101 protein-coding genes and 1 tRNA gene (1 of these 102 running past the window's edge) are annotated in these 115,343 nt (G+C 64.6%); 47 read left to right on the top strand and 55 right to left on the bottom strand.

Annotated features, from left to right (window positions below; genetic code table 11):
- The 9 genes in view from R4P57_RS17400 to R4P57_RS17360 are tightly spaced (at most 11 nt apart) and all read right to left on the bottom strand, a layout consistent with a single transcriptional unit that may run on beyond the window.
- A protein-coding gene (locus tag R4P57_RS17400) for an MCE family protein (protein ID WP_317804058.1) crosses the window boundary here: on the bottom strand, positions 1-911 show its 5' portion. It extends 244 nt beyond the left edge of the window; only the first 911 of its 1,155 coding nucleotides appear in the window; it begins with the start codon at positions 909-911; its stop codon lies beyond the left edge, outside the window.
- Positions 908-2,041: an MCE family protein gene (locus R4P57_RS17395; RefSeq protein WP_317804057.1), complete on the bottom strand. Its 1,134-nt coding sequence runs from the start codon at positions 2,039-2,041 to the stop codon at positions 908-910. The genes R4P57_RS17400 and R4P57_RS17395 overlap by 4 nt, the downstream gene beginning before the upstream one ends.
- An 11-nt stretch (positions 2,042-2,052) precedes the next feature.
- Positions 2,053-3,153, bottom strand: coding sequence for an MCE family protein (locus R4P57_RS17390; protein ID WP_317804056.1), 1,101 nt, complete (start codon positions 3,151-3,153; stop codon positions 2,053-2,055).
- Positions 3,150-4,160: an MCE family protein gene (locus R4P57_RS17385; protein ID WP_317804055.1), complete on the bottom strand. Its 1,011-nt coding sequence runs from the start codon at positions 4,158-4,160 to the stop codon at positions 3,150-3,152. The genes R4P57_RS17390 and R4P57_RS17385 overlap by 4 nt, the downstream gene beginning before the upstream one ends.
- Positions 4,157-5,182, bottom strand: a complete 1,026-nt coding sequence (locus R4P57_RS17380; protein WP_317804054.1) for an MlaD family protein — start codon at positions 5,180-5,182, stop codon at positions 4,157-4,159. Before R4P57_RS17380 ends, R4P57_RS17385 begins: the two co-directional genes overlap by 4 nt.
- On the bottom strand, positions 5,179-6,456 hold the full coding sequence (locus R4P57_RS17375; protein ID WP_317804053.1) for an MCE family protein: 1,278 nt from the start codon (positions 6,454-6,456) through the stop codon (positions 5,179-5,181). Before R4P57_RS17375 ends, R4P57_RS17380 begins: the two co-directional genes overlap by 4 nt.
- 8 nt (positions 6,457-6,464) lie before the next feature.
- Positions 6,465-7,331: an ABC transporter permease gene (locus R4P57_RS17370; protein ID WP_317804052.1), complete on the bottom strand. Its 867-nt coding sequence runs from the start codon at positions 7,329-7,331 to the stop codon at positions 6,465-6,467.
- Between the two features lies 1 nt (position 7,332).
- Positions 7,333-8,154: an MlaE family ABC transporter permease gene (locus R4P57_RS17365; protein WP_411742387.1), complete on the bottom strand. Its 822-nt coding sequence runs from the start codon at positions 8,152-8,154 to the stop codon at positions 7,333-7,335.
- Positions 8,154-9,242 (bottom strand): ferredoxin--NADP reductase, encoded by a 1,089-nt coding sequence (locus tag R4P57_RS17360; RefSeq protein WP_317804241.1) that lies wholly within the window; start codon positions 9,240-9,242, stop codon positions 8,154-8,156. The genes R4P57_RS17365 and R4P57_RS17360 overlap by 1 nt, the downstream gene beginning before the upstream one ends.
- Positions 9,243-9,354: 112 nt before the next feature.
- On the opposite strand from R4P57_RS17360, the gene R4P57_RS17355 reads away from it, so the two are divergent.
- From R4P57_RS17355 to R4P57_RS17320, 8 genes are all read left to right on the top strand, one after another.
- On the top strand, positions 9,355-10,362 hold the full coding sequence (locus tag R4P57_RS17355; protein ID WP_317804051.1) for an alpha/beta hydrolase: 1,008 nt from the start codon (positions 9,355-9,357) through the stop codon (positions 10,360-10,362).
- A complete protein-coding gene (locus R4P57_RS17350) occupies positions 10,359-11,237 on the top strand; it encodes an SDR family NAD(P)-dependent oxidoreductase (protein WP_317804050.1) in 879 nt (292 codons plus the stop codon). Before R4P57_RS17355 ends, R4P57_RS17350 begins: the two co-directional genes overlap by 4 nt.
- Position 11,238: 1 nt before the next feature.
- On the top strand, positions 11,239-12,159 hold the full coding sequence (locus tag R4P57_RS17345) for a ferritin-like domain-containing protein (RefSeq protein ID WP_317804049.1): 921 nt from the start codon (positions 11,239-11,241) through the stop codon (positions 12,157-12,159).
- Complete coding sequence (locus R4P57_RS17340; protein WP_317804048.1) at positions 12,156-13,679, top strand: NAD(P)/FAD-dependent oxidoreductase; 1,524 nt, start codon at positions 12,156-12,158, stop codon at positions 13,677-13,679. The genes R4P57_RS17345 and R4P57_RS17340 overlap by 4 nt, the downstream gene beginning before the upstream one ends.
- A 19-nt stretch (positions 13,680-13,698) precedes the next feature.
- A complete protein-coding gene (locus R4P57_RS17335; RefSeq protein ID WP_317804047.1) occupies positions 13,699-13,935 on the top strand; it encodes a hypothetical protein in 237 nt (78 codons plus the stop codon).
- An 80-nt stretch (positions 13,936-14,015) separates the two neighbouring features.
- Positions 14,016-14,753, top strand: coding sequence for a MerR family transcriptional regulator (locus tag R4P57_RS17330; RefSeq protein WP_317804046.1), 738 nt, complete (start codon positions 14,016-14,018; stop codon positions 14,751-14,753).
- 76 nt (positions 14,754-14,829) lie between these two features.
- Positions 14,830-15,036: a hypothetical protein gene (locus R4P57_RS17325; RefSeq protein ID WP_317804045.1), complete on the top strand. Its 207-nt coding sequence runs from the start codon at positions 14,830-14,832 to the stop codon at positions 15,034-15,036.
- Positions 15,037-15,086: 50 nt separating this feature from the next.
- Positions 15,087-15,662, top strand: a complete 576-nt coding sequence (locus R4P57_RS17320; protein WP_317804044.1) for a YdcF family protein — start codon at positions 15,087-15,089, stop codon at positions 15,660-15,662.
- A 10-nt stretch (positions 15,663-15,672) separates the two neighbouring features.
- Here the strand turns inward: R4P57_RS17320 and R4P57_RS17315 are convergent, their stop codons facing one another.
- Positions 15,673-16,038, bottom strand: a complete 366-nt coding sequence (locus tag R4P57_RS17315; protein WP_317804043.1) for a CrcB family protein — start codon at positions 16,036-16,038, stop codon at positions 15,673-15,675.
- On the bottom strand, positions 16,035-16,433 hold the full coding sequence (locus R4P57_RS17310; protein WP_317804042.1) for a CrcB family protein: 399 nt from the start codon (positions 16,431-16,433) through the stop codon (positions 16,035-16,037). The genes R4P57_RS17315 and R4P57_RS17310 overlap by 4 nt, the downstream gene beginning before the upstream one ends.
- Positions 16,434-16,558: 125 nt before the next feature.
- Here R4P57_RS17310 and R4P57_RS17305 point away from each other — a divergent pair, with 125 nt between their 5' ends.
- The 3 genes from R4P57_RS17305 to R4P57_RS17295 are packed head-to-tail and all read left to right on the top strand — an operon-like array spanning position 16,559 to position 19,198.
- Complete coding sequence (locus R4P57_RS17305) at positions 16,559-16,894, top strand: STAS domain-containing protein (protein ID WP_411742389.1); 336 nt, start codon at positions 16,559-16,561, stop codon at positions 16,892-16,894.
- A 21-nt stretch (positions 16,895-16,915) separates the two neighbouring features.
- Positions 16,916-17,371, top strand: coding sequence for an ATP-binding protein (locus R4P57_RS17300; protein ID WP_317804041.1), 456 nt, complete (start codon positions 16,916-16,918; stop codon positions 17,369-17,371).
- Positions 17,372-17,410: 39 nt separating this feature from the next.
- Entirely contained in the window at positions 17,411-19,198 is a 1,788-nt protein-coding gene (locus R4P57_RS17295) for an ABC transporter ATP-binding protein (RefSeq protein ID WP_317804040.1), read from the top strand.
- Positions 19,199-19,215: 17 nt separating this feature from the next.
- On the opposite strand, the gene R4P57_RS17290 is transcribed toward R4P57_RS17295, so the two are convergent.
- Together R4P57_RS17290 and R4P57_RS17285 are read right to left on the bottom strand one after the other, a co-directional pair.
- Complete coding sequence (locus tag R4P57_RS17290) at positions 19,216-19,599, bottom strand: hypothetical protein (protein ID WP_317804039.1); 384 nt, start codon at positions 19,597-19,599, stop codon at positions 19,216-19,218.
- 90 nt (positions 19,600-19,689) lie between these two features.
- Positions 19,690-20,199 carry a low molecular weight phosphatase family protein gene (locus tag R4P57_RS17285; RefSeq protein ID WP_121872710.1) on the bottom strand — a complete coding sequence of 170 codons (510 nt, stop codon included), beginning with the start codon at positions 20,197-20,199 and terminating at the stop codon, positions 19,690-19,692.
- A gap of 144 nt (positions 20,200-20,343) precedes the next feature.
- On the opposite strand from R4P57_RS17285, the gene R4P57_RS17280 reads away from it, so the two are divergent.
- On the top strand, positions 20,344-21,702 hold the full coding sequence (locus tag R4P57_RS17280) for an Hsp70 family protein (protein ID WP_317804038.1): 1,359 nt from the start codon (positions 20,344-20,346) through the stop codon (positions 21,700-21,702).
- A 22-nt stretch (positions 21,703-21,724) separates the two neighbouring features.
- Here the strand turns inward: R4P57_RS17280 and R4P57_RS17275 are convergent, their stop codons facing one another.
- Positions 21,725-22,663, bottom strand: a complete 939-nt coding sequence (locus R4P57_RS17275; RefSeq protein WP_317804037.1) for an endonuclease/exonuclease/phosphatase family protein — start codon at positions 22,661-22,663, stop codon at positions 21,725-21,727.
- A 358-nt stretch (positions 22,664-23,021) separates the two neighbouring features.
- On the opposite strand from R4P57_RS17275, the gene R4P57_RS17270 reads away from it, so the two are divergent.
- Entirely contained in the window at positions 23,022-24,026 is a 1,005-nt protein-coding gene (locus R4P57_RS17270) for a DUF1839 family protein (protein WP_317804036.1), read from the top strand.
- Positions 24,023-26,473: a glycoside hydrolase family 2 protein gene (locus R4P57_RS17265; protein ID WP_317804035.1), complete on the top strand. Its 2,451-nt coding sequence runs from the start codon at positions 24,023-24,025 to the stop codon at positions 26,471-26,473. Before R4P57_RS17270 ends, R4P57_RS17265 begins: the two co-directional genes overlap by 4 nt.
- 27 nt (positions 26,474-26,500) lie before the next feature.
- Here R4P57_RS17265 and R4P57_RS17260 read toward each other — a convergent pair whose 3' ends face one another.
- From R4P57_RS17260 to R4P57_RS17205, 12 genes are all read right to left on the bottom strand, one after another.
- Positions 26,501-27,463, bottom strand: coding sequence for a glycosyltransferase family 2 protein (locus R4P57_RS17260; protein ID WP_317804034.1), 963 nt, complete (start codon positions 27,461-27,463; stop codon positions 26,501-26,503).
- Positions 27,460-28,317, bottom strand: a complete 858-nt coding sequence (locus R4P57_RS17255) for a glycosyltransferase family 2 protein (protein WP_094613278.1) — start codon at positions 28,315-28,317, stop codon at positions 27,460-27,462. The genes R4P57_RS17260 and R4P57_RS17255 overlap by 4 nt, the downstream gene beginning before the upstream one ends.
- 213 nt (positions 28,318-28,530) lie before the next feature.
- Positions 28,531-30,783 (bottom strand): hypothetical protein, encoded by a 2,253-nt coding sequence (locus tag R4P57_RS17250; RefSeq protein ID WP_317804033.1) that lies wholly within the window; start codon positions 30,781-30,783, stop codon positions 28,531-28,533.
- Positions 30,764-32,050: a glycosyltransferase family 2 protein gene (locus R4P57_RS17245; protein ID WP_317804032.1), complete on the bottom strand. Its 1,287-nt coding sequence runs from the start codon at positions 32,048-32,050 to the stop codon at positions 30,764-30,766. Before R4P57_RS17245 ends, R4P57_RS17250 begins: the two co-directional genes overlap by 20 nt.
- A 48-nt stretch (positions 32,051-32,098) precedes the next feature.
- Positions 32,099-33,085, bottom strand: a complete 987-nt coding sequence (locus tag R4P57_RS17240; RefSeq protein ID WP_317804031.1) for a glycoside hydrolase family 16 protein — start codon at positions 33,083-33,085, stop codon at positions 32,099-32,101.
- The gene (locus R4P57_RS17235) at positions 33,082-33,792 is read right to left on the bottom strand and encodes a DUF998 domain-containing protein (protein WP_317804030.1); all 711 of its coding nucleotides are present in this window, start codon (positions 33,790-33,792) and stop codon (positions 33,082-33,084) included. The genes R4P57_RS17240 and R4P57_RS17235 overlap by 4 nt, the downstream gene beginning before the upstream one ends.
- Complete coding sequence (locus tag R4P57_RS17230) at positions 33,789-35,069, bottom strand: hypothetical protein (RefSeq protein ID WP_317804029.1); 1,281 nt, start codon at positions 35,067-35,069, stop codon at positions 33,789-33,791. Before R4P57_RS17230 ends, R4P57_RS17235 begins: the two co-directional genes overlap by 4 nt.
- Positions 35,066-36,772 (bottom strand): lipopolysaccharide biosynthesis protein, encoded by a 1,707-nt coding sequence (locus tag R4P57_RS17225; RefSeq protein ID WP_317804028.1) that lies wholly within the window; start codon positions 36,770-36,772, stop codon positions 35,066-35,068. The genes R4P57_RS17230 and R4P57_RS17225 overlap by 4 nt, the downstream gene beginning before the upstream one ends.
- Positions 36,769-38,541, bottom strand: a complete 1,773-nt coding sequence (locus R4P57_RS17220) for an alpha/beta fold hydrolase (RefSeq protein WP_317804027.1) — start codon at positions 38,539-38,541, stop codon at positions 36,769-36,771. Before R4P57_RS17220 ends, R4P57_RS17225 begins: the two co-directional genes overlap by 4 nt.
- 43 nt (positions 38,542-38,584) lie before the next feature.
- Positions 38,585-39,532: an amino acid--[acyl-carrier-protein] ligase gene (locus R4P57_RS17215; RefSeq protein WP_317804026.1), complete on the bottom strand. Its 948-nt coding sequence runs from the start codon at positions 39,530-39,532 to the stop codon at positions 38,585-38,587.
- Complete coding sequence (locus tag R4P57_RS17210; RefSeq protein ID WP_317804025.1) at positions 39,532-40,686, bottom strand: acyl-CoA dehydrogenase family protein; 1,155 nt, start codon at positions 40,684-40,686, stop codon at positions 39,532-39,534. The genes R4P57_RS17215 and R4P57_RS17210 overlap by 1 nt, the downstream gene beginning before the upstream one ends.
- A gap of 4 nt (positions 40,687-40,690) precedes the next feature.
- Positions 40,691-40,948 carry an acyl carrier protein gene (locus tag R4P57_RS17205; RefSeq protein ID WP_317804024.1) on the bottom strand — a complete coding sequence of 86 codons (258 nt, stop codon included), beginning with the start codon at positions 40,946-40,948 and terminating at the stop codon, positions 40,691-40,693.
- A gap of 268 nt (positions 40,949-41,216) precedes the next feature.
- Here R4P57_RS17205 and R4P57_RS17200 point away from each other — a divergent pair, with 268 nt between their 5' ends.
- Both R4P57_RS17200 and R4P57_RS17195 read left to right on the top strand, forming a co-directional pair.
- Positions 41,217-42,608, top strand: a complete 1,392-nt coding sequence (locus R4P57_RS17200; protein ID WP_317804023.1) for a hypothetical protein — start codon at positions 41,217-41,219, stop codon at positions 42,606-42,608.
- Positions 42,609-42,783: 175 nt separating this feature from the next.
- Positions 42,784-44,724 (top strand): Hsp70 family protein, encoded by a 1,941-nt coding sequence (locus R4P57_RS17195; protein WP_317804022.1) that lies wholly within the window; start codon positions 42,784-42,786, stop codon positions 44,722-44,724.
- Positions 44,725-44,730: 6 nt separating this feature from the next.
- Here the strand turns inward: R4P57_RS17195 and R4P57_RS17190 are convergent, their stop codons facing one another.
- Entirely contained in the window at positions 44,731-45,255 is a 525-nt protein-coding gene (locus tag R4P57_RS17190; RefSeq protein ID WP_317804021.1) for an Lrp/AsnC family transcriptional regulator, read from the bottom strand.
- Between the two features lie 116 nt (positions 45,256-45,371).
- Between R4P57_RS17190 and ald the strand changes: the two genes are divergently transcribed.
- Positions 45,372-46,454 carry an alanine dehydrogenase gene (gene ald / locus R4P57_RS17185; RefSeq protein WP_317804020.1) on the top strand — a complete coding sequence of 361 codons (1,083 nt, stop codon included), beginning with the start codon at positions 45,372-45,374 and terminating at the stop codon, positions 46,452-46,454.
- Between the two features lie 140 nt (positions 46,455-46,594).
- Here ald and R4P57_RS17180 read toward each other — a convergent pair whose 3' ends face one another.
- Positions 46,595-47,944, bottom strand: a complete 1,350-nt coding sequence (locus R4P57_RS17180; RefSeq protein WP_317804019.1) for a YibE/F family protein — start codon at positions 47,942-47,944, stop codon at positions 46,595-46,597.
- A gap of 230 nt (positions 47,945-48,174) precedes the next feature.
- Positions 48,175-49,425 (bottom strand): pyridoxal phosphate-dependent aminotransferase, encoded by a 1,251-nt coding sequence (locus R4P57_RS17175; RefSeq protein ID WP_317804018.1) that lies wholly within the window; start codon positions 49,423-49,425, stop codon positions 48,175-48,177.
- 86 nt (positions 49,426-49,511) lie between these two features.
- Here R4P57_RS17175 and R4P57_RS17170 point away from each other — a divergent pair, with 86 nt between their 5' ends.
- Positions 49,512-50,249: an SOS response-associated peptidase gene (locus R4P57_RS17170; RefSeq protein WP_317804017.1), complete on the top strand. Its 738-nt coding sequence runs from the start codon at positions 49,512-49,514 to the stop codon at positions 50,247-50,249.
- Between the two features lie 7 nt (positions 50,250-50,256).
- Here R4P57_RS17170 and R4P57_RS17165 read toward each other — a convergent pair whose 3' ends face one another.
- A complete protein-coding gene (locus tag R4P57_RS17165; RefSeq protein ID WP_317804016.1) occupies positions 50,257-50,484 on the bottom strand; it encodes a DUF3263 domain-containing protein in 228 nt (75 codons plus the stop codon).
- 101 nt (positions 50,485-50,585) lie between these two features.
- Here R4P57_RS17165 and R4P57_RS17160 point away from each other — a divergent pair, with 101 nt between their 5' ends.
- A complete protein-coding gene (locus tag R4P57_RS17160) occupies positions 50,586-52,505 on the top strand; it encodes a prolyl oligopeptidase family serine peptidase (RefSeq protein WP_317804015.1) in 1,920 nt (639 codons plus the stop codon).
- Here the strand turns inward: R4P57_RS17160 and R4P57_RS17155 are convergent.
- The 3 genes from R4P57_RS17155 to R4P57_RS17145 form a co-directional block, all read right to left on the bottom strand.
- The gene (locus R4P57_RS17155; protein ID WP_317804014.1) at positions 52,498-52,767 is read right to left on the bottom strand and encodes a hypothetical protein; all 270 of its coding nucleotides are present in this window, start codon (positions 52,765-52,767) and stop codon (positions 52,498-52,500) included. The genes R4P57_RS17160 and R4P57_RS17155 overlap by 8 nt on opposite strands.
- Before the next feature lie 88 nt (positions 52,768-52,855).
- A complete protein-coding gene (locus tag R4P57_RS17150; protein ID WP_317804013.1) occupies positions 52,856-53,848 on the bottom strand; it encodes a hypothetical protein in 993 nt (330 codons plus the stop codon).
- A gap of 170 nt (positions 53,849-54,018) precedes the next feature.
- The gene (locus R4P57_RS17145) at positions 54,019-57,297 is read right to left on the bottom strand and encodes a heterodisulfide reductase-related iron-sulfur binding cluster (protein WP_317804012.1); all 3,279 of its coding nucleotides are present in this window, start codon (positions 57,295-57,297) and stop codon (positions 54,019-54,021) included.
- 591 nt (positions 57,298-57,888) lie between these two features.
- On the opposite strand from R4P57_RS17145, the gene R4P57_RS17140 reads away from it, so the two are divergent.
- Positions 57,889-58,545 (top strand): ammonium transporter, encoded by a 657-nt coding sequence (locus R4P57_RS17140; RefSeq protein WP_317804011.1) that lies wholly within the window; start codon positions 57,889-57,891, stop codon positions 58,543-58,545.
- A gap of 170 nt (positions 58,546-58,715) precedes the next feature.
- On the top strand, positions 58,716-59,834 hold the full coding sequence (locus tag R4P57_RS17135) for a GNAT family N-acetyltransferase (RefSeq protein ID WP_317804010.1): 1,119 nt from the start codon (positions 58,716-58,718) through the stop codon (positions 59,832-59,834).
- Here R4P57_RS17135 and R4P57_RS17130 read toward each other — a convergent pair.
- The 6 genes from R4P57_RS17130 to R4P57_RS17105 all read right to left on the bottom strand — a co-directional run bounded on the left by R4P57_RS17130 (position 59,831) and on the right by R4P57_RS17105 (position 69,532).
- Entirely contained in the window at positions 59,831-60,940 is a 1,110-nt protein-coding gene (locus R4P57_RS17130) for a S1 family peptidase (protein ID WP_317804009.1), read from the bottom strand. The two genes, R4P57_RS17135 and R4P57_RS17130, sit on opposite strands and share 4 nt — an antisense overlap.
- A gap of 81 nt (positions 60,941-61,021) precedes the next feature.
- Complete coding sequence (locus tag R4P57_RS17125) at positions 61,022-62,320, bottom strand: S1 family peptidase (RefSeq protein WP_317804008.1); 1,299 nt, start codon at positions 62,318-62,320, stop codon at positions 61,022-61,024.
- Between the two features lie 75 nt (positions 62,321-62,395).
- A complete protein-coding gene (locus tag R4P57_RS17120; protein WP_317804007.1) occupies positions 62,396-64,039 on the bottom strand; it encodes an Hsp70 family protein in 1,644 nt (547 codons plus the stop codon).
- On the bottom strand, positions 64,036-65,193 hold the full coding sequence (locus R4P57_RS17115; RefSeq protein ID WP_317804006.1) for a hypothetical protein: 1,158 nt from the start codon (positions 65,191-65,193) through the stop codon (positions 64,036-64,038). Before R4P57_RS17115 ends, R4P57_RS17120 begins: the two co-directional genes overlap by 4 nt.
- Positions 65,194-65,235: 42 nt before the next feature.
- Positions 65,236-67,761, bottom strand: a complete 2,526-nt coding sequence (locus R4P57_RS17110; protein WP_317804005.1) for a helix-turn-helix transcriptional regulator — start codon at positions 67,759-67,761, stop codon at positions 65,236-65,238.
- Between the two features lie 7 nt (positions 67,762-67,768).
- Entirely contained in the window at positions 67,769-69,532 is a 1,764-nt protein-coding gene (locus R4P57_RS17105) for an Hsp70 family protein (RefSeq protein ID WP_317804004.1), read from the bottom strand.
- A gap of 259 nt (positions 69,533-69,791) precedes the next feature.
- Between R4P57_RS17105 and R4P57_RS17100 the strand changes: the two genes are divergently transcribed.
- From R4P57_RS17100 to R4P57_RS17090, 3 genes are all read left to right on the top strand, one after another.
- Positions 69,792-72,323 carry an IniB N-terminal domain-containing protein gene (locus R4P57_RS17100; protein ID WP_317804003.1) on the top strand — a complete coding sequence of 844 codons (2,532 nt, stop codon included), beginning with the start codon at positions 69,792-69,794 and terminating at the stop codon, positions 72,321-72,323.
- 147 nt (positions 72,324-72,470) lie between these two features.
- Positions 72,471-74,279, top strand: a complete 1,809-nt coding sequence (locus R4P57_RS17095) for a dynamin family protein (protein ID WP_317804002.1) — start codon at positions 72,471-72,473, stop codon at positions 74,277-74,279.
- On the top strand, positions 74,276-75,736 hold the full coding sequence (locus R4P57_RS17090; RefSeq protein ID WP_317804001.1) for a dynamin family protein: 1,461 nt from the start codon (positions 74,276-74,278) through the stop codon (positions 75,734-75,736). The genes R4P57_RS17095 and R4P57_RS17090 overlap by 4 nt, the downstream gene beginning before the upstream one ends.
- A gap of 5 nt (positions 75,737-75,741) precedes the next feature.
- On the opposite strand, the gene R4P57_RS17085 is transcribed toward R4P57_RS17090, so the two are convergent.
- Together R4P57_RS17085 and R4P57_RS17080 are read right to left on the bottom strand one after the other, a co-directional pair.
- Positions 75,742-80,346, bottom strand: coding sequence for an EAL domain-containing protein (locus R4P57_RS17085; RefSeq protein ID WP_317804000.1), 4,605 nt, complete (start codon positions 80,344-80,346; stop codon positions 75,742-75,744).
- A gap of 74 nt (positions 80,347-80,420) precedes the next feature.
- On the bottom strand, positions 80,421-80,969 hold the full coding sequence (locus R4P57_RS17080; RefSeq protein WP_317803999.1) for a hypothetical protein: 549 nt from the start codon (positions 80,967-80,969) through the stop codon (positions 80,421-80,423).
- Positions 80,970-81,052: 83 nt separating this feature from the next.
- On the opposite strand from R4P57_RS17080, the gene R4P57_RS17075 reads away from it, so the two are divergent.
- Positions 81,053-81,448: a bleomycin resistance protein gene (locus R4P57_RS17075; protein WP_317803998.1), complete on the top strand. Its 396-nt coding sequence runs from the start codon at positions 81,053-81,055 to the stop codon at positions 81,446-81,448.
- A gap of 36 nt (positions 81,449-81,484) precedes the next feature.
- Here R4P57_RS17075 and treS read toward each other — a convergent pair whose 3' ends face one another.
- Positions 81,485-83,665: a maltose alpha-D-glucosyltransferase gene (gene treS, locus R4P57_RS17070; RefSeq protein ID WP_317803997.1), complete on the bottom strand. Its 2,181-nt coding sequence runs from the start codon at positions 83,663-83,665 to the stop codon at positions 81,485-81,487.
- Positions 83,666-83,962: 297 nt separating this feature from the next.
- On the opposite strand from treS, the gene R4P57_RS17065 reads away from it, so the two are divergent.
- The 6 genes from R4P57_RS17065 (at position 83,963) to R4P57_RS17040 (ending at position 89,683) form a co-directional block, all read left to right on the top strand.
- Positions 83,963-84,463 (top strand): Pro-kumamolisin, activation domain family protein, encoded by a 501-nt coding sequence (locus R4P57_RS17065; RefSeq protein WP_317803996.1) that lies wholly within the window; start codon positions 83,963-83,965, stop codon positions 84,461-84,463.
- 302 nt (positions 84,464-84,765) lie between these two features.
- The gene (gene dnaK, locus R4P57_RS17060; protein ID WP_317562748.1) at positions 84,766-86,610 is read left to right on the top strand and encodes a molecular chaperone DnaK; all 1,845 of its coding nucleotides are present in this window, start codon (positions 84,766-84,768) and stop codon (positions 86,608-86,610) included.
- Positions 86,607-87,239: a nucleotide exchange factor GrpE gene (grpE, locus tag R4P57_RS17055; protein ID WP_317803995.1), complete on the top strand. Its 633-nt coding sequence runs from the start codon at positions 86,607-86,609 to the stop codon at positions 87,237-87,239. Before dnaK ends, grpE begins: the two co-directional genes overlap by 4 nt.
- Positions 87,240-87,268: 29 nt before the next feature.
- A complete protein-coding gene (gene dnaJ / locus R4P57_RS17050) occupies positions 87,269-88,447 on the top strand; it encodes a molecular chaperone DnaJ (protein ID WP_317803994.1) in 1,179 nt (392 codons plus the stop codon).
- A complete protein-coding gene (locus R4P57_RS17045; protein ID WP_317803993.1) occupies positions 88,447-88,863 on the top strand; it encodes a heat shock protein transcriptional repressor HspR in 417 nt (138 codons plus the stop codon). The genes dnaJ and R4P57_RS17045 overlap by 1 nt, the downstream gene beginning before the upstream one ends.
- A 73-nt stretch (positions 88,864-88,936) precedes the next feature.
- Positions 88,937-89,683 (top strand): FAD-binding oxidoreductase, encoded by a 747-nt coding sequence (locus R4P57_RS17040; protein WP_317803992.1) that lies wholly within the window; start codon positions 88,937-88,939, stop codon positions 89,681-89,683.
- A gap of 32 nt (positions 89,684-89,715) precedes the next feature.
- Here the strand turns inward: R4P57_RS17040 and R4P57_RS17035 are convergent, their stop codons facing one another.
- Positions 89,716-90,114, bottom strand: coding sequence for a MarR family winged helix-turn-helix transcriptional regulator (locus R4P57_RS17035; protein ID WP_317803991.1), 399 nt, complete (start codon positions 90,112-90,114; stop codon positions 89,716-89,718).
- Entirely contained in the window at positions 90,111-91,526 is a 1,416-nt protein-coding gene (locus R4P57_RS17030) for an MFS transporter (protein WP_317804239.1), read from the bottom strand. Before R4P57_RS17030 ends, R4P57_RS17035 begins: the two co-directional genes overlap by 4 nt.
- A gap of 159 nt (positions 91,527-91,685) precedes the next feature.
- On the opposite strand from R4P57_RS17030, the gene R4P57_RS17025 reads away from it, so the two are divergent.
- Positions 91,686-91,916, top strand: a complete 231-nt coding sequence (locus R4P57_RS17025; protein ID WP_317803990.1) for a hypothetical protein — start codon at positions 91,686-91,688, stop codon at positions 91,914-91,916.
- 1 nt (position 91,917) lies between these two features.
- On the opposite strand, the gene rsgA is transcribed toward R4P57_RS17025, so the two are convergent.
- From rsgA to R4P57_RS17010, 3 genes are all read right to left on the bottom strand, one after another.
- The gene (gene rsgA / locus R4P57_RS17020) at positions 91,918-92,934 is read right to left on the bottom strand and encodes a ribosome small subunit-dependent GTPase A (protein ID WP_317803989.1); all 1,017 of its coding nucleotides are present in this window, start codon (positions 92,932-92,934) and stop codon (positions 91,918-91,920) included.
- A gap of 146 nt (positions 92,935-93,080) precedes the next feature.
- Positions 93,081-94,529 (bottom strand): trehalose-6-phosphate synthase, encoded by a 1,449-nt coding sequence (locus R4P57_RS17015; RefSeq protein WP_317803988.1) that lies wholly within the window; start codon positions 94,527-94,529, stop codon positions 93,081-93,083.
- 51 nt (positions 94,530-94,580) lie between these two features.
- The gene (locus tag R4P57_RS17010) at positions 94,581-94,760 is read right to left on the bottom strand and encodes a hypothetical protein (protein ID WP_068055931.1); all 180 of its coding nucleotides are present in this window, start codon (positions 94,758-94,760) and stop codon (positions 94,581-94,583) included.
- 105 nt (positions 94,761-94,865) lie between these two features.
- Between R4P57_RS17010 and R4P57_RS17005 the strand changes: the two genes are divergently transcribed.
- The 4 genes from R4P57_RS17005 (at position 94,866) to R4P57_RS16990 (ending at position 99,485) form a co-directional block, all read left to right on the top strand.
- The gene (locus tag R4P57_RS17005) at positions 94,866-96,614 is read left to right on the top strand and encodes an ABC transporter ATP-binding protein (RefSeq protein ID WP_317803987.1); all 1,749 of its coding nucleotides are present in this window, start codon (positions 94,866-94,868) and stop codon (positions 96,612-96,614) included.
- Positions 96,611-98,359 carry an ABC transporter ATP-binding protein gene (locus R4P57_RS17000; RefSeq protein WP_317803986.1) on the top strand — a complete coding sequence of 583 codons (1,749 nt, stop codon included), beginning with the start codon at positions 96,611-96,613 and terminating at the stop codon, positions 98,357-98,359. The genes R4P57_RS17005 and R4P57_RS17000 overlap by 4 nt, the downstream gene beginning before the upstream one ends.
- Positions 98,360-98,428: 69 nt before the next feature.
- A complete protein-coding gene (locus R4P57_RS16995; RefSeq protein WP_317803985.1) occupies positions 98,429-98,995 on the top strand; it encodes a TetR/AcrR family transcriptional regulator in 567 nt (188 codons plus the stop codon).
- 1 nt (position 98,996) lies between these two features.
- Positions 98,997-99,485 (top strand): FBP domain-containing protein, encoded by a 489-nt coding sequence (locus R4P57_RS16990; protein WP_317803984.1) that lies wholly within the window; start codon positions 98,997-98,999, stop codon positions 99,483-99,485.
- On the opposite strand, the gene R4P57_RS16985 is transcribed toward R4P57_RS16990, so the two are convergent.
- Positions 99,486-100,253 carry an NAD(P)H-dependent oxidoreductase gene (locus R4P57_RS16985; RefSeq protein WP_317803983.1) on the bottom strand — a complete coding sequence of 256 codons (768 nt, stop codon included), beginning with the start codon at positions 100,251-100,253 and terminating at the stop codon, positions 99,486-99,488.
- A gap of 71 nt (positions 100,254-100,324) precedes the next feature.
- Here R4P57_RS16985 and R4P57_RS16980 point away from each other — a divergent pair, with 71 nt between their 5' ends.
- Together R4P57_RS16980 and R4P57_RS16975 are read left to right on the top strand one after the other, a co-directional pair.
- Complete coding sequence (locus R4P57_RS16980; protein ID WP_317803982.1) at positions 100,325-101,269, top strand: GlxA family transcriptional regulator; 945 nt, start codon at positions 100,325-100,327, stop codon at positions 101,267-101,269.
- Positions 101,270-101,382: 113 nt separating this feature from the next.
- The gene (locus R4P57_RS16975) at positions 101,383-102,768 is read left to right on the top strand and encodes an HNH endonuclease signature motif containing protein (protein ID WP_317803981.1); all 1,386 of its coding nucleotides are present in this window, start codon (positions 101,383-101,385) and stop codon (positions 102,766-102,768) included.
- An 80-nt stretch (positions 102,769-102,848) separates the two neighbouring features.
- On the opposite strand, the gene R4P57_RS16970 is transcribed toward R4P57_RS16975, so the two are convergent.
- The gene (locus R4P57_RS16970; protein WP_317803980.1) at positions 102,849-103,502 is read right to left on the bottom strand and encodes a hypothetical protein; all 654 of its coding nucleotides are present in this window, start codon (positions 103,500-103,502) and stop codon (positions 102,849-102,851) included.
- Between the two features lie 30 nt (positions 103,503-103,532).
- On the bottom strand, positions 103,533-104,060 hold the full coding sequence (locus R4P57_RS16965; protein WP_317803979.1) for a general stress protein CsbD: 528 nt from the start codon (positions 104,058-104,060) through the stop codon (positions 103,533-103,535).
- Positions 104,061-104,151: 91 nt separating this feature from the next.
- Between R4P57_RS16965 and R4P57_RS16960 the strand changes: the two genes are divergently transcribed.
- Together R4P57_RS16960 and R4P57_RS16955 are read left to right on the top strand one after the other, a co-directional pair.
- A complete protein-coding gene (locus R4P57_RS16960) occupies positions 104,152-104,961 on the top strand; it encodes an alpha/beta hydrolase (protein WP_317803978.1) in 810 nt (269 codons plus the stop codon).
- Positions 104,962-105,051: 90 nt separating this feature from the next.
- Positions 105,052-105,312: an MbtH family protein gene (locus tag R4P57_RS16955; protein ID WP_008710007.1), complete on the top strand. Its 261-nt coding sequence runs from the start codon at positions 105,052-105,054 to the stop codon at positions 105,310-105,312.
- A gap of 10 nt (positions 105,313-105,322) precedes the next feature.
- Here the strand turns inward: R4P57_RS16955 and R4P57_RS16950 are convergent, their stop codons facing one another.
- Positions 105,323-106,786, bottom strand: a complete 1,464-nt coding sequence (locus R4P57_RS16950) for a threonine/serine exporter family protein (protein ID WP_317803977.1) — start codon at positions 106,784-106,786, stop codon at positions 105,323-105,325.
- Positions 106,787-106,878: 92 nt separating this feature from the next.
- Between R4P57_RS16950 and R4P57_RS16945 the strand changes: the two genes are divergently transcribed.
- A tRNA-Thr gene (locus R4P57_RS16945) sits at positions 106,879-106,953 on the top strand.
- Between the two features lie 164 nt (positions 106,954-107,117).
- On the opposite strand, the gene R4P57_RS16940 is transcribed toward R4P57_RS16945, so the two are convergent.
- Both R4P57_RS16940 and R4P57_RS16935 read right to left on the bottom strand, forming a co-directional pair.
- Positions 107,118-108,332, bottom strand: a complete 1,215-nt coding sequence (locus R4P57_RS16940) for a site-specific integrase (protein ID WP_317803976.1) — start codon at positions 108,330-108,332, stop codon at positions 107,118-107,120.
- On the bottom strand, positions 108,325-108,957 hold the full coding sequence (locus R4P57_RS16935; RefSeq protein WP_317803975.1) for a helix-turn-helix transcriptional regulator: 633 nt from the start codon (positions 108,955-108,957) through the stop codon (positions 108,325-108,327). Before R4P57_RS16935 ends, R4P57_RS16940 begins: the two co-directional genes overlap by 8 nt.
- 138 nt (positions 108,958-109,095) lie before the next feature.
- Between R4P57_RS16935 and R4P57_RS16930 the strand changes: the two genes are divergently transcribed.
- The 6 genes from R4P57_RS16930 to R4P57_RS16905 all read left to right on the top strand — a co-directional run bounded on the left by R4P57_RS16930 (position 109,096) and on the right by R4P57_RS16905 (position 113,270).
- A complete protein-coding gene (locus R4P57_RS16930; protein WP_317803974.1) occupies positions 109,096-109,293 on the top strand; it encodes an excisionase family DNA-binding protein in 198 nt (65 codons plus the stop codon).
- A 593-nt stretch (positions 109,294-109,886) separates the two neighbouring features.
- Positions 109,887-110,177 (top strand): hypothetical protein, encoded by a 291-nt coding sequence (locus R4P57_RS16925; RefSeq protein ID WP_317803973.1) that lies wholly within the window; start codon positions 109,887-109,889, stop codon positions 110,175-110,177.
- Positions 110,178-110,354: 177 nt separating this feature from the next.
- Positions 110,355-111,206 carry a ParA family protein gene (locus tag R4P57_RS16920; RefSeq protein WP_317803972.1) on the top strand — a complete coding sequence of 284 codons (852 nt, stop codon included), beginning with the start codon at positions 110,355-110,357 and terminating at the stop codon, positions 111,204-111,206.
- A gap of 128 nt (positions 111,207-111,334) precedes the next feature.
- The gene (locus tag R4P57_RS16915; protein WP_317803971.1) at positions 111,335-111,565 is read left to right on the top strand and encodes a hypothetical protein; all 231 of its coding nucleotides are present in this window, start codon (positions 111,335-111,337) and stop codon (positions 111,563-111,565) included.
- 116 nt (positions 111,566-111,681) lie between these two features.
- Positions 111,682-112,146, top strand: coding sequence for a hypothetical protein (locus tag R4P57_RS16910; RefSeq protein ID WP_317803970.1), 465 nt, complete (start codon positions 111,682-111,684; stop codon positions 112,144-112,146).
- A 422-nt stretch (positions 112,147-112,568) separates the two neighbouring features.
- Positions 112,569-113,270: a hypothetical protein gene (locus tag R4P57_RS16905; RefSeq protein WP_317803969.1), complete on the top strand. Its 702-nt coding sequence runs from the start codon at positions 112,569-112,571 to the stop codon at positions 113,268-113,270.
- On the opposite strand, the gene R4P57_RS16900 is transcribed toward R4P57_RS16905, so the two are convergent.
- Positions 113,267-114,436 carry a hypothetical protein gene (locus R4P57_RS16900; RefSeq protein WP_317803968.1) on the bottom strand — a complete coding sequence of 390 codons (1,170 nt, stop codon included), beginning with the start codon at positions 114,434-114,436 and terminating at the stop codon, positions 113,267-113,269. The genes R4P57_RS16905 and R4P57_RS16900 overlap by 4 nt on opposite strands.
- Positions 114,433-115,257 (bottom strand): serine/threonine-protein kinase, encoded by an 825-nt coding sequence (locus tag R4P57_RS16895; RefSeq protein ID WP_317804238.1) that lies wholly within the window; start codon positions 115,255-115,257, stop codon positions 114,433-114,435. The genes R4P57_RS16900 and R4P57_RS16895 overlap by 4 nt, the downstream gene beginning before the upstream one ends.
- Between the last annotated feature and the right edge of the window lie 86 nt (positions 115,258-115,343).

Here is a 115,343-nt window from a genome sequence, read left to right as displayed (position 1 = left end):
AGTCCGAACGCGCCTGCGCCGGCCGACATCGCCGGGAACAGGGCCTCGATCGCAGGTGTGTGCAGGCGAGCGGCCCTGGCGATGCGGGCGAGGTTCTTCAGAAGATCCCCGCCGGCATTGCGATTCTCCCCGATGACCGCCTTTGCGGAATCGAGTCGAGCAGGAGTGTCGTCGAGCAGAGCGCGTATCTCGGCGTCCGACGCAGACAACTGCTCCGCCAACGCCGTGCCGCCGATCGAGAGGCGGGTCAGATCGGGTTCGATGTCGCCGACGGTCTGCAGCAGCGTCCGACCGTTGCGAATCAGGGTGATCGTCTCGGGAAGAACGGAATCCAGACCGGTGAGCAGTGCGCCGCCGCCGTCGATGATCGCCTGCAGCTGCGCTGGGCCACCCGCCGTCGCCGCATCGAGTTGGTCGATGATCGACGTCAATTGCGCCGGGTCGATCTGGCTGACCAGGTCGGTGACACTCACGAGCATCGTGGCGAACGGGACCGGGGTGTCCGTTCGATCCCGTTCGACCACGTCGCCGTCGGCCAGATACGGAGCATCGTCGGAATCGGGACGGAAGTCTATGTACTGCTCGCCTGCAGCGGACAGCGCCGCCACCACGACGGTGCCGTCGGCCGGAACGAGGTGCCCGGCCGAGATGTCCAGTTGCGCTTCGACACCGTCGACGGTGATGTCGACAGCAGCTACTCGGCCGATTCTTTGCCCGCGCACGGACACATCTCCGTTCGCCTGCAACCCACCGGATCCGTCGAGCCGCACGGTGACGCGGTAGTCGTCCGAGAGTGGATCGATGCGCAGCGCTCCCATGGTCAGGTATGCCGCCCCCACGAGAAGGACGAGCACGAGCGCCGTGTTCGAGACGAGCACAGGATGTCGAGCCACCCAGCGGCGCAGTATCATCGGCCGGCTCCCGCATCGTTCGGGGATGGGGTTCCGGTGGGGGTCGGGAGCTCGACGGTGGGCGCGGGAGTGAGGCCCTGTCCGGTCACGCGACCGTACACGCGGTTCAACGTGTCGGTGAGACTGCCGACGAAGTCCTCGCCGTCCTCGGCTCCCGGCCAGTGGCTCGCCGGATCGTCCAGCGCGGCCAGGCTGAGCCAGGAAAGCCGAACGTAGATTGCTACGGAATTGCCCTTGGTGTTCGAGGCCAGTTTCGGTGCGAGCTGCTCGAGTTGCTTCATGGCCACGTCGAGGTCGTCGCCGATCGCAGCGACGGACGCGAACGTCTGCTCGGTGCCGACCAACAGATCACGCAGCGCCGGACCTGTTTCCTCGGTGAAGGTTGCGAGCTTGCCTGCCGCACCTCCCGCGGCGGCGATGACGTCGGTGATGCCTTTGCTGTTGTCGGCCAGGGTCTGGGTGAGTTGGGGTAGCTGCTGTGCAATCGCGTCGATCGCGTCGGTTCTGGCACCCAGAATCGAACTGAGCTCCTGCGTTCGGTCCAGCATCGAATCGATCTGCTCCGTGCGCTGATTCAAGTCCGTCACGGTGGCGGTGAGCTCGGTGAGTATGTTCGACGCGTCCGCACTGCGACCGGCCAGTGCTGTGTCCAACTCTCCGATGATGGTCTGCAGTCTGCTGACGCCGCCGCCGTTGACGACGAGCGACGCAGAGGCGAGCAGTTCCTCGACACTGGCACCCGCGGAGGTGGAGGTGATATCGATGGTCGAATCAGGTTGCAGCCGAGGGGTATCGGAGTCTGTGCTGGGCGACGACAGAGAGACGAAGACATCCCCGAGCGGCGTCGCCTGTCGGAGTTCGGCTCGCACGTCGACCGGAAGGTTCACCCCGGCGCGAATGGCCATCTGCACACGTGCGGTGTAGTTCTCGGCGTCGATCTCCTGGACCTGACCGATGTCGACCCCGCCGAGTTTGACCTTCGCCTGCTGAGGCAGGTTGAGTGCATCGGTGAAAACGGCGTCGATGCGGTACGAGTCGGCACCGACCCCGGGGCTCGGAAGCGGCAGGTCCTCGAGGGTGGTGCTGCAGCCGGCGAGAATCGTCGTCGCCGAGATCGCTGCGATCGGCATCGTCCAGTACTTCACGGCTGACTCAGCCCCAGCAGCGCGGCCGAGATTCCGAAGTCCGGTCCGAAGTCGTACACGCGGCCGCTACGGCAGCCCTCCGACTTCAGCTGGATGCGCTGGCAGAATTCGTTGACCAGTTCGGTGTCGAACAGAGTTCTGTCGGTGAGGAAGTGGACGCGCAGAGCTCTGGAGACCGGGTCGGTGGCGTTCTCGAGATTGCGGAACAGCGTCGGCGCCGTGTCGATCGTCTCCGAAAGTTCACGACTGTGGTCGGTCAGTCCCGCGACCGCCGTCTGCAAGTTGGCGAACAGCGCAGGGAAGGAGTCTCGGTTCGCGTCGATCAGGCCCGTCAGTTGACTCGTCAGCCGATTGATCTGTGCGACAGTATCTCCGAGCGCGGCCGACTGATCACCTGCTTCACCGATCACCTGTGCCATGTCTGTCGAGAAGCCGCGAATCTGCGCATCGTTCTCTGCGGCAACGCGGGTCAGCTCGCTGACGGAGGTGATCAGGCGCGTCAAGGAGTCCTTGTTGTCCACCCCGACCGCCAACGCTGCGGACAGGTCGTCGAGAGTGGACCGGATCTTGGCCCCGTTGCCCGTCAACCCCTCGTTCGTCACCGCCAACAGGTCTGCGATCGGCCGATTGCCGTCGCCGCTGTCCGCGAGAGTGGCCGACAGCTCGGTGACGGCGTCGAGCACCCTGTCGATCTCGACGGGTACGTGCGTTCGGGCGAGGGGCACATGCGCCCCGTCCTCGAGTACCGGCCCGTTTCCCGAATACGGTGGCGTCAACTCGACGTGCCGATCGGTCACCACCGACGTCGAGATGGTCGCCACGTCCAGATCGGCTGGTAGCTGCACCGATTCGTCGACCGTCATGCTGATGCGTACGTGCGAACCCTGCGCCTCGATGCTGTCGACTGTTCCTATCGACATGCCCAACACCGCAACCTCGTTTCCCTCGTAGAGTCCGGCAGCGTTCTCCAGATCGGCGGTGATGGTGATGGTCGAACCGGTGACGGCCGTCAACGATCGGGGCAGACCGCAGCCGACGCTCGACAACAGCACCGCCGACATGCCTGCAGCCACGGCGACGCGAATTCGGGCTCTCATCGGCACCCCTGTACGACTTGGGCGGAGCACAGCCAGTTGTCCGGCAGTAGCGACCACGGAGTGGCGATGTCGGCATAGGGCCCGTTGCCGAAGGCGTTCGTCATCTGCCGGACCGTTACCGGCAAACTTTCGTATACCCGCCGCAGCGTGTCGTCGTTGTTGGCCAGACCCTGACTCAGCGCAGCCAATTGTCCGATCAACGGGTCTATCGCAGCACGGTTCTCGGCGAACACGGCGTCGAGCTGGGCGGTGAGCGCATCGGTCGAGGCAAGCAAATTCGCCACCGCGCCCCGCTGCGCCACGATGGTGTCCGCGAGAGCGGCACCTTGGCCCAGCATCGACATCAGGGCGGCACTGTTGTCCGACAGTCGCGCCGTCACCTGATCTGCATCGTCGAGCAGCGCAGCTATCTGATCCTCTCGATCGGCGATCACCCTGGACAGGGCCGAGATGCTCTCCAGTGCCTGACCGGTCAGTTCGGGAGTGCCTTCGAGTTGATCGGCGACCGTGGTCAGTGACTCGCGCATCGTTCTCGCATCGATCTGCTCGATCACCGGTGTACCGGTCTGGATCGCTTTCTGCAGATCGAAGGGAACTGTGCTGTGCGACAGCTCGATCGGACTTTTCCCCAACGGGGTGTCCCCGTCCGGTGTGAGTGAGACGTAGCGCGACCCCAGAATGGTGGACAGTTTGATCTCGGCTTTCGTCTCGGAACCCAACTCGACGGAGTCGTCCACGTCGAGCACGACGTGGACGTGATCGCCTGCCAGCGCGAGCGAATCGACCTTCCCGGCGGAGACTCCGGCGATGCGGACGTCGTCACCGCTCCGCAGCCCGGCGGACTGAGCGAAGAGAACGTCGACGGTCCGATTGCCGATGCCGGCATGCTGATAGCCGAGCACCGCACCGAAGATCAGGACGATTGCCGCGCATCCGGCGATACCGCGCCAGAAGTCACGGGGCATCAACCGGATGGAGGCCCGAATGCGGGCCGGTAGCGATGTCATTCGAGGCAGACCTCCGACTGTGCGGTGCCGCCGACTCGACTGAAAACACCTGGTGGGAAAAGAAGTCCGGCGAAACTGACGTCCAGATTGCAGACGTACATGTTGATGAAGCTTCCGTTCTCGGTGATGCGCGAGAACGACGAGAGCACCGAGGGCAGCATCCCGATGGACGTGCTCAGTTGCGCGCCGTCGCGGTTGACGAGATCGGTGGTCGCACCGAGTCGGTCGATGGTCCCCGAGAGCGTCGGCCGAACGTCGTCCACCATCTCGGCGACGGGACCGGCGGAATCTCCGATCGTGCGCACCGCGTTGGCCAGAGGTTCTGCTTGCGCATTGAGATCGGTCATCAATCTCTGCGTGGATTCGATCAGAGCCGCCGTATCGTCACCGTGATCGGCCACCTCGGCCAGTACCTCACCCAGGTTGGCTACGATCAGACCGAGTATTTCGTCCTTCTCCGCGAATTCCGCTGCCAGCGAGGCGCTTTGCACTACCAGAGTGCTGATCGAGACGCCATCTCCCTGCAGGGTGGCAACGATGGACTCGGACAACGAGTTGACCTGCTGGGGGTCGAGCACGCTGAACAGCGGTTGGAAGCCGTTGAGGAGAGCGGAGACGTCGTACGACGGCTCGGTGCGCTCGGTCCCGATGGTCGCGCCAGGCAGGACCGTATCGGTGGATTGCCCGGTGGTGTCGAGGGCGAGGTAGCGCTGACCGATCAAATTCTGGTACTTGATCGAGATTGTCGTGTTCTCGTAGACGGTCTGGCCGCGCTCGAGGACGAATTGCGCTCGTGCGGTGTTTCCGTCGAGCGATACATCCTCCACTTTGCCCACGCGCACGCCGGCGATCCGAACGTCGTCGCCGCTCTGTAACCCTGATGCATCCTCGAAAAGCGCAGCGTAAGTCTCGGTTTCACCTGCCACCGAACGGCCGAGGGTGGTCCAGATCAGCGTGGTCACCGCGATGGCCAAGACCATGAAGATGCTGAATCCGATGAGGGGCCTACGAATCGATGTCATGGTGCACCGACCCGATCGGCGTTGTCGATCGCGATGGTCTGCCCGCGCAGCAGCGGTCCGAGGAGAATGACCGAGGTGGGATCGGCCGGCCGGCCGAGTACATCGCCGATCGCTGCCTTCTCTTCCTCGCTACCGACGGATCCGATGTTGCCCGGAGAGTACGAAATGCCCTCCGCCGAAACACCCGTGCCGCCCAGCGCGTCGTCGCCCGAGGCTCGAGACGGCGGTGCGGTGATGCAGCTGGCTCCGGCCATGTCGCCGTAGCGGGGGCAGTCTTCCCGGGTGTACGGAGTGAATGGGGTAGCGGTGATGTCGATCGACCAGATCAATCGCCCGTTGGGGCCGGTGAAGGCGCGGTTGAAGCCTTCCAACGTCCGGCCGAACTCTCGCACACCGGTGGGGAGATCGTTGCCGTTGACGGCCAGAGCGCCCATGACCGGGTCCAGGTCTCGAACCAACGAGATTGCACCGGGCAGGTTGTGGGCCAGCGCCGCGTCGAGACTCGACGTGGCACCGGCAGCGCTCGTCAGGAATTGAATCAGCTGATCGCGCTTCTCCGCGATGGTCGCCGCGGGAATCAGCGAACTTTCCAAGGTGTCCAGCAACAACGGTGCCGTTCTGCTCAGGCTACTGATCGAGGTGTCGAGCAGATCGATATCGGAAGTGAGATCCGGCATTTCGGCTCGGAGCGTGGTCAGGTAGTTACTGGCCCTCGAGATGGTGGAGCCGATCGATTCGCCGCGGCCGTCGAGGGCGTCGGCGAGCGTGTACAGCACCGAACTCGACTTCTCTGGGTCGATCGCGGTCAGCACGTTGCGCAGACTCGTCATTGCCGTCTGCAGTTCGAGTGTTTCCCGTGAGGTATCGCCCGCGATGGTTGCGCCTGCCTGGATGCTGCTTGCGCCGCCGGTGTCCACCAACTCGATCGAGGAAACGGCGAAGATGTTGCTGGGCACGACCCGCGCGGTGACGGTGTTCGGAATCGTCTCGGCGCGTGCGGGATTCAATCGAATCTCCACGGTGCTCATGCCTGCGGGATCGCTGTCCACCCCGGCAACCGCGCCGACCAGAACTCCGCGGAATTTGACGTCCGCATTCTGCGGCAGACCGTCGCCGAGCGTGGGCATCGACGCGACGACGTCGACGGTGTTGCGCCAGATACCCGTGTAGCGCGCCAGCAGAAGCCCCGCGATCGCGCTGAAGAGCAGGAACACGCACAGGCCCCGGATCACGAGCGTGGACATCGACGGTGCGCGCCCTCCCACATCGAACATTCGGGCCCCTATCCCGAGATCCTGATGCCGGGATCGGATCCCCACATCGCAAGGGTCATCAACGTATTGACGAAGATGACGACGATGATGCTGGTACGAATTGCCTTGCCCGCCGCCACCCCGACTCCCTCGGGACCGCCGGATGCGTAGTACCCGTAGTAGCACTGAATGACCGTCGTGAGAAGAACGAAGACAACAGCTTTGGTCACCGAGTACAGGACGTCCTGGACGGACAGGAACGAATGGAAGTAGTGCAGGTACGTGCCGGCGGATTGGCCGCTCTGCACCCCGACGACGATTTGAGCGGTGAGGTAGCTCGCGCTCAGTCCGAGAACGTACAGCGGCAGAATTGCGATGACGGCGGCCATCATTCGGGTGCTGACAAGATACGCCAAGGGGTCGATCGCGAGTGACTCGAGCGCGTCGATCTCCTCACCGATTCGCATCGAACCCAGTTGCGCGGTGAAGCGACAACCGGCCTGGGCGGCGAACCCGATGGCAGCGATCAGAGGTGCAAGTTCTCGGGTGGTGCCGAACGCGGACACTGCCCCGGTCAACGGGCCCATCCCCAGGAGATTCAGTGCGGTGTAGCCCTCGATGCCGACGGTGGCTCCGGCCAAGGCTCCGAGGAGAACGATCACTCCGATGGTGCCGCCGCCGACGACGATGGCACCGTTTCCCCAGCTCACGTCCGAGAGCAGACGCCACAGCTCGGGCCGGTACCGCCGCACCGTGTAGGGCATCGATCCCACGGATCGGCTCAGGAAGGTCGCCTGGTGGCCCAACGTGGCCAGGGCGCGCGTCGGGGCGGCGACGACGATGGTTGCCGTCGTGACGAGGGGTTTGAGCAGCGGCGGTGTGTAGCGAGTGGCCATGTCAGATCAACCGAGCCGGGAACGCGATGGTGTAGAGCTGGGTGAACAGGACGTTGACAGCAAAGAGCAGGATCACAGAACTGACCACCGCCGCGTTGACCGAGTTGGCCACCCCACCGGGTCCACCGCGAGTGGTCAATCCCTTGTCGCAGGCCACGATTGCCACGATCGCGCCGAAAACGACGGACTTGATCAAAGCGAGCACCAGATCTCCGATGGTGGCGAAGGCCGCGAAAGTGCCCAGATAGCTACCCGGTGTACCGGACTGAACGAAGACGTTGAACATGTAGCCGGTGATGAATCCGACGAAGCAGACGCTGCCGCAGAGCAACACACTGACCACCATCGCGGCGGCCAACCGTGGCACGACCAGTCGTTGCAGCGGCGAGATGGCCATGACTTTCATCGCGTCGATCTCGTCCCTGATCGTGCGAGAACCCAAGTCCGCGCACACCGCCGACCCGACCGCCCCGGCCATCAGCAGCGCGGTCACCAGCGGCGCGCCCTGACGGATGATGCCGAGGCCGTTCGCGGCACCGGCGAACGAGGTGGCACCGACCTGGCCGGCGATGGCACCGACCTGAACCGACACGATGACCCCGAACGGGATCGCGACCAGCAAGGTCGGGATGACCGATGTGGTTGCCATGAAGGCACATTGGCGGATGAATTCGGAGAAGCGGAACGTCCGGTGGACGATGTCCGAGGTCAGTGATCTCCCGGCCCTGACACCCATCCCCATCTGGCGGCCGAAAGTGGAGACCGCGACAACGGGGTGCTGCCGAAGGTAATTCGTGGCCATCCGGCCCATCGCGTTGGGCATCAGCGGTCGAACACCGCGCGAATCGGTTCGGCGGCAGGCACGGATTGGCACGCCAGCCGGACGCCCTGGTGAAGTTCGTGCTCGTCGAGCGTCTCGTTCGCGAGCATTGTCACGGTGCCGTCGGTGAGCGTGTAGGCGCATCCGCCGCAGGTTCCTTCGCGGCAGACGTAGGGCGCGTCGAGACCGAGTTCGAGGAGCCGATCGAGCAGCTTCGTGTCCGCGTTCCAGGCGAATTCGGTTGATATGCCTTCGATCTCGACCTGAGCGGTGACGGAGTTCGCATCCGGTTCGTGAGCAGCTGCGGTCGTGTCGTCCTGGAACGGGTTGGAATCGAAGGAGGAGAAGACCTCTCGATGTGTTCTGTGCGCCGTCGTGCCGGTGCGGGCGAGCCACTCCTCGGCGACGTTCATGTACTGCGGGGGACCGCACAGGAAGGCCTCGCAGTGGGCCGGAATTGCCGCGCCCATCGAGGCCAGTCCCGCAGCGGTGGGTAACCCCGAGTCCGAGGTGTACCAGTGGTGAACGTCGAGACGATCGGGAAAGCGAGACTGCAATTCGGTCAGTTGCTCCGCGAAGATCACCGAGCCGCGGTTCTGATTGGCATAGACGAGGGTGATTCGGTTGGTATGCCGCAACAGGGCGGTCTTGATGATCGACATCATCGGGGTGATGCCGCTGCCGGCGGCCATGAGTACGAAGTCGGCGTCCCAGTTCTCGGGACCGAACATGCCCGACGGCTTCAGCGCCTTGAGTCGCATCCCACGAACAGCGTTGTCGTGCAACCAGTGTGACGCGACTCCGTCCTGGATTCGCTTGATTGTCACCGTCGGGTACGGGTCACGTACCGGGGAGCTCGAGAACGAGTAACAGCGGGCAACCGAGCCGCCGTCGGTGCACGGAATCTCGAGGGTGAGAAATTGCCCGGGCTCGTACCGAAAGTGTGATTTCCGGTGCTCGGGAACCGCAAAGCAGAGGGAGATCGCATCCTCGGTTTCGTAGGTCACCTCGGCGATCTCCAACTCGAAGATTCTGTCCTCGTGACCGACGGCAGACGTATCGAGGTCTGCCGGTGCTGCGCTCCTGAACATCGTCACGTACTCCCTCCTTCTGGCTGTCTGTGTGTCGGTCGTCACTCTTGCACACTGGACCACTAATTAATAGGCCATTGACAAATGGCGAATAGCGGGCGAAGGTGACGAGGTGACTTCGACCACCAACCACAACTACCTGCCTCGCGGTGCCTTCGCGGCGGGTTCCCGGCGAACTCGGCTGGCTGCCTTGATGACTCGGCTGACTCTGCGTCCGATCACGAACCTGCTTCCGACGTCCCGCGGTGGCATAGAGTTCTCCCGACGCCTCGTCGCCACCTCGATGAACCTCTTCGGTCCCGTTCCGCAGGGAACGAGAGTGGACCTCGTTGCCGACGGCCCGGTGCGCGGGGAATGGGTACGAGCACCCGGCGTGGCACCGGGGCCACGCGTGATTCTCTACATCCACGGCAGTGCGTACGTCATCTGCTCGGCACGGACACATCGTGGCCTGACCGCGCGACTGTCCAGCTCGACCGGCCTGCCCGTGTTCACGGTCGACTACCGGCTGGCCCCGGAACACCCGTTTCCCGCCGCCGCCGACGACCTCGAAGCCGCCTACCGCTGGCTACTCGGCCAGGGGTACGACGCAGCGAACATCGTCATCGCCGGGGACTCCGCCGGTGGCCACCTCGCCGCCGACCTGCTCATCGAGAACGACCGGACCGGAACGCCGCAGCCCGGCGCGATGGTGTTGTTCTCGCCGCTGGTGGATCTCGACTTCGAGCTCTCGGCGCGGATGGAGCGCACTCGCAAGGATCCGATGATCTCGGCGAAGGGAGCGCGAGGACTCGTGGCGCTCTACACGGACGGTCACGACTCGAGCCTCCCGCGGTTACGGCTCGATCTCGCCCGCATGCGCGATCTGCCACCCACGCTGATCCAGGTGGGCGGAACCGAGATGCTGCGAGGCGATGCGCGGCACCTGCACGCGATGATCGAGGCGGCAGGCGGACGAAGCGAACTCGAGATCTGGCCCGATCAGATGCACGTGTTCCAAGCTCTCCCGCGGCTGATCCCCGAGGCCGCTCACGCGCTCGAGCATGCAGCCGAGTTCATCGCCCACGCACTCGACAACCAAGTAGTGCAACATGATTCGAAGGAACAGGTAGGTCGATGAGAAGCAAGACCGGAAAACCCTCGTACGGGTCGAGAGCGGTAGTGACCGGCGCAGGCAGCGGCATCGGCCGAGCCTTCGCCCTCGAACTGGCTCGTCGTGGAGGAGCCGTCATGTGCGCCGATATCTCGTTGCCGCGCGCGCAGGAGACGGTAGCGATGGTGAACGCCCTCGGCGGCATCGGATACGCCGTCGAGTGCGATGTGTCGGTACGCGAGAACGTCGAGGAACTGGCGCTTCGTGCCGGCATCGAATTCGACGGACCGACCACGGTGCTCATCAACAACGCAGGCGTCGGCATCGGCGGAAAGCCTGTCGGAGACATCGGTTTCGAGGACTGGAACTGGGCTCTGGGGATCAACCTGTGGGGCGTGATCCACGGCTGCGAGGTGTTCACGCCTGCGCTTCGGGCAGCCGGTGAGGGCGGAATCATCAACGTCGCCTCCGCCGCAGGCTTTGCCGCTGCGCCGTTGATGGGTCCCTACAACGTCGGTAAGGCCGCAGTGATGTCGCTGTCGGAAACGATGGCGGCGGAATTGTCGGGCACCGGTGTGCGCGTATCGGTTCTGTGCCCCACGTTCGTCAAGACCAACGTGGCCGTCGACGGCCGGATCACCGCGACTTCGTCACGGCTGGCCGAGTTCGCGATGCGCTGGACCGGACGCTCGCCGGACAAGATCGCTGCCCGAACCCTCGATGCTTTCGACAGGGGTCGGCTCTACGTCGTTCCCCAGTTCGACGCCAAGGCCGTCTGGCGATTCAAGAGACTGCTGCCCGCGGTGTACGTGCGCTTCCTCGGGCTGCTCAATCGCGTGTTGCCCGCCGAGCAGGAGCCGGCGAAGAACCAATCCCTTACCTCGACAACCACAGGAGCCTGACATGGCAATGGATTTCGAAGACATGTTGACCAAGATCAAGGACCGTCAGTGGGCGCTGGCCGATATCGACTGGGACGGGCCGGGGGCCGACACCATCAGCCCGGAACTGCACGCCAAGCTCAAGCCCTTCATGTCCGATCTGATGTGGATCGAGAACGTGGGGGCGCGAGGATTCGCGGCGATGGCGCTCAAGGCTCCGAACGAGACGCTGGCCGAGATCTATCGCTACTTCCACGCCGAAGAACAGAAGCACGCCAATGCCGAGCTCGCTCTCATGCGGCGTTGGGGCATGCTCGACGGTGACGAGATGCCCGAGCCCAACATCAACGTCAAGCTCGTCATCGACTGGCTCGACAAGCACTCGGACGGGCTGTCTCTGGCCGTGCTGGGAACCGTGATTCCCATGCTCGAGGTCGCGTTGGACGGTGCCTTGGTCAAGTTCATCATGGACGAGATCGACGACCCGGTATGTCAGGCCGTGTTCAAGAAGATCAACTCCGACGAATCACGCCATCTGGCAGTCGATTTCGCAGTGATCGAGCTGCTCGGGCATTCGCGGATGCGCAAGATTCTGGTCGACACCGTCGGTGCATGGATGAACCCGGCCCTCATCGTCGGCACGTTGCGGTACATCCCGCTGCTGAACAAGATGCGCGACAACATCGTCGAAATGGGCGTCGACGAGGAGCGCCTGTACACGGCGATGAAGCGGTTCAAGAGTGTCGGTCAGCGTAATCCCGTTGCGCTGCGCGTGCCGATGTATCGAATCGTGCAGTGGCACGGCAGCATCGTGATCAATCGCAAGCATCCCTACCATCGCCTTGCGGACGGACTGGTGAAATTGACTGGCCGGTACCCGGCCAAGACGCTCAATTCCGAGCCGACCTGGGCCAAGGAACTGACCTACGAGCCTGTCGCATGAGCGAGTTCGATGTGCGCGAAGACGTGCTCGATGCGGTGATCGTCGGTGCGGGGTTCGCCGGAATCGGTGCTGCTATCCGATTGCGCAACAAAGGTATCGAGAACTTCGTCATCCTCGAACGCGGTAGCGCCGTCGGCGGAACCTGGCGCGACAACACCTACCCGGGCGCGGCCTGCGACATCCCGTCGCGGTTGTACTCGTACAGTTTTGCGCCCAATCCGAACTGGTCGCACACCTACTCCGGTAGCGGTGAGATTCTCGACTACATCCACACGATGGTGGATGAGTTCGATATCGAGTCGCGTATTCGATTCGGGCACAATGTCGTCGACATCATCTGGAACGAGGCATCCGGGCATTGGCACCTGAGCATCGACGGGCGCGCCGATGTTCGGGCGCGCACGGTGGTGATGGCGTCGGGGCCGCTCGCCAATGCCAGCCTGCCGAACATTCGGGGCATCGACACCTACGAGGGGCACAAGATCCACAGTGCTCGGTGGGATCACGACTACGACTTCGAGGGTAAGAAGGTAGCCGTGGTCGGAACCGGGGCGAGTGCGGTGCAAATTGTTCCGGAACTGGTGAAAGTTGCCGATACGGTCAAGGTGTTCCAGCGCACGCCGGGTTGGACGCTGCCGAGAATGAACCGAAAGACACAGGGCGGCACCAAGCGTCGATACGCGCGGTACCCGCAGACTCAGACCCTGGCGCGTTCGCTGTGGTTCTGGGGCCACGAGTCCGTCGCACTCGGTGTCGTCTGGAAGACCCCGTTGACCCGAATCGTCGAACTGGTCGGACGCGCACATCTGCGGCGTCAGGTTCGCGATCCATGGCTGCGGCGTCAGCTGACACCCCGATTCCGGGCCGGCTGCAAGCGACTGCTGATGACCAGCGAGTACTACCCGGCATTGCAGAAACCGAACTGCACGCTGGTGACCTGGCCGATCGCAACGCTCTCGCCCAAGGGGATTCGGACCGTGGAAGGCGTCGAGCACCAGTTCGATGCCATCGTGTTCGCCACCGGATTCGACGTCTCCAACACCGGGACGCCCATACCGATCACCGGGCGCGACGGTCGTGTGCTGGCCGATGAGTGGAGCGCAGGGGCCAAGGCGTACAAGAGTATTGCTGTGTCGGGCTATCCGAACATGTACTTCACCTTCGGCCCGAACTCCGGGCCAGGGCACAGCTCTGCACTGGTGTACATGGAGGCCCAGATCGACTACCTCGTCGAGGCGATCTCCCTGGTTCTCGACGGCAATCTGCACAGCGCGGATGTGCGCCAGGACGTTCAGGATGCGTACAACGAGGAGATGCAGCGCAAGCTGGCCAAGACGACCTGGAATTCGGGTTGCAGCAGTTGGTATCTCACCGAAGACGGCTTCAATGCCACCATGTTCCCCGGTTTCGCGACCCAGTACGTCAACCAGCTCAGAGTCGTCGAGCAGGGCGATTTCAGGATGGTCCCGCGCCGCGTCGAACGGCCGCGGGAACCTCTACGGGCCGTCGCCCACTCCTGAACTCGAGAAAGAAGCAAATATGGGATTTCTGCCCAAGAACCCGGCCGACCTGATCGGACGGGCGGACAAGGCACTCGGCAACGTCGACGACGTGCTCGGCCGCGTCGATGGAACTCTCGACGAGGTGGCGGCAACCTTGGCGAAAGTGCAGGAAGTTCTCACCTTGCTCGACGCCAAGCTGGGTGCGCTCGACAAGGTGGATGCCATCGCCGACCAAGTGAACGCATTGCACGAGAGCACACTTCCGTCGCGATGAGGTTCAAAACCGGCTCCCCCTTCCGCCGCGTGGTCGACGTATATCCTGTGGGTCGACGCGCGGCGGAGGTAGGGAGCTCGGTGGAATATCGAATCGACGACTTGGCCCGAGAGGCCAGGACGACCACTCGCAACGTGCGGGCGTACCAAGAACGAGGCCTCCTTCCGCCGCCCACGCTCCGAGGCCGAGTCGGTATCTACGGTGACGATCACCTGACTCGGTTGAAGGTGATCGACTCGCTGCTCCAGCGGGGTTTCACCTCGGCGCACATCGCGGATTTCCTCTCGGGCTGGGAGCAGGGCAAGGACCTGGAAGAAATCCTGGGCCTGCAGGAAATCGTGACTCGCAAGTGGTCGTCGGCCGAGACCACGGTCATTCCCGTCGAATTGATTGCGCAGTTTCTCGGTGAGGACAACGACGACATCGTTGCCCGACTGATCGAGGCGAAACTGATCAGGATCGACGGGGATCAGGCCGAGATCCTCGACCCCACTCTTCTCGAGGTGTTCGTCGATCTGAGCCAGTACGGCTTCACATTGGACCAGTTGCTCGACCAGCACGAGCAGACCGCGTCGAAGATGAATGCCATCGCCGAGTCGATGGTGGGGAGCGTGACCGACCACTTGGTCGCGCAGCACGGTCCGGGTTGGCTCCCCAAGTCGGGGGAGGTTGCCGAGACCACCGAGATGTTCGAGAAGATGCGCAGCCTGGCGATGAAATCTGCGCAAGCAGAGCTGGCCCGCGCCCTCGATCGCGTCCAGGAACAGGCGCTGGGTGACTACCTGTCGCAGACACTGGCCAGGCAGAACGACCAGTAGCGGTTTGAAGACTGCGACAATCGGACATACCTGCCTCCCGACAGCCGAACGGCGGCTGACCGCCTAAGGGGGCACCATGAGATTCGTGACATTGATCCTTCTCGTCTGGCTGATAGTCGGCGCATTCGCGTCGTACCAGCGTGGAGACTTCGAGAGCGCACCCGAGAATTGCGCAGGCGCGGGCACCATCGCCCTCACCGTCGTCGCAGGACCGCTCAACTACTTCGGCATCAACCCCGAGGTCACCGACTGCAACGTCACCGTGCCTCAGCCGAGCGAGTGATCTGAGTCGCTGATCGCGCGCCCGCGGTGCACCTTCCCTAACCTGGTGAGGTGTTCCGCAGACGGTTGCTGCTGTTTCTCGCCTTCGCGATCCCTGTTGTCCTGGTGTCTGCGATCGGTGTCGGCGGCTACGTCGCGTTCACCAAGGCTCGCGTCGATCCGCTGACCACGGCCGACGCCATCGTCGTACTGGGCGGCGAACACGACGGCCGCGAGGCCTACGGAATCTCGCTCGCCGAGCAGGGTCTGGCGAAGACGGTGGTGCTCTCCGATCCCTACGGGTCCGGTGACTCGACGATGAAGAAGGCGTGCGCCACATCCTCGGAGAAGTTCGAGGTGCTGTGCATTCCGCCGGTGCCGTCGACCACACGCGGAGAGGCGATCTTCACCCAGGAACTCGCCCGCGAACGCGGGTGGAACCACGTCATCGTCGTCACGTGGCGCTACCACCTACCTCGCGCCCGCTACATATTCGACCAGTGCTTCGACGGCACCGTCACCATGCGTCCGACGCCACGCGCCTACGATTTCTCCCTCGTCGAGTGGGAGTTCACGTATCTCTACCAAATTGCTGGGTTCGTCAAAGCCGGCGTGCAGGGGTCGTGCGAGGACTCGACGAGCGACTGACGGATCCGAGTCAGAGAATCTTGTGATAGAGCGTGATGCCGGACTTCCACGCCAGGAATCCGAACATCACCGCGGCGACACCGCCCACCATATTCGCAGCGAAGAACGTTGCAGCGCTGCGATACTGCAGGTTCCGAGTGAGCCGAAGCGTAGCCAGCACCACCGTGGCCATCGGAGCCACCGAGGCCAGAAATCCGATGGCAACGAGCGAACGAAACCGGTCCGGTGGATCCAGAGCGAACACCAATCCCAACGCCGCACACGCCACCAGATTGAGCGCGGACACCCGTCGCCGAGACCTGATCGCATGCGAGAACACGAACTGCCCGAGCGCAGCGAGCCCGCCTCCGGCGGCCACCAGGAGCATGGTCGTCATCGAGCGCTGCTCGGTTTGGTGATCGCCGCGCCGAGTGCCATGGCAATCAACGCGATTATCGGCGTTCCCACCAGATACACCACCGAATTCCATGCACCGCGATGCGTCACGGCCTGGAACGCGTACAGGCTGAACGTGGTGAAGCCGCACGCCAGCCCGAACACTCCTGCACGGGCAACCGGAGCCGGTCGGCCCCACAGATACCCCAACGCGGCACCGACGACGAGACATCCGAACACGTTGACGCCGAACGTGCTCATCAGCAGCCACCTGGGCGACGCCCGCCATGTCCATACCTCGTACCTCAACGCCGCACCGACAGCGCCGCCGACCGTGACCGCGACATATTCGCCGACCGAACGACAACGGTCCGCTTGCTGCAGTCCCTCGATCACCGAAGCGAGCCTAGTGGGAGTCGAGCAACTCGGCCGAGTGGAAGAAGGTCGGCCAGGGTGGGCCGGGGTAAAGTCGGCGTGTGACTGTGGACGACACGGGCCTCGGGCCCCAGCACTTCGATGTGATTGTGGAATGGCGTGATCAGGACGTGGTTCTGGCGGTGTCCGGTGAACTGGATCTGGTGACTGCTCCTGATCTGTCCGAGTCGGTTGCTCTCGTGCTCGAGAAATCGCCGACGGCTGTGGTGATCGACCTCAGTGATGTGGGATTTCTCGCCTCCGCCGGCATGTCTCTGTTGGCGTCGACGCATCAGCAACTCGGCGGCGACGCCGGGTTTGCGGTGGTCGCGGATGGTCCGGCCACCGGCCGTCCACTCACTCTCGTCGGTTTGGACGAGGTGTTCGGAATCTATGCAACGGTCGACGAAGCATTCGTTGCACTTCGTAAGGGTAGATCCTGAACTTTTGGGTAGACGGGATTCATGATGGCGACTCTCTTCGGAGGTGACGACTCACGTACCGACAGTTCGATCTCGACGGCAGGTGCGCGAATGGAAGAACTGCTGTTCACCGGCGAACCTGCCGATGCGGATCGAGCGTCGGAGCTTCGTCGTGAGCTCGGTGACTGGTTGGGCAATGTGGGTGTCGACCCCGATCGTGCGTACGACGTGGTGTTGGCCACGTACGAGGCGATAGCGAACAGTGTCGAGCACGCGTATCGAGACCACACCGATCGCGGAACACTCGACATTCGGGTCTCGTGTGCGGCGGGGGGGCGAATAGAAGTGAAGGTGACCGATCGCGGGGACTGGGCATCGCACAACTCCGATCCCAACCGCGGGCGAGGTGTGCCGCTCATGCGGGCGCTGGCCGACAGTGCCGCCGTCACCTCGGACCAGAACGGTACGACCGTGCACATGATCTGGGACGCGATCTAGAGCAACCGTCCTGAGCTCCATGTCCGGCACACTGGTGCCATGGTCGACGTGCAGATCGCTACAGCAGAGAAGAAGAAGATAACAGTCCCGAATCTGCGTGTGCTGTGGCAGTTCGTCCGGCCGCACCGTCGGACCCTTTCGCTGGGCCTGACACTCGGTCTGATCGGCACCGGAGCAGCTCTGGCGACGCCGATGGTGGCCAAAGGAGTGCTCGACGGCCTCGGCACCGACGCATCCCTGATTCAGCCGGTGCTGATCCTGGTAGGTCTGCTCGTGGTGGGTTCGCTGGTTCTGTATCTGCAATGGATCGTGTTGGGGGTCCTGGCCGAACGCGTGGTCCTGGACGCCCGTAAATCCATCGTGCGCAAGTACTTCGGTGCCACGGTGGGCAGTCTGGGCACTCGGCCCACCGGAGAACTCGTCACCCGGGTCACCTCCGACACCGTTCTGCTGCGCGAGGCCACGTCGAATGCGTTGGTGGCCATAGTCAACAGTGTGGTCGGCCTCGTCGGCGCACTGATTCTCATGGCCGTACTCGATCTGGTACTGCTCGGCGCGATCGCCTCGGCCATCATTGCGATCGCGGTGTTGTTCGCGCGCCTGATGCCGCCGATCGCCGTCGCGCAGCGGCAATCCCAGGAAGCGGTCGGCCGCCTCGGCGGAATTCTCGACGGCACTCTGCGGGCGATTCGTACCGTCAAGTCCAGCAGGGCCGAGGCCCGCGAATCGGAGCGAGTCATCTCCGAGGCGCGAATCTCCGCCCAGCACAGCGTCAGGGCGGTCAAGATCTCCGCGTTGGCATGGACCTTCGCCGGAGGCGGAGTGCAGTTGGCGATCATCGGAATCCTCGGTCTCGGCGGCTATCGCGTCAGTACCGGGGCATTGGCCGTGTCCAGCCTGATCGCGTTTCTGCTGTACGCATTCCAGGTGATGGGCCCGGTGTCCACACTGGCCACGAACATCACCGCACTGCAGGCCGGAATGGCCGCGGCTGCCCGTATTCGCCAGATCGACGACCTGGTCACCGAAAAGGGTGAGACGGGTTCCACGCGGTCGGAGAAGACCGAAGCGCCCGCTCCGGCTCTCGAATTCCGCAGCGTCACAGCCCGGTACGCACCGGGTAGGGAGCCGGCCGTGCGCAGTATGGACCTCGAGGTGCCTGCGCGTGGACACACCGCGATCGTCGGACCGTCGGGAGCGGGCAAGACCAGCGTCTTCTCGTTGATCCTGCGCTTCCTGACGCCCGAGGCCGGCGAGATCAGGCTCGGCGGAACCCCGTACGACGAGCTGACCATCGACGAGGTTCGAGCCCGGTTGTCCTACGTGGAGCAGGAGACGCCGGTGCTTCCCGGCTCGATCCGCGAGAATCTACTGTTCAGCCATCCCGAGGCCAGCGAAGCCGACATCTGGGCGGCGCTCGAGTCGGTGCATCTGGACTCGGCGATCCGCGCGCTGGACGAAGGACTGGACACCGACCTGATCGGATCGACCGTCTCCGGTGGACAGCGTCAACGAATTGCGTTGGCCAGGGCCATCGTTCGTCGTCCGGAAATTCTTCTGCTCGACGAGGCAACCGCTCAGGTCGACGGCCGCACCGAGGCGGCAATCCACGAGGTGATTCGATCGATCGCGACCGACTCCGCCGTCGTGACCATCGCGCACAGGTTGTCCACCGTGCTCGACGCCGACACGATTCTCGTGATGGAGGACGGAGTGGTCCGCGCCAGGGGCACGCACGAGGAGCTCATGAACACCGACTCGCTCTACCGAGAACTGGTGGCCGCGTTGCGAATCGGTGACAACACGGCGCTGACGAAGCCCGGCTGACACCACCCGGCCGGCACCTAGGGCCCGGAGTCGGATTCGGGTTCCGTGGTGCTGCTTTCGCTGTCCGAATCGTCCGCGGAGGTGGTGGTGGTGGTCGTCCGGTCCGAGGACGGGGTTCGGCGCGGACTTCGCGTCGTGGTCTCGGGCCGATCCGGAGTTGTCGTCGTGGGGCGAGCGGTGGTGGGTACTGCGACCTGCCAGGTGGGCGACGGCGGGACGATGACGATCGTCGAGCTCGGCGTCGTCTCGACCGAACTCAGGCTGTCCGACTGCAGAGCGGGCGGACGAACGGTCTGGCTCGTGTCGTCGAACGCGCCACCGAGAGCGCCGATGGTCAAGCCCACTGCCACTGCCAGTCCGGCGCTCGCCACTGCTGCCGACGCGATGACCTTGTCGCGCATGCACAGACCCTAACGCCGTGGCCGGACCCGGATGGTCGGCAATGATGCGAGAACGTTACCTCAGCGAGCGGCGCGGTGAGAGATCGACGTTCACTGCGTCGACAACCGCAGAACATGGGGGAGCGTCTCCGCGATCAACTCCCCGGCCTGCTCGTACACCGAGTGATCGCGCCGATATGGATCGCCGATGTCGAGTGTGTCGACGCGGTGCACCGCGCGTGCGTCGGCCAGGGTCGCAATGGAGTGCGCGCCCGACGCGGCGGCGAGACCGGCCGCCTCGAGCAGCGTGAAGGTGCGACGCATCTGCCGCGGTGCAAGTGCCAGGACGGCGTCGCGATGTGCCGCCGTCATCGTCAGAACTAGGTCGGCGTCGGCAGCGATCGCAGGCGTGAGGCGTCGAGCAACGAAACCGTCCGGGTCACCGCCGAGCTGCGTCAGCACCGTCGCAGCCGTCGGATCCATGGCGTGTCCGGTCAAGCCCTGCGTTCCGGCGCTGCTCGCGGTCAGCTCGAAGCCACCCTCTCGCGCGAATGCGGCCGCAAGTCGCTCGGCTGTGGGCGATCGGCAGATGTTCCCGGTGCAGACGAACAGAACGCGCATGGCCGCAACTCTAGTGCTGTGGTCGGGTGCTGCACTGTGCACCGCGGGACGCGCTACAGTGAGCCATTGGCAGGGGGATCGAGACTCGTTCGTGACAAAAGAGTCTCGGCGTGTGTTCACGGGGGAGTCGACCGAAGGCGGGTAATGACCGAAGTTCTCGGTGTGTCGGTTGGGGCCAGTGCAGTGCGCATGGCTCGTCCCGACGCGCGCCCTCAGGATTCGGGTCGCCTCGATTTCCACCACGACACCGTCGACGCCTACTGGGACCGCGCGGAGGAATTGGCCGCCGAATCGATCGGCGTCGTGCTCTCGCAGCCGGGCGACGGCGGACCGGTGCAAGCGACAGGCGTCGCATATCGGGACCAGCAGCAGTTCGGCGAGATTCAGCAGGCGATGGCCAGTCAGCGGCTCTACAACTACCGACTGGTTCCCGAGGCGCGAGCAGCGTTGCAGTATCTCGAGGCATCGGGCGAGTTGGGACATTTCGGCACCATCGCTCTCTACGATCTCGGCAGCTCCGGATTGACGATCAGCGTGATCGACCGCGGTACCGGGCAGGTTCTGCTCGCCGAGCGCACCATCGACATCAGCGGCGACGACTTCGATCGGCTCATCTCGGACAATCAGCTGGCCAAGCAGGGCGTCGACATTGCCGACAACCAGGAACTGAGCGAGTTCACCGCGCGGTGCCGCGTGGCCAAGGAGCAGCTGTCGACCAGCGGCGCGGTGTGCCTGCCCGGTGACGGCGGCGTGATCCTGATCTCGCGCGAGGCGTTCGAGTCTCTGGTGACCGTTCCGATCGAGTACTCGGCGCGGTTGGTGCGTGACGTGATCGGTCGTTCACCCAAGCACGTCGACGCTCTCTTCCTCATCGGCGGTGGGGCCCGCATTCCGCTGGTGGAATCGATTCTCGGTGCGTGGATCGGCCTCCCCGTCGTAACCCCGGCGAACCCGGAATCGGTGGCCGCACGCGGCGCGGCGCTGCTCGCGACTCCGGTGGCCGATGCACCGCGTCAACCGAGCCCGCAGCCGGGCGTTGGGCAGTCTCCGTCCGATCCCGCATCGTTGACCGGGGCTCCGGACTGGTTGAGTCCCGAACCCGCGGGAGACAAGCCGGTGGACTCCAAGCGCAAGGTGCGCGGCGCGGTGCTCGTGGCAGGTGGCCTCGTTGCCGTCGCTGCACTCGGGTTGTCCCTCGGATACGGCGGCAGCTCCACGGAACCGACGAGTGCACCGGCCGAGACGAGCGCACCTGCCACCGCAGAGCCCACGACGCCGAGGACGAGCGCGCCGCCCACCACCGCGCCGCCGACCACCACCGCGGCGCCGACCACCGAGGCCGCTCAGGCCCCGGCTCGCACCTACTCCGAGCCGGAATACGTGCCGCCCGTTGTTCCCGCGCCTGCGCCAGCCCCGCCCCCGCTGATCCCCGGCCTGCCGCAGATTCAGCTGCCGCAGATTCAGCTGCCCGCGCCACCGGTGATCGAGTTGCCACGCTTCTAGCCGGCGTTTGCGGCCGTCCCGTTCAGGGCAGCTGCAACTCCGCGAGAACCGCCAGGTGATCGCTGTCCGGGATTGCCAAGGGCTCGACCGACCGGGCGCGGACGTTCTCACTTGTCACCACATGGTCCAAGCGCGCGAGCGGACGCTCCGACGGGAACGTCCGGAACAGGCCCGCGCCGGCCCCGTCTGCCGCGTCGGAGAACGGGGACGACACCACTGTGCGGAACTGCCGGTGGTCGTTGGTGGCGTTGAAATCGCCCGCGACGAGCACGGTGCCCTGGTAGGTCTTCATGATCGACCGCATCCGGGCCAGGTCGGCGTCCCACTCGGTGGTGTGACGCGGCGTGGCCGGCGACATCGCGTGGAACGAGACGACGGTCAGATCCTGCCCGTCGACGGTGGTTTTCGCCTGGACCGGTACGAATCCGAAGTTGTCGAGGCGGGTGCCGTCGGTCAGCGGGGTGCGGCTCCACAGCCCGGTGCCATCGGCCACCGGGAGTGCCGCGGTGAAGGAGAACGGCAGCAGGTCGTCGATGCCCGCGGCCTGTAGATCGGTCACTTCCTCCGGAGTCAGTTCCTGGACCGCGAGAATGTCGACGTCGTTGGTGCGCACCGCGTCGACGATGGACGCGGCGTCCGCGTCGCCGTGCGCGACGTTGATCGTCAGGACCGACAGTTCCGGGCCGGTGTTGTCGGGGCCGTCGGCGAGGAACATCGGCACCTGAACGCCGGCGACGGCGACGGTGACCAGTACTGCGACGGCCGATCCGATGCGCGAGCGTGCTGCGGCGAACAGGAGCACTGCGATCATCGAGGCAACGCCGAGGTACGGAGCCCCGACCACGAACGCAACAAACGTGATCTCAGTCACACCTATCTGGCGAACGAGGAACATTCCGAATGCGGCTGCGAGCAGAGCCCAGCCAATGACCAGCGCTGCGCTGGATGCGAATCGGCGCATCGCGCTCGTGCCTCCTATTGCGTGCCCGAGTTGGGCATGGATGTGTCAGGTGTTGTCTACACTCGGTATGTGCCCAGCTCAGAGCCATTATGCAAGTGCCATCACGAACAAGCTGCGCACCAGCATTACCGGCGCGGAACCGACTGCTCGCTCTGTGATTGCCCCCGTTATCAGGGGCAGGTATCGCTGTTGTCGAGATTGTGGCCCTGGAAGTAATTCGTCCGGGCAAAAACAATCCTACCGTCCGATCGAGTGCGAAGAACAAACCGATTCGTTAGGATTAGGGGCCTGGATACAGGCAATACGGACAAATGCGGCTCGGGGACCGTCCGACATTCGATCCGGTAGGAGAGGCTACATGTCGAACGATGCAGTGCTGGACAGGCTCGGTACGAGCCTACGAGTCCTCGAACTCGACCCCATCAGCTACCGACCACACCTGATACACAATCACGACCGCATCTGGACCGAAACCAACTGTTATGTCGACCTGTGGATCGAAGTTCTGCACTCGCTCGGTGCAGATCCCACGCCTGCTCTCGCCTTCGTGTTGAGCGCCGGATGTGACGGGCGACAGTGGGACTTCGTGAAGATCGCGCCCGAGGACCTGCGCACCTTGTACGGCATCGGCGTCGCCGAGATGAACGTGTGGCGTCCTGTGCTCGAGCACGTCGTCGAAGGACTGGAAGACGGCATCCACGTCACCGTGGAGGTGGACGGTTTCTGGCTGCCCGATACCGCGGGGACCAGCTATCGCAACCAGCACACCAAGACCACCATCGTGCCGAACCTCGTCGATCGCGACGGCAAGGTGATGGGGTACTTCCACAATCGCGGCTACTTCGAGCTCACCGGGGCCGATTTCGACGGGATCTTCAATCTCGCCCCCGAACCGCACGCCGAGGTGTTGCTGCCGTACGTAGAGCAGATCAAAGTGGACTCCACAGTTCTCGACGCCGGTTTCGGTGACCGTGACCTCGATGTCGCTCGCGCACACCTGGCACGCCGCGCTCCGGGCAACCCGGTCGATGCGCTGGCCCGACGTATCATCGCCGACATCCCGCTGGTGCAGACCGCGGGACCCGACGCCTTCCACCTGTGGTCGTTCGGCCTGCTCCGGCAATTCGGTGCGACGGCAGAACTCGCCGCGAACTACGTGCACTACCTCGAAGGCAGAGGCGTGACGGGTGCCGCCGTGGCAGCTCCGCACTTCCTCGCCGCCGCCTCCGGTGCCAAGGCCGTTCAGTTCCGGATGGCGCGCGCAGCACGTGGCCGGGATGTGGTGCTCGACGAGCCGCTGAACGAGATGAGCAAGAACTGGACAGTAGCCATGGACATCGTTGCAGGTGCATTGGGCACGTGATCGATCTGCTCGACGGCGCTCGGTGGCGGCTGACCCGAACCGACGCCGGTACCGTGCTCGACCCCGCCGACCTACGAGAAGATCGCGACTGGGTCGATGCGGTGGTGCCGGGCACGGTTGCCGCCGCGCTCGGAGACTCGCTCGCAGTGAATCCGGACGATCACGACTGGTGGTTCGTCGCCGACGTCTCCACCGGTGGACATCGTCGGGTGCGAGTGAGATTCGGGGGCATCGCGACCCGTGCCCAGATCTGGATCGATGGCGTCCATCGCAGAACCGTGACGTCGATGTTCGTTCCCGAGACTCTCGATCTGACGGACTGTGGTGACACCGTCACCATCGCCGTCCACATCGAATCGCTTGCAGCGCATCTGAAGTCTCGACGCCCCCGCGGTCGGTGGCGATCGTCGCTGATCGCCGCCCAAGGGCTGCGACACGAGCGGGCGACGATGCTCGGTCGCGCACCCGTGTACGGGCCCCTTCCGGTACCCGTCGGACCGTGGCGTCCGGTGTCGATGACGGTGATCCCCGACGTTCGTCGCGTCGACCTGTCGACGGCGGTATCGGGCACGGACGGCATCGTCGCACTGCGCGCCGACCTGGGTGCTCCAGGGGTGGCTCGAATCATCATCGACGACAACGTGTCTGGAGTTCACACAGTCGAGCTCGGAACCGTCGAGCGCATCGACCGGTCGGTGACGCTGCCCGACGTCGAACTCTGGTGGCCCCACACACACGGCCGACCGCGAACGTATCGCGTCGCGCTCGAGGTGGACGGCACCGTGCATCCCATGGGCGTCGTCGGGTTTCGCACGGTCGATCTGGACCGTACGGCCGGCGGCGCAGTACTGACGGTCAACGGCGAGACCGTCTTCTGCCGCGGAGGAACGTGGACCCCGCTGGACCCGGTGCGGTTGTGGTCGCCGGAGCCCGATCTGCGGGCGGCGCTCGAGCAGCTCCGATCGGCGGGCCTGAACATGGTGCGCGTCGTCGGCACCCTGGTGTACGAGCAGCCCGAATTCTGGTCCCTGTGCGCAGAACTGGGCATCATGGTGTGGCAGGACGTCATGTTCGGCACCATCGACCCGCCCACCGACGACACGTACACCGCGGCGGTCACCCGCGAGCTCGACGCGTTCGCCGACACCGTCTCGGCCAACCCTGCCCTGGTGGTCGTCAGTGGCGGAAGCGAGACTCAGCAGCAACCCACGATGTTGGGGCTCGCAGCCGATGATCAACGAATGGTGATGCTGGACAGCGTCGTACCCGATTTTCTCGCCGATCGTGTACCCGGAGTCGCATACGTGACATCGAGCCCGTCCAGTGTGAGCGGTGAACTGCACACACACGTGGGCGACGGCATCGCGCACTACTTCGGGGTGGGCGGCTACCTCCGACCACTGTCCGATATCCGCACTGCCGGCGTGCGTTTCGCGGCAGAATGCCTGGCCTTCGCAGTTCCCCCGGAACGGGCGCAGGTGGAGAAATTCTTCGGGTCCGCGGCCGTCGCCGGTCACCACCCGGACTGGAAGGCCGCCGTCCCACGGGACCGCGGCTCGTCCTGGGACTTCGAGGACGTGCGAGATCACTACGTACGCACTATCTTCGGCGTCGATCCACACCTGATCCGGCGGGACGACGCAGAGCTGTACCTCGATTACGGTAGGGCGGCGATCGTCGAAGCGTTCACCGAAGCGTTCGCCCACTGGCGTCGAGCATCCTCGGGGTGCGCCGGAGCCCTCGTGCTGACGTTACGAGACATCGTGCCCGGCGCAGGCTGGGGCATCGTCGACACCGCCGGTGTGCCCAAGGCGCCCTTCTACGCGTTGGCGAGGGCAAGCGCTCCGGTGGCACTGCTGTTGTCCGACAACAGACTCGACGGCTATTCGGTGGAATTGATCAACGACGGCCCGGCACGCTCGGGCAGTGTCCGAGTGGTGTTGCACGCCTCTCGCGGCAGTCACGAGTTCGATCGCACGGTGAACGCCCCGGCGAATGGGTCCATCGCACTGACGGTGGATTCCATCGTCGGCACCTTCACCGACATCAACCATGCCTACCGCTTCGGCAGTCGAACCTACGCCGCCGTCACGGTCCTTTTCCTGGACGACAGCGGAGTGGAGGTGACGCGAACCACCACGCTCGTCGGCGCGCAGAGCCGTCAGAACACGGTGGGATTGGTCGCTGATGTTGTCGAAATGACCTCTGGAACATGGGAACTGACTGTCCGGTCCGACTGGCCGGCGCAGTACGTCTGCGTCGACATCGACGGCTTCGAGGTGTCCGACTCGTGGTTCCACTTGGCACCGAACGAACCTCGTACGCTGACTCTCGTCAGTCGTGGCGCGAGTGCACCGCGCGGACATGTGCGCGCGCTGAACTCGGTGGAGCGGGCCTCGGTGGCACCGAAGGTCGTGAGCGGCTTGGGTCATGGACCGAACTCATAATGGGTACGAAGTTTCGTGCACGTGCCGCTAGCGGATCGTGCTGAGTTTCCCTCGGGCATAGCCGATTCCGGCTGCACCGACACTTGCCACCACGGCCATCGCACCCCAGGCGCGCACCGGATTGCCACGCGCAGCGGCGCTGGTCTCCCGGCCGACCGCACGAGGCAAGATCTTGGCGGTATAGGCCCGCTCCGAGGACAGTGCGTCCTCGGCCCCGATCAACCGGGCGATGGCGGCCTTGGACACGCCCTCGGCGTAGCTGCGCGTGATGAGGTAGCGCGGACGAGTGCGGTCTGCACTGACCGTGTGATCGACGACGATCGAAGGATCGAACACGATCTGCGCGTCCGGATGCGTCTGGCGCAGGCGGATGCACAGCTCCGTCTCCTCGCAGCCGAGGGGGACACGTCCGATCCGGCCGATGCCGGAGACGAATCCGCCGAGTGCGACGACGGGCTCACGGCGAAACGACATGTTCGCGCCCATGAGATTGCGGACCTGAGCGGTTTCCGTTGGCTGCCCGCGGTAGGTGCACCCGACGACCCAATCGAGTTCGCCGGGTTCACCCACTACCTCGGCCGGTAAGAAGGCCGGACGCTTGTCCGGCCATACCGGGTATGCAGAGCCCCCAACGGCGTACACGGCATCGTCCGAGTAATGGGACAGAATGGCTCCGAGCCATTCTGTGGTGCGCGGTGAGGCGTCGTCGTCCAAGAAGACGACGATCTCACCGGTCGCAAGATCGAGTGAAGTGTTGCGCGCTCCGGAGAGGCCGCGAGGGTGGTTGTTCTCCACCACGTTCACGGTCCGGTGCAGCGGCGAGAACTCCTCGCGTGCACGTTCGGCCAGTTGCGCATTGTGATCGATGACGATGATCAGCTCGTCGGCAGGCACATCCTGATCGAGGACGGCCGACACGGCGGCCCGGAGTTCGGACCACCGAGCCAACGTGTACGCGCAGATGACTACCGAGGAAGTCGGCAGGCTCACGCCGTCTTCTCGCGGAGTTCGAGAACCTCGTTGTACGACTCCAGAGCCTCGAACTCGAGGTCCATGTCGGTACGGGCGTCGATCGACTCTCGCAACGGGCGAACGATCGACTTGCGCTTGATCCTGCGGGCACGCATGCGCTCGGTCATCAGGGTGCGCAGCACCCGGAAGCCGTCGGAGAAGGTGCGCAGATTGCTCTGGCCGTATATGCGGGCCAGCTCGACGCTCGGCACCTCTTCGATGCGCACAGAGGCCTCGGCGAAGCGGCAGTTGATGATGGTCTCGATCTCGAAACCGTCGCCCCAGAGCATCATGCCCTCGGCACCCGGCTGATCGACGACGGGCAGGTCCAGGACCGGCACCAGATCGCGCCAGAAGGCGTTGTAGCCGTAGCAGAGATCCGAGAAGCGAGTTCCGAAGAGCGTGTTGGCCACGAGGTGAAGGCCACCGTTGCCGGCGCGGCGCAGGGGCGTGATGTCGTGGCTTCCGCCACCCTCGCAGAAGCGGCTGCCCTTGGCGAAGTCGGCACCGGCGATCAAGGCGTCGACGAAGCGCGGGATCTCGGCGGCATCGGCGGAGCCATCGGCGTCGAACATGACGATGATGTCGCCGGTAGCGGCCTCGAACCCGCAGGCGAGCGCGTTGCCCTTGCCCTTGCGGGTCTGCTTGATGATGCGAATATCGCCGCGGATCTCGCGAGCCGCGTCGATGGTGCCGTCGACGGATCCACCGTCGACCAGCACGAGCTCGTAGTCGTGCGAGAGCAGGGGGAGGACGTGACGAAGGTTCGCGGCCTCGTTGAGCGTCGGGATGACGACACTGACGCGGGGATTCTGACGATTCAACATATCCATTCCACATGGGTCGAGTGCGATGGGCAGATGTCTCCGAACTCCGTGAATCGACCCCCGCCGCATCCACAGACAGAGTCCTTATGTTCGTTCCGAACGGTAAGAACCTGTTTCCTTTGACTGAAACCAAGCTTAAAAGAAGCTACGAGTTTGTCAAGCCATAAACAAACCAACTGGGAGATTGTTTGGAGATTCACGTCATAGTTTGTGACGCGATCAACGAGATCGGTACTGGTAGACGATCGTGTTGGTGTCCTGATAACGCACCGACCACGCCGAGGTGGTCGCGAGCCACTGCCGGAAACGGGCGACCGCATCGTCGGCTACGAACCCGTAGTACTGCATCGCCTCGAGCGACTGACGGGTGAGGACCATGTACGTAGGTGTGTCGCTGACCGACGCGTTGTAGTCGATCTCGACGAGCTTCTCGGCCGTCGGGAAACCTGCCATGTACTCGGGGCCCAGCGCGTAGAGCGGGACGTCCCAGTACTCGTTGGCCTCGGTCAGTCGTCCGTACTCCGACGTCGACCGGGCCGGGTAGCCCGAGGAGTACAGCATCGTGATCGCGGTGCCGGATGGCGATTGCATGGCCACTGCTCGGGCGTCGTCGATCTGTTCGCGATGCTCGAGCACGATCGGCCACAGGCCGAAGTAGCTCTGCAAGCCCATCACGGCACAGCCGATGGCTCCGGCCGTAGCGACCGCAACCGAGGTCGCGGTGGTGAGCCTGCGGGCCCGGGACGGCCGATCCTGGGACGGCTTCCTGTCGAACAGTGCCAGGAACAACGGCGTGATCAACAGCACGCAGCCGGGGATCGCGTACAGGTACACCCGGAAGATCGCCTCACCGCCGTAGCTCTGGCCTGCGAGCAGCATGATCGAGCCGAACGCCATGACCATCGGAGCCCAGAACGTCTTCTTGGTGCGCCAGGCGTAGATCGCCGAGACGAACGCCAGCACGAATACCCCGCCGGACAGTGCGCGGCAGACCAGGGACGTGATCTGTTTGCCGAGCACGCCCTCCTCCTCGACGTTGCTCGCGGCGTTCTGCACGGGGTCGAACCCCTGGAAGAGTCCGTACGGTGCCACGATCGGCAGTCGTGGATACAGATATCCCAGCAAGATGATGCCGAGCGGAATCATCAACCACCACGGCTTGGCTCGTCGCGTCACCAGCAGGACACCGGTGACGGCCATCAGCCAGTACGGCGTCAGCTGGTGCGTGGGGACCAGTGCCGCGAACGGAATGATCGACACGTACGCCGCGGACCGGGTGAGCGAAGAGGACATCAACAGCGCCAGGAAGCCCACGGCGAGCAGTACTGCCCACGCCTGCGGTGAGTAGTAGTCCTGGCCTACCCAGTTGATGACCTCGGCGAGCATCGCCGCCGTGATCGCCGCACGTTTGTCGAACTTCATGACCCGCGCCAGCCCGTAGACGGCCGCAGCGAGCACCACGTGGATCATCGGCGCGAACACGTGCGCCAGAGACAGCGTGTCGTATCCGGTGACGTGCTGAAACCAGGCCGAGACGAGGAAGAAGCTGGGCCACTCGCTGTAGATGTCGACGCCGCTCGGAGCCAGCCGGTTCAGATCGAGTACGAACTCGGTGACGGCGACGTGCTTGTACGTCCAGTCGTAGATCGGAGCGGAGGTGACGAGGGTGACGGTGAATCGCTGCACCACGATGGCCAGGCCGATGGCGACCAGCATGGTGCGCAGCTGGTGACGCCGCAACGCGATCAGGAACGCCGCCATGATCAGAACCATGCACAGCACCAGTCCCGGGCCGGTTCCGGCGGTCAACAGTCCGAACTGCGAGTACGTCGCGCGCTCGAGACCCGGCAACAGCGGCAGCCACAGAAAGAACGCCAACGCCAGAATCAGGCCGGCAACGTTGCGTCGCAGCGTCTCGCGGTCGGTCAGGACGAATTTCAGCGATGCGAGGGCGGACGTTCGCGACGACGGAGCGACGACCTCACGTGCCCGCGAGATCCACACCGGCAGGTCGGGACGGCCGTGCTTGCGGTACCAGAGCACCGACGAGCCGATCAGAGCCAGACACAGCCATAACGTCCACATCCGGGGTGACCAGCGGTATCCCCACATCGCCACCGACACCATCAGTGTCACCACCGAGATACTCAGAATCGGCAGGGCAGCAGGAACCGCGGTGCGCGGGATGCGCACCCACGACAGGATCGCGGCGCCAGGTCCGAAGAACAGCAGAACCGTGAGAAGTGCGACGCGAACCAGCGTCGGCAGCGCGATCATCGAGGCCAGGCCGGACAATGCGGCGAGAACACTGATGTCGGAGTAGCGCAATCGGCTACCCGCGCGCCGCCGCGTGCCTGCAGCGGAGTCGGTGGTGCTCACGGGCCAGTCGACGGTCCAGTCGGACGGGACGAACAGCTTGTGCCGCAGGTCCGCGATGGACCTGAATCCGGAATCAGTCGAGGACCGGCTCACGGCTCACCCCCGCCAGAGGAGTGCGCTCGCGACCTTCGCGCCTGCTGCGCCTGATGGCCGCGGGGCCCTTGGCGATGGACAGCAATTCCATCCGGCCGATGCCATCGGGCAGATCGGCAGCAAGATCGTCGGGAGGCGACGCGACCTTGCTCATCTTGGCCGACAGCCGAATTGCGCTGCCGAGTCGGCGGACGGCCACCGTGGCGGCCAGCGTCGCAGATCTGCGGTTCGTGGCGACGGTGTACAGCCAGGCACCGAGGCCGAGTCCGTACCCGCGCGCCTGGACTGCCAGTGCCTCGGAATCGGCGCGGTGCCGGTGCCACACGATGGCCGCGGGCTCGTACACCAGCTTGTCGCCCGCCATCAGTACTCGGAAGAACATGTCGAGGTCCTCGCCGCCGTTGGTCGGGGAGCCGACTCCCAACGCCTCGTCGAATCCTCCCAGATCGAACATCCTTCCGCGGTCGACCGCGAAATTGGCCCCGGTTCCGTACATCCCGACCTGGAACGGAAACAGCGGCACATCGGCCGGAGGATTCTTCAGGTCGTAGACCCGAGGCGTCACCGAACTCGCCCACCCGACGCGGCGATCGAAGTAGGCCTGCGCCTGAGTTCGGATCTCCCCACTCGGCACGATGCCGGACACACACGTGACCCGATCGGTCCGCCCGAAGCCGCGCGCGATGCTGCGCAACCACCTCGCGTCGACGGCGACGTCGTCGTCGGTGAAGGCGACGATGTCGTGTCGCGCGGCCCGCAACCCTGTGTTTCTGGCTCTCGACAGGCCCGCCGTCGGCTCGGACACGACGCGAACTCGGGGGTCGCCCAGCCCACGAACGTACTGCTGGGTGGCATCGGTCGGGGACGCATTGTCGACGACGACCACCTCGAAGTCGGGGTAGTCCAGAGCGGACACCGACGCGAGCGCGCCCTTCAGATGGTCGACTCGGTCGCGAGTGCAGATCACCACGGTGATCGGCGGCAGCGCTCGATCGGGGTCGGGCAGAGCGTCGGGCATCGAAACCTGCGCGAGCGACATCGCCGCCCTTCGCGCATCTTCTGCCGCGACAGCGCCGTCGACGACATCGAGCTCGACGAAGCCGAGTGGGTCGAGTCCGCGTCGGATCAACAGCCGGGCACGGCGGTAACCGTCGGAATCGTCGAGGGCGAGAGACTCCGGAAGATCCTGCTCCAGGTCGATGTCACCGATCCACACGGCACCGTCCCATTCGGGAGACTGGAGTCTGGGGAGCGCGGGAGGTAACACGGGGAGGGTCCTTTCGGGGTGACACGTACGGGCAGGTAGAGCGCGGTCTCAGTCGGCGCGATACCGCACCCAGTCGACCGTCATGGTCGCCGGGAACGGCGTGGAGTTGTCGGTGGGACCGGGCCAGTCGCCGGCAACGGCGACGTTGAACAGCAGGAAGAACGGCTTGTCGAAGACCCAGTATTCATCGCCGCCGGTCAGGTCGTCCGGAGTGACGGTAGCCAAGGTCGTGCCGTCGATGCCGGTGGTCACGCGACCCGGCGAACGCTCGACCCAGTAGGTGTGGAAGTTCTCGGACAGCGGCTCCGGCGGAATCCCGCCCGCGTCCACCTTCTGGCTCGTCAACGAATCGGGTTGGGGGGCATGAATTCCGGTGTGGTACTGGTCGGCCTGGTTCAGCGTCTCCATGATGTCGATCTCGCCTGACAGCGGCCAGCCGACGGAGTCCAGGTCGGTACCGAGCATCCAGAACGCCGGGTGCAGTCCGGCTCCGGCTGGCATCTTGATCCGAGCTTCGATGCGGCCGTAGGTGAACTCGAACTTGTCCTTGGTGGTCACTCGGGCCGAGGTGTATCCGTCACCGTTGCGCATGGCCTTGATGACCATGTTGCCCTGGCCGTCGAGAGACGAGTTCTCGGTCGAATCGGTGTAGTCCTGCTTCTCGTTGTTGCCCCAACCGGTCCGGCCGACATCGTGACCCCACCGGTCGTTCGCCATCGCATCGCCCGCCGTCCCCGAGAAGTCGTCGTAGACGGTGAATCCGGGCTTGGCGGCCGCAGTGTTGGACGCCGACGTCGTCGACCTCGCGTCGACGGTGCCCTGTGCGGTGGAGTCGGGATCGGTGTCGGCTCCGTCCGAGCGCTGCGACAGCCCGTACACGGTGCCGGTGACGACCAGACCCAGCACGACGAGGAACGCCAGAACCGACGGCCGGCGCCGTCGTGGAGGCTCGACGATGAGCCCGGTTCCGGGTAGCCGCGAAACCTCGACGGTCCCCGCTCCGGACTCTCGGCTCGATGCGGCGTGACGACTCACGCGGTCTCGTCGACGTTCTTCGGTACTCGCGTCGCGTTGAACTGCGAGACCGACAGCACGACTATGCCCACGAGCAGTGCGTAGGTGGCGATGCGTTCCATGGAACCGATGCCGAGACCGAACTCGTGACCGCTCATGTAGGCGAAGTAACCCGCCAGGCCGACGGCTCCCAGTGCGGTCACCACGATGCGGATGCTGCGTCGCAGACTGCGATGTCCGCCTGCGATGACGAGGCCGAAATTGCCGAAGACGAAGAACGCGGTGGCACCGAACGAATGGATCGGGTAGTTCACTCCCTGGTTGACCACTCCTGCGGTGATGGCACCCGCGCCTGCGACGATGAAGAACGACGCAGCCCTGCCGTCGATCCGGCGGACGATGTACCAGGATCCGCCCACCGCCGCGATCGCCACACCGAACAGCACCATCGAGGCGTTGAGCAGAACGTAGAGCTGGCTGCACGGCCAGTTGCCGGTGGGCCCGCAGAAGGGAACGCCGAGCTCGCTGATGTAGTTGTTCCGGTAGCTGTAGAGCCCCCGCCACGTGGCCGAGACGATGTACTCGACGAGGACGAACTGCACCACCGACAACCCGGCCCAACGAGCGACATGGGCAACGAAGCCCGATCGCACCGGTGCCGGCACGACGGTGCTCGACGGTGGCCGGTTCGCTCCGGGTTTCGTGGGACGTTTCGCTTCGGTGGTCATGCAGTCTTCTCCTGAGGGGCCAGCAATGCGAGGGGGTTCGCTGCTACGAGATCGAGTGCGGCTTGCACGGTGTGGCTGTCGAAAACATTGTCGTGGAACGACGCCGAGACGAACACGACCGAACCGATGGTCTCCATCGTGATCATCACCGACTCCGGTAGGACCGGATCGGCGATCACGAAGAAGGCGCGGTCGGCCGGCTCGGCAACCCAGGAGACCTGCTCCAACTGCCTCACTCTACCGAGATCGGAGTACATGAGCTGGACCTTCGGTTCCACCGGGACCCGGTCGCCGAACACCCCGGAGACGGCCTTGTGTTCACGCTTGTACTTGATGGTGCTGATCGTCGCCGATGCGATGGGACGGCCCTTGGCGATGGCACCGGACAGTGCCCCGTGCACCTCCCCGGCCGAGGTGGGATCGATGTCGGAGAAGCGGATGCCGGCAGCGAAGTTGCCGAGCACGACCGTCGACGGCGGAAGGTAGCGGCGGCAGTCGAACAGAAATGCTGCGGAACGATCGATCGAAAACGACGTGCGCGCGAACGCCGCGGCGACGGCCGCGCACATCACCGCGCTGACACTCGCGCCGGGCAGGTGGGACTCCCGCCACCGCCGGATCGCATCGGTGGTGCCCGCCTGCGTCACCACGGTGGCCACCGCAGCTGACGGTGCCCACGGCCGAAATGCCGTCGGCGATGCGGTGTCGGGGGCGGCAACCATGGTTGTGGATTCGGGGTTCGTGCCGGGGCGGACGCGGTCGTAGATCGTGTCTACGACTTTCCTGGGATTTCGAACGACCCAGCGCAGCAGTGCTTTTCGGAGAGGATGACCGTCGACGGCACTGTCTGCCCACGCCGGAAGCGGTGCTTCGGGACGTGCGTCGGCCAAGTACGCGAACAGGTCGACCGGCAACAGGGCGTCGCCGAGACCGTGATTGAGATCGAGGAACAGGTAACGACCGGCAAGGCGAATCCGAACAGGAATTTCGGGCACGGACGCGTGCGAGAACTCGGTGAGTTCCTTGGCCAACTGCTCGTGGCCGACGGCGGGTCCCTCGACGATGTGCTCGAGTACCCGCTCCGGCTCGTAGACCCAGCCCGCCGAAGACTGGTCGGCGCGCAGCCCGAGCCGCGTCGCAGGACCGATCGAGGCCAGTGCGAGTACCCGGCTCTGCACCCGTGCAAGATTGCCGAAGTCGGCGGGTCCCAGCACGGTCACAATGCGCGAATCGGACCGGAGCATGTCCAACGAACTGGCGCGATAGGTCTGAGTCATGGTGCCGTCCTGTGTTGAGCGTGGACCGGAATACGACGCGGTGACGGTTCGTCGAGCTGCGGCGGACCGTCCTGTGGCTCGCGGCGAGGCGGTTCACGGTGTCGAGGTTCAGCGTGTCGGGGCTCGCCGTTGCGAGGCTCTCGATGACGCGATCGAGGCGGACGTGCGTCGCTGTCGTCGATCGGCCCGCGTGGTCCGGGGGAGCCCGACGGGTCCTGGTCGTCACCGGACTCGCCGTTGCGGCCTGCGGACATCTCGCGGATCCAGCGAACGAGCGGCACGATCAGCACGACGGCACCGAACGCCTCCGCGGCGAGGTACGCCCAGCCGACGGCCGCGATACCCATCGACGACGACAGTGCCACCGAGCCGCCGATGATGATCGAGGTGGCCACCACCTGCACGATCACGGCCAGTCTCATACGTCGACGTACACGAGCCAAACCGTCGTACAGGGAACCGACGACGGAGAGCGGGATGGTCAGCGCGGCCAACTGCACGATGATGGTGCCCTGATCGCGGTAGCCCTGGCCGATGAGTCCGAGACCGAACGGCGCAACGAACGCCAGGAAGATCGACCCACCCACCGCGACGATGCACACCAGGGTCATGAACCTCTTCGTCAGGCGGTGAAACTGTTCGGGGTGGGCGGCGACCTCGGCCACGTACGGTCCGATCAACACACTGATCAGAATGTAGAGGGCGCTGACGATCGACCAGGTGAGGGAGAAGTACGCGTTCTCCTCGGCACCGAGGGTGGCGACGACGATCATCGGAACGAGCAGCGGAGCGAGCGAGCCGAGCGCTGTGATGCCGTACGCCGAACCGAAGTAGGCCCACATCTCGCGCCTGGGCGGCAGATCCGGCTTGCCGGCGTACCGCTGTTCGGTGCGGACGTTCTTCATTATCGCGCGCAGGACGAAGATCGACGCCACGACGGCGGGCACCGCCCAGGCCGAGATGATCGAGGTACTTCGCTCGGTCGAGAAGAGCGCCAACAGCAACACGAACTTGAGGACGGCGTGGAAGACGTTCTTGGCGGCCGCCCAGCGTGCGACGCCCAGGCCGGAAGAGGTCTGATCCTGCAGTGCGAACACCGCGAGCACCGCGACGAAGAACGGGAACGACACGATTTCAGCGGTGTTGGTGAACATCTCGTCCACCGGCGCAACCAGCAGGAAACCGCCGCCGAGCACGAATGCGAATGCAGTGACGGTGAGGTACCCGCGCACGATGAACGACTTGGCCAACCGGCCCGAGATCGGGAGGAAGCGCTCGTACATCGAACCGAGGCTCAGATTGGACAGAGTCGAGAGCATCACCGCAGAGGTGATGACCGCCGACGCGCTGCCCACCTCGGCCACGGGATAGAGCCGACCGGCCGCGGCCCAGAACAGCAGGCCGAGTGCGCCGGTGATGGCCGTCGAGAGCATCAGGGCCATCGAATTGAGCGCGAGGTTGCGATCGGAGGCCTTCGATCCCGGTCCCGTCTCGGGTACCGAATGCTCGACGGGGTCGGCAGCGACGGCGACCGGAGAAACATCGACCGAGTGCACGGCATTGTGCCGAGGCACGGTCTGTACCGGCATCGTCGGGCTGTTCATCAGGCCCAGGTCGAACCGAGCAGGTTCGACCGGATACCACCGAAGTTGTTCGAGCTGTTCGTGTTTGGGTGGCAGGATCCTGGGAGCGCGGTGCTTCACAATCGAACCTTCCCCACCGGCACGGGAGGCGACGGTGCGGCGATCTCGATATCGAAGGCAGCGGAAGCGGCCGCCACCAGTTCGGCTCGCACGTTCTCTCGCAGATCGCGACCGTAGAGCGAGTGATCACCGGACTCGAAGGAGGTGACGGTCGGCACGGACGACCGGCGCTGGAGCCGGCGTATTCCCTCTGGGCCCCGATTGGTCTCGAACCAGGCGGTGTCGCTAGGGGAGAGCAGAACTCGCGTCTGCACCCGGCGGTCGCTGAGAATGCGCAACGAGATCTCGGGAACCTGGATCAGGCCGCGCCGCCCGAGCCAGATCCACAGCGCATACGGAATCCGCGGCTGCAGTGCATTCTTGGTCCGCACACCCCAGTGGTGCAGGCGGTCGAGTGCGCGGGCCTTCAGTCCGGTTTCCTCGATGTGCATCGAGGAACGCTTGACGAATTCGAGACGACGAGTGGTCCAGTCCAGGGTGTTGAGCAGTACTGCGGCACGAACCCCCAGTTCCCGGGCGGCGAAGCTGGAATACCATGAGCCGGAGCACATTCCGGCCACCAGGACGTTGTCCGGGGTGGTCCCCGACTGCTGGACGGCGGTGAGTGCGTCCTCGTTGCCATCGTCGCTGTAGAGCCGGGTCAACTCCCCGTCGCCGACGGTGCCGCTCTCACCGGTGCCGCGTCGATCGAAGCGAACCGTCGATACCCCGAATCGAGGCAGGAGCCGCGCCAGTTCGACCCACATGCGAACGGGACCGACGCGGTGCTCGTTGGCGGTGGGGTAGAAAACCACTGTCGGTCCGCCGGGCAGGCACTGATCAGAGGACGACCGAATCGCGAAAAGCTTTTGCGCGCCCAGATATTCGATGGTCTCGTGGATTCCGTCGACCACGAACGCCGAGCGACGCTGCAGCTCGACTTCGCTTGTGGGCTCGACGGGGAACTTCGATGCCGTCCACGTCGCGAGGTAGGCGATGTCGGACGTTGGAATGATGACCTCGAAATCGCTCGGCTCGAGGAAGTCGTCGTGAGCGGACAACGTGTGCTCCTCGGCCGCGAGAGTCTCGACGAGCCTGCGTACCGGCTTCGTATCGCCTCGTTCGGCGCGCGTGGCGACCAGCACCGGCGCGTCGATTTTCGTCTTCGCCGCATCGAGCGCGGAGAAGCCCGCGGCCGAATCGGGATGCAGCACGGCACCGATGATCGACACCCTGGGATCGGTGTCGGAGTCGGTGGTGACGCTCACCGAATACAGTGCGCGCTGCTCGTGCAGATACGACCGTCCTTTGACGACCGGATCCCACAGCGTCATCGCGGTGAGCGGCCCGCACTCGGCGGCGGCCGAACACGCCAACAAGGCGCCGACGCGCAGACCGACGAGGCCGACCTCGCTCACACCGCAACCGCGAACATAGTCGACGGCCTCGACGATGCTCCGCCGCCAGTGTTCGACCGCGCCGGGCTGATCCTGATCACCCCACGAATCGCCGGTGCCGCGGTAGTCGAACCGCAGCACCAGAAGTCCCTGCGCACTGAGCTTCTGCGCGAGCAGGGTCATGCCGCGATACGAATCGACCTGCTCTTTTCCGAGCGGCGGGCATAGAACGACACCGCCGCGCGCCCGACCGCCGGACGGCACATGGACGGTGCCGAACAGCGGCGAGTCGGACGGGCCGAACCACATCGGATACTTGCCGCCCGCCGTACGCGAAGAGGACTCGGCGGGAACTGAGCCGATGCGCCGGGGAGCGGTGCGGGAACTGTTCACAGATTTGGTCCTTCGTGTACGTACACGGGCGAAGCGGTATCGATCAGTTGCGCAGTGCGGCAGGCCAGCCCGATCGATCGAGTCCGTGGGTGCGGAGCATCGCCAGTGCGATCCGTTCCATGCCGAAACCGACGCAAGCGCTGTGGGCGGGTTCGCCGTCGACGGTCTCGATGCCGAAGGTGTGCCCGAAGTGATCACGGTGGCAGTTGCACGAGACGACCGCGGTGCCCTCGTCGAGATCTCCGTAGAGCTTGACGACCAGTTCGGTCTTGAGGTTCTCGTTGCGCTGATTCGCCGCGAGCATGCGTCCGGCGCGACCGAAGAAGGGGTCGTTGGCGATGACAGCCTCGGCTGCTAGTCCCAGATCTGCCAGAACCTGGAGGCCGCGCGGTACCCAGCGTTCGCGGTGTGCGATCGCATCGTCGGGGGTGCCCACTCGAACGAACTCGTGCATCCGAAATGCCTGCATCCGAGCCGGATCCACCGCGGGCTCGTGTCGGAAGCAGTAGCCGTAGATGTCCATCAGCGTGCCCTCTTCGGGCAGGGTGCCGGTGAGCATCGAGTACGACGGATGGCAGGCAGCAGAGACCAGCATGGTGCCCGCCGAATGCAGAAAGTGATCCCAGTCCTTACCGTCGGACCTCTCCGCCAACAACGCTGCGTGTTCCTTGTTGTCGCCCTCGAAAGTGTTGATGGCACCGGTGAGGTTGGGGAACGACGCGATGTAGTCGGTGCGTTCGAAGGCTTCGCGAGGGAATACCGGAGCGAATCGGAACCGGTTGGCCTGACGGCCGTGCTCGGCGACCCCGGCCTCGGTGACGCGGGCGTCGACGAACTCGATGATGTCCTCGAATTCGCCACTGCGCCCGTATAATCCGGGAATCGAGCTGGGCACCAACAGGCCGGCGTCGACGAGTTCGGTGCGGAAAGCGGCTCGTGCAGAGTCGAGTTCGCTGATGTCTGTCTCCGGTGCGGAGTGCGTGGTAGTCACTATTTGCCCTTGTAGACGAGGGAGAGCTGGGAGTTGTGCCCCAGAATGCGTTCGTTGCTGACCATGATCGCGGACCCGTGCGCATCACGAAGATGACGGCCGATGCTCATCTCGCCGCCCTGTCGGTAGCCGGAGATGCCGCAGATCTGCAGCGCCTTGCCGACGATGTCGATGACGAGCGTCGACGCGGTGACCTTGACGTTGTTGATCTTGAGCGCGAAACCGATGGCTCCGAGCTCGGCGGGACTGTCGGCGACCGCCTCGAACTTGGCTGCGGCACCGAACACCGTGTCCACCAACTGCTCGTGCACCACCATCAGCTCCGCGAGACGCAGCGCACTCGGCGGCGGCGTTCCCGGAGTCTTGCGTGCGGCCTTCTGTACCGACTTGCGGGCCTTGGTGACCGCAGCGTCGGCGATGCCGAGCCACGCAGATCCCCACAGCACGTGCGCCACCGGAAGCATGGTCTGAGCGGAGATGTCGCCGTAGTTGTCGCCCAGGATGTTCGACGTCGTCGTGCGTGCGTCCAGCATGAAGCCCGGACTGCAGGTGCCACGAAAGCCGAGGGTGTCCCAGGTGCCGGTCTTGACCAGCGTCACGTCGGGCTTCTCGCACACCACGAGCACCTGATCGCTCGGCGGGCTGTCGACGCTGCGCCGCGCCGTCGCCAACACGATCTGTGCGTACTCGCCGTAGGAGATGACCGGTGCGTTCTTGCTGAGCGTGATCTGCTCGCCGTCGTACTCCACCGCACAACTGCTCGAGCGGACGTCGCCGCCGATGTTGATCTCGGTGGTGGCAGACGCCACCAGTATGCGATCGGTCACAATGCGACGCTGCAGGTCCGCCATGGCGTCGGACTTGCCGTGGCGGACGATGCTGAGCACCTGCGACTGGTGCATCACGAAGATCATCGCCGTCGATGCGCACTCGGCACCGAGGGCACGTGAGATCCGGGCTATGTCCGTCAGCGTTGCTCCGCCTCCGCCGAACTCCCGCGGAATTCCGATCCCCAGCAGGCCGGCGTTGCGCATCGCATCCACCGATTCGGTGGGAAAACGGGCATCGCGGTCGACCTCGTCGGCATGGGTCCGCAGTACGGCCAGCACGTCGGTGATCGACTGGTCGATCGAGCTCTCGTAGACGGTGGTCATGGCCTCAGTCCGTCAGCTGGGCGATGGCCGCGGCGATCGCGTTGATGCTGCCGAACGTCGACTTCTGCAGCATGGTGTCGGGGAATTCGACGTCGAACTCGTCCTCGAGAGCGATCATCACGTTGACGCTGGCGTGCGAGGTGAGGCCGCTGTCGTAGAGATCGGCAGCTTCGTCGATGCCCTCCACGGGGACCGGCAGCTTTCCGAATTTCTCCAGGACTGTTCGCACTCGAACCACGTCGTCAGCATTGAGCGTCTGCATCGAAACCTCCACCGATCGCGTTAACCACGAGACCGGACGGCCTCGTCGTCGACTCAGGGTCGGCTGGCTGTGCGCCTTTTCGACCCAAAGTCTCCCCAGACCCTCTTAAACAATATCGCAGATTGTTTAGTAGCGTTACCGGGATGCCCGCATCGGGCATCCCGACCGCCGTACACTTCGAGTGGAGCGGGGGCTCGAACGGGCGCCGGATCGGGCGTCGAAACACAATCTGTGAAGGACTGTCTGGTCGATGGGTGGAGTCTGCGGGGTGTCAGTGGGTACCGGTGCCGTGCGCATCGCGTACATCGCCGACGGCCGCCGCGTCGAGGACTCCATCGACGCCGAGGGCGCACACGACCTGCTGCCCGGCAAGCTCGTCGATCTCGGCCCGTTCGAGGACATCGTCCTCGCCGGATGGGACACCGCGGCCGTCACGGCGCTGCTGGAGACCCTCGGCGACGGCACGGTGCCGAGAGCTCGCATGGTCGAGGAGTCCTGCGCCCTCCTCGCCTACTCCCGGACCGTTCCCGAACTGGCCGACAAGGACTACGTCCTGGTGGTCGACCTGGGTAAGAAGGGCCTCTCGGCCACCGCGCTCGATGTTGCGGGCGAGTACGTCGAGTGGACCGCACGCACCGTCGACATCAGTGGTGACCGCTTCGACGAGGTGGTCCGCGGCATCGTGATGGCCAAGGGCATTCTGCCTGCTCCGGTCGGACCCGAGGGCGATCGGGAGTATCAGGCATTCTTCCGTGAGCTCAAGGAGCTGGTGAGCTCGTCGGTGGGCGTCAGGGCACCCAACCGCGGCCCGATGTTGCTCAGCCGAAAAGAATTCGAGCGAGAGATCACCCCGCTCGTCTCCGACGCTTTGGACTGGGCCTCCAAGCAGGCACCCGATGCAGTGCTGCTGATCGGCGGCGGTGCAGGCATTCCCGCAGTGCGCACCATCATCGAAGGCAAGTGGAACGTTCCCGTCCACGTGCCCGACGCGCCTGCTATGGCCATCGCCAAAGGTGCGGCACTCGACGAGAGACCCGCCGAAGCCTCCCTCGACGCCGATGTGGGAATCATCACGGTCCCGGACGACGCGTCGGAACTGCTCGATGCACCCGAGCTGCTTGCCGATCCCGACACACTCGACGCACCGGAGACAACCGGCCTCGACACCGTCGACGAGTGGACGGTCGAAGGCCTGACCGTCGACCAACTCGCGACCGAGGATCTGTCGATCCCGTCGACCACCTTCGACGTCGACCCAGCGGCCACCGACCTCGGCGAACCCGCGGTGCTCGAACCTGCGGTACCCGAGCCCGGCGTCGTCGCCGAGCCGGTTCGGCGCGGCCCGCGCGCCTGGTCGGTTCGTGATGCGTCCGTGCTCGCCGCCGTGAGTCTCCTGATCGTTGGAGTGGTGGGACTGGTGTTCGCCCGGGGAAACACGCCGCCGCCGACTCCGCTGATCGACCAGCAGATTCCTTTCGATTCGACGTTCGCCGCGGCGCTTTCTGCCGCCGCGGGCCCGGCCGACGGTGCCGCTCCGGGTCCCGCCGAGTTGCCCGTTCTGGGTCCGGCTCGCTTGTCCGACGCGGACCTGTACGAGCGTGCGTTCAGCTACGACGGCGAAATGTACCAACCGGTCGTCGATCTGGAGCTGCCGGAATAGACCGGTGGTCCGGTTCGCACGGGCTGGGTAGGGAGCGAGACAGGTTCCGTCGCGTCCGAGTGCCCCTACCTGCGGGGCGCGCGCCCCACCGATTCGGCCGAAGCGGTAGCCTGGCGCTCTGGACGAGCTGCATCGCGTCCGATGACATTTGCCGATCGAAGTGAGGCCGACCACCGTGACTGTGCTGCTTGGGGTGTCCATGGGGACCCGAGCCGTGCGCACGGCGCAGCCCCGAGCCGAACAGTTCGGTGTACCCGTAGCCGACTCTTCGGGCCTGGTCACCGACATCGACCGGCCTCTGTTCTTCCGCAACGAACTCATCGACAGCGTCGGCGGAGACCTTCCGCATCTGGCCGCCGAATCGATCGGTGCCGCAGCCGAAACCGAGCCCGAACTCGCCACCGGCGTCGCCTACCGCGACCCCCGCCAAGCCGACGCCCTGCATGCTGCCCTCACCGGTGCGCATCTGCACAACTATCACCTGGTCCACGAGGTGGAAGCTGTCGTCGAGTACCTGGCAGCAACGGGCGAAGCACGCAACTGCAGTTCCGTCGCCCTGTTCGACCTCGGAAGTTCCGGGCTGACCGTCAGCGTCGTCGACCTGGTGCAGCGCACCGTCATCGCCTCGCAGCGATCCGGTGAGTACAGCGGAGATCTGCTCGACGCCTACGTCCGCAACAATCAGCTCCAACGCCTCGGCAAGCAGCCGACCGACCCCGACATGGCGCTGTTCGAGAAGCGCTGCCGAATCGCCAAGGAGCGCCTGTCCACTCAGGACGCGGTGTGCTTGCCGGATGCGAGCGGGATGATCCTGCTGTCGCGTGAGAACTTCGAGCTGCTCATCACCGACCTGCTCGACGAGGCCATCGAGTTCGCGCGCGAGGTGATGATCGGGGCCAACGTTCCCATCGACGCCGTCGTACTGATCGGCGGCGGCGCACGCATGCCGATCGTGCAGAAACGCGTCGGACCGCTGCTCGAACTGCCGTCGATCGTGCCGACCGAGCCCGAGACCGTCGCGGCACGTGGCGCGGCCCTGACTGCACGGCCGCACTCGCGCACGCGAACCGGAACGCGACGGGCACCGGACGCCGATCGGCCGGTGGAGTCCACTGCGTCCGTAGCAGCCGAACCCACGTCGCAGGTGCGCTCGGAACCAGTTTCGGCTCCGGTGCCGCCTCCGCTGCCCGCGCCGGTCCGACTGGTTCCGGCTCGCACCGAATCTCACCACGCCGCGCCCGGCGTGCCTGTCCAGGCTCCCGCGGCATCGCGTCCTGTCCCCGCACGTCCCTGGATCGCGGCGGCACCGATCAGCGAGGGCTCCAACTCTCAGGACACGGTGTCCGGAGGCCCGGTGTCCGAGGTCCCGTTTTCCGAGGTGCCCGCCGAGCCGACCGGTACGGCGGGAGGGTTCGAATCCTCGAGATTCACCGACTCCTCCGATTCCGGTGCAGTCGATTCGGTTCCGGAGACGTCACCGTTGGTGAAAGATGCTCTCGACGACCACGTGCAGGGGGTGCGGGTCGACGGGGAGGTCGTTGCGTTGAGCGCGAACACGGGGGATTCGTCTGCCGAGGGCTCGGCCGCCCAGTCCGAGGCAGCCGACGACGGCAAGCCTGTTCCGTTCCAGCTGAAGAACGTCTACTGGCTCGACGCCGATTACGACGACGACGACGGCGAGGACGATCGCACCCGGGCTCGGCGCAAGCTTCGCACCGGAGGTGTTCTCGCGCTCGGTCTTGCGTTGGTGGTGGGCGTCTCCGCTTTCATGCTCACCCAGCAGAACACGCCGCAGGTGGTCGACACTTCGGTCAGTCGCAGCCAGACCGAAGCTCCTGCTGTCACCACTACGGTGGCACCCACATCGGTGATACCGGCTCCTGTCCTGCCGCCGCCCGCACCGACCACGACCGTCGAACCGACCACGGTGCCGCTGGAGACCGAGGTCTACCAGGAGCCCGAGACGACGGTACCGCCGACGACCACGGCCGAGCCCGCTCCGCCGCCGCCCGTCGAGACGGTTCCTCCGACGACGCAGCAGCCGCCTCCGCTGATCCCGGGTTTCCCGGACTTCACGCTGCCCGGTTTCCCGCCGATCGCTCCGCCCGCTCCCTGACCCTATTCACCTCTCCCCGTGAGTGTTTCGCGGCCTGATGTGCTCGAAGATCAGGATCGTCTCGGTTGCGGCGACGGCAGGGTCGGCACTGAGATTCTCGACGACGAAATCGCGGAGCGTGGCGGTGTCGACGGTTGCCACGTGTACCAGGAAGTCGTCCGCACCGGCAATGAAGTAGATGTTCAGCGTCTCTTTTCGGGAGGCGATCTTCGATCCGAATTCGCTGATCCGCCGTCGAGCATCTGCTTGGAGCCGCACTGAAATCATGGCCTGGATGCCTTGGCCGAGGGCTTCGGGATCGATGTCGGCGTGAAACCCGCGGATGACACCGCGTTCGACGAGGGCTCGAACCCGGGCCAATGCGGTGGACGGTGCAATGCCGGCCGCAGCGGCGAGTGCGTTGTTGGGTGTGCGAGCGTCGCGACGGAGCTCGTCGAGCAGTATGTGGTCGATCCGGTCCAGTGGAATCTGCCGAACATCGTTCGGCTGAGTCCCCGCTCCACCCGTCTGAAATGAACTATTGCTCGGCATTCGGCGATCGTACAGAATTATATTCACATCCGTTGCGGGTATTTCGTAGATAATTCATAGTTGGCCTACACGGATGGAGCCAAGGCTTCACGTCACCCACCACCGAGGAGGCCGCCATGAAGATCGGAATTCCACGCGAGATCAAGAACCACGAATACCGGGTGGCCATCACCCCGGCGGGCGTGCACGAACTGGTCTCGCGAGGACACGAAGTGATCATCGAAACCGAGGCAGGGGCCGGATCGTCGTTCACCGACACCGACTACAAAGCCGCCGGCGCACAGATCTTCACCGATGTCGACGAGATCTGGGAAACGGCCGACCTCCTACTCAAGGTCAAAGAACCTATCGCCGAGGAGTATTCGCGCCTGCGCAAGGGACAGGTGCTGTTCACCTACCTGCATCTCGCCGCATCCAAGGAATGCACCGATGCGCTCCTGGAGTCGGGTACCACAGCCATCGCATACGAAACCGTCACTGCTGCAGACGGTTCGCTTCCGCTGCTCGCACCGATGAGTGAAGTTGCCGGACGCCTCGCGCCACAGGCCGGTGCCTACCACCTGATGTCCAGTGAAGGCGGCCGCGGAGTTCTCATGGGCGGAGTGCCCGGGGTGCGTCCCGCAAACGTTGTCGTCATCGGAGCCGGTGTGTCCGGAAAGAACGCCACCGCAATCGCTTTCGGCATGCATGCCGACGTCACCGTGCTCGATCTCGATGTGAAGGCGCTGCGTGCCATCGACGATCAGTACCGCGGTGCCGTCAAGACTCTCGTGTCGAACGCGTACGAACTCGAACAGGCCGTTCTCGCCGCGGATCTCGTCATCGGTGCAGTGCTGGTACCCGGAGCCAAAGCCCCGAAGCTGGTGTCCAACAGTCTGGTTCAGCGCATGAAGCCGGGTTCGGTTCTGGTCGACATCGCCATCGACCAGGGCGGCTGCTTCGAGGATTCGCACGCCACCACCCACGCCGATCCCACGTACAAGGTGCACGAGTCGGTGTTCTACTGCGTCGCCAACATGCCCGGCGCCGTACCGCGCACCTCCACCTACGCGCTCACCAACGCGACCCTGCCGTACGTCGTCGCACTCGCCGACAAGGGTTGGGAAGCTGCCTGCGCGGCGGACCCGGGTCTGAAAGCCGGCCTGAGCACGCACAACGGTGCCCTGCTGTCGGAGACCGTCGCGGCTGCGTTCGCCTGACGAGCGGGTGCGCCGCATGTGAGTGAAACTTCGTAGCAGGGGTCGAGTTTCTGCTCACGTGGGTCGTTCCGCAGGCTCCACTCCTGCTCACATGGGTCGTTCCGCAGGCTCCGCTCCTGCTCACGTGCGGCGAAGCCGCTCTACGCACTGTGGCGGCCGGAACCTCGCGAACGGGTGGGTTTCGACGGCCTGACGGGTTTCGCCGCTCGCTGTGAGGTGAGCGGTCGCGCGAGCAGCACGGCGATAGCCGTGGTCAGCGGAACCGACAACGCCAGCGCCACACCGCCCACCGCGGAGCGGACGATCTCGATGGCCACCGAATCGCCGGTGAGCACGTCCTGGATGGATCGGTCGGCGACGCTGAAGAGCAGCAGTAGCGGCAGCGCGCCACCGGCGTAGGCGAGCACGAGCGTGTAGACCGTGCTGGCGATGTGGTCACGCCCCACCCGCATCGTGGCGGTGAAGATCTCGCGTCGCGACGCCGTCTCGTCCACCGAGGCGAGCTCGAAGGCCGCCGACGCCTGCGTGATCGTCACGTCGTTGAGCACTCCGAGCGAGCCGATGATGAAGCCGGCCAACAGCAGGCCGGTGACGCTGACGTTGCCGATGTACGTCTGGACGGCGGTGTTCTGTTCCTCGGACAATCCGGTCAGGTGGGTCATGCGGATGGCGACGTAGGACAGCACCGCCGCCACCGCCATCGAGGTGAGAGTGCCCAACAGTGCCGAGCTGGTGCGCAGATTCACCCCGTGCGCCAGGTACAGCACGGCGTAGAGGATCACCGCCCCGGCTACGAGGGCGACCGGAATGGCGGGTGCACCGTCGAGCAGGGCGGGCAGCATGAACACCACCAGCACGGCGAACGCGATGAGCAGGCCGACCAGTGCGCGGAATCCCCGCCAGCGCGCGACGACGCAGATGACCACGGCGAACACACCGACGATCAGCGCCAGCGGCAGCCCGCGGGAGTAGTCGTTGAAGGAGTAGCGGACTCCACCGGCGGGGTCGGTCTGTAGGACCAGCCGGATATCGTCGCCAGCGCTCAGAGTTGGTTGGCCGGGCCCCGGCGCGATCTCGAGAACCGTTCGTTTGCCTGCGTCCTCGCCGGTGGTGATGTCGACGATGCTGCGCTGACATTCGTAGGAATCGTTGACCGCAGGCGTCGGGTTGCCGGTGAACGCTCTACCTGCGTCGGGACTCCCGCAGGTCCCGATGCTCTGCGAGGTGATGGTGCCCGCCTCGGTGGACACCGCACCTCCGCCGGAGGTCTGGAACGGCAATGGGATATCGACGTTCTGCTGGCTGGGCCACAGAGCGATGGCACCGCCGATCACGGCGATGGCAATGGCGACCAACAGTCCGACGACGACCTTGGCCGCCACCGGTCCCAACGGCACCGGTGCGTCACTGTGGCCGTGGCCGTGACCATGGCCCACATGAGATCCGAGGCTCGGCCTACTGCCGTCGGGAGGATTGCCGTGTGATTCCACGATGTCAGGCTAGTACGGGGCCAGATTCGTGGCCGATGCGAGGAGCTCGGTGGCGGGGAGCAGGGGGGGCGTCCCCCGCCACCACCTGACCGACCCGGGGGGGAGGGGTACGACCAGGGCTCGCGGGCACCGAAGTGCCGTCCGCCAATGTACAGATCAATCGTCGTTCAGGCGTGATCGCCCCGATGTTTTGTGCATCACTTTCAACTACTTCTCGGTAACTCGGCGTCTCACTGCTTGTACGACGCGAGGAAGTTACCGAACCTCTCGATCGCCACGGCCAGATCTCGTGCCCACGGCAGCGTGACGATGCGCAGGTGATCGTGGCCGGGCCAGTTGAAGCCGGTGCCCTGGACAACCAGGATCTTCTCCTGCAGCAGCAGATCCTGGACGAGCTTCTCGTCGTCGTAGATCTCGTGGACTTCGGGATCGAGTCGCGGGAACGCATACAGCGCACCCCGCGGCTTGACGCACGAGACGCCGTGAATCGCGTTGAGCTTCTGCCATGCGACGTCGCGCTGCTCGAGCAGACGGCCGCCGGGCAGGATGAGATCCTCGATACTCTGATAGCCGCCGAGTGCGACCTGAATGGCATGTTGCGCAGGCACATTGGGGCACAGCCGCGTCGACGCGAGAAGGTCGATGCCCTCGATGAAACCTGCGGCGTGCGCCTTGGGTCCGGTGATCGCGAGCCATCCGGCGCGGTAACCGGCCACTCGATACGCCTTGGACAGTCCGTTGTACGTCAGGCAGAGCAGGTCGGGAGCCAGGCTCGCCAGCGAGGTGTGCTCTGCGTCGTCGTAGAGAATCCGGTCGTAGATCTCGTCCGCCAGCAACAGCAGCTGATGCTTGCGCGCCAGATCGACGATGCCCTGCAGCACCTCCTTCGAGTACACCGCGCCCGTCGGATTGTTGGGATTGATCACCAGCAGTGCGACGGTCTTCGGGGTGATCTTGGACTCGATGTCGGCCAGATCGGGGTTCCACCCGTTCTCCTCGTCGCACATGTAGTGCACGGCCTTGCCACCGGACAGCGTCGTCATCGCCGTCCACAGTGGGTAGTCAGGGGCCGGGATCAGCACCTCGTCACCGTCGTCGAGCAGTGCCTGCATCGTCATCGTGATGAGCTCGGACACCCCGTTGCCGAGGTAGATGTCGTCGACGTCGAGTTCGGGGAAGCCGGGTTCGAGCTCGTAGCGCGTGACGATGGCTCGGCGGGCCGACAGGATGCCCTTCGACTCCGAGTACCCCTGGGCCACCGGCAGCGCCGCGATCATGTCTCGCACGATCACGTCGGGGGCCTCGAATCCGAACGGTGCCGGATTACCGATGTTGAGCTTGAGGATCCGGTGCCCCTCGGCTTCGAGGCGCGCGGCATGGGCGTGTACCGGTCCGCGGATCTCGTACAGCACGTTCTGCAGCTTGGTCGACTGCTGCAACGTACGGTAACGCGGCTGGGAGTTGATCTGCGGAGTGGTCACCCGTCACATCGTGCCAGGTGGGCGGTATCGGTTTCCACGAGGTTGTTTCGCCGAGTCCGTCGGTGGGGGATGGAACACTGTCTCCCATGTGCGGACGGTATGCCAGTACCCGGAGTGACAGTGACCTGCAGGCGGTGTTCGACATCGCCGAGACCGTCGGTGCGGAGGTGCCGCCGTCGTACAACGTGGCCCCCACGCAGACCGTGCGGACGGTGCTCGAACGCACGCCCAAGGACGAGCCCGACGCCGACGCTCTGCGACAGCTCAGGTCGGTGCGCTGGGGTCTGATTCCGTCGTGGGCGAAGGACGCGAAAATCGGTTCCCGGCTGATCAACGCCAGGTCCGAGACCGTCACCGAGAAGCCGTCGTTCAAGAAGGCGGCAAGCCGTCGACGATGCATCGTCCCTGCCGACGGGTACTACGAGTGGGAGAAGCGCGACGGCGCGAAGGTGCCGTACTTCCTGCACGACGGTGACACGGGTCGTTCCGCAGGCTCCACTCCTGGGGGCGTATTGGCGATGGCCGGCCTGTACGAGCTGTGGCGAGACCCCACCAAGGCCGAGGACGACGAGGCGCGTTGGGTCTGGTCGGTCACCGTGCTCACCTCCCCGGCTGCCGATTCGCTCGGACACATTCACGATCGCTCGCCCGTCGTGCTCCCACCGGATCTGCGCGCCGCCTGGCTCGATCCCACCGTGACCGACCTCGGCGCGGTACAGGACATGTTGGCCGCGATCCCCGAACCACGGCTCGAACCTTACGAGGTGGGCACCGCGGTGAACAGCGTGAAGAACAACAGCCCGGAGCTGTTGACGCCGGTGTAGCGGTGGTTCAGGCGAGTCGCGTTCGGCAGATGTCGGCAATCGCGGCCCGCTCGTCGGGGGTCAGCTCCTCGGCGACCGGCGAATCGAGGATGCGACGCAGTCGCACGAAGTAGGTACGCGCGTCGACGCCGAATGCCACGTAGATGTCCTCGTCGCTGCCACCGCCGTACCCACGCCAGGTTCGGCCGAATGTCAGGATCTCGTGGTCCACCGAATGGGTAGTGGTCCGGCGCATGGTGTTCCCCCTAGTGCTACTCGACTCCCATCATCCGGGTCACGGTTGAAGGGCCGGTGAACAATGCGTTACGGGCACGTCAGTTCACTAGGGTGGACGGCGTGACTGCTCTCGCCTTCGGATCCTGGCCCTCGCCCATCACAGCAGCAGATCTGTCGTCGGCGGGCCACCCCGTCGAGGGTGGTTGCTTCGTCGGCGGCGAGATCTGGTGGTCGGAACTGCGGCCCGCCGAACAGGGTCGAACGGCCATCTGCCGCCACGTCGACGGAGAAGTGCAGCCCGTTCTGCCCGCACCGTTCAACGCCCGCACCCGCGTCCACGAATACGGCGGGGGAGCCTGGACCGCGACGGCAGACGGCGACCTGGTGTTCGCCGAGTTCTCCGATCAACGCGTCTACCGACTCACCCCCGGCGGTGCACCCGTACCGCTGACTCCGAAACCGGCTGTGGCGTCGAGCATCCGGTACGCCGATCTCTCGGTGGTCGGCACCGACGTGATCGCAGTTCGCGAGATGCACGACGCAGGCGCGGTGTCACGAGACATCGTGGCCATCGATCTCGGCGGCGGCGGCGGCGGGGTGCGCTCGCTGGTGTCGGGCTCGGACTTCCTTGCGTTCCCGAGACTGTCACCCGACGGCACCCGCATCGCCTGGATCGCCTGGAATCACCCGCAGATGCCCTGGGACGGATCCGAACTACGCGTTGCCTCCCTCTCGGATCCCGGCGCATGGACGGTGTTGCTCGGATCGACCGAGGAATCGGTGATGCAGCCGGAATGGATCGACAACGAATCGCTGTACGCGATCGGTGACCGAAGTGGTTGGTGGAACCTGCATTCGGTCACCCTCGACGGTTCGGTCACCCCGCTGCTGACGCTCGACGCCGACTTCGGGGCTCCGTTGTGGCGGTTGGGATCGAGCTGGTACGAGGTGCTCGACGACGGGAAGCTGCTCACCGTGCGCACCGTCGGCACCGACATGTTGGCGGTACTCGATCCTGCGTCCGGTGCACTGGAGGACATCGCCCTCGACGGTGTGACCTCGGTGGGGCTCGGCGGGCGCTCCGGGTCGACCGTTCTCCTCAAGTGCGGCGGAGCTCGGGTGGCGGGTGGATTGTTCGCCCTCGACCTGGAATCCGGCGAACTGACCTCGGTACGTTCGGGTTTCGAATCCGTGCCCGACAGCGCATACCTGCCCGAGGGGCGTCAGGTGACGTTCCACGGGCCGAACCGTGAGGTGCACGCCATCACCTATGCGCCGCGCAACCCGTTGTACGAGGGGTTGGATGGTGAACTGCCGCCGTACGTCGCCTTCGTCCACGGCGGCCCGACCGCGCACGTGGCACCCGCTCTGAACCCGTTGTTCGCCTACTTCACCAGCCGCGGCATCGGCGTCGTCGATGTGAACTACGGCGGGTCGAGTGGATACGGGCGCGAATACCGCAACCGACTGCGCGGGCAGTGGGGAGTGGTCGACGTCGAAGACACCATCGCCGCGGTGCAGGGGCTGGCCGACAGCGGACTCGCCGACCCACGGCGGTTGGCCATCGAAGGTGGCTCCGCCGGTGGTTGGACGGTCCTGGCTGCGCTGACGTCCTCCGACGTGTTCGCTTGCGGCGCATCGTACTTCGGTGTTGCCGAGCTGGAGCTGTTCGTCGCCGAGACCCACGACTTCGAGTCCCGATACATCGACGGGCTCATCGGGCCGTTGCCCGAGGCCATCGACCTGTACCGCACCCGCGCGCCGGTCAACAACGTCGACGGACTGTCCTGCCCGGTGCTTTTGTTGCAGGGGCTCGACGATCCGATCGTGCCGCCGTCACAGGCCGAGCGGTTCCGAGATGCCATGGTGAAGAAGGGAATACCGCACGCCTACCTGGCATATGCGGGCGAATCGCACGGATTCCGCAAACTGGAAACACAGGTGAACGCACGAGAATCCGAACTGTCCTTCTACGGCCAGGTCATGGGCTTCACGCCGCCCGGAATCCCCGAGCTGAAGCTGTGGCGTCCCGCTAGCTGAGTGGTGGGTGCGCGCGCTTCGCTTCCAGAAACTCGAGGAGCGCGCTGGGGATAGCGCAATACTTGCTGTTGCCCTCGGACAACTTGCTGCCCGCCTCGAACGCTGCCTTCGACGGGCCGTCGTTCTCGAGGATGAGTGCACAGAGGCGCTCGTCGGTGCGGCCCGATTCGCAACACTTCTCGACGTGAGCTCGGTCGTCGGGGGTCAACGCTGTCCACCACGCGTCGTAGCGGCGAAAGAGCTTGTCCGCGTCGTCGGTCATGCCTGCTCCTACTTCTCGGGTACGCCTTCGAGTCCGACCATACTCACGATGTCCGATTCGGCCACTTCCGAGGGGGGTCCGCGGAACCTCACACTGCTTGTGCCGGGTGCGCGCCTGTATTTCGGCGCGATAAAAGGCGCGCGGTCGGTAGAACGGTCGCTCGGTTGCGTCGTCCCGCTCTGTCGGCAGCATCGCGGATCATCCGATCTACGAGCTCGGGGTGATCGAGATCCGACCAGGCGATGCGCACCACTTGGCGGCCGGTTGCGCGAATGCGATCCTCGCGACGCTTCTCGTCCCACAACACATCGGCCGCAGACTTCCCCACGGGCACGTAGCGTCCGTACTTCACCTTGCCGTCGAATTCGAGAACAGACTCGATGTCGGGCAGATCGAAATCCACGCGCCCGACGAAGCCGCGATCATCGACTATCCGCACCTGCAGCTGCGGTGTGTAGCCCAGCTGATGCAGCACTACTCGGGCGCGTGATTCCCCGACACTCTCGGACCGGCCGTCCATGAATTCCGCGACTCGGCGCGCCATCCGATTGCCCGGATGGTTCGGACATGAATCCAGCGCTGCAACAACATCTTCGGTGGCGAGTCCGCGTGTTCTCGCGGCGAAGTCCGCGATACAGACAGCCGTCTCGAACGGAAGTGAGCGAGCGCAATCGGCAACGGTGCGCGCCAGATCTGTGACTCGCACGCCGTCGAAGTCCACGACTTCATCGTCGGTGTACGGCGAGGTGTGCAGTGCTCGAACGGCACTGCTACGACCGCCGCCACGGGCTCTATTGCGCGTTATGTGCACTCGGCTCAGGTCGGCATTCCATACCTCGAGACCATGGAATATTGCTGCGCTCACATGGCTGACCACGGCATCGGGGGCGATGGTCGCGTCGAATACGGCCTCGGCGATGACCCGATGCTTGTCTTCCCTCGACAGTGCGTCGAATTCGTCTCTGCTGACGAACCTTCCGGGACGGAGTCGCCGCCACGCTCGCGTTCGGCAGTAGCGCTGCAACTCTGCGTCGGACATTCCGCGGGAGAGTGCGTCGGATCGCGAGACGATGCGGGTCATGAACGAATGCTCTCGGGCGCAGCCGGTCTCGACAAGCCCCAAGTGCCCGATTGTGGATAACTGGTGTGCCTGTGGATAACTCGGGCCAGGGACCTCACACCCCTAATGACGACTGCGCGCCCCTGCTCTGATGTGAGCGGGGGCGCGCAGTCGGTAAAGAGGGTGTGAGGTTACTTTCGGCGACCGGGAACCTTGGCTCCCGGCGCGAATCCGAGCCCACCGGCCTTCGGCTTGGGTGGCGTGCGATCGTCGGATTCACCGGCAGTGTCCGACGCGGCAGGTGCCTCGGCCGCTGGTGCTTCCGCTGCCGGTGCGTCGGCGGGTGCCTCGGGTTCCGTTGTCGGCTCGGCCGTCTCGGGCTCTGCGTTCTTCGGCTCGGCCTTTTCGGGCTCAGCGGGTGCAGCTGCGGCCGCACCCGGCGTCCGTGCGCCCGGCTTCTTGAATCCGGACTTCACGGCCAGGCCCTTGGGCTGGACGGTCGGCTTGGATTCGGCTGCAGCAGCCTCGGTGGCGGGTGCTTCCGACGCCGTGGCCTCGGCAGCCGGTGCCTCGGCAGCAGGAGCCTCCGCAGCGGGCGCTTCGGAGATCGGCGCTTCTGCAGCAGGCTTACCCGGCGCCTTGGCGCCCGGCTTCTTGAATCCGGACTTCACAGCCAGACCCTTGGGCTTGACGGACGGCTTGGATTCGGCTGCAGCAGAAGGCGATTCCGCAGGTGCGTCAGCTGTCGACGGCTCCGTTGCCGACGCCTCAATGGCCTCGGCGGGCTTCCCCGGTGCCTTCGCGCCCGGCTTCTTGAATCCGGACTTCACAGCCAGACCCTTGGGCTTGACGGACGGAGTCGACTCCGAGGTCTCTGCGGTAGCAGGTGTTTCGACCGGCGCGGGAGTGTCGACAGGTGCAGGTGCAGCCGTCTTCGCGCCTGGTGCCTTGCCCTTCATCTGCAGGCCCTTGCCGCCGGGTGCCTTGCCCCCGGCCATGCCGAGACCCTTGGGCTTGGCGGCGGGTTCTGCATCGGCATTGTCGGCCGGTGCAGCGGAACCGGGTGCCTTCGCTCCCGGAGCCTTGGCCAGACCCTTCATCTTCAGTCCGCCGGCCTTGGGAGCCGGAGCCGCCGGAGCAGACTTCGCTTCGGCCGGTTCCTCGACGGGTGCGATGCGCTCGGCCTCTTCGACCTCCATCGCGTTTTCCGTTGCGAGCTCTTCCTGCGGAGTGCGCTCGCGGGGGATGACCTTGATGTTCTCGGCCAGCACCGACGATTCGACGCGGGTGATCGACTCGAGCATCAGCTGCGCGACATCGACGACCTCGACGCCCTCGTGTGCGCCGCCTTCCTGACGTGCGGTGACACCGTCGGTGAGCATCACGCGGCAGAACGGGCAACCCGTGGCGATCTTCTTCGGGTTGGTCGCCAGTGCCTCGTCGACCCGGTCGATGTTGATGCGCTTGCCGATGTTCTCTTCCATCCACATGCGTGCGCCACCGGCACCACAGCACATGGACCGCTCACCGTGGCGCGGCATCTCCTTGAGGTTGGAGCCCGACGCGGCCATGAGCTCACGCGGGGCGTCGTAGACCTTGTTGTGACGGCCGAGGTAGCACGGGTCGTGGTAGGTGATGTCCTGGCTGACCGAGGCCACCGGGATCAGCTTCTTCTGTCGCACGAGACGGTTGAGCAGCTGCGTGTGGTGCACGACGTCGTAGTCGCCGCCGACCTGCGGGTACTCGTTTCCGAGTGCATTGAAGCAGTGGGCGCACGTGACCACGATCTTCCGCTTCTTCTGCTCGACGCCCTCGAAGACGTTGTTGATCGTCTCGATGTTCTGCATCGCGAGCTGCTGGAACAGGAACTCGTTACCGGCGCGGCGAGCGGAGTCGCCGGTGCAGGTCTCGTCCGCACCGAGCACCAGAAACTTCACTCCCGCGGTAGCGAGCAATTCGGCGACGGCCTTGGTGGTCTTCTTCGCGCGGTCCTCGTAGGCACCGGCGCATCCGACCCAGAAGAGGTACTCGTAGTCCTGGAACGAATCGGCGTCCTGTCCGAAGACCGGGATGTCGAAGTCCATCTCGTTGATCCAGTTGAGGCGATCCTTCGAGTTCTGGCCCCAGGGGTTGCCCTTGTTCTCGAGGTTCTTGAACAGACCCGCGAGCTCGGACGGGAACTCCGATTCGATCAGCACCTGGTAGCGGCGCATATCGATGATGTGGTCGACGTGCTCGATGTCCACCGGGCACTGCTCGACGCAGGCACCACAGGTGGTGCAGCTCCACAGCACCTCGGGATCGATGATGCCACCCTCGATGGCGTCGGCGACGAGCTTGCGATCGGCTTCGTCGCGGGCGGCCTGCGGAATTGCGTCGAGCTTGGCTTGATCGACGTTGCCCTCGGAGTCGACGAGTCCGACCTCGTCGCCTGCCATGTCCTTCTTGCCGCCGGCCAGCAGGTACGGGGCCTTGGCCATGCTGTGGTCGCGCAGCGACATGATCAGCAGCTTGGGGGAGAGCGGCTTGCCGGTGTTCCACGCGGGGCACTGAGACTGGCAGCGGCCACACTCGGTGCAGGTGGTGAAGTCGAGCCAACCCTTCCAGCTGAAGTCCTCGACCTTGCCTGCGCCGAACGCGTCGACGTCGGGGTCGGCGTCCTCCATCACGAGAACCTTGCCGCCGGACATCATCGGCTTGGCCGGTCCGAGCGCAACGCTGCCGTCGTTCATCCGCTTGAAGTAGATGTTGGGGAACGCGGTGAAGCGGTGCCACGCGACGCCCCAGTTGATGTTCTGGCCCACGTAGTAGAGCCAGATCATGCCGGACATCAGCTTGATGAACGCGAAGATCGACACCATCTCGACGCTGGCCGGGAGGAGTGTGGCCACCCGCATGGTGAAGAAGTCGGTGTACGGGTTCGCGTCGCCGTAGGTGGCGATCTTGCCGGCCTTGACGAAGACCATTCCGAGTCCCTCGACCAGGACGACTGCCTCGACGAAGTAGGCGGCCTTGAACCCGGAGCCGGCGAAGCGTGATTGACGCTCGGGCTTGCGCGGGTGGTTGAGCTGACGGATGACGATCAAGGTGAGGATGCCGATGACAGTTCCGAGACCGAGAATCTCGTCCATAAGGTGGTAGACGGCCCAGTCACCGACGATGGGCCAGTGGAACTCGGGGTTGAACGTCTGGCCGTAGGCCTCGAACCAGAACACGGCTCCGGCCATGAAGCCGATCATCACCAGCCAGTGTGCCCAGCCGACGGTGCGGAACTTGACCATCTTGGTGTGGGCGAGGAACTCGACGACCATCTGCTTGAAGCGAGGCACGATAGGGCGCCAGCGGTCCGGGGCCGGTTGGCCCAGTCGGACGATGTTGAACATCCTCAGTCCGCCACGGATGAAGGAATACCAACACACGAGGCTGAGCAGAGCACCGACAGTGCCCAACGTGATCGTCAGCGCGTTCATGTCGCGGCCTTTCGTTCAGGTGGCAGCTGGGAAAGCTACCGCGGGTTCAGCTGGCCGCACGGGACGACCGTCTTGTTACTCGCTGGTAGCAATGCTTGCTGTACTGGCGAGTAACTTAGCATCGTTCCGGTCGAACGACGCTGGTGGGTGCGGAAGTGAGGCCGTCCGACGGGTGGGCTGAACTCGTCAGTAGGTTGTCTCGCAGATCACCGTATGCGTAGGCCGTCGAGGTGCTGTCGAGAAGGCAGTCCTTACCTACGCAGCACGCGTGACGGGATGTGGTTGGAGAGCTACCTGTGGCCCGTGGGATCACGCGCCCGGTCTTCCTCGATCGTTCGAACGATCGACATGTCCGATCCCAGCATGACGTGACCGGAGCCGCTGTGCTGCGAATATCCAAAATGTTTGTGACAGTGGGTAACTGACAGGCGGATGACCGCTCACAAAAGGACAACGACCGGTCCGATTCGTACGCTACAATTCCGGAGCGCACCACAAGTCGTAGACGCGTCATCGGGGTGACTTTGCGTTTGACGGTTGCCTAGCGGTACTGCCAAGCACTCAATGCACAGAAACGGAACTGAACTCCACATGAAACTCAGCAAACTGGTCGTCACGTCGGCCCTCGTCGCAGTCGCGATGGGCCTGGCCAGCGGAACCGCGTACGCGCAGCCCACCGATGAAACCGCCCCCGGTGACACCAACTACACCGTCGATCTCGACGATCGCACGATCGTCACCACCATCGATGCAGGCGTCTTCAAAGTCGCCGACGACGGCAAGACGGTCGACGTCCTCGACGCCGCCGACAACACCCTCGTGACGCTCCCGCTGTCGTTCAACCTCGGCGGACTCAACTTCCCGTACGAGCAGAACGTCGACGACAACGGCAAGACCCTGCGTCTGGTTCCGGCCCTCGACTTCACGAAGGCATCAGCCAACTCGCGCAGCATCGGCGCAACGACCGTCGCTTCGCCCGAGGAGAACCTCAAGGCGCAGCAGAACTTCTCGTCGCAGCTCGGCATCGCGACCGCGATCGGCGGATTCACCGGAACTGCCCTTGGTTTCGGCGTGGGCTTGCTCGGCTTCGCGGGCGGCTTCCTGGGTCTGGCGACGGTGCCGTTGGCCGCCACCATTGGTGGAATAGTGGGCACCATCACCGCCGGCGGCCCGACTCTCGTCGTAGCCGGAATCGACCTGCTCAACACGCTGAATGCGGCACCGGGCACCACGGTCTGGGCCCAGTAAGCAAGTCTTCACTGAAAACCCGCACTCTCATCGAGGGTGCGGGTTTTCTGCGTTCGGGGTAGGCCAGCGCTGAGTCCAGTCGACCGCCGCACCCGTACGGGCACCGGCGGAACGCGCACAACAAAGAACTGCTTTCACACGCTTATTAAACTTTCCGTAAAGTAAAAAGCATGAAAACCGACTGCGAAACCACTCACGCGGCCGTGGACAGAGAACTGACCGAGGGGCTGCGTGAGGACTGGGACGCGCTGGCGGAGCGGGTCGGCACGGTCTTCTCCTCTCGTCCCAGTTACGCGGCGAATGCCCCACGACCGGCGGGCAGTGAGCTCGTCTTCGTGCACATACGTAGAGGCCTGCGTGTAGTAGCTCTGGCACCGATGTTCGTCACGCGTCTGGGTCCGCTGAAGGTGGCGAAGATTCTCGGAGCAGGTCAGGGTGTCCCGACGGAATTGCTCAGTGAGGACGACGCGTCGTCTCGGGCCCTGTGGGATGCCATCGACGACTGCGGGCTGATCTTCTACGCGGACTCGATGATCGACAACCGGATCGCCGTCGAGGCGCTCGGTGCGCACCCGCGCTGGCGTTCGGAGTCGATCGTGAGGGAGCGAGTTCCGGTGATCGACATGCCGGCGGGAAGTACTGCTCGAGATGTGCGGGGACACAGTTCACTGAAACGACTCGGGAAGTACAGGCGTCAGGCCGAGCGGGCCGGGAGTCCCCTCACGATGGAGACCGTTCGCGATGCGGAGCATTTCGAACGACGCTGGCAGGACATTTCCCGATTGGCGGCCGAGTCGACGGACAAGACCGATCGCACCGACTACCTTGCGGAGGAATCGCCCGCCGACCATTCGACGTCGGCCAAGGACTTCCTGGCTCGTGAAGCCGCGGCCGGGAGATTAGCTCTGTCCGGAGTGAGCGTCGAGGGGCAATGGCGGGCGCATCAGATCTGCCTTCGTACAGGAGCGCGGCTCGAAGCGTGGTTGACGCACTACGACCCCAAGGTTGCGAAGTACCAACCCGGGCATCAGATGATGGAATGGTTCGTCCAGACGCACGACGAGCTCGACGTGACCGTGCTGGACCTGGGTGTCGGTGTCAACGACATCAAGCAGTCCTGGTCCACCTCGGGCTACGACGTGCTGGCAGTGGTGGCCGTACCCACACGCATGGTCGGTGCGCGATTTCTGGTCGGCTTGCTGCGTCGATGGGAGCTGTCGCCCAGGTTCGCGCACGCGCGGAAGGTCGGCTACGCGATGCTGTCACGTCTGCGGCCGTCCACGAACTAAGACGTGCGGATCGTCAGGCCTGCGTTCTCGGCGAGTATGTCGTTGATGGGGGTGGCGAACAGTTCGGGCCGCTGGCCCTGCAGCATGCTGACGACGGTCGCGACCTCACAGGAGGGCTGATCGCCCACGTTCGATGCACTGGCGATGCCCACAGCGAGGGTGCCGCTGACGACGGGGCCGCCACTGTCGCCGCGCAACGCGCAGATGGAGGTGGAGAAGCCACGGTCCAGGACATTGTCGCCCAGTACGACGTGCTGGCCGGTGGAAAGAATGGTGCCGCAACTGAATCCGGTTCTGGATCCGGACTTGCAGACCGGAGCGCCCACGATCGGGTCGACTGCTCCGGTGATGTGCAGTGGTCCCGCTCCGGGGACTCGAACGGCGTTGCTCTCGAATTCGGCGACGTTGGCATCGTCGATGTCGATCAACGCGTAGTCGTTGCGGGACTGGCTGGTTCGGTAGAACTGGCCGAACTTGGAACCCACGAGGCTGCCGTACATGGGATATGCGCCCGTCGAGGCCGCGGAACCGGTATCGGTGGCACTCGGATTGCAATGGCCCGCAGTGATGTTGACCGATCCGTGCGTCGAGTCGACGGCATTGAATCCGAGGGAGCAACGCTGGCCGAGGCCGGTAGGTGTACCCGCGAGAAAGCTGTCGCCGCCCAGATACGAACTTGCGCGAATCGGGCCTGCCGTCGGTGACGGATCGAACGGGAGCAGGTCCAACAGCGGCTGGACGGCATCGAAAATTGCCGGCGGGATCTCGATGGGCGAGGCATCGATCCCGAAACCACTGGCCGACGCGGCATCGGCCACGTCGGCGTGGGTAGGTCCGTCCGCCACCGCGACGACGGGGCGTCCGTCCGCATCCAGCCACGCACTCGTGACCGCGTCGGAACCGACCGTGTCGGTGAACTCGGCCAGCCGGCGTGCCGCGTCCGCCCGGTCGAGAAATTGCTGCGGAGTCAGGCCGAGGTCGCGGGCCACGGCGTCGGCGAGCGCGGGAGGCAATCGTGGTTCTGCGCTCGCGGTCGGTGCGAACACCGCCATCGTCGCCAGAAGCGGAACTGCAACAGTCGACAGCCGGATCGCTCGGCGACGCATAGACCCCCCCCGGGCATCGCAGATGTGATGCCGTTCACCTGTTGTACGACTATAGGCGGTGGACGGCTCCCGAAGCACCTACTACTCGGCGCGGAGTGTAGCCCCGGTCGCGCGCGTGACCTGATCGATGGGAATGCCCAGGCTTGCCGTGCCGCCGTACTGCGCCAGCGCCAGGTTGGCCTCGTTGCAATCGGGTGCGCCGCCGCTGTTGGATCCGCTGGTGATTCCGAGCGCGAGCGTTCCGGTCACGATGGCACCGCCGCTGTCGCCGGCGAGAGTGCATGCGGTGCTGGCGAATCCGCGCACGGTGCGGGAGGTGCCGTCCTCCATGTAGAGCTGCGTCTCGACGCGATCGGCCGCAACCACTCCACAGGTGAACGACGACGACTGCCCGGACTTGCAGACGGGCGCTCCGATGACCGGTGCCGCGGTTCCGGTGACGGTGACGGTGCTGCCGTTCGCGCCACGGACGGTGGGGCGGTCGAGTCCGGACGCGATGCCGGTGTCGTTCAGGGCGATCACCGACCAGTCGAGGCCGTCCGCCGCGCCCAGGCTCGACCGGTCGAACGACCCGATCTGCGTGCTGCGCGAAATGTCGGCCGGATCGGGAAGGTAGACCGGTGCGCCGCCGGATCCGGTGGCCTTGTTGGGATTGCAATGGCCTGCAGTGAGATTGACGGCGGCACCGGAGGAGTCGACGGCGTTGAAGCCGAACGAGCAGATGCTGATGTCGGTTGCCGGAGCGTCGACGATGGGCCCGGAGGTGGTGACGTAGGTGTCGCCGCCCATCGGAGTCGGGTCGACCGGCTTGTTTCCGCCGGGGGACAGGATGACCTTGATGTTCGCCAGCAGGGTCGGCAGATTCAGTGCGCTACCGATCGGACTGTTCACCAGGTCGATGACGATCTGATTGTCGATGAAGTCGATGGCGGTTCCGTTGATCTGCTCGGAGATCTCGCGGGGGAGGCCGACGATCCAACTGTTGAGGTCTGCGAGCGATTTCTCGAGTCCGTCTGCCGACACGGGCGACTGCGCGGTGGCGTATCCGTCCTTGGCGACGGCCTGTGCCGCAGCAGGCGAGGTGACGGCGACGACGGCATTGCCGTCGGGTCCGATCCAGGCACCGGCAAAATCTGCGGGGCGGCTGGCCCGGAAGTCCGATGCGTATGCAGAGAGTTCCTGCGCGCGGGCGGCACGATCGAGATACTCCTGCGGGGAGATCTTCAGATCTCGCTGCACGGCTTCGACGAGCTCGCGGGGAAGCTGATCGGCGGGTGACTGGACGACGGGTTCGGCTGCCGCTGTCCCGGAGAACGAAGCAAGAAGAACAAAAGCCGTCGAACACAGCACTGCGGCACGCAGCGCCCCGGTGTTACGCATGAAATCCCTTCATCGGGTGCTTGTCGTCAGCGACCCACCCTAGGGCATCGGGCGCAGAATCAGTGTTCGCCCAGCTCAGGGAGCGGATTCCGTGGTGGTGGTTGTCGTCGCACTCGTGGTGGTGGCAGTCGTCGTGGTCGTGACCACCGGAGTGGTCGTCATCGGGATCGTGGTGGGCACGGGGATCGTGGTGGGAACGACGGGCACAGGTGCGGGGAGCGGTGCGGGTGCCGGGGCAGGCACGGGAGTCGGTTCGGGCGCGATGTCCGGCTCGTTCGGCGTCTGTTCGACGACTTCAGGTACGAAAACGGGCTCGACGGGGGTGGCGGTGGTGGTCGAGGGTGCGCGCGTCGAGGTGACGATCGTCGAGCCGGCATCGGTGACGGTCGGAGGTGTCGCGGCGGGAGCGTCACCGAACACTCCGCTCAGTGCCGCGATCGCGAGGACGATGACCACGCCTGCCGCTGCGCCAGCGACGATGGTGGCGATCGTCCTCGAACGCTCGCTGCGCTCCTTCTTCACCCCTACCGATCCAGCGGCAACGGCCGGAGCTACGGGAGCGTAACCGGTGGTCGACGCGTTCTCGTCGACCGGAACGATCGGCTCGGATCGAAATTCGGAATGGCCGAACACCGGAGCGACCGCAGGAATTGCCTCGGAGAACGCGAGGGACCGCTCGGGTGCGACGACCGGGATGGCGTCGGTGTCGAGGGACTCCGTGCCGTCGTTTCGGGTGACGACCGGCGCGGCACCGGTGATCAGAGAATTGCCGTCGACGTCGTCGACCTCGGCGAGCAACAGTGCGCCGCGGGTCGCAGCGAGCGGCTCGACCACCACTCGGCCCGACGAGCGTTCGCCGATGTCCGTCGCAACCGACGGGAGTGCGGCGCTGCCGCCGGTGAGTATCACGGTGCCGGTCTCCGGCACGTCGAGCAGGCCCAGCAACGGTGCGACGAGGTTCGCGAACTCGGCTCGTGTCACCGTCGTGGACTGCGAGACACCGGGAAGTTCGACCGAGATCGTGGCGTCGTCGGACGTGCTCAAGGTCTGCTTGGCCGCCTCGCAGGAGGCGACGACGCCTGCAAGGGCCGCCAGGACTGCCGTGTCGGACAGGTCGATGTGCTCGCGATCGGTCACCACGTGATCGAAGAGGGCGTCGGTAATGGCGTCTCCGCCGACGTCGGTGCTGCGCACCGTCCCACCTCCGGGATAAGTGGAGATGTCGGTGCCGGTGGCTCCGATGTCGACCACCGTGACCGCCGTTCCCGGACTCGGCTGCGCGAACGCGCTGGCGGCTTTGGCGTCGGGCACCAGGGCAACATCGGTGAGGCCGGTGTGATCGAGGGCGTCACGCAGCAGGGCGACGGCGGCCCGGGTCCACCGCGTCGGGTACGTCATGGTCGTGACGGGCATGTCGCTGGACACGCCGGCCGTCGCGGACACCATCGTGACGAGGCAGTTGGCGGCGTTGGCCATCAAGTCCTCGGCGCGGTAGGCGTCGGCGTCGGGCTCGAGATCCTCCTGCTGACCGACGAGGTCCACGAACCGGGTGAACGGGACCGTGTCGGCGGGTTCACCGAGGTGGGCGCGGCCGTCCTCGTCGAATCGCAGGGTCGTCGGCAGGACGACCACCGTCGGTTCGTCCTCTACCGATGCGCGGTAGGCCGCGACGGACCTGGTGTTGCCCACGGTGATTCCGAGATGTCCGGCACCGCTCATGGAGTTGCCCCTGTCGATCGTTCGTTCGACGCTCGGTCGGAGGTTGTGCCGCCTCGGGCCGCCGGAATCTGCTCGGATGCGGGCTGCTCGTCGTCCGGGCCGGTTTCGGGAGTCTCGACGGGCTCGTCGGTGGGCTCCTCGACCGGCAGTTCCGGCTCGACCGGTTCGACGACGATCGGAGGCTCCTCGCGGTCGTCGCCCCCGGGTGCGTCGATCGCTGGGCGCGTCTCGATGTCGGTCTCGGTCGGTTCGCTCCGCGGGCGTTCGGAGGTTTCGGTCGGGGTCGTCTCTTGCGTGGTGGTGGTCGCCGGAGGCGGAACGACGGGAACCATCTCGGCGGCCGGCTCCACGACGACGGTGGGGAAGTCGATCGGGCCACCCGACCCGGAGCCGATCGACGACGTGGGCGGCATCACCCGGGCGTTGTCGATGGCGGGGACTGTGGTGTCGGTGGACGTACCGAGTTGCAGCGCGACGAGCGCGGCACCGACCGTCAACGCGGCGGCGAACGCTGCCGCAGCGAAAAGTGGGCGACGGTCCGATCTCGTCGGGCCGACCACCGCGAACCGCTCGGTGACGGCGTCGACGGGGAATTGCGCAGCCAGAATCGCAGCACCGCGTGCGGCGGCGACGGCGGTGTCCTTCTTCTCCAGGGTCTGCAGGACCGATGCGTTCCATGCGGCGAGCGCCTCTGCTTCGGCGACCAGCGACACGTGTGCGAGCCCGTGCGCGTTCATCGCCGAACGCAACGCGAACACCTGCTCGGCCGTCCACCCGGCGGGATAGGTCGCAGCCGCGGCCAGATCACCGGGCCGCAGACCGATGGACGACGCCACCTCGGTGAGCAGGCACAGCAGGGCCATCGACGTCAGTTGCTCGGCAGGGAAGACGGTGCCCTTGCTTCCGGTTACACCCACGCCGTCGGCGAGGGAGTCGAGAAAATGTGTGTAGGCCTCGGAATCGTCGTCGGTCGCATCTCCGAGCGAGACGGTGCCGTCGGGATGAGTGTTGAGCACGGTCGAGTGCAGCGACGCCAGATGCAACGACGGTCCGGGCGCAATCGGATGGGACACGGCGGCGACGGCGCGCTCGTTGTCCAGGTAGAGGCCGACATCCGGCGCGCCGACACTCGCACTGCCGGGCTGCTCGGTCATGGGGCTGCTACCTGTTCTCGATCGGGGAATGGTGCTCGGTCGTTATGTCGCTCCCGGTCCTCGCACAGTTACAGGGTCGACGCTTGCGCTGGTCGAGGCCCCGTACCCCATGGCGCGCAGCATCGAGATCAGCTCCGACCGGGACTCCGCGCCGAGCCTGCGCCGGATGCGGGCGACATGATGCTCGACGGTTTTCGGGGAAATGTAGAGCCGGCTGCCGACCTCGCGATAGGTGACTCCGAGTACGAGCAGTTCGGCGACCTCGGCCTCGCGTTCGCTCAGCGAGCCCGCCGGCTGCGGCGTCGTGCCCGCACTGTCTCGCCGGTGCGAACCGGGTTGGTGCGAGCTGGGCTGGCGCAACGACCTGGCGATGTGCAGCAGCGAGGTTGCCGTCGAAGTATCGGTGACGGTGAGAGCGGCCTCGCTCGCCAATCGGGCTCCGTCCCAAGGCAGTCCGAAGGCGGTGAGGGTGCGCGCGGAATTCTCCACATCGGTCGCGTCGGGCCTGCCCTGCAACACCCCGAGCCATGCCCGACCGGCAGCGGCGAGTGCGGCGCTGTACGGGTGGGTCGGAGCGGCGGCGGCCAGAGCCTTGGCCTGCGGCACCAACGCGTCGGGAGTCTGGGCCACGATGGCCGCCTGAACCTGGTACCAGTGCAGCGCCGACGCCCAGACGGGTGGATCGCCGAGCGCCGCGAGCAGATCGGTGGCCTGCGCCACCAGATGCTCGACGCGGTCCACCTGGCCGAGTCGAGTTGCGGCCAAGAGCAATTCGCCCAAAGGTAGCAGCGCGAACAGGTCGGTGGAGTACTCGGCGATCACGTTCTGCGCCTGGGTCCATGCCGTGATCAGCGATCCTGCGTCACCGGACCTACGAGCCAGGCCCACCCGGATCGCGTGCAGGAACAATTGATTGCGCACGTGCGACACCGGAATCCGCAGTGCCTCGATCGTGGCACCTGCATCGGCGGTATCTCCCCGCAGCATCGACGCCCAGGCCCCGACGAGGCTCAGCCTGGTGTGCGCCTCGGATCCCGGACGGTGTTCGGGAAGTGCTCGCGCCACGATGGAATCGACACGGGGCAGGTCGCCGCAGTGCACCGCGTGCAAGGCCGAGACGGCAGCGGCAGTATCCGGGGTGCACGAGCGGTCGGAAGCATTGCCCGTCAACGTCATTGCCCGCATCAGTGAATTCGCAGCGGCACTCGACGCCGCTGCGCTCCGCGAATCGATCGACCCGATCACTCCGGTGACGAGCAGACTGCCCGACGCGGTACTCGACGTCGGCGCGAGTGCGGACACGGCAGTCATCGAACGGTCGGCGGCGCTGCGATCGCCGGCCGCCGCGGCGGAGAGGGCGGCCCACACGACGTCGGGTCCGAGTCGATCCTCGCCGAGCCACGTGAACAACTGCGCACTGCGCGAGGCCATTCCGCGTTGCGCTGCAACCGACGCCGACACTCGCACCGCAGTCCGCAGATCCGTCGCATCGCACCCGGCAGCGCCGTCGAGAACCACATCTGCGAATCTCGCAGCCTCGTCCAGATCCCCGGTGGCCGCCGCGACCTCGGACCTTCTCGCCGCCAGCGCCACCGAATCGAACCCTGCCTCGACCGCCGCGTCGTACAGCGCACCGGCGGCATCGACAGGAGCCGAGTCTGCTTGCTGAACAAGGTAATCGGCGAGCCCGGCATGAAGGACGCCCCGCTCTGCCAACGCACGTGCCGCGGTGGCGTCGAGCAGGCGGGTTCGGGTGGCGACGTCGGCAATCGAGGAAAGCAGGACGCGGCAGCGCCCGTCTCCGATCATCCCTGTCAATGGGGCCTCGGCGGACGGGATCAATGTGCCGGTGATGTCGAGCAAGCCGGAGCTGCAAGCCATGTCGACGACGGACTCGACCTCGCCGGCGCGCGCCACGATCTGTGCGGCCGACGCGGGGTCGGGTGTGACGCCGAATCGAGCTGCGAGCAGCAGGGCCCGCGTGTCGTCGGTGGTTTCGATCAGCATCCGGCGGTGCTGTTCGGCAACGGATTCGGCGACGGCGCGCAGCGGAGCCGGATCGGAACGGTCGCCGCCGAGCGCAACGAGGGCCGCGTCGACAGCGGCGAGAACTCCGCCGGTCGCCTTGGCGACGGCACCGGCGAGCGACGCCGAGATCGGCCGAACGGTCGCTGCTGCCCGCGCCGCGATGGCCACCTTGTCCAGCGGGACCAGCGTCAACCGGTTGGATCCGGCGGAGGCGATCAGCTTCTCGATGCGTGAATCGAAACTCCGCGGCGCCGTGGCGACGATCAGAGTGATGTCCGATCGTGTTGCAGCCGCGGCGATCTCATCGAGACGCTGCTCCGAAAGCAGGTGCGCGTCATCGACGAGAACAGTCGAGCCGGACGGCGCGTCGGCGATAGTGCCCGTGTACACGTCCACCGACGACGCAACAGAATCGAGAACCGCGGATCGACCGGAGCCGTTCACCCCGACGACGACATGAAATCCGTTGGCGACGAGGGCATCACGGACAAAGCGATCGGCGCGCTCGACGCCGACGAGTCCGGAACGGGTACTGGTCACGGTCGACTTATCGGCCGGTCAGGCCGCCGACGACTCCGCCGAGTCCGTCACCCACACCGCCGACCACACCGCCGAGGCCCTGTCCGACGTCCTGCCCGACGTCGCCGAGAGTGGGGCCCTGGTAGGTGGGCACCTGCACGTTGGGTATCTGCGGAGCCTGAGGTGCAGGCACTGCCGGGGGTTGGTAGTTGGGAACCGTCGGGGCCGCGACGGGCGGGATGGTCGGGACGGTTGCCGCGCCGTTGCCCGCGGGTGCCGGGGCCGGTGCCGGGGCCGGTGCCGGAGCTCCCGCGACCGGAGCGCCGGTCGCGGGGTCGATCTGCGTCACCGTGCCGTCGGCGTTGACCACCGAGGTCGGTGCGCTCTCGGATCCGGTTGCGGCGGCACCGTTCTCGCCGGTGGCGGCCGTCGTCGTGGCGGCATCCGCCACCGCCGCGGTGGTTCCCGGTGTCGCGGTGTCGGAAATCGAGGTCTGCGAAGTTGATTCGGCCGGTGTGGTGTTGTCGGAGGTCAACGCCGTGCCCACCGAGAGGCCTCCGCCGGCGAGAAGCGCGAGGACGAGAACGGATCCGGCCACGACCCCCGCCTTCTTGCGACCCGACATCCCTGCGTCGGATTCGACGGCGGTGGGCGTCGGTGCGGGCCGGGGAGTGGGGCGAGGCATCGGCGCGGCTGCCGCAGCGGACGCCAGGGCCATGGTGGGCACCGCAGCCAGGGCTGCGGCGTTGTCGGAGGCGGTCGCGTCGGCGATGTCGCTGCCGAGAATTGCGGCACCGACTGCGACGGTCAGTTCGGGCCGCGGTCCGGCCACCACGGGTGCCCGCAGTTCGGACGACATGAGCTCGGCGACCAGCGGGATGGCCGAACTGCCACCGACGAGGACCACCTGGTCGATGTCGGTGACGTCGAGGCCCGCGGCCGTGACGGCGTCGCGTACCACCCCGATCGATCCCAGCAGTGATGCGCGCACCAGTTCTTCGAGCTCGGAGCGCACCAGGCGAACCTCGGTGTGCAGGCCCGGCAGGTCGACCGTCAGGGACGTCGACGTGTCGTAGGACAGCTGTTCCTTCGCTTCACCGCAGCGGGCCCGCAGTTCCACCAGCGCGCCGACGGTATCGGGATCGAAGGGATCGAACTCGAAGGACCGGCTTCCCGAGACGGTGTCGAGGACGTACTGCATGATCGCGTGATCGAACTGCGCTCCGCCGAACTCCTGCGAGTGAACTCCGGTGCCGACGGTGCCTGCCTCGGAGCCGGTGCGCATCAGCGTGACGTCGAGTGCGGTCGCACCGAGGTCGTAGACCACGGCCAGGCCGTCGGACTGGGGCCCGCGCGTGACTTCGAGCCACCGCATCGTGGCGACGGACTCCGGCACCAGCGTGACGTCGGCGAGCCCCGCGCGGTCCAGCGCGTCACCGAGAACCTCGGCGGTGTACGCGGTCCAGCGAGTGGGATGTGTGACGACGACGGTAGGAGCGGCATCGGTCCCGGCGGAGACCTCGGCGACGAGTGCGCGAGCAGCGGTGGCGTACAGGTCCTCGGCGCGGTGACTGCGGCCGTCGTCGTCGATCAGTTCCACCGGATCGCCGACCCGGTCGGCGAACCCGCTGATCAAATTCCGCGTCGAACGGTCCCACAGCTCTGCCAGACGCGGGGCCTCACCCGGACGGAGGTCGAGTGCAGAACGTCTGGCCACCGAGGTGACGGGATCGGAGTCCAGGGCAGCCACCGCCGTCACCGAACCGATTCGTATGCCGAGCCCTGCACTCATTGGTGTCGCCGCCTTCGTCTCGCCCTGCCGTCAGTACCAGTGCCGTCACTCGGATTGTCGCGACGGGCTACCTGTTCGTTACGTCTCACAGCAGGTTAGAGCGCACAACGAGTGAAATCCCCTAAAGCGCCCAGATCCCCTAACCGAAGTCCCCTGGCAACCCCCGGGGGAGTGGGGGGATCGGCCCCGTTGGGTGGGGGCTCTCCGGTGCATAGCTTTGTGATCAACCACGAAGTATCACTCGTCAAGGAGACCCACGATGGCTACCAACGCCGTACTCGATTTCATCCTCAGCTTGCTGCGCGACGACCAGGCTGCAGCTGCCTACTGCGCCAACCCCGAGATGACGCTGGCCGCCGCGGGACTCGGCGACGTCACCCACGCCGACATCGTCGCGGTGGCACCCCTGGTCGCGGAGTCGGGACTGTTCGCCGGTGCGGGCAGCCAGCTCTCGGCCATCTTGGGCGCAGGCGGATCCGTTGGCCTCGACGGCGCACTCGCCGGAGGCGCGAGCCTCGGCGGCGGATTGTCGGCCGGGCTCGGACTGGCAGCAGGCGCAGTGGCAGGCGGCGGACTCGCAGCAGGCGGCAGCCTGACCGGCGGCGTAGACGTTGCGGGCGAGATCGCAGCTTCCCTGCAGGCAGCACTGGCCGCAGCATTGGCAGTCGGAGGCCAGATCGGTCTGGAGCTCGGCACCGCATTCGGCGGCGCATTCGAGGCGTTGCTCGGTGCAGGTGCAGGGATCGAGGGCGGCCTCGGGCTCGGTGGCGGCCTGGATCTGGACCTCGACGGTCTGCTCGGCGGAACCGTCGGACTCGGCGCTGCGCTGACCGGACTGATCGGAGCAGGTGCAGGCATCGGCGGCGAGATCAGTGGAGACATCGCCGCACAGCTGCAGGCAGCACTCGACGCCGCTATCGGCGCGACCGGTGCCGTCGATCTCGGCGCACTGGCCGACATCCAGGGCGGCCTGGCCGGCGCTCTCGGTGCGGTCTTCGGAGTCGGCGGAACCGTCGGAGCAGATCTCGGCGCGGCCCTCGGAGGAGTCTTCGACGCCGTCCTCGACGCCGGAGCCGGACTGGACATCGCGGGTGACCTCGGTGCCGCTCTGACCGCGGGAATCGGCGGCGCACTCGGCGGACTCGGAACCATCGGAGCCGATCTGACCACCGACATCGGAGCCGCACTGGATGGAGCGCTCGGTGCCGGAGGCGCAATGGTCGGCGACCTTGCCGGTGGAGTCGGCGCGAGCCTCGGCGGTCTCTTCGCCGCAGACGGTGCCATCGCAGGATCCATCGGATCCGCACTCGGAGCCGTCCTCGACGCCGGGGTGCTCGCTGACCTCGATGTCGACGCCCTGCTGGCCTCGGGCGGCAACGTCGGCGCAGTGGTCGGTGGCGCACTGGGAACCGCGCTCGACCTCGACACCAGCGCAGTCGGCAGCCTCACCGCCGCTCTCGACGCTGCACTCGACGGCACGATCGGAGCGGGCGCGGGCATCGGCGGCGGACTTGTCGGCGGACTCGAAGGGGGAGTTGCCGGCGGCCTCGAAGGCATCCTCGGAACGGCATTCGGCGTCGGTGGAACAGCAGGAGCCCAGCTCGGTACCGCCCTCGAATCGGTACTCGACACCAGCGCAGCACTCGACCTCGGAGCCGCACTCGGAGCCGGAGCCGACGTCAGCGCAGGACTCGTCGGAGCGATCGACACTGCGGTTGCCGCCGGAGCAGACCTCTCGGGCACCGTCGAAGCAGCACTCGCCGGAGTCGGCGGACTGGGCGCAGATCTGTCGGGCGGCCTGGCCGGACTCGGCGGACTGGGCGCGGGCCTCACCGGAGGACTCGCAGGACTCGGAAACGTCGGTGCTGATCTGACCGGTGGCCTGGCGGCCGTCGGAAACGTCGGTGCAGATGTAACCGGTGGCCTGGCGGCCGTCGGGAATGTGGGTGCAGATGTTGCCGGTGGCCTGGCGGCTGTCGGGAATGTGGGTGCAGATGTGACCGGTGGCCTGGCGGCCGTCGGAAACGTGGGTGCAGATGTGGCCGGCGGGCTCGCCGGTGTGGGTGATGCAGGTGCAGGCCTGACCGGTGGTCTGGCCGGACTCGGCAGCCTCGGCGGCGGTATCGCAGGCGGTGTGGCAGGTGGAGTCGCAGGCGGCGTGGATGCTGCAGCTTCGGCCGGTGCCGGACTCGAAGGAGCCGTGTCCGGAGGCATCAGCACCGGAATCGACGCAGCAGCGTCCGCAGGTGCAGGCCTCGAAGGTGCCGCGGGAGCTGCAGGCTCGGTTGCCGGTGGCCTCGAAGGAGCTGCAGGCGGAGTGGTCGACGCCGGAACCTCGGTGGGTGGCGAGATCGCGTCGAACGTCGGCGCGGGACTCGACACCGGTGCCTCGATCGGAGGCGACTTCGCGTCCACTGTGGGTGCGGGTTTGGATGCTGGTGCGGACGCTGCGGCTTCCGCGGGCGGCGGGTTTGATTCCGCTGCCGACATCGGTGGCCAGGCCGCGGGCAGCCTCACCGGTGGCCTGCAGTCGGGTGCCGAGGGACTGGCAGACGCAGGCGGCAGCCTTTCCTCCGCGGCGTCGGGATCGTTCGATCACTCCAGCTCGTTCGATTCCACGGCTACCGCGACCGGCACCGGCTGGTCGAGCGTCGACTCGGACGTCTTCGGTCAGGGCGAGACCGATTCGAGCCTGTTCAGCGACTCGAGCCTGCACGGTTCGGTGGATTCGGCAGCCGACTCCCTGGGAAATGTGACCGTCGACCACGACATCGACCCGACTGCGCCCTGATCCTTCGCCTGCGGGCGGGCAATGACACGACTCGGCCTCGAGTGTTCACCGGCACTCGGGGCCGAGTCGTCGCTAGAGTTCGTTCCTGGGCGTCAGTGGAGCCCTGGTACTGCGGAAGTCGACGAGAATGGTTGTGAACACAAGCGTATGGACGGGCAATCTACGGAGCTGGCCGAGCTGCTGAGCCGTACCGCGGCGGTGGCGACATCGGCGGGAAGATCCGACCTGGTGGATCGAGTCGAGGCGGCGCGCTCGCGAGTGTTGGATCCACGTCGACGCATCATCGTGGTCGGACCGCTCAAGCAGGGCAAGAGTCAGTTCGTGAATTCGCTGCTCAACCTGACGGTGTGCTCGGTCGGCGACGACGAGACCACCGCCATCCCGACCGTGGTGTCCAATGCCGAAAGCCTGTCCGCGCAGCTCGTACTCGCTGATCCCGGCAACGAACCGATTCGAGTCGATGTTCCGCCCGAGGAGATCACGACGGTCACCCCGGCCAGTCCGATGGCACAGGGCCGTGAGGTGTTGCGTCTGGACATCGGGGTGGCGAGCCCGTTGCTCGCCGACGGCTTGGTACTGGTCGATACACCCGGAGTCGGCGGGCACTCGAATCCGCACGCTGCAGGCACATTGGGTCTCATTCCGTCGGCCGACGCGGTACTCGTCGTGTCCGATGCGTCGCGCGAATTCACCGAGCCGGAACTGTCCTTTCTCCGCCAGGTGCAGGGACTGTGCCCGGCCGTGGCGGTGCTGATCACCAAGATCGATCTCTACCCGCACTGGCGGCAGATCGTCGAGGCCAATCGTGGACACCTGGATCGCGCAGGCATCGACGTGCAGATGGTGCCGGTGTCGTCTCTGTTGCGTTCGCACGCACTGCGTTTGAACGACGAAGAACTCAACGCCGAGTCCGGTTTCCAGCAGCTCTACGCATTTCTGCGCGACGACGTGGTGGCCCGGGCGGATGTGTTGGCACGCTCCTCGGTCTCGCTCGATGTCCGATCGGTCACCGAACATCTGACGCTCTCGTTCGGCAGTGAGCTTGCGGCACTGAAGGATCCGGAGCGGGCAGCCGCGGCCGTCGCCGGGCTGCAGCGCGCCAAATCCGCCGCCGAAGAGCTGCACAAGCGTTCGTCGCAGTGGCAGCAGACGCTCGGTGACGGAATCGCCGATCTCGCCTCCGACATCGATCACGATCTCCGCGACCGGTTGCGGCGCGTCACCCGGGAAGCGGAAGAGACCGTCGACGAGGGGGATCCGGGCAAGGACTGGCCGCAGCTCGGCGAATGGCTCGAGGAGCAGATCGCCGCGTCGGTGGGCGACAATTTCGTGTGGGCTCACGAACGGGCGCTGTGGCTTTCGGAGTTGGTGGCCGAACACTTCGCCTCGTCCGGGGCGGCGGCGCTGCCCGATCTCGATCTCGGCGATCTGGACAACGTCCTCGATCCCGTCTCGTCCCTGGCCGATCTGGAATCCGGCCGTGTCGGAATCACGCAGAAGGTTCTGGTGGGAATGCGCGGATCCTACGGCGGTGTGCTGATGTTCGGCCTGATCACCACGTTCGTCGGGTTGAGTCTGCTCAATCCGATTTCGATCGGTGCGGGCGTACTCCTGGGCACCAAGGCGTACAAGGAGGACAAGGAGAACCGCGTCAAGGCGCGGCGTTCCGAGGCCAAAATGGCGATCAGGCGTTTCACCGACGACGTCAGCTTCCAGGTGGGCAAGGAGTCCAAAGACCGGCTGAGGCAGATTCAGCGAGTGCTGCGTGATCACTTCACCTCTATCGCCGAGCAGACGCTGCGTTCGCTGAACGAGTCGCTGCGCTCGGCGCAGGAAGCCGCCGCTGCCGACAACACCGACCGTGCAGCCCGCATCGCCGCGCTGGAGAAGGACATGCGCGTGGTGGCCGAACTGAATTCTCGGGCAGTGTCTCTCGTCAAGGACGTCGCGGTATGAGCGTGGCGGCTCTGGCCCGGGCACGCGACCTCATCTCGGCGGCACGATCGACGTACTCCGGTGATGCCGAAGCGTCCTGGATGCTCGACGAATGCCTCTACCGTCTGGACGAGCCGCTGCGGGTGGCACTCGCGGGATCACTCAAGGCGGGTAAGTCCACACTGCTCAATTCTCTTGTCGGGCAGGATATTGCCCCGACAGACGCAACGGAGTGCACGAAGGTCGTCACGTGGTACCGCAACGGCGTCACTCCAGCCGTCACGGCCTGGTACGACGGGGACCGGGCTGCGAACGTGCCGGTGCAACGGCGCGACGGGCGATTGACCTTCGACCTCGGGTCGTTGACGGCCGCGCAGGTCGACCGCCTCGACGTCGAATGGCCTGCAAGCGCTTTGGCGCAGACGACGATCATCGACACCCCCGGTACCTCGTCTCTCTCGCGAGATGTGTCGGCGCGCACGTTGGCGATGCTGACGCCCGAGAACTCGTCATCGGGTGCAGACGCCGTCGTATATCTGCTGCGCACCCTCAATGCCACGGACGTGTCGTTTCTCGGGCAGATCGGTGCGCACGTGGGCGGCGATTCGGGACCGCTCGGTGTGATCGGTGTCGTCTCGCGGGCCGACGAGGTGGGTTCGGGGCGGATGGACGCGATGATGTCGGCCAAGGAAGTCGCTGCGCGATTCGCATCCGAACTCGAGGCCACCGGCCTGTGCCAGGCGGTGGTTCCGGTCGCGGGTTTGCTGGCGCTCGGCGCGGAAACGTTGCGGCAGAACGAGTTCGCAGCTTTCGAGATGTTGGCGACGGTCCCGACCGAGGATCTGCAGTTGGCGATGCTCTCGGCCGATCGATTCGTACGTGCGGAGAGCACGCTGCCGGTCGACGCATCGCTGCGCGCCAGCATCGTCGACCGTTTCGGGCTGTTCGGTATTCGGATGGCAGTGACGTTGATTCGGCTCGGGGTGCGCGATTCGCCCACTCTGGCTGCCGATCTGGTCGAGCGCAGCGGGCTGACCGAACTTCGGTCGGTGATCGACGTGCAATTCGGTCAACGCGCCGATCAGTTGAAGTTGCACTCTGCTCTCGTTGCCCTGCAACGGATTCTGGAGTTCCGGCCGGAATCGCATGCGCTGCGCACCGAAGCCGGGCGGATGCTCGCCGACGTGCACGGTTTTGCCGAGCTGCGTCTGCTCGGCCGATTGCGCTCCACCACACCGAAACTGCCCGACGGTGCCCTACTCGACCTGCAGCGCATCATCGGCGGGTTCGGCATCGCCGCTACCGAGCGCCTGAATCTGCCGCCCGATGCCGGACGTACCCAGCAGCGCGACACAGCGCTGGCGGCCGTGCACAAGTGGCGAGCATTGTCCGAGCACCCACTGCTGGACCGGTTCACCTCGACCTCGTGCGCCCTGGCTGCGCGCAGTGCCGAAGGGATCGTGGCGGTGTCGGACTGACGGCCTCAGCTCGAATCGGCCGATGTCAGCCACTCGATCGCCTTGCGCAGCGGCATCGGGCGGGCGATGTGATACCCCTGCGCCATGTTCACGCCCAGTGTTCTGACGTAGTCCCACATCTGTTGGTTCTCGACGCCTTCGATGACTGTTTCTGCGTCGAGTGCTCTCGCCAGCTGCACGGCGGCGTCGAGAATGTCTTTTCCGCGGGGATGATCCAACGCCCGCTGCAGTAGAGATCGGTCGATCTTGATGACGTCCGGTTCGAGTCGGTCGAGTAGTTCGAGGTTCGAGTATCCGGTGCCGAAGTCGTCGATGCTGATCTTCGCGCCGAAGCGTTTCAGGATGCCGAGGGTGTCCCGCGCTCGTCCGTGCTCATCGAGCAATGCCGATTCGGTGACCTCGATGACGAGCTTGTCGAAGCCGCCGGGTGGTGCCCACGTGATCAGACGGTCGATGACCTCGCGTTCGTCCAATTCGATTCCGGAGAAGTTCGCCGCCACTCGCGGTCGGCCTGCGCCGAGCTCGCGCTCGAACACGAGCATATCTGCATCGAGCAGCGTGAGAACGATCTTGCCCAAGGCCCTGAGATGGCCCGTCTGTGTGGCATGGTCGATGAACTCCTGAGCGGGTACGACCACCTCTCCCCTTCTCCATCGGACAAGGGCTTCGAGCATCGTCGCTCCGCCCGTCGTGACGTCGACGATCGGCTGGTAGTGCAGCTCGAAGTCGTTGTTGCGGAATGCTTCTCCCAACTCGTGCCGGATCGATGCCCGTTCGTCCGCGATCTCGTTCATGCTCGCGGCGAAGTACATGTGACGGTCGCGGCCACTCTTCTTGGCCTCGTACATCGCCGTGTCGGCGTTGTGCAGCAGTTCGTCCGCGGTTGTGCCGTCACCTGGACTCAGAGCGATGCCGATCGATGCCGAGACGTACACCGTCGAATCCGCGAGCGTGATCGGATTCCGTACGTCCTGAAGAATTCTGTTCGAGAGGATCTCGAGACTGTCGAGATCCTCGCTTCGGGTGACGAGAACGGCGAATTCGTCGCCGCCGAGGCGACCGACGATGTCGTGTCGTCGTGCTGCGTGTTGCAATCTTGCCGCGACAGTGGTCAGCACGATATCGCCTGCGCGATGCCCGAAACGGTCGTTGATCTCCTTGAATCCGTCCAAGTCGATCCACAGCGCAGCAACTCTCGTGGGTTCCGAGTCCAGGAGGTCGACGAGACGCGATCTGAAGAACTGTCTGGTCAGGAGGCCGGTGTGTCTGTCGAACTGTTCCCGAGCGGCCAGATCGGCACTGATTGCGCGTATCCGCGAGGTGTCGTGAACGACCGCAACCGAATGCGGTCCGGTGGACGAGTCCGACTTCATCGGTACGGTGTGGAATTCGATACTGATCGGATGCGAGGACCCGTGCGCGTCGACGACCACCCAGTTGTCGAACGGGCCCTCGTCAGGCACGGTGGATGCGGGGGTGTGTTTCTGGGGCACGCTCCCGGCTCTCCGATCGATGAGCATAGACAGGCTCGTTCCTACCAGCTCGTGTGGCTCGAATCGGGTGATAGCCGTGAAACCACTGCTGATGGAGAGGATTCGGTTCTCGCGATCGAGAACGACGATTCCCGCGGTGACCGTACCGAAGAGTGCGTCCAGTACGGCGGTCCGCTCGGCTGCCTGGTCTTCGAACACTCGTCGATCGGTGACATCGACGGCGCTACCGATAACGAGCCTGTCGGCTGGATCGACGGTGCGAATCGTGTGGGCCGCTTCTTCGATCCACCGTATCGATCCGTCCGGACGTACAATTCGATACTCGCAGCTCCAATCTTGTTCGGCTGCAGCAGAAACGGTGGCCACTCGGTCACGATCGGCTGGGTGCACGGTCGACAACAGGAGTGTCGGTTCCGCCAGCACTCGGTCACGGTCGAGGCCGTAGATTTCCTCGACTCGCGAGTTGATGAACGTCAGAGTGCCAGTGGCGTCGCGTTGCCACACGATTTCGCGGATGGAGTCCGCGACGAGATGAAAGTTGTTCAGCGCGGCATCACGGGCCCGCCTCGTCGCGCTGATCTCGCCGACATCGGTCACCACGACTATGACGCCCCGCACGTCGCCGTTGGCACCCACATACGGTTGGGTCTGCAACAGGTAGTCGGCATTGGCGCTGTTGATCTCGCGTATTCGCGATTGGCGATGGTCGAGTGTCGCGCGAAGGTCGTCCTCGAGGCCGGAGATCTCGACCGTGGTGGGTATGGCTACGAGCGCTCGTCCGTGGTCCGCGTCGATCAGCGAGAACAATCGCACGGCCAGAGGGGTGAAGCGGGTGACGCGCAGTTCGCGGTCCACGATGATCAGTCCGCTTGTCAGCGACGACTGGATGTTGGTGAGATCGGTATTGGCCTGCAGCGCTTCGTTGGTTCGCGCTTGCAGTTCCTGATTGAGGGTTGTCAGCTCCTCGTTCGTCGCCTCGAGCTCCTCGTTGGCTGCCTGGGCTTCCTCGGTAGTGGCCTGTAATTCCTCGGAAGAGGCTTGAAGTTCCTCGTTCATGGCCTGGAGCTCTTCGTTCGAGGAGCCGAGGTCGGTGACTATGGCCTCCAACGCGCGTTGTGTGGAGTCGAGCTGGGCGCTCACGTCGAGAACGGGCACGGACTCGTCGGACGAATCCGCTGCCACTCGCGTGCGTCGAGCCTCCTCGGCACGGAACGACAGTACCGTCCTGGTGCTGAACTCGGTCGGCACCAGAGCGGCGGTGATCCGTACCCTGTTCTGGTTGGTCGTTACCAATTCTGCTGTGTTGGAGTCGGTTTGACGCAATTGGCTGAGTAGGGTCCGCACCCCCAGTCGGTAGGGGTCTCGCAGGATCTCGGTCACCGCGCCGGTCTGTCTGCCCTCGCCGACAGTGCACCACGCAGATACGTCGCCTATCACCTCGATCAGGACATCGCGGTCGTCGAGTATCAGCATCGGAGCCGACGTGATCTGAAGGATGCGCCGGTAGGGGAGTTCGGCATCGGCACGTGCAGGGCCGCCTGCGCCGTTCGGGTAGTTGCCGCCCTGAACTGGAGGAGCCTGCAGACGCCGAGTCACGGCGAGGGAGGGCAATCGACTCGAGTCGCCCCTCCGATAAATTCGGTGTGTGTAGTCGACCGCGGTGAACACGGCATCGACGTTGGAGATTCGCTCCGACAGGCCGAGGACGACGAGCCCATCGGGCACCAGTGCGTAGTGGCACAGGTCCATCACCCGTGCCTGTAGACGCGGCTCGAAGTAGATGAGTGTGTTGCGTAGCGAGATGAGGTGCACACGAGGAAACGGCGGGTCGTACGCGACGTTGTGGCGAGCAATGACCATGCACTCGCGCAGTTCCGGGACTACTGCCCATCCTGCGGTCGAGCGATAGAGCCATCGGTCGCGGAGCCGCTGTGGAACGGTATCGATTGCCGCGGCTCGGTACTGGCCGCGTCGAGCGACGGTCAGTGCCGCCTCGTCGAGGTCGGTGGCGAACACCTTCAATCGGCTGCTCAGTCCGCTGCGGTCCTCGTCTCCACAGAGAGCATCGGCGGCCAACATAGCGATCGTGTAGGCCTCTTCTCCGGTCGCGCACCCAGGTACCCACAGGCGGAGGGGTTCACCGGCAGGCAGAGAGCGAGCAAGGGTCTTCAACCGCGTTCCCACGCTCTCCCACACCGCACCGTCACGGAAGAACGACGTGACGCTGACGAGGATGGCTCGGGCAAGCGCGCCCGCTTCGACAGTGTCGATCGACAGCTCCGCGGCGTAGTCGGTGATCGAGATGCCTTTGCCACGCCGACGACGCTCGATCTGTCGGCTCAACGTAGAACGCTTGTAACCCGAGTAGTCGATACCCGTGGTCAGGCGTAGGCACTCGATGATCGTGTCCAGATCTGCAGCGGCCAGCTCGGGGGTGTCGTCCGGGGCCGCCGGCGGTGGCTGGTACCCCTCGGACAGGTCCGGTACGTCTTCTGTCGACTCGGTCTGCTCATCCATCGGGCGGGCCGATCGACCGAACAGCAGATCGTGCAGTTCGGCGCCGATGGACTCCGCCGCTGCGGTCAGGTTCACCGACCCGGTGTCGAGAGTGGAATGGGGCATCTGCTCGAACGCCGCAGTCGACGGATCCTGGACCGCAATCACACCGCCGCCGTGTCGGATTGCGGTCGCCCCTGCGGCACCGTCGCTGCCAGTGCCGGACAGGATCACGCCCACGGCGTCGGGACCGAATTCCGTCGCCAACGACACCAGCAATCGATCGATACTCGGCCAGGGTCGCCTCTGCGGACTCGCGTCGGGCAATCGAAGCGTTCCGCGGGTGACCACGATGTCGGAACCGGGCGGTACGACATAGACGGCACCGCGTTCGACCGCTGTGCCGTCGACGGCGGTCGCAACCGTCATCGACGTGCTGTGCGAGAGCAGTTCGACCAGCGCGCTGTCCTGATCCGGAGCCCGATGCTGAGCCAGTACGAAACACCAGGGAGCATCGCTCGGTGCCCCGGCGAGGAGCTTTGCCACCGCCTCCAGGCCCCCGGCCGAACTGCCGACACCGACCACCCTCAACCTGGGATGGTTCGCGGTCTCATCACCCATCAGCAGGCCCCCTCGACGTCAGCGACTACTCAACCATAGGACGCCGTCGATGTCTGTCCTTCGCGAGCACCACGTCAGCGTCTCGGTGCCAGCGCGGCGATCGTGGTCGCGGCTGCAGTGGCGGCAACGACGAACGGCCCCCACTGCAGGACACCGCCGAACAATGCGGGGGCGTCGGATACGAAAGTCCAGAACGTGACCGCCGCGCCGATGGTGAGAATCCCGACCGCACCCATCAGGACCTTGGACGACATCGCCGCGTTGCGCAGTAGATTCAGTGCGACGAATCCCAGCAGCACGAGCACCGCCGCTGCGGCCCCGCTGGACAGCAGCGTGGCCGAGGCAGTGTTGCGGATATCGGCGGCACTGGCCGTCGAATCCTGTTGTAACACCGCAGTTTCGACGCCAGAGAGCACCGACTCCCAGTTCAGGGCGACGATGCCGGCCAACGCGAGTACCAGCGCTGCTGTCAGAGCCCATAGAGCACTCGCGACCTTCGGTAGAACCGAGGACGTGGGCTCCTGCCGTGGCCGCAGCGGTTCGACGGCAACATCCGGCCGCGGCGGTTGCGGGCGCGGAGGGCGCGGCTTTCGCGTCGTCGGGTCGTTCTCGTCTTCGGCCACGGTGCCGAAGTCTATCGGGGGAGCTGCACAGACACCGGCAAGGCCGCTGCGAAGCAGACCGAGAGGTCATACGCTTGGTTGCTGTGACCGACCATGCCGTACCGAACCTGCCATCTCGCGACTTCGACGACACGCTCGCTTTCTACGGGAGTTTCGGGTTCGAGGTGACCTACCGAGATGATGGTTGGTTGATTATCGGCCGTGGAGTACTTCGGTTGGAGTTCTTCCGGTTTCCTGATCTCGAGCCGGAAGACAGCTCGTTCATGTGCAGCATCCGTGTAGACGATGTCGATGAGCTGTATCGCACGATCAAGGCTGCGGGTGTCGTGGAGAGGGCCGCCGGTAGTCCCCGACTGCATCCTGTGCGGCCTCGGCATTGGGGGCAGCGCGTCGGGTTTCTCGTGGATCCAGACGGGACACAGCTGAACTTGATCGAGAACCTCGACGTGCCGTCCACGCGCACGACCGACTCCCCTTAGCTGCCGGGGGTTTCGAGGATCGTTCCGCTCGCTACCTCAGCGCAGCACCACCGGTACGCCCTCGTACGGACGCAGTGTCATCGGGAAGCTGTTCAGCTCGTCCACGGTCGCGATCTCGTTGTCGTCGAACACGTCGATGGCGCACGTACCGGGCACCAGGTGCTTGGACTGAATGGTCGCGCTGATCTCCTCGGACGAGAAGTTGAGCACCGTGGCCTGAATGGTTCCCTGGCTGAGCTCGTGCACCATGACCAGCAAGCCCTTGTGCGAGACCGTCGGAATATCGATCTGCTGAGCGGTGGCGATCCCGAACCGCTTGCGCAACTCGATGATTCGCGCCAACTGGCGTGCGAACGACTGCGGATCCGCCAGCTGCTCCGGCAGCGAACCGTAGAGGCTGCGTCCGCGTGGAATGCCGGACTCCGAGCGGACGGCCTCGGGGAAGTACCCCATCAGATCGTGTGCGCCGCGGTTGATCCAGCGCGTGTCGCCTTCGCGGATGAGGTCGTCGACCTCCTCGGCCGCGATCGGCAGGATGCCCAGCAGATCCCAACCGGACAGTGCGAACACGCCCGGCTGCAACGCGTTGTACATCGCGAGCAGCAGGTGCGCTCGCTTGACCGTCTCTATGTCTCGCTCGTCCATCCGGTCCAGATCGCGGATGCCCAGCGATGCGGTGATCACACTTGCTGTGGTGCAGGCGATTCCGTTGGTGGTGAACAATCGGTTGTACGGTGCCCAGCGCCCGGTGAGTCGGTCGGTCAGCTCGCCGCGAATGCGATCGCCCAGGTCTGAGCCCTTGACCGCCTCGCCGCCGTAGGTGAACTCGTCCTCGGCGTGCAGGGTGGCAAAGTGGATGAGCTCGAACGTCATCTCGTCGTGGTTCTGCAGTGCGTGCACCAGAGACGCCGTGTCGACGCCGTGATCGCGGGCCAGAGTCATGGTGAGCCTGAGGAATTCGGTGTTTCCCATGACGAGCGCATGCTGATAGGCCGGGCGATTGATGAAGTCGTACGACAGATCGGCACCGTTGGCTCCCATGGCCTTGATGTCGTCGATCGTCAGGTTCAGCTCCTGGAAGGTGAACCCGCCCATCTTGCGCACCACGCTGGCGATCAGGTGGTTCGCCGCCTCGGACAGCGGATGGCCCTCGGACCAGCCCGGTCCTTCGGCTCGACGCTCCACACCGAGAAAACCGTTGGCGTCCAAGCGCAATGCGCCTGCACCCAGATCGGCGATGGAATGGCATGCGTCGCCGATCACCAGTCGCATTCCGGCGAAGGAAGGATCGAGCCAGTTGATCGACGGCTGACCGGCCTTGAAGTAGTGCAGGTACACCCAGCGACGTTCGACGCCGTCGATGCCCACGACGGGAGGTGTTGCGCTCCAGTTGGTTTCCTTCACGCCGAGCTCGTAGAAGATCACGCGCTGCAGCTGACCGATGATGTATCCGGCGCGGGCGAGATTGGCCTCGGCCTCGGCGTCGATGTTCTGCGAATCGGCCCCGGCGCGCACTCGCGGCAGCAGATGCCAGTCCTGGGGTTCGATCTCGACCATGTGGTAGATGCCGGGGTAGTCGGCCACAGCCATCTCGGCGAGCCGGAAGTCTGCACCTTTACCGGTGTGGCCGGGCACGATGTCGTCGATCACGATGCCGTCGTACGCCGAGGCCACCACGCACAGGCGTCGGAACTCTTCTTCCGATCCGAACGCGGGGTCGATCTGCATGCCGATGCGGTCGAAGTGTCCGTCGACCGAAGGAGTCGGACGCCAACCGTGGATGCCGCCGGCCACCTTCACCGGGCCGGTATGTACTGCGGTGACACCGATTTCGGAGAATGCCTGCCACAGTTTCTCGTCGCCGAGAGTGCTCAGGAAGCTCGTCTGCGGGGCGTTGATCACAGAGATGGGGTACGCGGTGAACCACACCGGTGCGCGTTCGACGGCGGCGCGAGGATCGGGGTCGGCATACGGGTTCTGCCACATGCTGCCCTTGCCCGAGAGTTGCTCGGCAATCAACTTGGCGTCGCGCAACATCGATTGTTCGGTGAGCCAGTCCACGTATTCGGGGTTCGACGCCACCGGCTCGCTGTCGGGGGTGGGACTGTTGCTCCGATTGGCGCGCCGCACTGAAGGTCGAAGTGGTTTCGGCCGAGCCGGATAGAACTTCTCGTCGTAGGTGATCTCGCTCGGTTCGTGCTGCACTTCGGGATCCATGTGCCTCCGTAGCCTCGCTTTTCTTCAACCCTACGTAGGGCGCGGCCGATCCGCAGGGTTGTGGTTCCCCTAATCGACGACCGGTGAAACCTGGCTCGCCGACCGGTGAAACCTACGCCGAACTACACGGATGTGATTCGTCAGGGGCCTTTTCCTTCGATATGCGAACGTCATCGAATCGAGACCGCCTGGTGTGGAATGTCCTATTCGGATAGGACATAGTGAGTCAGGTACCAACTGACCCATCTGTCACACCAGACTCATGAGTCACATCCCCCTCAGCTACAGGAGTTGTTCATGCGACGTCTTGCCCGCACATCGATCCTGGCCTCGACGGCCGCTCTGGCCGCCGCCATCGGTGCGGTTGCCCTCGCACCTGCCGCATCGGCCGAACCTGCCCCCGAACCCGTCGGCCCGCTCGGCTCGGTGGTTCTCGAAAGCCCCGACCTGGTGGTGACCATGGCCGCTGTCTGCGACACCACGGTCGAGGACGCACCCGAAGGTGGCGTCGTCGCACTTCAGGTCAAGGTCGACAACGTGGGCGCGGACGACGCGTCGAACGTCAACGTCAACTACGGCGCACTGCCGGGCGTGCAGGGTCAGAACACCGAGACGACCATCAAGGCCGGCGAAGCAGCGACGTACACCGTGCCTTCCGTCGATCGCGAATGGATGGCACGTCCCGCAGGTGCCGCGGCATTCGCCAGTGCGCTCGATGCGAACTTCCTCGACAACATCACCGGTGGACTGCTCAGCTACAGCTGCATCCCCGCCCCGGTCGAAGAGCCTGCCGAGTAGGTCCTTCACCGATACTTTCTCCCCGCTGCGCCGCGACGATCCGAGTGATCGTCGCGGCGTACTGCTTTGGATGGGCTCCGCCCCATGTGAGCGGAAGTTCGTAGCAGGGGTCGAAGTTCCGTGCACGTGCGCGCAGCGCTCCTCCTCGGGAACAAATCCGCCACACCCTCCGTTGTGCAGGTCAGCAGCCTTGAGTGGATGAGGCTCAAGTTGGAAGTTGACGCGACAGATCGCGTTGTGCAAACTTGAGCGGAGTTCGCTCACCCAGGGACTGAATCCACGCAATAACAGGAGGAAACATTATGGCTCGTGCGGTCGGTATCGACCTCGGGACCACCAACTCGGTCGTGTCCGTCCTCGAGGGCGGCGAACCGGTTGTCGTCGCCAACTCCGAGGGATCACGCACCACCCCGTCGATCGTCGCTTTCGCCAAGAACGGTGAAGTGCTGGTCGGCCAGCCCGCGAAGAACCAGGCGGTCACCAACGTCGACCGCACGATTCGCTCCGTGAAGCGCCACATCGGCACGGACTGGACCGTGGAGATCGACGACAAGAAATACAACCCGCAGGAAATCTCCGCGCGCACGCTGCAGAAGCTCAAGCGCGACGCCGAGGCCTACCTGGGCGAGGAAATCACCGACGCGGTCATCACCGTCCCCGCGTACTTCGAGGACGCGCAGCGTCAGGCCACCAAGGAAGCCGGCCAGATCGCCGGCCTCAACGTCCTGCGCATCGTCAACGAGCCCACCGCGGCAGCTCTCGCATACGGCCTGGACAAGGGCGACGAAGAGCAGACCATTCTCGTGTTCGACCTCGGCGGCGGCACGTTCGACGTCTCGCTGCTGGAAATCGGCGACGGCGTCGTCGAGGTCCGCGCGACGTCCGGCGACAACCACCTGGGCGGTGACGACTGGGACGAGCGCATCGTGACCTGGCTCGTCGACAAGTTCAAGGCTCAGAACGGTATCGATCTGACCAAGGACAAGATGGCGCTGCAGCGTCTGCGTGAGGCTGCCGAGAAGGCGAAGATCGAACTGTCCTCCGGGCAGAGCACCTCGATCAACCTCCCGTACATCACGGTCGACGGCGACAAGAACCCGCTGTTCCTCGACGAGCAGCTCAGCCGCTCCGAGTTCCAGAAGATCACCTCCGACCTGCTCGACCGCACTCGTGCGCCGTTCCAGGCAGTGGTCAAGGACTCCGGCATCGCCGTCAAGGACATCGACCACGTCGTGCTCGTCGGTGGTTCGACGCGTATGCCCGCCGTCTCCGAGCTGGTCAAGGAACTCTCCGGTGGACGCGAGCCCAACAAGGGCGTCAACCCGGACGAGGTCGTGGCCGTCGGCGCTGCACTGCAGGCCGGTGTCCTCAAGGGTGAGGTCAAGGACGTTCTGCTCCTCGACGTCACGCCGCTGTCCCTCGGCATCGAGACCAAGGGTGGCGTGATGACCAAGCTCATCGAGCGCAACACCACCATCCCGACGAAGCGGTCCGAGACCTTCACCACCGCTGACGACAATCAGCCCTCGGTGCAGATCCAGGTCTTCCAGGGTGAGCGCGAGATCGCCTCGCACAACAAGCTCCTCGGCTCCTTCGAGCTGACCGAGCTGCCCCCGGCTCCTCGCGGCGTCCCGCAGATCGAGGTCACCTTCGACATCGACGCCAACGGCATCGTGCACGTCACGGCCAAGGACAAGGGCACCGGCAAGGAAAACACGATCAAGATCCAGGACGGCTCCGGCCTGTCCAAGGAAGAGATCGACCGCATGGTCGCCGACGCGGAAGCTCACGCAGACGAGGACAAGGCTCGTCGCGAAGAGGCCGAGGTTCGCAACCAGGCCGAGTCCCTCGTCCACCAGACGGAGAAGTTCGTCAAGGACAACGAGGACAAGGTCGACGCCGAGCTCAAGGGACGCGTCGAAACCGCCATCGCCGACGCCAAGACGGCTCTCGCGGGCAGCGACATCTCGGCAGTCAAGACCGCCGTGGAGAAGCTCTCGACCGAGTCGCAGGCTCTCGGCACCGCCATCTACGAGGCTCAGGCCAAGGAGCAGGGCGGCGCAGAGGGTGGCGCGCAGGCCGCTGACGACGGCGTCGTCGACGCAGAGGTTGTCGACGAGCCCGCCGACGACACGGACAAGAAGTGACGTCGGACAACACCGAGCAAGAACCGGTCACTTTCGTGGACAAGCGAAAGATCGATCCCGAGACCGGTGAAGTACGGGAAGGTGACGCAGTTCCGGAGCCCCTCGTGGGCACCGGGGCTGCGCCCCAGCCCGACTCGGTGGACGAAGGGACCGTCGACGGTGACGTAGTGGAAGACCCGCGTGAGCTGCAGGTCGCCGAACTCACCGCAGATCTGCAGCGCGTCTCGGCGGAGTACGCCAACTACCGGCGTCGTACCGATCGTGAGAAGCAGACCGGAGCGGAGAACGCGAAGGCGTCCGTCGTCTCGCAGCTTCTTCCGGTTCTCGACGACCTCGAGCGAGCTCGCCAGCACGGCGATCTCGAAACCGGACCGCTCAAGGCCGTGGCAGACAAGTTGGCAGGGGTGTTCTCGAACATCGGCCTGACCACTTTCGGAGCCGAGGGTGACGCCTTCGACCCGGCCATCCACGAGGCCGTCTCCCATGAGGGCGACGGCAGCAGTCCCGTCGTCGGAACGCTGATGCGTCCGGGCTACAAGCTCGGCGAACGCGTCCTGCGGACCGCGATGGTCGGCGTCGTGGACAGTGCAGCACAAGAATCGGATGTACCTGCATCCGACGAGCAGTGAAGAAATAGCGCGAGAGGAGGAAACGCCCGGTGAGCCAGCGGGAGTGGATCGAGAAGGACTTCTACAAGGAGCTGGGCGTTTCCTCCAGCGCGACTGCAGAAGAGATCAAGAAGGCGTACCGAAAGTTGGCTCGGGACAACCATCCCGATGCCAATCCCGGCAACGCCTCGGCCGAGAACAAGTTCAAGGCGGTCAGCGAGGCGCATGCCGTCCTCGCCGACCCGGCCAAGCGCAAGGAATACGACGAAGCACGACGGCTGTTCGCCTCGGGCGGGTTCGGTAGCCGCGGCGGCGGTGGATTCTCGCCCGGCGCAGGCGGATTCGGCGGCGGCGGCGGCCAAACCTTCGACGTCGGCGACATCTTCGGTCAAGGCGGCGGCGACGGCGGCATCGGCGACCTGTTCGGTGGCCTGTTCAATCGCGGTGGCGCGCAGCAGCGCCCCCAGAGCAACCGGCCTCGACGCGGCAGCGATGTCGAAACCGACACCTCGCTGCAGTTCCGTGAGGCGGCGCAGGGCGTGACGGTCCCCTTGAAGTTGACCAGCCCGTCCTCGTGCACCACCTGCCACGGAAGCGGCGCGAAGCCCGGAACCAGCCCACGCGTGTGCCCCAAATGCAACGGCCAAGGCGTCGTCAACCGCAATCAAGGCGCGTTCGGCTTCAGCGAGCCGTGCGACGACTGCCGCGGTACCGGATCCATCATCGACGACCCGTGCGTCGACTGCCGCGGAACCGGAGTGCAGAACCGCACCCGCACCATCACCGTGCGCGTCCCGGCCGGCATCAGCGACGGCCAGAAGGTGCGCCTCGCCGGTCAGGGCGAAGCGGGATTGCGCGGAGCGCCGTCGGGCGACCTTTTCGTGACGGTTCGGGTCAAGCCCGACAAGGTGTTCGGCCGCACTGGCGACGACCTGACAGTGACCGTTCCGGTGAGTTACGGAGAACTGGTGCTCGGTACCACGCTGTCGGTGCCCACCCTCGAGGGTCGCGTCGGCGTGAAGGTTCCACCGGGAACCGTCGACGGCCGAGTATTGCGTGTGCGTGGCCGCGGTGTCCCGAAGAAGTCCGGTACCGGCGATCTGATGGTGACCGTCAAAGTTGCCGTCCCGCAGAAACTGGACGATGCTGCTACCGACGCTCTGAAGACTTATCTGGAAGCCGAGAAGGCCAGCGGATTCGACCCGCGGGCCGGGTGGGCAGGTGTGTGATGTCGGTCCCTCCCGAGGGCGGATCTGCGAAAGCCGGTGGTGGGCAAGCTGACCCCGACGCCCAGATCTTCGTGATCTCCGTCGCGGCGCAGTTGGCGGGCATGCACGCGCAGACGCTGCGTACCTACGATCGACTCGGCTTGGTCACCCCGCATCGCACCACCGGCGGCGGTCGACGCTACTCGCCGCGCGACGTCGCACTGCTTCGTGAAGTGCAGCGACTCTCGCAGGACGAAGGCGTCAACCTCGCCGGCATCAAGCGCATCATCGAGCTCACCAACCAGGTCGAGGCACTGCAGGCTCGGATTTCCGAGCTGGCCCAGGACTTGGCCAACGTGCACGCCAGTTATCGCCGCGACCTGGTGCCGATCCAACGCAACGCCCTGGTGGTCTGGAAGCCGCGCCACCAGCGCTAGGTTTGCGGCGCCGGCGGTGGCGAACGCGCGCGCGTTTGCGAGACACCCGGCACCGACCCCTATCCTGGTCGGCATGCAGGCGTGGAGTTCGACGGTCGTTCAGTATCACCGCCTTCGGAATGATCTCGCCGTGATCAGACTCGAAGGCGACGCGGTGCCGTTCCAGGCAGGCCAGTCGGTGTCGGTCTCGGTTCCCCAGAACGCTGCTCTGACCCGGCGATACTCACCCGCGCTGCCGCCTTCCCGAGACGGCAAGCTGGAATTCCACGTTCGAGCCGTTCCGGCCGGTTGGGTGAGCGGCTCGATCGTCAACGAGACGCGGCCCGGTCATGTGTGGCAGATCAGCGATCCGAGGGGCAGCCTGCACGTCGATGATTCGGGGCGCGACGTCGTCATGATCGCGGGCGGCACCGGCCTCGCTCCGTTGCGCGCGATTCTGCTCGACCTCACGCGCCGCCAACAGCCACCGAATGTGACGCTCTTCGTCGGCGGCAAGTCACCTCGCGACCTGTATGCCGGCGACATGCTGTGGTTGATGGCGTCGGAGTTGCAGTGGTTGACGGTGATCCCCGTCGTCGATCAGTTGCACGAGCCTTGGGCGTCGGATCGATGGAACGACCGCATTCATGCCGAAATCGGTTCCAGCGCAGCCTTCTTCGAGCCCGAGCATTGCTGGGAGGGTAGTGTGGCCGACGTCGTCGCCACGCAGGGGCCATTCCTGGATCGCCAGATCCTGGTCTGCGGCTCACCGGGAATGGAAGCGGCGACCGTGCGCGCGCTCGTCGAGATCGGCACACCACTCGACGCCATCCGCCGCTGAAGCGCCATCCCATACAGCGCTGTCCCGAGCAATCAGGGCAGCTGCAGAATCCGTCGCAGGTGCGCCAGGTCTTCGTCGGATACCGTCGTGAATTCCGGCGGCGGGGCGTCAGCGATCGCTCGGGCCTTTTCGGCGAGGAGGCGTCCGGTGTCGGTGAGTCCGATGATGCGGCGTCGGCGATCGGTGGGATCTTCGGTGCGGATCACCAGTTCCCGTTTTTCGAGTTCACGGATGTTGAGCGAGACGTACGGCGCATCGGAGGCGAGGATCTCGGCCAGCTCGGTGACCGTCCGATCGCCCGTGAGCAACTTGGTCAGCAGCTTGGCTCGCAGGAAACTCATCCCGGTGGCGTCGGCGACGGCTCGTCGGGTGTCGTGCTTCTCGAGCATCAGCGCGCGCATCTCGCGCCAGACATGCGCTGCATCGGTCATACGAGCACCGGTTGGTCGATTCGATCGGCGGTCGCGCGTGCCCACCGGCCGGTGGTGACCACCGCGAGCGCGGTGACGACCACGCCTGCGCCTGCGATGACGAACCACGCAGGAACTGCAGCGGCGGTGAAGCCGTCGGAGATCTCACCGACGATGCTCGACGTGACGATGGATCCGACGACGGCCACGCCGAGCGATTGACCCACCTGCCTGCTCGTCGACGCGATGGCGGATGCCACTCCGGCCTGACTGCGCGGCATTCCGGACACCGCGGTGTTGGTGATCGGGGCGTTGACCATGCCGAAGGATATTCCGAAAATCACGTATGCGACGGCCAGCCACGCGAACGACGTCGTCGGAGTCAGTCGGGTGAGCATCAGCGCCGATGCCACGAAGCCGATTCCGGCGACGAGCAGGGGAATGCGCGCTCCCAGGGTGCCGACGATGCGACCGGAGATCGGCGCGAAGATCAGTGTCATCAACGCCATCGGCAGTGTGTAGAGACCGGCGTGCAGTGGTGAGTATCCGCGCACGTCCTGCAGGTAGAGGGTGTTGAGGAACAGGAATCCGCCGAGGGAGGCGAACGCGCACACAGCGATCACCGTCGCTCCACTGAACGGCGCGCTTCGGAAGAACTTCAGTTGGATGAGCGGTTCTTCGATTCGCGACTCGACCACCAGTAGCCCGACGAGAGAGCCGACGGCGACGGCACCGGTGAACACGATCAGCGGCGATCCCCAACCCTTCGCGGGACCTTCGATGATGGTGAACACCAGGGACGCGAGGAACGCGAAGATGAGGAACTGGCCGGCCGGATCGAACTTGCGTGAGTGCTCGGCTTTGGATTCCGGGACGAATTTCAGTGTCATCGCCAGAGCGAAAATACCGACGGGGACGTTGATCCAGAAGATGGACTGCCAGCCGGCACCGGTGACGAGGATCCCGCCGAGGGCCGGACCCGCCGACATGGAGATTCCGACGACGGCACCCCACATGCCGATGGCCCCTGCGCGTTCTTTCGGATCGGTGAAGGTGTTGGTGATGATCGACATCGCGACGGGATTCATCATCGAGCCACCGATTGCCTGGAGCATGCGAAAGGCGACGAGCCAGCCGAGCGACGGGGCGACGCTGCACAGCAGGGAGCCGAGGACGAACGTTCCGGTGCCGATCAGGAAGAAGCGCTTGCGGCCGTACCTGTCGGCCATCGAGCCGCCGAGCATCAGCAGTGATGCCACGACCAGCGTGTATGCATCGATGATCCACTGCAGACCCGAGACCGATGCATTCAGATCTTCGCGCATCGACGGCAGCGCGACGTTGACGATCGTGTTGTCGGTGCTGACGAGAAACAGACTCAGGCAGCAGATGCCGAGCACGAGATACCGGTGTCGTCGAGTCAACTCGGGCACGTTCACCTCCGCGATAATGCTTGTATATCTATAACTATTACATGAGTACTCCTAAATTGTTCGACGAGCAAGTGAGAGGCAGGCAGGACATGCCCGATAGGGTGTGTGTCACAGACTTGCTCGACCCCGAATTGCTTGCTCGGTGAATGGAGAACAACAGTGGCTTCCGAGATCGCACCAGGCGACCTGGTTCAGGCGTCCGGGCATGCCGGCCCGTGGAAGGTGCTCGAGATCCGCCAGGGTCTGGCGTTGCTCGAGCATCACGACGGTCATCGATTGTCCGTTCGCACCACCACGGTCGAGGTGGTGCGGAAGGCGTCGACCAGTGAAGGTTCGGCCCGGCAGGCCGAGGCGGAGACCGACAGTCCCTCACTGTTCGACGAGGGCTGACCTACCTCCCTTTACCGTCGACCGCGTATTTCTGGCGTAGCGACTTCGAGATCTGCTTGTACTCCCGCAACTTCTCGCTGCGTGCTCGGGCGTCGTGCCTCGAGGTGGCCCAGGCGTTCTCCCGCAACAGTTTTCGATAGTTGCCCAACCTTCTCTCGGTGAGCTCACCCGCGGCGAGCACCGCACATCCGGGTTCGTGTTCGTGCGAGCAGTCACCGAATCGACACAACGCGGCGAGTTCTTCGATGTCGGAAAATGCGCTCGCCACAGCGTCTTCCGATCCCTGCACGCCCACGGAACGCAAACCCGGGGTGTCCAACAGCACCAGGCTCGTGGAAGGGATCGGCACCAATTCCCGATGCACCGTCGTGTGCCTGCCTTTGCCGTCCGCCTCACGGGTGGCACCGGTGGCAAATGCGGTGCCGCCGAGCAGAGCGTTGGCGAGTGTCGACTTTCCGGATCCCGACGGCCCGATCAATGCGACCGTACCGCGCAGATGTGCTGCCAGCGAGTCGATTCCGCCGTCCGACACTGCACTTGTGCTGCATACGGTGACGCCCGGCGCGGTGGCCAGCAGCAACTCTTCGGCGACGCTTCCGCTGTCGGTCTTGGTGATCGCGACGACGGGAACAGCACCGCTGCCCCAGGCGAGGGTGATGTAGCGCTCGACGCGACCGAGGTCGAGAGCCGTGTCCGACGCGACGGTGATCACGACGGTGTCGACGTTGGCTCCGAGAACCTGTGTGTCGGATGTCGATCCGGCTGAGGCGCGTTCGATGGCCGTCCGGCGGGGGAGAATTGCACCGAGCGTGAAACTCTGCCCGGGGCGTGGGTCCAGGGTCACCCAATCCCCGGTGCAGGTATTGCTACCGGTGCATCGGACGATGCCGCTATCGGTGACGGCGTTGAATTCACCGCGGTCGACGCGAACGACGCGGGCGAGAGTTGTTTCCTGAGAATGGTTTTCGAACTCATCCAGCCAATGCTGATCGAGGCCGTAGTGAATCAGGTGAGACATGTGAGAGATCCTTCGGGGAAGGGTGACGTGGGCTCGGGTGTGTGCTCGTCCAGGTGGCCACGATGCCCACCTCCTCACTGTCTCGGTGCATGAAAAAAACCGTCGACGGCAAAGTAGCAGCCGTCGACGGTGTCTGGAAAGCGAATTTATCGGGTGAGGTTGGTGCCCTCCGCCGGCGCTGCGAGCGCGGTCAGGAAGGAGCGGGCCCAGCGATCGACGTCATGGGCGAGAACCTGCCTGCGCATGGCGCGCATCTGGCGCTTGCCCGACTCCGGTTCCTGTTCGAGGGCTCCGATGATCGCGTCCTTGACGCTGTCCAGGTCGTGTGGGTTGCACAGGTATGACTGGCGCAGTTCGGCTGCGGCACCGGTGAATTCGCTGAGCACCAACGCGCCACCGAGATCGCTGCGGCAGGCCACGTACTCCTTGGCGACGAGGTTCATGCCGTCGCGCAGCGGAGTGACCAGCATGACGTCAGCGGCGACGAAGTAGGCCAGCAGATCGTCCCGGGGGATCGGCCGGTGCAGGTAATGGACCACGGGGTGGCCCACCTGGCCGTACTCGCCGTTGATCCGGCCCACCTGCTGCTCGATTTCACCGCGCATGGCGACGTAGCTCTCGACGCGTTCACGGCTGGGCGTCGCCAACTGCACGATGACGTTCTCGGCCGGATCGACGCGGCCCTCTTCGAGCAGTTCGCGGAACGCGTTGAGCCGGACGTCGATTCCCTTGGTGTAGTCCAGCCGATCGACGCCGAGCATGATGCGCTTGGGATTCCCCAGATCCTTGCGCAGTTGCTTCGCGCGATCACGGACGGCCTTCGAGCGAGACTTGGTGTCGAGGTCACCGGAATCGATGGAGATCGGGAACGCGCCGACTCGCACGGTCCGAAAGCCGACCTGCACGACGCCCAACTTGGACCGCACTCCCACGGTTCCGCGGGACGTGGTTCCTCCGGCGAGGCGTCGGGCAAGGTAGAGGAAGTTCTGCGCTCCGCCGGACAGGTGGAAACCGATGAGGTCGGCACCGAGCAGTCCTTCGACGATCTCGGTGCGCCACGGCATCTGCATGAACAGCTCGATCGGAGGGAACGGGATGTGCAGGAAGAACCCGATGGTCAGGTCGGGGCGAAGCATCCGCAGCATCTTGGGGACGAGCTGGAGCTGGTAGTCCTGGATCCAGACCGTCGCGCCCTGTGCCGCCGCCTCGGAAGTCTTCTCCGCGAAGCGGCGATTGACCTCGACGTAGGCGTTCCACCAGTCGCGGTCGTACTCCGGTTTGACGATGACGTCGTGGTAGAGCGGCCACAAGGTGGCGTTGGAGAACCCCTCGTAGTACTGGGTGTACTCCTTCTCGCTGATCGGCACCGGTCGTAGCTGCAGGTCGTCCTCGACGAACGGCTCGACGTCGACGTCCGAGACGCCGACCCACCCCACCCACGCACCCTTGTTGGCCCGCAGAATCGGTTCGAGAGCGGTGACCAAGCCGCCGGGGCTTCGCTTCCATCGTGTGCTTCCGTCCGGAAGCTTTTCCAGATCGACCGGCAACCGGTTGGCTACGACGACAAAATCCGAACCCTGCGAGGCGTCAGCCACAACTGTCCAATCCGCTTGTAGATCTCTGGGGGAGCCAGTCCTGCGAAGGTCCTACTCGCTTTCGCCCTTCACAACAGGATCTATACCCAACATCGACAGCAACATGCGGCATTCGTCTGCGTCGGTCGCGTAGGCCGCGACGACGCGCTGAGCCTGGCTGGCCGTCTCGTACTCGAGTGGGACGATGTCTTCGTCGGCGATGTCGTTGTCGGTCGAAGTCTTGGCAGGCATGGTGTTCTCCGTACTCTCTGCTGGGCTTACACGGTGTTCGTTGGACCCGACTCTATGTAAATGTGGCGCCCCATCGCCAGTTCCCGATGCCATAGGCTGCAGCAAATGACCGATTCTGTACCGCTCCGCCATGCTCGGACAGTGGTGGAGGTGCCTTCTCCGGCCACCGGCTCCGCGATTCTGCGTCGCACCGTACGACGGCATCGCACCCGCCTGATCGTCTCGTCGCTGCTGTTCGGGGTGCATCAACTGTGCGAAACGATGGTCCCGGTGGCGATCGGACTGATCGTCTCGCGGGCCATCGACACCGGTGATGTGACCGCGATGATTCTCTCGTTGGTCGGTCTGGCGGCCTTGTTCGTCACTCTGTCGTACGCGTGGCGGATCGGTGCCCGCATCATCGTGGTCGCCATCGAGCGGGAGGCGCATCTGGTGCGCGTCGAGGTCGCCGGTCGCGTCCTCGATCCGCGGGGCGTGCGCACCGAGCTGTCGGCGGGGGAGTTGTTGACGGTGTCGACGTCCGACGCCGAGAAGGAGTCCTGGATCCTCGATCTGATCGCGCGCGTCTTCGCGTCGGCCGTGGCGGTCGTTGCGTCCGCTGTCGCGCTGATCGTCATCGACGTTCCGCTCGGTCTCGCCGTGGTCATCGGGACGCCGGTCATCCTGATCGCACTGCAACGTCTCGCCCCGTTGCTGACCCGTGCTGCCACTGCGCAGCAGGCCGAGGTGGCCGGTGTGTCGGGTATGGCCACCGATCTGGTGAGCGGTGTACGGCCGCTGCGTGGAATCGGTGCCGAGAACGCCGCGACGCAGCGATTCGTGACGTCGAGTCGAACGGCGTTGGCTGCGACTCTGAAGCTGGCTCGCGCGAACAACGTCTATCAGGGCTTGTCGGCAACGGTCAACGCGTTGCTGGCCGTCGGGATCGCCGGTACCGCCGGCTGGTTCGCGCTGCAGGGCCGCATTTCGGTCGGTGAGCTGATCACCGTCATCGGCCTTGCGCAGTTCGTCATCGAACCCCTGACCGGATTGGCGAGGATCCCCGGCGTCGTTGCGATGGTGCGCGGATCGGCCGACCGGCTCGCCCTGGTGCTCGGTGCGGAACACGCTCTGCCGCAGTCGGAATCCGCGGTGCCCGCAGGCTCCGACCTCGGTGTTCACGACGTTCGGTTTCGATCGCTCGACGGCCTCACGTTCCGCGCAGAACCGGGCGAGATGCTCGGCGTGGTCGCCTACCGGCCGCAGGACGGGGAAGCGCTCGCTACGCTGCTGTCCGGTCAGATCTCCGACGCCGACTACACCGGATCGATTCGCATCGGCGGCATTCCGGCGGGAAAGATCGATCTTCGACGCGCCCGCGAGACGGTGCTCGTCGAGCCCCACATCACCGACCTGTTCGCGGGCACCGTCCGCAGCAACGTCACCGCAGGCCGCGAGCGGCCCGACGCCGAACTCGATGTCGTGCTGCACGCCTCCGCGGCCACCGACGTCGTCGAATTGCACGAGGCCGGTCTCGATCACGCCGTCACCGACCGCGGAGCCAGCCTGTCCGGCGGCCAACGCCAGCGAGTCGCGTTGGCGCGAGCACTGTCGGTCGACGCCCCGGTGCTGGTACTGCACGACCCCACCACCGCCGTCGACGCCGTCACCGAGCACGCCATCGCCCGCGGCATCGCCGAACTTCGGCACACCGGCACTTCGGCGCAGACGACCATCCTCATCACCACGAGCCCCGCGCTGCTGTCGGTGACCCATCGCGTTCTCGTCGTCGACGACGGCCGCGTCGTCGCCGAGGGAACGCACCACGATCTCGCGTCCTCGGACGCGCAGTACAAGGAGACGGTGCTGCGATGACCGCCCCCGAACTGCTTCCCATCGCCACCGGGGCACGCTCCGGTAGGTGGCTTCTGGAACAGCTGCGCCTCAGGAAGGTCCGGACCGCGGTGACGCTGCTGCTCGGCGCGATTGCCGCGGCCATGTCGCTGGTGCCCGTCTACGTACTCGGTGTTCTGGTCGACCGCGTCCGCGACGGTGCTGACACGTCGGCGATCATCGGGGTCGTCGTCGTGATCTCGGTGGCCGCGGTGATCGGCGGCATCGTGACCGGTTTCAGCGGCTATCTCATCAGCACTCTCGGTGAGGGCATTCTCGCGTCGCTGCGCGAGGCCGTCGTGCGCCGCGCGTTGCATCTGCCCGTTGCCACGTTGGAACGAGTGGGCAAGGGGGACTTGCTCTCCCGGGTGGGCGACGACGTCGCGGTGATGGCCAAGTCGATCGGTGAGGTGATCCCGCAGCTCGTCGGGGCGTTCCTGCTCGTATGTCTGAGCATGATCACGATGCTCGGCATCGACTGGCGGCTGGGCCTGGCGGGGCTCGTCGCGCTGCCGATGTATGTCCTCGCGCTGCGCTGGTATCTGCCGCGGTCGGCACCGAAGTACGCGGCCGAGCGCGTGGCGATGGGCGAGCGAGCGCAGTCCTTCGTCAGCAGCATGCAGGGTGCGAAAACCGTTCGCGCGTACGGACTCGAGTCGGCGCACCTGAGCGAGATCGACAGAGCGTCGGCGAAGGCCCGAGACATCGGCGTCGACGTGTTCCGGTTGTTCACCCGGTTCGGATCTCGGAGCAATCGCGCCGAGTGCGTCGGACTGTCGGTGATCCTGCTGGCCGGATTCCTGCTCGTGCGAGGCGATTACGTCACCGTCGGCGAGACGACAGCCGCAGCGCTGCTGTTCCACCGCCTGTTCAATCCGATCGGCACGTTGCTGTTCACCTTCGACGACATCCAGTCCGCGGGAGCCTCGTTGGCTCGGCTGGTCGGTGTCATCGACATCCCAGACGAACGGCCCGTCGGCGATGGTTCCGCGCCCGCCGACGCCACCTTGGACGTCACCGATCTGCGGCACGAATACGAGTCCGGCCACGAGGTGCTGCACGGAGTGAATCTGCGCATCGAGGCAGGGGAGACCGTGGCGCTCGTCGGATCCACCGGTGCCGGAAAATCGACCATCGCGGCCATTGCTGCCGGTTCCATGGCATCGACGTCGGGGACGGTTCACGTCGGCGGCGCATCGCTGGATGCGCTGGGCAGCGAAGGATTACGGCGGCACGTGGCGATCGTCAGCCAGGAAGTCCACGTGTTCGCCGGCCGATTGGTCGACGACGTGCTGCTCGCCGCCCCGGATGCCGGTCGCGAAGACGTCGAAGCCGCACTGCGCACCGTCGGAGCGTGGGCGTGGGTCGAGACGCTCGAGAACGGCCTCGATACCGCCGTCGGCGAGGGCGGGCACCAGTTGACGGCAGCTCAGTCACAGCAATTGGCCTTGGCGCGTTTGGTTCTCGCCGATCCGGCCGTCGCCGTGCTGGACGAGGCCACCGCGGAAGCCGGCAGTTCCGGTGCGCGAGACCTCGAAGCGGCGGCCGAGGCAGCGACCAGGGGGCGCAGCACGTTGATCGTCGCGCATCGCCTCACCCAGGCCGCTGCCGCCGACCGCGTGGTGGTTCTCGAACACGGCAGAATTCTGGAGCAGGGTCCGCACAAGGAGTTGGTCGCGGCCGGTGGTCGCTACGCAGAGCTGTGGGAGGCGTGGCAGGGCCGCTGATAGCTTTAGCGATTTGCCTAAAGCTATTAGGTTTGGTTACGGTGTCCTCGAAAGAACGAGGAGGCCGGCATGGCACGCGCAGGATTGACCGCGCAGCGCATCGTGGCAGCAGGAGCGGATCTGGCCGATGAGGTCGGCTTCGATCGCGTCACCGCCAGTGAGATAGCCAGACGCTTCGACGTCAAGGTGGCGAGTCTGTATTCGCACCTGAAGAACGCGCACGAGTTGAACGTCGGGATCGCGTTGCTGGCGTTGGAGGAACTGGCCGATCGGGTGTCCGAGGCCCTGGCGGGTCGAGCGAGCAAGGACGCGTTGGTAGCCGTGGCCAACGCGTATCTCGACTACTCGCGCGAACACCCTGGTCGATATGCAGCGACTCAGTTTCCACTCGATCACGAGACCGCGATCAACAGCGCCGGAGTTCGTCATTCGGCGATGATGAAGGCGATTCTCCGCGGGTACGACCTCGGTGAAGAGGATCAGGTACACGCAGTTCGATTGCTCGGCAGTGTGTTTCACGGCTACGCCAGCCTCGATGCGTCGGGCTCGTTCGGTCACAGTGCACCCGACTCGCAGCAGTCCTGGGCCCGCATCCTCGACGGAATCGACACACTCTTACAGCACTGGAGGCAGTGACATGGAACCGATCTCGGAACGCGACATCAGGTCTTCGTTCGTCAACTCGTCCAAGGGCGACGCCGGTAGGCTCTCCCTTCCCGAGATGTTCGACGCTGTGCCGTGGGAGGATCTCGACTTTCTCGGCTGGATCGACCCCAAAATGGCAGGGCGCTGTTACATCGTTGTCCCGCAGGGTGATCAGCTGCGCGGAATCGCACTGCGCTACAAGCCTGGCGGGCCCCGCACAGCACAGATGTGCAGCATCTGCCTCACCACGCACGCCAACGGCGGAGTGTCGCTGATGGCTGCCGCGAAGGCGGGCGAATCCGGCAGGCGCGGCAATACGGTGGGCACCTACATCTGCTCGGACCTCGCGTGTTCGCTTTACGCACGCAAGAAGAAGACCCCGGCGTTGGGTCGTCAGTTCAAGGAGGACTTCGACGTCGAGACACGGACCGCGGCAGTCGAAGACAACATCGCCGCGTTTCTCGCTCGCGTTCTCGATTGATCATCTGATGGTGTGCACTCGGATGCCGGTGTCCTCGGGTTCGACGTCGTCGCGCAGCACGAATCGCCCGTCGTAGTCGCCGCCGTTCTGGGTGCGATAGGGGATGGGCCGGTCGGTGGGCAGGCTCTTCACTCGCTGCAGTAGCTCTGATTCTGCTGCAGCGTAATCAGTTTCGGTCATCCGATCGGCGCTCGCCACGAGAACGGGCGGCAGCACGGACATTCCGGTGTAGAACAGGATGCCATGCTGAATCGGGTACAGCATCTCGTCCAGATCGCCGTTGATGCCGCGCGGGGAGACGGTGTGTTCGCTGCCGCCCATGCTGACGACGACCATCGCACGCTTTCCGGCGAGCATGCCGTCGCCGTAGCGCCGCGAGCGGCCGTCCGCACACCGGATGCCGTATCCGAATCCCTCGACGAACACGCGATCCACCCAGCCCTTCATGATCGCGGGCATCGAGAACCACCACAGCGGAAACTGCAGCACGACGGCATCGGCACGCAGCGATTTCTGCTGCTCGGCCACGATCTCCGGGGCCAGAGTGCCGGCTGCGAGAGCTGAGCTCGACGCGGTCGCCACCTGGAATCGCTCTGCCGGATCATGGTCGTAGTCCGCTGGCTGGACCACTGGATTCCACTGCATCGCATACAGATCCGATTGCTCGACGGTATGGCCGTCGGCGCGGAGTTGTTCCAGGGCTGCGTCGCGCAGGGAACCGTTGAGGGAGCGGGCGTCTGGATGGGCATAGACCCACAGGATGTTCATGCAGTCGATCCTGGGCTACGTCGCTGTTCGGAACCAGTGGCATGAAAGACAACATGTGAAAGAATCCGGCCATGACGCATCGCATTGCGGTTTATGTGCGCGACGGTCTCCTCGCCATGGAGTTGGGCATCGTGCATCGTCTGTTCGGACAGGCGCGATCCGAGTCCGGCGAGCTGCTGTACGAGGTGGTCACTTGCACCGACGTGCCCGGTCCGGTTCGCACCGACTCCGACGTTCGGATACTCGTCGAGCGAGGGCTCGACGCCGTGGCCGAGGCCGACACCGTCATCGTGCCCGCCTCCGACGCCGACTACGCGTCCGATAGCGCTGTCTCCACCCTGTTCGACGCGGTGTCGACACAGAGGTTGGCGTCGATCTGTACGGGGTCATTCGTACTGGCTGCGGCGGGCGTGCTCGACGGCAAGCGGGCCACCACTCACTGGAAGTCGGCCGCTCGATTCGCCGAGCTGTATCCGCAGGTGCTGCTCGACCCCAACGTGCTCTACACCGAGGACGGCAACGTGTTGACCGCGGCAGGGGAGGCCTCGGGAATCGATCTGTGCCTGTACATGATTCGACAGGACTTCGGTGCGGCAGTGGCGAATCGGGTGGCGCGCGGAACCGTCGTGCCACCCCATCGCAGCGGCGGGCAGGTGCAGTACATAGACACCCCGGTGCCGCGGACACACAGTACGTCGACGGCCGACGCGCAGGAATGGGCGCTGCGCAATCTGGGGTCGGCCCTGTCCGTGGAGGATCTGGCCCGGCACCAGGCGATGAGTGTGCGGACGTTCTCACGCAGGTTCGTCGCCGAAGTCGGTGTCTCTCCGGCTCGTTGGATCGTGGCGCAGCGCATCCAGCGGGCACGTGAGCTGCTCGAAAACACGGACCTGACCATCGAACGCATCGCGCACGACACGGGCTTCGGCACGGCAACATCGTTGCGAAACCAGCTTGCTGCGGAGTTGGGGGTCTCGCCCAGCGCGTACCGGGCGACATTCCGGGTTGGCGGTTGACTCGCCTACCACAAGCCGCCGACAGGTTTTGGTTAGCGAATAGTTATGCAGGGCAATAGTGTTCGATTGCACTATGGTTGTTAGTCGAACGTGCGTTCGATACACTTCATGGCATGACCGCAGCGATCTGGCAACTGAGCGACAGCGAACTCCTCGCCGACGCTGCTGCGGTCTCCCACAAAATCCAACTGCTCGAAGCCCGGCGGATCGCCCTCGTCGGCGAGATCGACACCCGCGTCTCCCGCGAAAAACTCGGCTTCCCCGGACCCGCAGGCTGGCTCACCTCCACCACCCTGCTCTCGCCCTCCAAAGCGAACAAGATCGTCGCCCTGGGCCGCGGACTGAAGAACTTCCCCGACATCGCCGACGCCGTCAACACCGGCGTCATGACCATCGACCATGCAGCCTTGATTCTGACCTTCGCCGAAACACCCCCGAAGAACCTGCCGCAAGCCGGGCTGGACATCGCCCGTAAAGCCATGATCACCGCTGCGACCGGACCCCAAGCGCGCACCGGCCGCATCCGCGAAGCGATCACCAAACTCGACGACAGATTCGGCGGCAACAAACCACCTCCAGAGGACACCGACCGCAACGAATTCTTCGCCTCCAAGACCTTGAACGGCCGGTTGGTACTCAAAGGAGACTTCGATGCGATCACCGGAGAAAAACTCCTCACCGCACTCTCACCGCTGACCGAACCCCGACCGGCAGCCGACGGCACCCAAGACGACCGGAGTCCCGCCAGGCGCAGAGCCGACGCCTTCGGACACATCCTCGACCAATACCTCGCCTCGAGCAATCGCCCCACCGAGGGCGGTGAACGCCCGCACCTGAATCTGCACATCAGCCTCCGCGATCTCACCGACCTCCGCGACAGTGCCGACGCCGACGACATCACCGACGACGAAACCTCACGCGCAGCAGCCGAATCCGACACCGACGCAGTCGATCCGGTCGACATCAACACCGGACACCCGATCCACCCCGACACAGCAGACGCGTCTGATACACCCCCTGCCGCTGATCGCGGCGCCTATCGGGACCTGTTCGGCGACGGCACCACGGTCGGCTGGCTCCCGTGGATGGGACCGCTCTCCCGCAACACCTCCCGCCAGTTGGCCTGCGATTGTGTCCTCACTGCCATCGTGATGGACGAGAACGGCAACCCGTTGAACCTCGCCCGCACCGCACGCACCGTCACCGCCAAACAACGCAAAGCCCTCACCGCCCGCGATCACGGGTGCGCATTCCCTGGCTGCGGAAAACCTGCCGCCTGGACCGAAGGGCATCACATCTGGCACTGGGCCGACGGTGGCCCGACCGACATGAACAATCTGGTTCTACTCTGCCGATTCCACCACCGACTCATGCACCACTCCGACTGGGAAGTGTTCATCGGCACCGATGGCCACCCCTGGTTCGTCCCACCGGCCACCGTCGACCCGTACCGACAACCCAGACCATCCCACGCCCGAGCAGGCCCCCACATCGCCTGAGCCCCAGGAAAGACTCCAGCCCCGCACCGAGGACACGGTGCGGGGCTGGACGAGGTTGTTCGGCAGGCTGATTCGAGCTGTCAGTCCTTGTTCTTCTCCGCGATGAACAGCTTCTCGATGCGCTCCGCCTCGTCCTTCTTGGCGGCGGCCTCGTCGGAACGCTCAGCGGCCTCGGCCAATTCGGCCTCGGACGGCGCGGCGGCCAGCTTCTCCTGCTTGTCGACCTGCGCCTGCTGAGCCTTCTTGCGATCCTCGGCGGCCTTCGCGGTGGCAGCGGCCTGCTCGTCGGCCTTCTTCTTCTCGGCGGCAGCCTTACGCTCGGCGTCCTGAGCGGCCTCGCGCTTGCGCTGCTCGGCCTCCTGGCGGGCGTCGCGCGCGGCTTCCTGGGCGGAAGCGTCGGCTGCGCGCCGATCCTTCTCGGCGGTCTCGCGAGCGACCTTCAGTTCGTCGTCGGCTGCGGCCTTCTTGGCCCGAGCCTCGGCGTCGAGGCGCGCTGCCTCGGCGCGGTTCTCGGTGCTGTCGACGAGAGTCTCACCGCGATCGGCGAGGCCCTTGTCTCCCAACAAGTTTCCGACGGCGCGGTCCAGTGAACCGAGTGTGTGCTCGTACACCAGGCGCGCGGGTGATTCCGCACTCATCTTCTCGACGACGTTGGTCTCGATGAGCTGCAACGGAATTCGAGCGATCTTGTACTGAATACGAAGGATGGTCATCGGTATGGCTAGGACACTCATAAAGCGAAACTCCTGTTTTGCGGTAGTGGTTCAGGCCTGGTTGCGGAGCTCTTCGGCCTTCTTGCGATCGGCCTCGGCCTGCAGCAGAGCCTCCTGGTGCTTCTGCGCGGCGACCATTTCGTCGGAATCCGCTGCGGCCTGCTCGATGCGTCGGTCCTGATCGGCTTCGATCTGCTCGGCAGTCGCGTCGACCTCTGCAGCAGCGCGCTCCTGCGCCACTGCCTCCCGCTTCTCCTGTTCGGCGGCGGCCACCTGGGTCTGCCGCACCCGAGCCGCGTTGGCCTCGGTGACCGCGGCATTCTCTTGTGCGGCCTCCCGACGGCTCTCGGCTGCAGTGCGGACGTCGGCCAGTTCCTCGGCGGCTTCGGTGGCCTGTGCCTCGGCGACCCGCTCGGTGGCCTGGGCCTCCTTGTGCTCGCGAGCTTGAGCGGCCTGCAATTGGCCCTCGGCTGTCAACGAGTCGTTGCCGGTCACCGCACCCACGACCTCTTTGGCCTTGCCCTTGATTCCGTCGAGCAGTCCCTTGCGTGCTTCGCCCGCTACGTTCTCGTCAGTCATGTAACCCAGGTACCCACTGGCTGTTCGAGTAACCCCGCGTCGGTATCGGACGATACGATGCCCGACGAACGCATCAGCAGTGAGGAGACGTATGCCTATCGCCAAGATCAACGGCATCGACGTGAACTACCAGGTCAAGGGCAGTGGAGACCTGGTAGTTCTGATCATGGGCACCGGCAGCCCCGGTCGCGTGTGGGAGCTGCATCAGGTGCCCGCTCTCACAGCAGCGGGCTATCGGGTGTGCACGTTCGACAATCGCGGCATCGCTCCGTCGTCGGAGAGCACGCACGGCATCACCATGGAGGACATGGTTGCCGACACCGCAGGCCTGATCGAGCTCGTCCGCAACGGCGACGAGAAGGCGTATGTCGTCGGAACGTCGATGGGCTCACGCGTCGCGCAGGAGCTTGCTCTGAGCAGACCCGACTTGGTTCGCAAAGCCGTGTTCCTCGCGGGCCACGCCCGCGTCGACGAGTTCCAGAAAACCCTCGCCCACGGCGAACGAGCGCTGTACGACAAGCGCGTCGAGCTTCCCGGCACCTATTCGGCTGCGGTGACAGCGGTCATGAACCTGTCGCCTGCGACGTTGCGTGATTCTCGCGGGGCGCGCGACTGGCTGGACCTGTTCGAGTTCTCTGCCTCCTCGCCGTCCGCCGGAGTGCGTGCTCAGCTGGGCATGGAGGACGATTTCGATAGAACTGCGGCGTACCGCAGGGTGGCGGTGCCGTGCCTGTCGGTCGGATTCGCCGACGATCGGATGATCCCGCCGTACTTGGGCAAGGAGCTGGCCGACGCCATTCCCGATGCGCGGTACGTGGAGATAGCGGACGCCGGGCACTACGGATATCTCGAGCGTCCCGAGGCCGTCAATGCGGAACTGCTCGGCTTCTTGAAGGCCTGACGGCACCACGGCCCGACCTGCGTTGCTAGGGTCGTGTGGCACCTCACGGTGCAGACTTACCAACCAAACGTTCGCGACGAGTGAGGCGAGATGAGTACCAACCCGTTCGATGACGAAGACGGACGCTTCTTCGTGCTGGTCAACGACGAGGACCAGCATTCGCTGTGGCCGACGTTCTCCGAGGTCCCTCAGGGATGGCGTGTCGTCTTCGGTGAAGACACCCGCGCCGCGTGCTTGGAGTACGTCGAGAAGAACTGGACCGACATGCGTCCGCGCAGCCTGCGTGAGGCCATGGAGGCCGACGCTGCTGCACGCGCATCCGCTGAGGGAACCCCCAGCACAGAGGCCTGAGTTCCGCCTTTTACGAAGGACTCGTACCGCGCCGCCGACGAACAGTCGGTCGGCGCGGTTCTTCTGTGCGGCGAAGCGTCGGGCGTAGCAGTTCCTCGGTGCGCGCAATGATGCGTGGTCGACGCAAGGTTCGGGCACCCCACTCACCCAGGGTCACACCCGCGGCCAAGCCGCAACCGACGCCGAACGCCGCAAACAGTGAGCTGATGCCCAGCAACAATTGGTCGTTGAGTATCGCGTAGAGCCCGCGGTACAACGCCAGGCCGGGAAGCAGCGGAGTGATGCCCGCGACGGCGACGATCAAGGGTGGAATCAGCGCACGACGAGCCAACAGACCACCTGCGAATCCGACGACGGTAGCAGCGATGGCCGAGGCGATGATCGGTCCCACATTGAGCGTCTGCGAAAGCAGATACACCAGCGAGCCCGCGAAGCCTCCCATGAATGCAGCCGTCAGCGCACGCTGCTCGGCGTAGCAGGCCAGTGCATAGAACAGTGACGCTGCCGCGCCTGCGATCACCTTGGTGGGGACCTGCAGGATGTCCGGTGGGGCCAGGTTGCTGATCTGCGGCAGATCGCTGCCGATCAGCGCGGCCAATCGCAGAGACGTCGCGACGCCGGCGATGATGCCGCCGGTCATCATCAGTACTTCGAAGAATCTCGACACCGCCGTGATCGGGGCCCCGGTGATCGCGTCCTGCACCGAGCCGACGAGCGACAGACCCGACAGCAGCACGATCACTCCGGCCGCGATGACCTGCGACGGCGAGATACTGATGTTCAGCTGGTCCTGAAAGTTGTACAGCGTGATCGCCGGTGTCGCCGCCACGAAGCCGCCGACAACCTGCTGGAAGAAGAACGGCAGGCCCGCACGGTTGAGGACTCGTCCGATGCGGTCGATCACCATCGTCGTCAGGAAGCTGACCACAGCCACCAGCGCGCCACCGCCGAGCAGCACACTGATGGCCGCGGCCATGCCCGACCACGCCAGAGTCGCAATCCACCGGTTGTACGGGTGCGGGGCCTTGGTGATCTCCTCGAGCCGCTCCAGTGCCTCACTGGGCGGCACCATCTTGACGCGCACCGCGCGGATGAGACGGTCGACCTCGGCCAGCCGCGTGAAGTCCATCGACCGGTAATGCACGATCCGCATCGTCGACGCCGGAGGACGCGTCGGGCCGCGGTGCGCACTGAGGGTGATCGAGTTGTACGTGACGTCCACGTCGCAGCGCGCGAGCCCGTAGGTGGCTGCGATGAACTGGACCTGAGTTGCCGTATCCATCGCTGCCGTGCCCGAGGCCAGTAGTACTTCGCCGACACGAACCGCGAGGTCCAACACCTCCGCAACCGACGCATCGTCGGTCAGATCGATCGGACGAAGAGGCGACGGTGCCGCGGTCGGCGTATCGATGGTGGCCCGACGCTCACCGGTGAGACGGCTCAGCGAAGCCGTCAGGTCTTGCAGGAAAGTCATGACCGTCTTTACACGTTGCTGGGGTGATCCACGGACAAGGTACCTGTTGTTACTGAGCGTCCGATGAACGGATATGCTGGCTTCGCTTCACTGCCTCCTTAGCTCAGCGGTAGAGCACTCGCCTTGTAAGCGAGCGGTCAACGGTTCAATCCCGTTAGGAGGCTCCACCGAAAATCGGGCCTGAACTGGCTCTTTGCGTTTTCTCTAATGAGATTCATTGCCGATTAGGCAAGCTCGGTGTCACAGAATGTCACAAGTGCTTCCAAACTCGCCGGAACAGCGCCTGGTGAGTCCGCCTACGCCTCGGTGGACGGTTGCGGACGAATGCCGATCAACTCGCATCATTGGATGGCTCGTCGCGACGCCGGACGAGTGACTGCAAAGTGTCGGCCGCGCCCAGTAGCGCTTGGTTCTGGGAATGGACATAGGTGCGCATTGTGAATGCGTTGTCCGAATGCCCCAGCCATGCCGATATCACGGCAATAGGCACACCTTGAAGGTGCAGCAGAGTCCCGCACGTGTGGCGCGCGTCGTGGAGGCGTATGTCCGACACCTTGCTGTTGATGCATAGCCTGCGCCAATAGTCGCTGACCGTATCGGGATGAAATGGTCGTCCGACAGCGTCGGACACGACGTAGGTGCCGGGGCCGACGTAGGTCGAGCTCTGTCGTTCCACACCCTGCAAGCTGTGTGCAGTTTCGAGTGCGGATCTGAGGGCTGGAGTGAGGGGAAGCGTGCGCTTGGACTTCTCTGTCTTCGGCGGACCCTCTACGACGCGTCCATTGACCGAGACTCGCGTGTTGTTGATGGTCAGGCTACCGGCGTGAAGATCGACATCGTTCCATCGAAGCCCGCACAGCTCACCGCGTCGTAGGCCGCTCAGAGCAAGCAGCCAGGCGTGACCGTTCCGGTCGGACGTCGATGCTTCCAGGAGGCGTTGCACTTCGTCCTCCGTGAATGTCTGCATCTCGACGTGCACACGGGGCGCGCGGTCGACAAGCGCGGCGACGTCTCGTACCAATCGCCCTTCTCTCATCAGCCCGGTGAGGACCGCGCTTACGAGGTTGAGCATCGGATTGATCGAAGTGGCCTTCCACGGACGTCGCAATTGGCCATCGGGTTTGACCGAGCTGCCGGCCAGCAGATCGTTCACTAGAGCGTCCAAGTGGCCTTTGGTCAACTTCTGCACAGCTAGCCCGCCGTAAGTATCGCGTAGCGGTTGAAGGGCATGGGTATACGCGGCTTTTGTCGACTCGCGTATGCGTCGTCCGGCAAGCCACTCAGCGCAGGCCTCTTCAACCGTGGTGGTCGAGGAGGGAACGAATGTCCCCTTCGAGACTTCCTCGAGCACCTTGGACAGGGCTGCGCGAGCGTCCTTTTCCGTATGAAATCGACGACGCAACTGCGTTCGCTTCGATGCCCGGGTGCCGGTGGAGTCGGCAACACCAGCGTCGACGGTCATTTGATACCGCAACTCCGTACTGCCGGTAGACCGATTGGTGACGTAGATCTTCTTGATCTGTGGCGGCAGTTGCTGCCTAGCCATCCTCTTCGTCCTGTGTGTTCATGCCCAGTTCGGTCATCCGTCGAAAGAGCTCTTCCGAGCGCCGTCGCGCATCCTCGTGCAGATACTGCATCGACTCGATATGTTCGGCGGATTCGTTCTTGGATAATCCGTTTCGCAGTTGTACCCGGGCGCGACGCATGGCCTTGAGTGCGTCGAGCCATTCGCGAGTGATTCCGACACGATCGTTTCTCGGGTCGAAGGTGTCTCGGACCCACATGTCGAGAGGCGCTTCTGATTCCTCTTCAGTCCATTCTGAGCTCGGTCGCATGAGTCCGGCCTCGCCGCTGAACCAGCGGAGGGCATCGTAAGATTCTTGCGGCAGCCCAGGGAGTACTTCGACCTTCCCTTTGGGAAGGTCAGGGAAGACCAACTGTGCAGGTGAGACTCCCAGTGCCGCAGCCAATACAAGCAGTTCCGAGACGTCAAGGCTCTTCTTTCGGCCTGTCTCCAAGTCTGCAACCACCGACCGGGAAATTCCCCACCCGAAGTCGACAGTTCTGTCGGCGAGCTTTGCCGCGGACAGTGCGGAGTGGTCTTTACCCCGGAGTCGGCGAACTTCCGAGGCGACCCGGGCAACGATTGATTCCGCCCAAGACTGCGTCATAAGCACGCAGTCTAGCTGAAAATCCGTCCGTCTTGTGGGTGGGGTACGTAGTTGCTACTCTGTGGTGGAACCACATGGACTGATTCAATAAGTCCCCCAGGATGTGGCTCTACTACACAATCAGTGGAGGTGCTGAATATGCCCAGACGGCTGCTGTCTGTCCCGGAGGCTATGGCTTGCACGGGACTTGGACGATCCAACTTCTTCAACAAGATCGCGTCCGGAGAAATCCGGAGCGTGAAGGTCGGCAAGCGCCGACTGATCCCGGATACGGCCATCGATGAGTACATCGAAGGTCTCGAGGCGCAATCCGACGCCAGTTCAGGCGTCGGATGAGGCCCAGGGGTAACTGCCCCTCTGCACACTGAAACGCCCCCGGCGAATCTCGGTGTTACCAGCACCGAGGCCGAGGGGCGTCGAAACCACAACCCGTGAGGAAGGAGCTTCGCCACCGATCATAGAGCGTCTTGACAAGTGATTCAAGACATTTCGCTGACGCACCGTTCTCCGCCCTTGATTTCGGTCAGGGGCCGAACGGGCGATGACGCACGCTTCGATTCGCGATCGTGCGGTCGAACCCTTCTGCTCGCACTCGAACAAGCCTTCGCTATGAACCTTCTAGCAAAGGCCTGATGTGTTGCAGCAGCGTCGTTTTCTGGCAGAGCCCGACGTAACACCAGCCTGCCGCCGGCCTGTGCACCCTGTGTAAATCCTCTGAGAACGGCCTCGAGGCACCACGCGCTCGACTGATCATCGCGCGAGTGGCGATACCGAGCAGCCGCGCGTCCATCGTGACGCGGGGCTATCGGACGTGGAGCGGACAACGTGGGTGCGGAAATTGGCTCAGGGGCCATGGGGGGTCCGAGACAGACCGACGAAGTACCACGCCTTTGAACCCAGCCACTATTGAAGAGGACCCATGAGAACCCTTGACCATCATCGAATCGAGCCTCACCTGCTTTCATTCGCAGGTCGACTTCACCCGTCACTGCCTGTGCGGCTTGGTTATCGAGCCGGATTCCCCAAGCCCGCCTTGGCATCAGCGGCCAAGCGTGATGAATATCCAGGCTGTAGTCATTACGAATCCAATGACGCACTGCACGAGCTGTATTCAGCCGTACATCGAATACCAGCAAGGCTTGAATCGCCCGTCTATCGGTCATCACCTGATTGGCCACCAGTGCCAGTGTCGCGTGCATCAGGTGCAATACACGCCATAGGCGTAACGGATCCGACAGAGCCCACTCGCACCACAGGTCCTTTACCGCTCTCGCTTCCCTCTCATGTGTTGTCGGGCAATAGGCCCCATTCGGGTGATGCCTCCGTCACCAGTACGGCGACCTATTCACCTAACGCCCTCCGCGGCTCCGATACATCCCTCAGCCGACTGGGGTGCAATGCGTCCCTCGCCACCATTTCGCTCATTACCCGAAACTCCTGCAATGGAAGTGAGACCCACCATGCCCGCTGACATCATCGCGTTCTGCAACCAGAAGGGTGGCGTGGGCAAAACCACCGAGACCTTTCACCTCACCGACGCCGCCGCGCGTGCGGGCAAACGAGTTCTCGTCATAGATATAGACCCGCAAGGCAACCTCAGTACGGTCCTCGCCGCAGAGTCACTTGCTCTCGACGACCTCGGTGTCGCAGACGTGCTTTCGGACTCTTCGGGAGCAACGATCAGCGACACAGTCGTACCCTGCATCTGGCCAGGTGTCGACCTGGTCCCGACAGTGCCCGGGAACGAATCACTCGCGTATGTGAGAGACCAGCTGGTGGTTGCGGGAGCGGGGCGCGAGCGCCGACTTCGAGATGCGCTCGAAACCGTTGCTGATCAGTACGACGTCATCCTGATCGACTGCCCGCCCAGCTTGGACCTGCTGACTATCAACGCACTCGTCGCGGCACGCAAAGTTGTTGTCGTCAGCCAATCTGCGCTGTTCTCGGCGAACGGCTTGGCGCGATTACGCCGGACAATCGACGCGGTCAGACGAAGCTACAACGCCGACCTCCGCCTCCTCGGTGCGGTGATCAACCTGCACGAGAACCAAACCATCGCCGGCCGAGAACAGCTCATCGAGATTGCAGCCAGCATTGACATTCTTGGTGATCCAGTGCCGAAACGAGTCGTCATCAAAGACTCGATGGAATCGCAGACCAGTCTGAAGGACTGGGGAACAACCCAAGCGCGGAGCCTGTGGACTATCTACCGCGACACAGTCGAGATCCTCATTGATGGAGAGCAGTAATGGCGCGGCCCGAGCGGATGAAGAGTGCACTGGCCGGATCAAGCCCCGTGGATCCACCTCAGCCGGGGAACGATACGTCTCAGCCTATCGCGGAAACGGCTCTGGTACAGAAGAACTTGGAATCAACGGTGGATCACAGCAAGTGCAAACGCTCGTACTATCTCTACACGGCCACTGTCGACGATCTCCTCAACGCCGCGGAGGCACTATCCGCGACACCGGGAGCGCCGCGTGGCCCATCGGATCTGGTCAACGCAGCGGTGGAGGAGTACCTCGAGTCGCTGCGTCGTCGGTTCAACGACGGCAAACCGTTCCCCAAACGGACAGGTCCGCTCGCGCGTGGACCCAGGATTCGCTGACCGGTCTATCACCGAGCCACTGCATTTTTCACCCGCTATCGCGGCTACATCGCACACCAAGTCGGTCCGACACAGCTGCCGACCGACACATTCCCGGAGATCAGGAGGCAACACACATGGATAGTTCCGTACTCGGTATCGAGAACCTGCCGTTGCTTACGCTGGACGAGGCGAAAGCTCGGGCTCTCGACATCGACTTCCACCGCTGCGGTTCAGCGTGGATGCACGGCAAGATTGTTCCGCACTGGTTGTTGCAGGCCGCAATTCGGTCCGGTGCAGTTGTCTACGACCGTTCCGTTTGGGGTGAACTGGCTCTGTCTGCAAACTTCACCGAAGCCAATCGACATGAAATTACCTTCGTTATCACCTACGGGTTGGACGGTGCCCCCAACGTCGTGGACGGGAAGGCAACCGACTACCCATCGAACTTCAACGAACTCGATGATGCTGCCCAGGACGCAGTACCGTCGACGCTTGTACCGAGCACTGAAAATGCACTCGCTTGGTTGACGTTCCTCGTTGATTCGATCAATGAGCTGCATGACCGGACTTGCTCACTCGTGGGATGGTGGCCGCACTAGTCGGATCTTCCTGCCTCTGTTCACGAAGTCGTTTTACGACGGCAGAGTGCTCTTCATGGTGTTGTACGCCGTTCCGAAGCCACCGCACAGGCGGAGTCGCCCATGTTGGTCATAATGCCGAGGCGGTTGAGGGTGGAGAAGCTGAACTCGGTTCGGGCACGATGCAACAGGTGGGTGGCGTTTCAACAGGAGTTCGCCGCCACCAAGGCGAGTCCACGAGACCTTCCTCCTCGAATGATCCCGGAGGGGGAGGCTGCCCACGCAGGCAGACATCTGCACGACAATCCCTTGTCCGATACAAGTCCACCTGCCACCGCCCGAATCGCCTACGCAGGCCAGGACCGATGACGCAGGACACCGCCGTTACGGCCCGGGCTCCAGTCTGATGCGCCTCGACCGGCCAGGGGCCATACTCTGGAGGGGTGGACATCTTGTTATCGACCAGCGTATTGGTACAACATATTGACGTCGCCGCAGATTTGGTGAAAGCGAAGGCTATGCGAACTGTCGGGGTACCGATCCACGAGGCCCGGTTGACGGAAGCGTTCGCGCAAGACGCACACAACCTCATGCCTCCTGGGGCAGGTCGTAGCCTCCACCTGATGTTGGAACCACGAATCGGTCGAGGTCGGCCGGATGTGCTCCTGCTTGCAATCTCATCAAGTGGACTTATTTCGTACCTACGTAAGGCCAATCGACTCGCGACCTTTACCGAGGCGCAGGTTATTTCTGGCGATGTCGACGAACCGGTAGGGGTGTCGGCTAGTTACGCCCGAGACCTGCGGTCGAAGATGCAGGCGGCGAACTGGAAAGATTCGCAGCTTGCGCACGCGAGGAACCTCGTCCACGACTCACTCGCAGTGGAGGCGAAGATGTCGGACTGGCGGCGTGCGGTGCGGCAGGTGGCGCGATTCGGGCCGATGGCCCACCGCACTGCAATTTTGATGCCAGAGAACGTTGCGGCTCGAGTCGACTTGCCCACGTTAGACGTTTACGAGAGCGGTCTGATTGAAATGTCGGGCGATCGGCTGTCGTGGCTGCGTACTGCTCCTAAGCGTCCGCTTGGTGACGCGCAAAAACTCTGGCTTCTCGAGCTCCTGCATCGACAGCTACAGCGCGATTAGATCCCCTCTGCGTTGCGCATTTCCTCAACCGCGTGAAGCAAGTTGGTGACGCGTCCAGCATAAGCGGGCGGCAGCACTACCCGGTCTCGTGCAATACGGCTGTAGAGGCTCGATGCTTCCCTGAGCGATTTTTCGACTGTGTCGAGTCGAGTCGGTACGTCCGCCGAGGTGGTCCCTGCCTCGGCCCTTCTGGACAGTTGCATCATGAACTGCACTTGGGCCTCGGCCCGCGTCCAGGACGACAAGGCACGGGTGGCGAAGGTTGCGCTTATTTCTGGAAGCACGATGTCGTCGCTGTAGGGGAGGTTCATGACGTATGACAGTTCCTCTTGTGCCTTTAGTGAGGCCCACAGAGCGGGTAGATACACCCTTGCAGTGGGGGGCTGACCACCGGCGGGAGACGGTTGCCATTTGGAGATAAAGAACTGTCTTAAGGTGTAGAACCACCCAGAAGATATTGCGGTCGCGCCAGCGGCGAGACCTAGAAGTCCTTCGAGATCCGAATACCCCCAATGTACTTCATATTCGTTGACCTCTGACAGGGTGTAGACAAGCCGGAGCAAGTTGGACAAGCGGTTCGAGTCCCAAGGTGCGGGCGGATACCCTTTTGTTGCGCGGTTGACAACTAAGTAGAAACCCCGAACATCGATAGTTGTGACAACGTCGAGCCAGTCGGCAATGTCTTTCCAATTGCTTAGCGCGCCCTCATCAATGGCGACACTGGCAATGGTTCGATCTCCTCCCCACGTGTCGACGGCAGATCGGGCGTACTGGAGAGCTAGAGGTGTCCAGATATCTGTAAACGTCGACTGGATACACGTGGGTGCTATCAAACGGTTGTGAATGCCGACCGCAGTATTGGCGGCCTCGATCGACGCTATTTGGCTGGCGACATCGCCAGCGCTTTGCGACCACTTGATTCGGCGGAAGTTCAAAGCGTGGGCTGAGTGGCGTCGAGCCGAGCCAGCTGGGGTTGAGGAGTAGATGTAGGATTGAGGATCGAGGAGCACATCGAGGCCTCTCGACCGAAGTCCTGTCACCGTTGTCTTAAGTGCAGCGACATCTTCGTCACCAGGGCTGAGCACGACTCCAGTGAGGGAGCCTTGATCGTAGACATCGAAGATCTTGCTGCCCTTGCCGTATCCGTGTTGAACATAGAAGCTCATACTGTAACTCCAAGTCTGCGCAGCGGAATTGACACATTTCGATACCGCTGGCTGGGGCGCGGAGCCAGCAGACGCGTGATGACTGCCTGAAGGTCCTCATCGCAAGACACGCCCTCGAAAGAGGAGGCGTCGAAGCTTTGTAGTCTCCGAAAATACTCGCTACTGTCTATTTTTTCGTACCAGAATGGATGGTGCCCGACAAGCGCTTCAAATGCGACAATCCCGATCTGGAAGAGATCTGTTCTGAAGTCGATTTCTGCGATCCGCCTCATCTCGAACTGCTCAGGTGCGGCGTATCTACCAGTGCGCGGCGATGCGCCGTACGCATCGGTGAGGGGTGAGAGATCATTATGGTATGCAATTCCTAGATCAAGCAGAACCGGAGAACCGGCATCGTCGAAGACAATATTTCCGGGTTTTATGTCGCGGTGCACAATCCCTGCGTGCGACCACATTGCGTTGACTGCTCGGAGTAGCGCAATAACCAGACGTCGAGAAAGATCCTCGTTTCCACCGGACGTCTTGATGGCCTGATCGAGAGTCCCCCCTGAGTAGTAAGGCTCCGCATACCAAATGTAGTCACGCTTCGAAAGCCTGCATTTCCTGGGCGGCTCGACGAGCTTTACCACGTGGGGCGAATCGACCTGGGACATACCCTCGATCTCGCGGCCGAAGCGCGTCGGAAACGGGATGGAATCGTCGGAGTCAAAGTCGTCCTCCGGCAGTGGCTCCTTTACAACTTTGATGACGATGTCGTCTGATCCGCTACGGCCTCGGTAAGCAACCTTGTACGAACCCTCCCCTAACTCAGGTAGGACCAGTTGATAGTCTGAGGTTCACCCCGGATGGTGGACACCGAGATAGCGGGACCGAGGGTTCCGCTGGAAGGATGTCCTCATGTCCCGCA

Origin of the sequence: Rhodococcus sp. IEGM 1330 (assembly GCF_033142445.1) — a bacterium.
Taxonomy (GTDB): Bacteria; Actinomycetota; Actinomycetes; order Mycobacteriales; family Mycobacteriaceae; genus Rhodococcoides.
Note: the sequence above shows the minus strand (reverse complement) of the source record. Positions and strands in the feature narration are given on the sequence as shown.

Coding starts and splice junctions, on each gene's coding strand:
- R4P57_RS17395 (WP_317804057.1), bottom strand. CDS start 2,041: ATGCCGATCGCAGCGATCTCGGCGACGACGATTCTCGCCGGCTGCAGC.
- R4P57_RS17390 (WP_317804056.1), bottom strand. CDS start 3,153: ATGAGAGCCCGAATTCGCGTCGCCGTGGCTGCAGGCATGTCGGCGGTG.
- R4P57_RS17385 (WP_317804055.1), bottom strand. CDS start 4,160: ATGACATCGCTACCGGCCCGCATTCGGGCCTCCATCCGGTTGATGCCC.
- R4P57_RS17380 (WP_317804054.1), bottom strand. CDS start 5,182: ATGACATCGATTCGTAGGCCCCTCATCGGATTCAGCATCTTCATGGTC.
- R4P57_RS17375 (WP_317804053.1), bottom strand. CDS start 6,456: ATGTTCGATGTGGGAGGGCGCGCACCGTCGATGTCCACGCTCGTGATC.
- R4P57_RS17370 (WP_317804052.1), bottom strand. CDS start 7,331: ATGGCCACTCGCTACACACCGCCGCTGCTCAAACCCCTCGTCACGACG.
- R4P57_RS17365 (WP_411742387.1), bottom strand. CDS start 8,154: ATGCCCAACGCGATGGGCCGGATGGCCACGAATTACCTTCGGCAGCAC.
- R4P57_RS17360 (WP_317804241.1), bottom strand. CDS start 9,242: ATGTTCAGGAGCGCAGCACCGGCAGACCTCGATACGTCTGCCGTCGGT.
- R4P57_RS17350 (WP_317804050.1), top strand. CDS start 10,359: ATGAGAAGCAAGACCGGAAAACCCTCGTACGGGTCGAGAGCGGTAGTG.
- R4P57_RS17345 (WP_317804049.1), top strand. CDS start 11,239: ATGGCAATGGATTTCGAAGACATGTTGACCAAGATCAAGGACCGTCAG.
- R4P57_RS17340 (WP_317804048.1), top strand. CDS start 12,156: ATGAGCGAGTTCGATGTGCGCGAAGACGTGCTCGATGCGGTGATCGTC.
- R4P57_RS17335 (WP_317804047.1), top strand. CDS start 13,699: ATGGGATTTCTGCCCAAGAACCCGGCCGACCTGATCGGACGGGCGGAC.
- R4P57_RS17325 (WP_317804045.1), top strand. CDS start 14,830: ATGAGATTCGTGACATTGATCCTTCTCGTCTGGCTGATAGTCGGCGCA.
- R4P57_RS17315 (WP_317804043.1), bottom strand. CDS start 16,038: ATGACGACCATGCTCCTGGTGGCCGCCGGAGGCGGGCTCGCTGCGCTC.
- R4P57_RS17300 (WP_317804041.1), top strand. CDS start 16,916: ATGATGGCGACTCTCTTCGGAGGTGACGACTCACGTACCGACAGTTCG.
- R4P57_RS17295 (WP_317804040.1), top strand. CDS start 17,411: ATGGTCGACGTGCAGATCGCTACAGCAGAGAAGAAGAAGATAACAGTC.
- R4P57_RS17290 (WP_317804039.1), bottom strand. CDS start 19,599: ATGCGCGACAAGGTCATCGCGTCGGCAGCAGTGGCGAGCGCCGGACTG.
- R4P57_RS17285 (WP_121872710.1), bottom strand. CDS start 20,199: ATGCGCGTTCTGTTCGTCTGCACCGGGAACATCTGCCGATCGCCCACA.
- R4P57_RS17280 (WP_317804038.1), top strand. CDS start 20,344: ATGACCGAAGTTCTCGGTGTGTCGGTTGGGGCCAGTGCAGTGCGCATG.
- R4P57_RS17275 (WP_317804037.1), bottom strand. CDS start 22,663: ATGCGCCGATTCGCATCCAGCGCAGCGCTGGTCATTGGCTGGGCTCTG.
- R4P57_RS17270 (WP_317804036.1), top strand. CDS start 23,022: ATGTCGAACGATGCAGTGCTGGACAGGCTCGGTACGAGCCTACGAGTC.
- R4P57_RS17255 (WP_094613278.1), bottom strand. CDS start 28,317: ATGGATATGTTGAATCGTCAGAATCCCCGCGTCAGTGTCGTCATCCCG.
- R4P57_RS17235 (WP_317804030.1), bottom strand. CDS start 33,792: ATGACCACCGAAGCGAAACGTCCCACGAAACCCGGAGCGAACCGGCCA.
- R4P57_RS17230 (WP_317804029.1), bottom strand. CDS start 35,069: ATGACTCAGACCTATCGCGCCAGTTCGTTGGACATGCTCCGGTCCGAT.
- R4P57_RS17210 (WP_317804025.1), bottom strand. CDS start 40,686: ATGACCACCGTCTACGAGAGCTCGATCGACCAGTCGATCACCGACGTG.
- R4P57_RS17205 (WP_317804024.1), bottom strand. CDS start 40,948: ATGCAGACGCTCAATGCTGACGACGTGGTTCGAGTGCGAACAGTCCTG.
- R4P57_RS17190 (WP_317804021.1), bottom strand. CDS start 45,255: ATGCCGAGCAATAGTTCATTTCAGACGGGTGGAGCGGGGACTCAGCCG.
- ald (WP_317804020.1), top strand. CDS start 45,372: ATGAAGATCGGAATTCCACGCGAGATCAAGAACCACGAATACCGGGTG.
- R4P57_RS17170 (WP_317804017.1), top strand. CDS start 49,512: ATGTGCGGACGGTATGCCAGTACCCGGAGTGACAGTGACCTGCAGGCG.
- R4P57_RS17165 (WP_317804016.1), bottom strand. CDS start 50,484: ATGCGCCGGACCACTACCCATTCGGTGGACCACGAGATCCTGACATTC.
- R4P57_RS17155 (WP_317804014.1), bottom strand. CDS start 52,767: ATGACCGACGACGCGGACAAGCTCTTTCGCCGCTACGACGCGTGGTGG.
- R4P57_RS17150 (WP_317804013.1), bottom strand. CDS start 53,848: ATGACCCGCATCGTCTCGCGATCCGACGCACTCTCCCGCGGAATGTCC.
- R4P57_RS17145 (WP_317804012.1), bottom strand. CDS start 57,297: ATGAACGCGCTGACGATCACGTTGGGCACTGTCGGTGCTCTGCTCAGC.
- R4P57_RS17140 (WP_317804011.1), top strand. CDS start 57,889: ATGAAACTCAGCAAACTGGTCGTCACGTCGGCCCTCGTCGCAGTCGCG.
- R4P57_RS17135 (WP_317804010.1), top strand. CDS start 58,716: ATGAAAACCGACTGCGAAACCACTCACGCGGCCGTGGACAGAGAACTG.
- R4P57_RS17130 (WP_317804009.1), bottom strand. CDS start 60,940: ATGCGTCGCCGAGCGATCCGGCTGTCGACTGTTGCAGTTCCGCTTCTG.
- R4P57_RS17125 (WP_317804008.1), bottom strand. CDS start 62,320: ATGCGTAACACCGGGGCGCTGCGTGCCGCAGTGCTGTGTTCGACGGCT.
- R4P57_RS17120 (WP_317804007.1), bottom strand. CDS start 64,039: ATGAGCGGTGCCGGACATCTCGGAATCACCGTGGGCAACACCAGGTCC.
- R4P57_RS17115 (WP_317804006.1), bottom strand. CDS start 65,193: ATGACCGAGCAGCCCGGCAGTGCGAGTGTCGGCGCGCCGGATGTCGGC.
- R4P57_RS17105 (WP_317804004.1), bottom strand. CDS start 69,532: ATGAGTGCAGGGCTCGGCATACGAATCGGTTCGGTGACGGCGGTGGCT.
- R4P57_RS17100 (WP_317804003.1), top strand. CDS start 69,792: ATGGCTACCAACGCCGTACTCGATTTCATCCTCAGCTTGCTGCGCGAC.
- R4P57_RS17095 (WP_317804002.1), top strand. CDS start 72,471: ATGGACGGGCAATCTACGGAGCTGGCCGAGCTGCTGAGCCGTACCGCG.
- R4P57_RS17090 (WP_317804001.1), top strand. CDS start 74,276: ATGAGCGTGGCGGCTCTGGCCCGGGCACGCGACCTCATCTCGGCGGCA.
- R4P57_RS17085 (WP_317804000.1), bottom strand. CDS start 80,346: ATGGGTGATGAGACCGCGAACCATCCCAGGTTGAGGGTGGTCGGTGTC.
- treS (WP_317803997.1), bottom strand. CDS start 83,665: ATGGATCCCGAAGTGCAGCACGAACCGAGCGAGATCACCTACGACGAG.
- R4P57_RS17065 (WP_317803996.1), top strand. CDS start 83,963: ATGCGACGTCTTGCCCGCACATCGATCCTGGCCTCGACGGCCGCTCTG.
- dnaK (WP_317562748.1), top strand. CDS start 84,766: ATGGCTCGTGCGGTCGGTATCGACCTCGGGACCACCAACTCGGTCGTG.
- R4P57_RS17045 (WP_317803993.1), top strand. CDS start 88,447: ATGTCGGTCCCTCCCGAGGGCGGATCTGCGAAAGCCGGTGGTGGGCAA.
- R4P57_RS17040 (WP_317803992.1), top strand. CDS start 88,937: ATGCAGGCGTGGAGTTCGACGGTCGTTCAGTATCACCGCCTTCGGAAT.
- R4P57_RS17035 (WP_317803991.1), bottom strand. CDS start 90,114: ATGACCGATGCAGCGCATGTCTGGCGCGAGATGCGCGCGCTGATGCTC.
- rsgA (WP_317803989.1), bottom strand. CDS start 92,934: ATGTCTCACCTGATTCACTACGGCCTCGATCAGCATTGGCTGGATGAG.
- R4P57_RS17010 (WP_068055931.1), bottom strand. CDS start 94,760: ATGCCTGCCAAGACTTCGACCGACAACGACATCGCCGACGAAGACATC.
- R4P57_RS17005 (WP_317803987.1), top strand. CDS start 94,866: ATGACCGATTCTGTACCGCTCCGCCATGCTCGGACAGTGGTGGAGGTG.
- R4P57_RS17000 (WP_317803986.1), top strand. CDS start 96,611: ATGACCGCCCCCGAACTGCTTCCCATCGCCACCGGGGCACGCTCCGGT.
- R4P57_RS16995 (WP_317803985.1), top strand. CDS start 98,429: ATGGCACGCGCAGGATTGACCGCGCAGCGCATCGTGGCAGCAGGAGCG.
- R4P57_RS16990 (WP_317803984.1), top strand. CDS start 98,997: ATGGAACCGATCTCGGAACGCGACATCAGGTCTTCGTTCGTCAACTCG.
- R4P57_RS16985 (WP_317803983.1), bottom strand. CDS start 100,253: ATGAACATCCTGTGGGTCTATGCCCATCCAGACGCCCGCTCCCTCAAC.
- R4P57_RS16980 (WP_317803982.1), top strand. CDS start 100,325: ATGACGCATCGCATTGCGGTTTATGTGCGCGACGGTCTCCTCGCCATG.
- R4P57_RS16975 (WP_317803981.1), top strand. CDS start 101,383: ATGACCGCAGCGATCTGGCAACTGAGCGACAGCGAACTCCTCGCCGAC.
- R4P57_RS16970 (WP_317803980.1), bottom strand. CDS start 103,502: ATGAGTGTCCTAGCCATACCGATGACCATCCTTCGTATTCAGTACAAG.
- R4P57_RS16965 (WP_317803979.1), bottom strand. CDS start 104,060: ATGACTGACGAGAACGTAGCGGGCGAAGCACGCAAGGGACTGCTCGAC.
- R4P57_RS16960 (WP_317803978.1), top strand. CDS start 104,152: ATGCCTATCGCCAAGATCAACGGCATCGACGTGAACTACCAGGTCAAG.
- R4P57_RS16955 (WP_008710007.1), top strand. CDS start 105,052: ATGAGTACCAACCCGTTCGATGACGAAGACGGACGCTTCTTCGTGCTG.
- R4P57_RS16950 (WP_317803977.1), bottom strand. CDS start 106,786: ATGACTTTCCTGCAAGACCTGACGGCTTCGCTGAGCCGTCTCACCGGT.
- R4P57_RS16940 (WP_317803976.1), bottom strand. CDS start 108,332: ATGGCTAGGCAGCAACTGCCGCCACAGATCAAGAAGATCTACGTCACC.
- R4P57_RS16935 (WP_317803975.1), bottom strand. CDS start 108,957: ATGACGCAGTCTTGGGCGGAATCAATCGTTGCCCGGGTCGCCTCGGAA.
- R4P57_RS16930 (WP_317803974.1), top strand. CDS start 109,096: ATGCCCAGACGGCTGCTGTCTGTCCCGGAGGCTATGGCTTGCACGGGA.
- R4P57_RS16920 (WP_317803972.1), top strand. CDS start 110,355: ATGCGTCCCTCGCCACCATTTCGCTCATTACCCGAAACTCCTGCAATG.
- R4P57_RS16910 (WP_317803970.1), top strand. CDS start 111,682: ATGGATAGTTCCGTACTCGGTATCGAGAACCTGCCGTTGCTTACGCTG.
- R4P57_RS16900 (WP_317803968.1), bottom strand. CDS start 114,436: ATGAGCTTCTATGTTCAACACGGATACGGCAAGGGCAGCAAGATCTTC.